This is a genomic window from Bradyrhizobium ivorense (assembly GCF_900696085.1).
GTDB classification, from domain to species: Bacteria; Pseudomonadota; Alphaproteobacteria; order Rhizobiales; family Xanthobacteraceae; genus Bradyrhizobium; species Bradyrhizobium ivorense.
The window spans coordinates 1-114,251 of record NZ_CAADFC020000013.1 but is presented as its reverse complement, the minus strand read 5'-3'; the positions used below and the strand labels follow the sequence as shown (position 1 = coordinate 114,251).

Here is a 114,251-nt window from a genome sequence, read left to right as displayed (position 1 = left end):
GCTCCGCTTACCTCGCCCCGCTTGCGGGGAGAGGTCGGATTCGAACGTAGCTCGAATTCGGGTGAGGGGGGTCTCCGCGTGCTCATGTGTCACCGTCGATGCGGCGACGGCTCCTCACCCCAACCCTCTCCCCGCAAGAGCGGGGCGAGGGGGCGCAGCGCCGCCGGGGCCGCTCTTCGCGCCTGTTTCAAAGATCCTGCCGCGTCAGCCGTCCCTGCACGAAGGCCGGCCGCGCCGGCTTGCTGGCGGGGACTTCGCCCGCGGTCAGCGCCATCACGGTGACACTGACGACGCGGTCGATAATGGCGCGGACGTCGTCGAGGTCGCATTTGCCTTCCGACAGCCTGAGCAGCCGCTCCTTCTCGCGGATGGTGTGGTGCGCCATCGCCAGCGCAAAGTGCAGGCCCCAATAGAGCTCGGTGTCGTCACGGCCGGGCATCGCGCGGCGCATCGCGGCGGCGAATTTGCGCAAGTGATCGACCTCGCGGTTCTTGATGCGGCGGATCGGCGGCACCGATTCGATCGAGGCGCGGATCATGAAGCGCGCTGCGGTCGAGCCTTCGCGGTCGGGGCCGAGGCAGCCGCGCAGCGGCGGGCCGACCAGCGCGCGGATGATGTCCTCGATCGTGGCGCGGCCACCGCCGCGTTCCTCCGCCGCCTTCAATTCATTGAGCCGCTCGCGGTTGGTCTGGATGCTGCGGGTGACGAACAGCTCCGCGATCAATTCGTCCTTGGAGCCGAAATGATAGTTCACCGCGGCGAGGTTGACATTGGCCTCGGCGACGATGTCGCGCAGCGTGACGTCGCCGAAACCGCGGTCGGCATAGAGCCGCTCGGCGGCCGCGAGAATCGCGGATCGGGTCTGATCGCTGGCCATGGCTCCAAACCTCCGGTCATTCCGGACCGCGACGGCGTCGCGAATCCGGAATCTCGCGCCGTAACCTCGGGATTCCGGGTTCGGCGCTGGCGCGCCGCCCCGGAACGACGTGGGCGGACGGCGGTTGCATTTCAAACATTTGTATGAAACTATCGTTTGAAGAGCCGGAAATGTCAATCCGCAACAATGCGGGCGGCATTCTGGCACACCACGGCGCGGTCCCGCGAAGGCCCTTGCAGGCTCGTGGCGCGAGGTGGACAGTGCGGCCCAAAGTCTAGGAAAAACGAGGAGCGTCCCGATGGATTTCACGATGTCGCCGAAGCAGAAGGAATGGCTCGAGCGCGTTCAGGCCTTCATGAAAACCCACGTCCGGCCGGCGGTGCCGATCTACGACAAGCAGGACGCCGAGGGGCCGCGCTGGAAGGTGATCCCGATCCTCGAGGAACTGAAGAAGAAGGCGAAGGCCGAAGGCCTCTGGAACATGTTCATGCCGCCGTCCTCGCATGAGGACGATGAATTCCACGGCGCAGGATTGACCAATCTCGAATATGCGCTGCTATCGGAAGAGATGGGCCGCATCTCCTGGGCCTCCGAAGTGTTCAACTGCTCGGCGCCCGATACCGGCAACATGGAAGTGTTCATCCGCTACGGCACCAAGGAGCAGAAGCGCAAATGGCTGCGGCCGCTGATGGACGGCGAGATCCGCTCCGCCTTCCTGATGACCGAGCCCGCGGTCGCGTCTTCGGATGCCACCAACATCGAGACAAGGATCGAGAAGGACGGCGATCATTACGTGATCAACGGCCGCAAATGGTGGTCGTCCGGCGTCGGCGATCCGCGCTGCAAGATCGCGATCCTGATGGGCAAGACCGATTTCAACGCCGCCAAGCATCAGCAGCAGTCGCAGATCCTGGTGCCGCTCGACACGCCCGGCATCAAGGTCGAGAAGATGCTGCCGGTGTTCGGCTTCGACGACGCGCCGCACGGCCACGCCCAGGTGCTGCTGGAGAACGTCCGCGTGCCGAAGGAGAACATTTTGCTCGGTGAGGGCCGCGGCTTCGAGATCGCGCAGGGCCGGCTCGGTCCGGGCCGCATCCATCACTGCATGCGCACCATCGGCCAGGCCGAGGAGGCGCTGGAGAAGATGGTGAAGCGGCTCGCCTCGCGCACCGCGTTCGGCAAGAAGATCATCGAGCATTCGGTCTGGGAGCAGCGCATCGGCGAGGCCCGCACCGACATCGAGATGAACCGTCTGCTGTGCCTGAAGGCCGCCGACATGATGGACAAGGTCGGCAACAAGACCGCGCAGGCCGAGATCGCGATGATCAAGGTCGCCGCGCCCAACATGGCGCTGAAGATCATCGACCAGGCGATCCAGGCCTATGGCGGCGGCGGCGTCTCCGACGATGCCGGGCTGGCGCGCGCCTACGCCCACATCCGCACGCTTCGTCTCGCCGACGGTCCGGACGAGGTGCACAATCGCGCCATTGCCAGGCTCGAACTTCGGAAGTATGCAAACACGTCGCACTGAGCATGACGCGGAACGCATGGCGTTCGCGCAGACATCGTGCTCAGAATGAAAAGGACATCAGGCCGGGGCGCCGGCCTGATCAAGGGAGCGCCGCCATGGCGCTCCCCAATGATTTGAGGGAGCGTCAGCGTGGCGGACGGCGTCAGGAAGGACGAGGAATTTTCCGGCACAAGGGAAGTCGAGGAGCGCCATCGGATCAACGAGGCCAATCTCGACGCCTGGATGAAGGAACACGTCGAGGGCTATCAGGGACCGCTCACCGTCCTGCAGTTCAAGGGCGGCCAGTCGAACCCGACCTACAAGCTGCAGACGCCCGGCCGCGCCTATGTGATGCGGCGCAAGCCGTTCGGTAAATTGTTGCCGTCGGCGCATGCGGTCGACCGCGAGTTCCGTGTGATCGCCGCGCTCGGCAAGCAGAATTTTCCGGTCGCAAAAGCCTATGCGCTGTGTACCGATGACGCCGTAATCGGCTCGGCCTTCTACATCATGTCGATGGAGGAGGGGCGGGTGTTCTGGGATCCGACGCTGCCGAGCCAGGAGCCGGACGCGCGCCGAAAGATCTTCACCAGCAAGATCGAGACGCTGGCCAAGCTGCATCTGTTCAATCCCGAGGCGATCGGGCTCGGCGATTTCGGCAAGCCCGGCAATTATTTTGCGCGGCAGGTCGATCGCTGGACCAAGCAGTACCGCGCCTCCGAGACCCAGCACATCGAGGAATTCGAGAAGCTCGCCGAGTGGCTGCCGAAAACCGTGCCCGAGCAGCAGCGGGTTTCGATCGTCCATGGCGACTACCGGCTCGACAACATGATCTTCCACGCCACCGAGCCGCGGGTGCAGGCCGTGCTGGACTGGGAGCTGTCGACGCTCGGCGACCCCATGGCCGACTTCACCTATCTCCTGATGCAGTGGACCATGCCGGGCCTCGCCGGGGCCGACCTCAAGGCGCTGAACATTCCGAGCCAGGACGAGGCCGCCGAGATTTATTGCAAGGTGACCGGCATCCCGGTGCCCGACCTCAACTGGTACTTCTCCTACAACCTGTTCCGCCTTGCCGGCATCACCCAGGGCATTGCCGGGCGGGTCCGCGACGGCACCGCCGCGAACGCCAAGGCGCTTGAATCCGCCAAGCGCACGGTGCCGCTGTCGCAGGCGGCATGGGAATACGCCCAGAAGGCCGGCGCGGTCTGAGACATCAGCGGCGCGATCCAACCGGGTCGCGCCGCATTCGAGTAACCTCGCCCCGCTGCGGGGAGAGGTCGGATCGCATCGCTAGATGCGATCCGGGTGAGGGGGACTCACCGCGAGTCCGTCTCTCAACGACTTTGCTGAGGTAGCCCCTCACCCCAACCCTCTCCCCGCGAAGAGCGGGGCGAGGGAGCATAGTCCCGCCTTGACTGGTACTTCGCATTCCCTGCTGGATATTGAATTGAAGCTTTCTCCAAACCTTCGCGGCAGTCTGCTGATGGCTGCGGCCATGGCCAGCTTCACGGTCAACGACACTATCACCAAGGCGGTGTCGGCGGAGCTCAACATCGGTGAGATCCTGCTGGTCCGCGGCGGCTTTGCCATCGTGCTGGTGGCGGCGCTCGCCGCCTACCGCGACGCGTTGCGCAGCCTGCGGGTGCTTCTGATCTGGCCGGTGGCCTTGCGCGTGATCGGCGAGATCGGCGGCACGCTGACCTATCTGTCGGCGATTGCGCAGATCCCGCTCGCCAATGCCTCGGCGATCTTCCAGGCGTTGCCGCTCGTCATCACGCTGGGCGCGGCGCTGGTGTTCGGCGAGCCGGTCGGCTGGCGGCGCTGGCTCGCAATCGCGGCCGGCTTCATCGGCGTACTGATCATCGTCCGGCCCGGCGCGGAGGGCTTTAGCCAGGCCGCGCTGCTGGCGCTGGCCTCGGTCGGCTTCTGCGCGGTGCGCGATCTCGCGACCCGCCGCATCCCCAAGCAATTGCCGACCCTGTTCATCACGCTGCTGACGACGGTGACGGTGTCGACCGCGGGCGCCGTCGTGCTGGTTCCGCTCGGCGGCTGGCAGCCGCCGTCCGGCAACGCGCTTAGCCTGCTCGCGCTCGCCGCGGTCCTGATCCTGATCGGCTATCAGTGCATCATCGCGGCGCTGCGCACCGGCGACATCTCGGCGATCGCGCCGTTCCGCTATTCCGCGCTGCTGTGGGCGATGCTGACCGGCTATCTCGCCTTCGGCCACAAGCCGGACGGAGCGATGCTGATCGGCGCCGCGATCATCGTCGCCTCCGGCCTCTACGCCTTCTACCGCGAGCGCCTCCGCGACAAGCTCCGCCCGGCCGCCAGCGGCCCCGGCCTGCCGCCGGATGGATTGTGAGTGCGGTGGCGCGAAGTCCGTAGTCCGTAACCCGGGTGAGCGGAGCGATACCCGGGGCCACTGTTGCCGCATATCGCTTCGCTCATGCGGGCTACGAAACTACGAAACTGATCCGGCGGGATTGCGGAAACCTGGTCCGAAGGGAGAAGCAAAGCTCAGGCTGCTCCAGGCCAGCGACTCCGTCATCAGAACATGATCGCCGATCAGCCGGGCGAGTTCCGCTGCGTGCGTGGTCGGGATGAAGTGACTGGCGCCGGCGATCGTGCGCAGCGATGCATTCGCCATCGCACGGCTGAGAATATCGGCGCTCTTCGCCAGGGGCTCGGCGCTATGCTCGCCCCGGATGACGAGGCTCGGCAGCAATATGTTGGCGAGCGACCCGATGGATGGGTCGAAGCCGGAGCGCATGTCGCGAATGTGGGTCGGCGTGGCGTCAACGATATATTGTCGCCCGCGGGACGGCAGCGCATCGAAGCTGCCGCGGCCGGCGAGATAGTCGACCATCCGGCGCGCGGCGTCCTTGTCGCCATGCTCGTACGCGCGGACGTAATCGTCGCGCATCGCGACGAACTGCTCGTAGAGCGTCTGCTCTCCCGCCTGGCGCAGCAGTCCGAAGGCGACGGGCTCGATCAGGGTGAGGCTCATCAGCGGAACCAGTCCGCACAGCGCAAGGTCGAGGCAGACCAGCGCGCCATAGGAATGGCCGACGAGATGCACCGGGCCTCCGGTGTGACGAATGACCGCTTCGACGGTTTCGGATTGCCGATCCACCGAGCTGTCGGACGACGTCCGGCTTTCCCGCGTGCCGCCGTAGCCGGGAAGGCTCGTCGTCACGGTCCGGAAGCGATTGCGGAGCCCCGCGACGATGTCGCGCCAGGCCGACTCGCTGGACCATGATCCGGGCACCAAGACGATGGTCGGCCCCGCGCCCTGTTCGCTGTAATCGATAGGTCCGTGCTTGTCCTGCAGCATGTCGATCTCCCGTTGTTTCCGACTGCGAAGGCGGCAGTTGCAGGATGCACGGGCCGGACTGCGACACTTTACCAACCTGTTATTTTTCGATGACTGGCCACTGACTTTGCGGTCGGCCGGCTGCTAGGCTTGCCTTGCTCGGGCTGGATCGGGAGCGGAGCCTTGCGCTATCAGTTTGAGGATTTCGTGCTCGACGCCGACAGGCGCGAATTGCATCGCGGATCCGAGACGGTTGCGATTGCGCCGCAGGCGTTCGATCTCCTGGTCTTCCTGATACGCAACCGCGAGCGGGTTGCCAGCAAGGACGACCTGATTGCCGCGATCTGGGGGCGCCGTGTCGTTACCGACGCAGCACTTGCGACCCGACTCAACGCCGCCCGTGCCGCGATCGACGATAGCGGTGACGAACAGCGCCTGATCAAGACCCTGCAGCGCAAGGGCTTTCGCTTCGTAGGGGCCGTCAAGGAGATCGGCGGCGCAGATGACGGCCCGGCGGCGCTGCCGGCAACCCCGGCGATCCCGTCCGACCGGCCATCGATTGCCGTGCTTCCATTCGAGAATCTGTCGGGCGATTCGGATCAGGACTACTTCGCCGATGGCCTCGTCGAGGACATCACCACGGCGCTGTCGCGGTTCAGGGCGTTGTTCGTCATCGCCCGGCAGTCGAGCTTTACCTATCGCGGGAAGGCCGTCGACGTCAGGCAGGTCGGGCGCGAGCTCGGTGTGCGCTACGTCCTGGAGGGGAGCGTACGAAAGTCGGGGACCCGGCTCAGGATCACCGGCCAGCTCATCGACGCCGCGACCGCGGCGCATCTATGGGCGGATCGGTTCGACGGCGCCCTGAAAGATATCTTCGAGCTGCAGGACAGCGTGACGCAGCAGGTGATCGGGGCCATCGCGCCCGAGCTCGATCGCGCCGAGGTCGGACGGGCGAGCCGGAGGGTGACCGGCAATATCGATGCGGTCACGGCATTCTACCGCGGCTTGCCCTATGTCGAGTTTCCGACCACCGCGGCGAACAACGAGGCCGCCATGAGCCATTTCCGGCAGGCGGTTGCGCTCGATCCCGCGTTTGCTCCGGCGCTTGGCGGCATAGTGAGTTGTCTTGCATGGCGACGCGCCAACAAATGGCCCGGCGACCTCGCTGAGGATAACGCCGAATTGTCAGGTCTTGCCGAACGCGTCAGGCAGTTGGGCACCGATGACGCTTTCACGCTCTCGGTGATGGGCTTCAATCTGTTCTGGATGCTGCTGGACTACGATGCCGGCTTCGAGATGATCGAACAGGCCGTTCGCTCAAACCCGAACTATGCGCGGGCCTACAATTTGAGGGGACTACTGCGGACCTGGAACGGCGAACCGGACGCGGCGGCGGACTTCGAGCAGGCCATGCGGCTGAGCCCGCGCGATCCCTTCAAGTACAACGCGATGATGGGGCTTGCCCTTGCGCATCACAATGCCGGCCGGCATGCGGCGGCGGCCGAGTGGGCGGACCGGTCGCTGCGTGCATTTCCTCCGTCATTCTTTGTCGGAATGACGCAGGCGATCCTCTGCTACGTGGGGGCGGGGAGGCTGCAGGATGCCAGGAGCGTGATGGCGGAATGCCTTCGCATCAATCCTGCATGGAGCCGCTCGAACAGCTTGGCCCCGCCCTGGGTCAGATCACCGAGACTCCGGTCGGAGCTCATGGAGGCGTTCGTCACGGCTGGATTGCCCGATTAGCCAGGCGCTCGGCGTGACAGTCGACCACGGGACGCTCCCGCATGTCGCTACGCTCATGCGGGCTACGCGGCTACGCCGTCACTTCGCGCAATGCGTGATCAGCCGCGCGACAAAATCCCCGCAGGCGAGCAGCTGCGACAGCTCGACGAATTCATCCGGCGTGTGGGCCTGCGCGATTCCGCCGGGGCCGACCACCACCGACGGCACGCCGGCCATGCTGACGAACAGGCCGGCCTCGGTGCCGAACGCCACCTTGGCATGGTCGTTGCGGCCGGCGAGCTGCTTTGCCAGCGTGACGAAGGGATTTTCCGCCGGCGTGTCGAGCGCGGGGTAGTCGAGGATCTCCTCGAAATCGATGCCGCACTCCGGATGCTGCGCGCGCATCCTCGGCTCGATCTCGGCCTTCGCCCAGGCGATGATCGCGTCGGTGACCTGCCGCGACTCGGTGATGCCGATGCCGCGGCATTCGAACTCCACCGCGCAGGTGTCGGGCACGATGTTAAGCGCCGCGCCGCCATGCACGATGCTGGTCAGCAGCGTGGAGTGCGGCACGTCGTAGAGGCTGCTGCGTTCGGCGTCCGCGGCGAGCAGCGCGGCGCGCCGGCGGATCTCGACGATCAGCTCGGCGGCATATTCGATCGCGTTGACGCCGTCGGGCGCGATCGAGGAGTGGCGGGCGAGGCCGCGGAAGGTGGCGCGGACGCCGTGCTTGCCCTTGTGGCCGATGATCACCTGCATCTGCGTCGGCTCGCCGACGAAGCAGCCGAGCGGTTTTATCGGCTTGCGGCTGAGCTCGCGCAGCATCGGCCGCACCCCGACGCAGCCGATCTCCTCGTCATAGGAGATCGCCAGATGAATCGGGGTTTTCAAATTGGCCGTGAGCATCTCCGGGACCATCGCGAGGCAGACCGCGACAAAGCCCTTCATGTCGGTGGTGCCGCGGCCGTAGAGCCGGCCGTCGCGCTCTACCAGCTCGAACGGGTTGTGGCTCCAGTCCTGTCCGGCAACGGGAACCACGTCGGTGTGCCCCGACAGCACCAGGCCGGCCTTGTCCTCGGGGCCGATCGTGACCCACAGCGAGGACTTCTGGCCGGTGTCGTCGACGATCCGCTGTCCGCTGACGCCGAGCGAGGCGAGGTATTTTTCGATGTGGTCGATCAGCGGCAGGTTCGAGCGATCGCTGACGGTGTCGAAGGCGACGAGGTCGGCGAGCAGCTTGCGGATACGGTCGGGACGTGGCGTTTGCATGGTCGGCTCAGTTGGAGGGATCGGACGCGGCCAGGGCCGGCCGAGAAACGACGACAAGTTCGCCCGATATGGCGCCACAAGCAAGGCCGCGCCGGTCGATTGGCGCTATGCCGTCTGCTGCAACGGATGCTCGAAGAAATGTCGGTATGCGTACGACAGAAAGCCGATGCTGATGGGCAGCAGCAGCAAGGAGCAGACCGTGCTCGCCGTACTGGCTGCGGCTATTCGCGTCGCGGTCAGCGTTGGATAGGCAAGGTCCAGCAAGGCGATGACGACGAGATCGGTCAGCAGCAGCGGCGGGAGGGTTGTGACGATCAGTCCCCAGAACAGCCGCCAGGTATTGCCGCTTGTGCGGTGCCAGGCCTGGCCGAAACTCAGATCCTCATTGCCGATTGCGCGGGCGGGAAGCAGCAGGCTCAGCCGCAACGTGACCGCGAGGCCGATGACGTAGAACGCGGCTGCTGGGAGCAGCAATTGGAAGAAGGCGACGGGGCCGCCTGTATTCGGGCCGAACGTGGCCGGCACCGTCAGGTAGAAGCCGCCGAGGATGACGATGAGCGCCGGCCCGATCAGGATGACGCAGAGCAGGAAGCCGATCACCACAAAGTGCCACAGATCGCCGCTGGTGATGTTGCTGCCGCTGAGGCCGGGCTGTTCGTCCAGGATCATCAGCCGGTGCCAGGCGACCGCGATGCTGACCGCGGCCAGGATCGCCAGGGCGGCGCCGAGCTGCAGCAGCGCGGTGGTTTGCTGAAGCTGCGTCATGCTCGGAAACAGTTCAGGCTGGACCTGCCCGATCACCGCCATCGCCAGGGACCATCGCTGCCAGCTGGCATAGCCGGTCAGGGCGGCAACCGCGATCAGCCAGAGCCACGAGGCGCGCAACACATCCTCAAACCGGTTGAAGAAGGTCGAATAGGCGAGGCCGATCGCTTGCCACAACGGCAGCTTTGGATAGGGCAGCTCGGGCGGGGTCTCGGCCATGCTCATGTCGGTTGCCCTCGATGTCGATACCGAACGGTTCGAACCGGCCCTCAGACCACCACAGATTGTGAAATGTTTCGTAAGCGAATGGGCGAAGAAGCCGCCCATCGCGTGCCGCGCCGGCACCGGAGGGAGCGCGCAGCCCCCAACCCGTCATCCTGAGGTGCGAGCCTTGCAGCGCAGTTGCGCTGCTGGGCGAGCCTCGAAGGATGAATCGGCCCGGCTGGTGGCCGTCGATCCTTCGAGGCTCGCCGAAGAGGCTCGCACCTCAGAGGCTGTGAATCTATGTGATTTGGCGGGTTTCTGTTTGCGTAAGCGTGAGTCGGATGATTCCCTGCTTTCAAGGTCGATGGAGGCACGGATGTCACGCGAAACACTGTTTGGTGATCTACCTGAAGCAGAGGCGGTTGCGCGGGACTGGCCGGGAAGCGCCCGGCTTCGCGAGCCTGTCCGCGATCAAGTTGAGCTGCGGGCGGTCGATCTTGAGGCGTTGCTGCCGGCTGAGCATCCGGCACGCGTGATCTGGGCCTATGTCGAGAGGCTCGATCTGAGCGCGCTTGAAGGGACCGTTCGGGCGCGTGCCCATGGTCCGGGTCAAGCGCCGGTCAGCCCACGCCTGCAACTGGCGTTGTGGTTGTTTGCCACGAGCCAGGGTGTCGGCAGTGCCCGGGCGCTGGCACGGCTGTGCGAAAGCCATGATGCGTATCGCTGGCTGTGCGGTGGGGTCAGCGTGAACTACCATAGCCTGTCGGAGTTCCGCACCGCGCATCCAGAGCTTTTGGAGCAGCTACTGGTGGAGCACGTTGCCTCGCTCTCGGTTGCCGGGGTGATCGACCTTGATGAAGTGGTGCAGGATGGCGTGCGTGTGCGCGCCTCGGCGGGAGCCAGTTCGTTCCGGCGCAAGAAGAAGCTGCACAAGGAGTTGAAGAAGGCCAAGCGTTTGGTCGAGCACCTGCGGCAAGAGAATGACGACGATCCTGACGCCAGCAACAGGCGTATCCGAGCCGCAGAGGGCCGTGCGGCCCGTGAACGCGAGGCGCGTGTCGCCGCGGCACTCCAGCAGCTTGCCGCCATCGAAGCGCATCGCGCGCGCCGCGGCCGCGAGAACAGGAACAACAGAAAGAAGGGGAGCAAGCGCTCCGAGCCGCGTGTTTCCACGACCGACCCGCAGGCGCGGGTCATGAAGATGGCCGACGGCGGCTTCCGTCCCGCCTACAACTGCCAAGTCGCAAGCGTCGCCGAGGGACAGATCGCCATTGCCGTGGATGTGACCAATGTCGGCTCGGACCGCGGCCTGATGCGGCCAATGCAGGAACGGCTTGCGGGCCTTTATGGTCACGCGAAGCGTTACCTTGTCGACGGCGGGTTCAACAAGCACGAAGACATCGAATGGGCTGCTAGCCAGGGGATCAAGGTCTATGGCCCGCCGGCCAACAGCAAGCATGGGAGCGATCCCTATGCACCACGCCCCGAGGACGGCCCCGGCATGGCCGCCTGGCGCAGACGGATGAAAAGCCTGCACGGCAAGAGCGTCTACAAACGCCGGGCGCCGGGCGAATGCATCAACGCCCGCTTCCGCAACTGGGGCCTGCGCCAGTTCACGGTTCGGGGTCGCGAAAAAGTGCTCACCGTGCTGCGCTGGTTCGCCCTCGCCAACAACGTCCTCGCCGGACACAGGCTCCTGGCCCAAGCAGCATAACCAAACACCAGCGACCTTGAGGGTTGCGCCCTGATCGCCATCGCTCTACTGGGCCAAATGGCGCGGTCACCCCTGTTAGGGTCACAAGCTCTCAGGATGACGGGGAGGGATTAGTCGCGATCGCCTACCGCGCCTTCGGGTCCAGCGCGTCGCGCAGGCCGTCGCCGACCAAATTGAACGACAGCACGACCAGGAAGATCGCAAGGCCCGGCCAGATCGCCATCCATGGCGCGCTGGTGAGGAAGCGCTGCGCGGCGTTGAGCATGCTGCCCCAGGATGGCGCCGGCGGCTGCTGGCCGAGGCCGAGGAAGGAGAGCGCGGCCTCGGCAATGATCGCGGCGGCGATCGACAGCGTCGCCTGCACCAAAAGCGCCGGCAAAATGTTCGGCAGGATGTGGACCAGCGCGATGCGCCAGCGCGGATTGCCCATGGCGCGCGCGGCCTCGATGTAGTCCTCGACCTTGACGCTCAGCACCTGGCCGCGGGTCAGGCGGATGAAGATCGGCGTCGCCGAGATGCCGATCGCGATCATCGCATTGCCGAGGCTCGGCCCGAGGAAGGCGGCGAGCGCGATCGCCAGTATCAGGAATGGGCAGGCCAGCATCGCATCGGTGATGCGGCTGATCAGCGCGTCGATGAAGCCGCCGCGATAGCCCGCAAGCAGCCCGAGCGGCACGCCGATCGCGAGCGCGATGCCGACCGAGATCACGCCGGCGAGCAGCGAGGCGCGTGCGCCGAACACGACGCGGGCCAGCACGTCGCGGCCGAGCTCGTCGGTGCCGAACCAGTGCTGCACTGAGGGCGCCTTGCGCACCAGCGACCAGCTCGTCGCGATCGGATCATAGGGCACGATCAGCGCGGCGAACACCGCCATCAGGACGAAGATCGCGATCACGGCGAGGCCGAGCACCGCGCCCTTGCGCCGGATCAGCCGCCGCCAGGCGCGCCGCGCCGGGCTCTCCAGCGTCTCGGCGGCGGCGAGGGGGACGGTTGCGAGTGCAGCATCGGTCATCGCATCAGCCCCGCAGCCGCGGATTGACCAGGATGTAGGCGATATCGGCGATCAGGTTCAGCGTGATGTAGATCGTCGCCGTGGTCAGCACCACGCCCTGCACCACGGCATAGTCGCGGTTGAACACGGCATCGACGATCAGCTTGCCGAAGCCGGGGATCGAAAAAATCTGCTCGGTCAGCACCGCGCCCGACAGCAGCGTGCCGAGCTCGAGCGCGCCGAGCGTGATGATCGGCGTCAGCGCGTTGCGCATGGCGTGCTTGAGGATCACGGTGCGCTCGGCAAGGCCCTTGGCGCGCGCGGTGCGCACATAGTCGCTCTCCAGCACCTGCAGCATCGCACTCCGCGTGTGGCGCATCAGGATAGCGGCGATGGCGTTGCCGAGCACGAAGGCCGGCATGATGGTGGCGGCAATGCTGGCGCGCCAGTTCTCGGTCAGCGGTACGTAGCCGGAGGCCGGCAGCCAGCCCAGTTCGATCGAGAACAGGAAGATCAGCATGATGCCGAGCCAGAAATTCGGCGTCGAGATGCCCCACAGCGCGAACAGATTGGCGCCGTAATCCCAGGCGGAGCCTTTCTTGACCGCCGAGACGATGCCGGCGGGAATGCCGATCAGGAACGCGATCACGATCGCCATGCCGGCAAGCTGTAGCGTCACCGGCAGCTTCTGCGCGATCAGCTCCCGCACCGGCATCTTGTTGCGCAGCGACTCGCCGAAATCGCCCGACAGCACGCCCTTGATCCAGTAGACATACTGCACCGGGATCGGCTGATCGAGGTGATATTGCGCGCGGATCTGCGCGATCACAGCCGGATCGCGCTCCTCGCCGGCCATCACCAGCGCCGGATCGCCGGGCAGCAATTGCTGCAGCGAGAAGATCAGGATCGAGACGAAGAACAGCGTCGGGACGATCTGCACCAGCCGTTTGGCGAGGAAGTTCAGCATGGCGGTGCCTCTGTCCCGGACGCGGTTGCGATCACTTCAGCTTCAGTCCGACGACGCGCACCAGGCCATCCGGCATCTGCTTGTAGCCGTCGAGCTTCGTGGTGTGCGCGATGATGATGCGGCGATGGTAGATGTAGAGGATGGCCTCGTCCTCGAGCTCGAGTTTTGCAAGCTTGGCGTAGATCGCGCGACGCTGCGTCATGTCGGTGGTGAGGCGGGCGTCGTCGAGCGCCTTGTCGGCCTCGGGATTGGCCCACGCGCTGTAGTTCTGCGGCGCGTCCTTGTGCAGGAACACATAGGAGTTGCCGTCGGGATCGATGCGGCCGCTCCACGCCAGCATGTAGGCCTGGTATTCGCCGGCTTCGGCCTGCTTCAGCGAAGTCGCGAACTCCGTCACCCTGATCTTCATGTCGAAGCCGGCTTCGGCGGCCATCGCCTGCACCACCTGCGCGGTGCCTTCGGTCTCCGGCCCCTTCGGCACCATGAAGTCGACGCTGACCGGCGGTGTGACGCCGGCCTCCTTCAACAGCGCCTTGGCCCGTTCGACGTTGCGCGGCCGGATCGGAAAATCTTTCTGATAGTAGGGATGATCCGGGCTGATCCACTGGTTGCCGGGCTTGAACTCGCCGTTGAACACCACCTGGTTGATCGCCTCGCGGTCGATCGCGAGGTCAAGCGCCTGCCGCACCTTGGAGGACTGGCTGAGCGGGCCCTTGGCCTTGTCCTTGCCGATGTTGAGCGTGATGCCCTGATAGCCGAGCTCGATCGCGCTCGACACTTTCAGCCGGGAATCCGCGCGCACGTCCTTCAGGTCGGTCGCCAGCACGCGCTCGATCAGGTCGAGTCCGCCGGACTTCAGGTTGGCGAGCCGCACCGTGGCATCGACGATCGGCAGATAGACGATGCGGTCGATGAAGACGTTGTCCTTGTTCCAGTAGTCGGCGAACTTCTCCAGCACAATGCGGTCCTGCTGCACGCGCTCGACGAATTTGTAGGGGCCGGCGCAGACCGGATGCAGGCCGAACTTGTCGCCGGCGGCCTTCGCGGCCTTCGGCGACACCATCATGCCGGAGCGGTCGGTGAGCTGCGCGATCAGCGGCGAGAACGGCGCCTTCAGCACCAGCTTGATGGTCAGGGGATCGACGACCTCGACATGGTCGACGCTGGCGAGCTCCGGCTTGCGGAACGAGCCCGGGAAGGTCAAGTGCCGCTCCAGCGAGAACTTGGCCGCCTCGGCATCGAGCGGCTCGCCGTCCTGGAACTTGACGCCGGGGCGTAGCTTGATGGTGACCTCCTTGCCGTCGTCGGAGGTCTCGTGCGACAGCGCGAGCTGCGGCACGATGTTGAGCTTCTCGTCGATGTCGAACAGCTTGTCGCACAGCGCGGCAAACACGATGCGGCCGACATAGGTGCGCGCCATGGTCGGGTCGAGGATATCGGGGTCTTCGGCCAGCCCGATCCGCAGCGTGGTCTGGGCCTGGGCGCTCGCCGCCAGCGACAGGACGAGGGCGGCGGCCGCCGCCGCCAAGCGAAACATCTTCATCACACTGCTCCCCATAATCATGCGCCCGCTCCCGGCATCGGCCTGACTGTATCAACCCCGGCGCCGCGCGCCCCTTCCGCGACGCTACCGAACGCCGCGAGCAATTTCTCCAGCGCCGGCGAGAAGCCGCCGTCGGAGGGAACGATGCTGTCCGGGGGCGGCAGTTCCGCGGTGCGATGGCAGGCAGTGGCGTGGCCGGTGGCATCCGCCAGCAATTGCGGGTCCTCGCTACGGCAGCGCGCGATGGCGTAGGGGCAGCGGGTGTGGAAGCGGCAGCCCGCGGGCGGATTAAGCGCGCTCGGCAACTCGCCCTCCAGCACGATGCGGCTGCGCTTGGCGCGCGGCTTCGGCACCGGGATCGCCGACAGCAGCGCGCGGCTGTAGGGATGCCGCGGCGCCGCGAACAACGCCTCGGCGTCTGCGGTCTCGACGATGGTGCCGAGATTCATCACCGCGACGCGGTCGGCGATGTGTTTTACCACCGCCAGATCGTGCGAGACGAAAATGTAGGCGAGCTTGAGCCGCTCCTGCAGGTCGCGCAGCAGGTTGAGGATCTGCGAACGGATCGAGACGTCGAGCGCCGACACCGGCTCGTCGCAGATGATCAGTTTTGGCTCGACTGCGAGCGCCCGCGCAATCGCGATGCGCTGGCGCTGGCCGCCGGAGAATTCGTGCGGGTAGCGGCGGGCGAAGCGCGGCTCGAGGCCGACCAGCCGCAACAGCTCCTCGACCCGCTCGCGGCGGCGCGCCGGCGGCACCAGGTCGTGCAACGCCAGCGGCTCGGTCAGGATCTGGCTCACCGTCATGCGCGGATTGAGCGAGGCGTAGGGGTCCTGGAAGATAATCTGCGCATCGCGGCGAAACGCGCGCAACGCTTCGGCATCGAGCGCGCCGAGATCGCGGCCCTCGAAGCGGACGCTGCCGGCGTCGGGCTCGATCAGCCGCAGCACCAGCCGGCTGACGGTGGACTTGCCGCAGCCGGATTCGCCGACCAGCGCCAGCGTGCGGCCGGCCTCGACCGTGAAGCTGACGCCGTCGACCGCCTTGACATGCGCGGTCGCCCAGCCGAACACCGAGCGCTCGGCGACGAAATGCTTCACCAACCCCTCGACCTCGAGCAGCGCGGTCATGACACGAGGCGCTCCAGCGGCGCCCTGATGCAGCGCGAGGCATGGTTGGCGCTGAGCAGCGCCAGCGGCGGCGGCGCCTTGACGCAGACATCCTCGACGAACGGACAGCGCGCCGCGAAGCGGCAGCCGGCCGGCGGGTTCATCATGTTCGGCACCATGCCCTCGATGGTGGCGAGATGCGACGTGCGGCGGTCGAGCCGCGGGATCGAGCCGAGCAGGCCGACGGTGTAGGGATGCTGCGGATTGCCGAACAGTTCGTCGACCGGCGCGCGCTCGACGATCTCGCCGGCATACATCACCGCGACCTCGTCGCAGACCTCGGCGACGACGCCGAGGTCGTGGGTGATCAGGATGATCGCCGCGCCGCTCGCGGCCTTCAGCTCGCGCATCAAATCGAGGATCTGCGCCTGCAGGGTGACGTCGAGCGCAGTGGTCGGCTCGTCGGCGATCAGCAGCTGCGGATCGCAGGCCAGCGCCATCGCGATCATCACGCGCTGGCGCATGCCGCCGGACAGCTTGTGCGGATATTCGTCGATGCGCTTGTCGGGCGAGGGGATGTGAACGCGGCGCAGCAGCTCGATGGCGCGCTCGCGCGCCTTGCGCCGCGAACCGCCGCGGTGTCGCAAAATGGTCTCGGTGATCTGGTCGCCGATGGTGAAGCTCGGATTGAGCGAGGTCATCGGCTCCTGAAAGATCATCGCCAGGCGGTTGCCGCGCAAATCGCGCAGCGTGTCGTCGGGCACGTCGAGCAGGTCGAAGCCGTCGAAGCGGATCGCGCCGGTGACGGTGGCGGATTGCTTCGGCAGCAGCCCCATGATCGCCAGCGAAGTTACGCTCTTGCCGCAGCCGGATTCGCCGACCAGGCCGAGCGTGGCGCCGTTGGCGACGGAAAGATCGACGCTGTCGACGGCATGGGTGGTGCGGCCGTCGTCGCCCTGGAAGATGACGCGCAGGCCCTCGATCTCGATCAGCGGGCCGCCCGTCATTTCTTGCTCGCTGTCGCGGCGGCGATGTCGGCATCGATCGTGGCGCGCTCGGTGGTGCCGGCCGGGTTGTCGCGGGTCGGCAGGAACTTTCGGAAGTGCACCCAGTGCTCGCGGCTGACGACCTCCAGCCGCTCCAGCTCGCGCAAGGGATCGGCATGGTCGTCGACCCGCAGGTCGAGCGCCGGCCAATCCTCAGTATCGTGGATCAAGAGCGCGGCGGATTGCTTGCCGCGCTTGTCGCCGCCGGCCGCCTCGCCGGCGAACATCGCCTTGATCAGCCGCTGCGCGAACGGAAGCTTCTCGTTCGCGGCATAGGCGCGCGCGGTCTCGCTCAACACCGCGGGTCCGGCGAGCATGTTGCCGGCGATCGAAAAGCCGTCGCCCGCGATATGACCGAACCAGTCCACGCATTCCTTGCCGGAATGTGCGGCAATGCGGCCGCTCGCGTCCATGACATGGACCTGCCGGCTCTCGCGGCCGCTATCGGCCATGAGCAGAACCCGAATGACATCGTGCGGGCTCCCGCCGCCGCGCAGCAGCCTGAGGCCGTCGATGCCGTAATAGGGATTGACCAGCGCCTGCGTCGCGACGGCGCCGACGCCGGGCGCGATATGCGGCACCAGCGCACCGACTGCGAAGAAACGCGTCGCGACCGCGATGCCGAGCTGGCTGGTGGCGCTGTCGCGGGCGATGATTGACCAGGTCATCTCACCTCTCTTCTCCCTCTCCCCGCTCTTCGCGGGGGCGAGACGAGCAGGGCTCCCTCTGAGAGGGTTGGGGTGAGGGCTCGTTCCGCAGATGATAATCGGCATTGCGTTTGCGGAGGCTCCCCCTCACTGGGAATTCAAGCTGCGCTTGAATTCCGACCTCTCCCCGCAAGCGGGGCGAGGTGGGGTTTGGGGCACGCATTGTGCTTCGATGCCACGTCATGCTGCTGCGGTCATCTCGTCTCTAGCGGCCCGCGGCGTAACCTTGCATGCCGCGCGGGTTGGCAGCGGCGCGGCGGCGGGGGCCGACCTTCGAGGCCGCGGTGAGGCGGCCCTCGGACCAGTCGGGTCCAATCTCGACCACATGGCCGCGGCGCTTCAATTCGTCGATGGTCGATTTCGGCACGCGGTTTTCCAGTACCAGCACGCCGGGGCGCGCGGTGCGCGGCCAGAACGAGATCGGGAAATGCTCGGAGTGCCAGGCCGGCGCGTCGATCGCCTCCTGCAGGTTCAATTTCGCGTGGACGTGGCGCAGGAAGAACTGCGTGATCCACTGGTCCTGCTGGTCGCCGCCGGGCGAGCCCCAGGACAGATACGGCTCGCCGTCGCGCAGCGCCATGGTTGGCGACAGCGTGGTGCGCGGCCGCTTGCCCGGCGCCAGCGCGGCCGGGTGGTTCTCCTCCAGCCAGAACATCTGGGCGCGGCTGCCGAGGCAGAAGCCGAGCTCGGGAATCACAGGCGATGACTGCAGCCAGCCGCCGGACGGCGTCGCCGAGATCATGTTGCCGGCCTTGTCGATGATGTCGAAATGCACGGTGTCGCCGCGCACCTCGCCGAACCGGCCGACGGTCGGCTCGCCGGCGCCCATGGCGCCGACGGCCTCGCGATGCCCCTCGGCGCGCCGCAGCTTTACGACCGCGCCAAAACCCTCGACCGAGCCGGGAATAAAGTCGAGCGAAGCCTTGTCACGTGAGATCAGCTTGCGCCGCTCGTCATTATAGGCGTCCGACAGCAGCGTCTCGATCGGGATATTGGTGAATTTGGGATCGCCATAGAACGTTTCGCGATCGGCATAGGCGAGCTTGGCGCACTCGATCTGCAGATGGATGAAGTCGGGACCGGTGGGATCGAGCCCGTCGAGCTGAAATCCCTTCAGCAGCGCGAGCTGCTGCAGCATCACCGGGCCCTGGCTCCAGACGCCGGCCTTCTGCACGGTGTAGCGGCCGTAATCATAGGTCAGCGGCGCCTCGATGGTCGGCTCCCACCGCGCCATGTCGTCGGCCGACAGCACGCCGCGATGCGGCGAACCGGAGACGTCCATGACCTCCTGGGTGCGGCAGAATTTGTCGATCGCCTCGGCGACGAAACCCTTGGACCAGGCCTGGCGCGCGCGCTCGATCTGCGCGACACGGTCGCCGCCGGCGCTCTCGGCTTCCTGCAGGATGCGCGTGTAGGTCTCAGCCAGCCGCTTGTTGGTGAAGATGGTGCCGGGCTTCGGCACCTCGCCGTTGGGCAGATAGACGTCGGCGGATGTAGTCCAGTATTTGCGGAACAGCTGCTCGACGGTCTGGATCGTCGCCGAGGCGCGCTCCACCAGCGGATAGCCGTCGCGGGCATAGGCGATCGCAGGCTCCAGCACGTCGCGCAGCCGCAAGGTGCCATAGTCGCGCAGCAGCAGCATCCAGGATTCGAACGTGCCGGGCACGCAGGCGGCGAGCAGCCCGGTGCCGGGCACCATGTCGAGGCCTTCGCTGCGATAATGCGCGATGGTCGCCTTGGCCGGCGCCGGGCCCTGGCCGCAGATCACCTCGGTCTTGCCGCGCTTGACGTCGTGCACGATGACGGGAACGTCGCCGCCGGGGCCGTTCAGATGCGGCTCGACCACCTGCAGCGTGAAGGCGGCCGCGACGCCGGCGTCGAAGGCGTTGCCGCCTTTCTCCAGCGTCGCCATGCCGACGGCGGTGGCGATCCAGTGCGTCGACGTCACGACGCCAAAGGTGCCCTCGATCTCGGGGCGTGTCGTGAACGGATCGGGATTGATGTTGCTCATGCGGCTTCACCGTTGATGTGCTTCTTGCGGCGCGCGCACTTGATCACAAGCAGGCTGGTATGCCAACCGTTTGGTTGACATGCCTTCTCGCATCCGCGTGATCAGGCTGGAACGGCCGTGGCCGGACTGTTGACGGCATGGCAGGCAACACCGTCGATCAGTTCCGGCGTCTTCTGGCGGCACAGGTCGAAGGCGAGGGGACAGCGTGGGCTGAAGGCGCAGCCCGGCGGCGGATCGATCGGGTTGGGAATCTCGCCCTTGACCGGAATGCGCTGGCGGCCGGACATCGCAAGATCGGGAACCGCGCCGAGCAGCATCTTTGTGTAGGGCATCCGCGGATTGTCGAACAGCTGTCGGCCCTCGGCGATCTCGACGATGCGGCCGAGATACATCACGCCGATCCGGCTCGCCATGTGGCGGACGACGGCGAGGTTATGGCTGATGAAGAGGTAGGTCAGGCCGAACTTGTCCTGCAGATCGCGCATCAGGTTGAGGATCTGCGCCTGCACCGAGACGTCGAGCGCCGAGGTCGGCTCGTCGCAGACGATGAACTCGGCCTCGGAGGCCAGCGCGCGGGCGATGGCGATGCGCTGACGCTGGCCGCCGGAGAATTCGTGCGGAAATTTCAGGCCGTCGTCGGGATGCAGGCCGACCAGCGAGAGCAGCTCGCCGACCCAGGCCTTGATCTCGCGCTCGCCCTGGATCAGGTCGAAGGCGCGGATCGGCTCGGCGACGATGGCATCGACCCGGAAGCGCGGGTTGAGGCTCGCATAGGGGTCCTGAAAGATCATCTGGATGCGTCGGCGCAGCCGGCGGCGGGCCTGACCCTGCCGCGGGTCGGTCATCGAAACGCCGTCGATCACGACCTCGCCCGAACTCGGCGGCAACAGCCCGACCACCATGCGCGCCACCGTGGTCTTGCCCGAGCCGGATTCGCCGACCAGCGCAAAGGTCTCGCCGCGCTTGATGTCGAAGGTGACGCCGTCGACCGCCTTGAGATATTCGAGATGGCCGCCTTCCAGCACGCGGTTGAGCCACGGCTTCGAGACGTCGAAGACGCGGCGCAGGTTTTTCACGTCGATCAGCGTTCCGCTCATGCCGCGGTCTCCGCCGGCTCGAACAGATGGCAGGCGACGGCCTGCGTGCCCTGCGTGATCGGCTCGGGACGGTCGACATGGCAGCGGTCGAAGGCGAATGCGCAGCGCGGATTGAACGGGCAGCCCCGCGGGATCGCCGACAGCCGCGGCATCGAACCCGGGATCTGCACCAGCCGCTTGTCCTCGCCCGCCAAGGTCGGGATCGCGCCCATCAGGCCTTTGGCGTAGGGGTGCAGCGGATTGCGCACCACCTCCTGCACCGGACCGATCTCGGCGATGCGGCCGGAATACATCACCGCGACACGGTCGCAGGTTTCCGCGATCACGCCCATGTCGTGGGTCACCAGCATCACGGCGGTGCCGTGGTCGCGGCCGAGCCGCTTGATCAGGGCGATGATCTGCGCCTGCACGGAGACGTCGAGCGCGGTGGTCGGCTCGTCAGCGATGATCAGCTCGGGTTCGGCGCAGATCGCGAGCGCAATCACGACGCGCTGGCGCATGCCGCCGGAGAATTCGTGCGGATAGCCGTCGATCCGCCGTTCCGGCGCGGGGATGCCGACTTCGGCGAGCAGGTCGATGGCGCGCCTGCGGGCGGCGGTTTCGCTGAGGTTGGTGTGGGTGCGGATGGTCTCGATGATCTGGTCGCCGATCCGGTACAGTGGATTGAGGCTGGTCAGCGGATCCTGGAAGATCATGCCGATCCGCTTGCCCCGGATGCGGCGGATCTCTTCCGGCGGCAGATGGTCGATCCGCGTGCCCGACAGCTCGATCTCGCCGGCGGAGATGCGGCCGGGCGGATCGATCAGCCCGATCACGGCAAGGCCGGTCACCGATTTGCCGGCGCCGGATTCGCCGACCACGCCGAGCACCTCGCCCTTGGCGATGTCGAACGACACGCCGTTGATGGCGCGCAGGGTGGCGCGGCGGGTGACGAACTCCACCTCGAGGTTGCGGACGGAGAGAACGGGCTTCATCATCGTAGCTTCGGATTGAGGGCGTCGCGCAGCCAGTCGCCGAGCAGGTTGATGGAGAGGATCAGGCCGGCCAAGGCAATGCCCGGGAACGCCACGATCCACCATTCGCCGGCGAACAGATAATTGTTGCCGATCCGGATCAGGGTGCCGAGCGAGGGCATGGTGTCGGGCATGCCGGCGCCGAGGAACGACAACGTCGCCTCGGTGATGATCGCAAGCGCCAGGTTGATGGTGGCGATGACCAGGATCGGGCCCATCGTGTTGGGCAGCACGTGCCGCAGCATGATCTTCGGCGCCGGCAGGCCGATCAACTGCGCCGCGGCGACATAGTCCTTGTTCTTCTCGACCATCACCGAGCCGCGCACCGTCCGGGCATATTGCACCCAGAAACTCAGGCCGATCGCGATCACCAGCACGGCGAGCGTGCTCATCTCGTCGAGCCGATTGCCGAGCAGCGACTTGGCGACGCCGTTGACGAGCAGCGCGATCAGGATCGCCGGGAAGGTGAGCTGCACGTCGGCGATCCGCATGATCACGCTGTCGGCGACGCCGCCGAAATAGCCTGCAATCAGGCCGAGGCCGATGCCGAGCGCGCCGGCGAAGATCACGCCGGCGATGCCGACGGCGAGCGAGATCCGCATGCCGTAAAGGATCGCCGAAAACACGTCGCGGCCCTGCTCGTCGGTGCCGAGCAGGAACGGGCTCTGGCCGTCCGCGGTCCACAGCGGCGAGATCCGCGAGTTGATCAGCTGCAACTGCGCCGGATCGAACGGGTTCTGCACCGCCAGCCAGGACGCGAAGATCGCCAGCAGGAAGAACAGCACGGTGATGGCGGCGGCCACCATCGTCAGCTTGGAACGGCGGAACGAATAGAAGATATCGCTGTCGAGCGCGCGCCTGAACCAGCCGGCGCCGGCCCGCGAGACCTGAGCATTGCGATGGGGAACGACGGCATCCGACATCGGTCAGCTCCTCACGCTGCGCGGCCGACGGTCGCGCGCAGGCGCGGATCGACCACGGTATAGAGGATGTCGACCACGAGATTGATGGTGACGAAGATCAGCGAGACCATCAACAGATACGCGGCCATGATCGGGATATCGACGTTTTGCACGGCCTGGACGAACAGAAGCCCCATGCCCGGCCATTGGAACACGGTTTCGGTGATGATCGAGAATGCAATAACCGAGCCAAACTGCAGGCCGGCGACGGTGATCACGGGAACCAGCGTGTTCTTCAGCGCATGGCCGAAATGGATCGCGCGGGTGGTCAGCCCGCGGGCGCGGGCGAAGCGGATATAGTCGGTGCGCAGCACCTCCAGCATTTCGGCGCGCACCAGCCGCATGATCAGGGTCATCTGGAACAATCCGAGCGTGATCGCCGGCATGATCAGCGCCTTCAACCCGGAGACGGTGAGCAGTCCGGTGCTCCACCAGCCGAGCTTCACTACCTCGCCGCGGCCGAACGAGGGCAGCCAGCCCAGCGTCACCGCGAACAGATAGATCAGGAGGATGCCGATCAGGAAGGTCGGCAGCGAAATGCCGATCAGCGATATCGCCTGGAATAATTTGGCAAGCACGGTGTCGCGGCGCAGCGCCGAATACACCCCCATCAGGATGCCGAACACCATCGCGAACAGCGTCGCGCAAATCGCGAGCTCCATCGTCGCCGGCAGGCGTTCCATCAGCAGCGAGGAGACCGGCAGGCGGAACTGGTAGGAGATGCCGAACTTGAATTGCACGGCATTGATGAAGTAGTGCGCGAACTGCACCAGCACGGGATCGTCGAGCCCGAGCGACTTGCGGATCGAGGCGCGTTCGGCGGCCGAGGTGTCGATCGAGACGATCTGGCTCACCGGATCGCCCGCGAAGCGGAACATCGCGAACGCAATGACGCCCACGGCGAGCATGACGCCGATCGCCTGCAGCACGCGACGAAGAGTGAAAGCGAGCATCTCTACCTTTCACTGCTTGTGACATCCGGGGCGCGGCGCTGCGCGGCCGGAAAACGCGAAGTCCCGGAAGCACGGGCTTCCGGGACCGGATAGGCCAGGGTCACTTATTCACCCTGCTTGGTGGCCCAGTAGAGCAGGACCTGGTTGTCTGCGCGCTGGGTCAGCTTGACCTTGTTCGACACGCCCCAGGCCAGCGACTGCTGGTGCAGCGGGATGTAGCCGTAGTCCTTGATGACGAGCTCGTAGGCCTGCTTGATCAGCTGGTCGCGCTTGGCGGTATCGGGTTCGACCAGCACCTTGTCGGTGAGCGCGTCGACTTCCTTGTTGCAATAGCCGGCGAGATTGGCTTCGCCACGGGTCGAATCCTTGGGGTCGTCGCGGCAGCCGAGCACATCGTGCAGCACGTTGTGCGAATCCGAGGTGGCGGGGGTCCAGCCCAGCATGAAGAGCGAGGTCTGGTAGCCGCCCGGCTTCAGCACCTTGGCAAAATACTGCGCCTTCGGCTGCGCCAGCAGGTTCACCTTGACGCCGATGCGGGCCAGCATGCCGACGACGGCCTGGCAGATCGCGGCGTCGTTGACGTAGCGGTCGTTCGGGCAGTCCATCGTGACTTCGAAGCCGCTCGGATAACCGGCGTCCGCCAGCAGCTTCTTGGCGCCGTCAGGATCGAGCTTCGGCCGGGTAAAATCCTTCGACAGCGGGTAGAGCTGCGGCGCGATCATCAGCACCGACGGCGTCGACATGCCGCGCATGACGCGGCTCTTGATCAGCTCGACGTCGATCGTCTTGTAGATCGCTTCGCGGACGCGGATGTCCTTGAACGGGTTCTTGCCCTTGACGTTCGAGAACAACAGCTCGTCGCGCGCCACGTCCATGCCGACGAAGATGGTGCGGATCTCCGGCGCGGTCAGCACGGTGGCGTTGCCGCTCGAATTGACGCGCTGGATGTCCTGCAGCGGAACCGGCTCGATCACGTCGACCTCACCTGACAGCAGCGCGGCGACGCGGGTGGCGTCGGAGCCGATCGGCGTGAAGATGATCTCCTTGAGATTGTGTTCCGGCTTCTTCCAATGGCCCGGAAAGGCCTTGAACACGGTCTTCACGCCAGGCTGGTGGCTCTCGATCATGAAGGGGCCGGTGCCGTTCTCGTGCAGCGAGGCGTAGCTCGGCGTGGTCGCCGCCGCCGGCGTCGGAGCGACCGAATTGTTCTCCTCGCACCACTTCTTGTCCATGATGTACCAGCCATCCCATTGCGAGATCAGGATGGGGTTGGGCGAGTCCAGCGTGACGTCGACGGTGTAGTCGTCGACCTTGGTGAACTTGGCGTCGGCGGGAACGTTGCTGAGGAAGTTGGAGCCCTTGGCGCGGACCCGATCGGCGGAGAACAGCACGTCGTCGGCGGTGAAGGGATCGCCGTTGTGGAATTTCACACCCTTACGCAGATGGAAGCGCCATTTGGTCGGGCTCAGCGTCTCCCAGCTCTCGGCCAGCGCCGGGACGATCTTGAGGTCCTTGTCGCGCGCGGTCAGGCCCTCATAGACATGGGCGTGATGCGCGATCGTGGTGGTTTCCTTCAGCGTGTAGGGGTCCAGCGATTTCAACTCGCCTTGGTTGGCGTAGCGCAACGTCTGGGCCGATGCCGGCAACGCACAGGCAACAAACGCGGCGGCTGTCGCCGCAACCAAACTCCAACGTACCGACATGTATGTCCCGATCCCCGCTTTTTGTCCGCCGGTTGGCTTGTTGTCCGTTGCCTTGTCCGGCGGCTCTTTATCCGGCCATGTTGCCAGAGTTTGCAAGCCGCGCAAGCGCGATTTCCCAAAGGGTTAATCGGCGCGCGTGTGCGCTGCAATGGCCCGGATTTTAGGATAGGCGGTCGGCGCAACCGCGGGACATTCAACTTTCGGCGGGCCGGACGGCAAGGAGAAAGCAAGCATCGGTCGCCGGGATCGCCGTTCGCCGAACCGGACCGCGCGCTGCGGAGCGGTTTGATTGACCATAACGGATGATTGAGGCCAACTGGACCTCGGGACGGGTCGTGCTGGCTTGCGTGACTCCCGCTGCCGCTGTGATATTGAGGTGGGTCAGGCGCATTTGAGGAGGCGGACATGAAGGTCAACGTCGAGATAGATTGCACGCCCCTCGAAGCCCGGCAGTTCTTCGGCCTGCCGGACGTGGCGCCGATGCAAACCGCCGTCATGGACAAGCTGCAGCAGCAGATGCTGTCTAACATCGAGAAGATTTCGCCGGAATCGCTGATGCAGAGCTGGTTCACCTTCGATCCCAAGCTCGCCGAGCGCTTCCAGGACATGTTCGTGGCGATGGCCGGCCTCGGCGGCATGGGCAAGCGGGACAAGAAATAGTGACAGACATGGACAGGAGCGTTGAGGTGACCGAACGCCGGTTGCGCCCGCCAAGCCTGTTCCTGATGCTGGCCGAGGCGCGCGGCGTGCTCGAGCTCAATTCGAGCCTTTTGCTGTCGCCGCTGTTGATGCGGGCGCCGAAGGGCGACGGCCATCCGGTGCTGACGCTGCCCGGCTTCCTCGCCAGCGACCTGTCGATGGCGCCGATGCGGCGCTATCTGAAGGAGCTCGGCTACGACGCCTATGCCTGGAACATGGGCCGCAATTTCGGCGGCATCGCCTCAAAGCGCGGCGCGCTGCGCGACCTCCTGAAGCGGATCCATGCGGCGACCGGGCGCAAGGTCTCGATCATCGGCTGGAGCCTCGGCGGCGTCTATGCGCGCGACCTGGCGTCGCAGTTTCCCGAGCTGGTGCGCTCGGTGATCACGTTGGGCAGCCCGTTCGCCGACGACATCCGCGCCACCAACGCGACGCGGCTCTATGAGCTTTTGTCCGGCGAAGGGGTGGACGACATCCCGGAGGTCCGCGCCGCGATCGCCGGCGACATGCCGGTGCCGGCGACCTCGATCTATTCCCGCACCGACGGCATCGTGAACTGGCGCACCTCCCGCCTGCGGCCGTCGGCGACCGCGGAGAACATCGAGGTGCATTTCGCGAGCCATATCGGCCTCGGCGTCAACCCCGCAGCGCTGTGGGCGATCGCCGACCGCCTGGCGCTGCCGGAGGGTGAATTCCGGCATTTTGACCGGTCGGGCCCCTTTGCCATTGCCTACGGGCCGGCAGAGCAGGCACTATCCTGACCGAATGACGAGAAGCGCCGCCAAGGCGCCCGTATAAGTTGGTTCTCGGGAGGAGATCATGAGCGACGCCAAGAAGCTGTCCTCGCTGGACGCATCGTTTCTCTATCTGGAAACGCCGGAAATGCCGATGCATGTCGGCAGCATGGCGATCTTCCGCCTGCCCGACGGCTACAAGGGCGACTTCTTCGAAGAGTTCAAGGCGATGATCGCCTCGCGGCTGCACATCGCGCCGATCCTGAAAGCGCGGCTGCAGAAGGCGCCGCTCGACATCGACCATCCGTCCTGGGTCGAGGACGACCAGTTCGACATCGACCGCCATATCTTCCGCGCCAGCCTGCCGGCGCCGCGCGACCGCGCCACGCTCGAGCGCATCGTCGGCTGGATGCACGCCAAGCTGTTGAACCGCGCCCGCCCGCTCTGGGAGTTCTACGTGTTCGAGGGCATGAAGGACAACGAGATCGGGCTGTATTCCAAGATGCACCATGCCTGCATCGACGGCGGTGCCGGCGCAGCGCTGACCAGCATGATCTACGACCTGACGCCGGTGCCGCGCGTGGTCGAGCCGCCGAGCGCGCGGAAGGTCGCGCAGGAGCCGCGCGACATCGCCGCCAACCTGATCGACGCCTATCAGCAGCTCTGGACCCAGCCGTTCGAGGCCGCGGCGACCGCGCAGAAGAGCCTGGAGCTGCCGCGCTCCGGCAAGAGCGATCTCGGCTCGATCCTGTTCGACAACGCGATGTTCCAGATCGAGAGCGCGGTGAAGTTCGCCTCCAGCATGCCGACCGTGCTCAAGAGCCTGTCGGACGTGGTCGCCAAGGTCGCCGATCCCCGATCGCGCGAGAGCCTGCAGGCGATGGCCTCGCCGCCGACCATCCTCAACAAGGCGATCTCGTCGGAGCGCAGCTTTGCCGGCACCTCGATCTCGCTGTCGCGCGCCAAGGCGCTGGCGAAGGCGTCCGGCGGCAAGCTCAACGACGTCGTGCTGGCGCTCGCCTCCGGCGTGGTGCGGCGCTATCTGATCAGCCAGGGCGCGCTGCCGAACAAGTCGCTGACCGCGGGCGTGCCGATCTCGCTGCGCGAGGAGGGCAATGCCGACGCCAACAACCAGGTGTTCGGCATGATCTGCTCGATCGCGACCGACATCGAGGATCCCAAGCAGCGGCTGGAAACCATCATCGCGCAGTCGACCAAGTCCAAGGAGATGTCGCATCCGCTGCGCGCCCTGATGCCGCAGGTCTCCAATATCTCGCTGCTCGGCGCGCCGATCCTGGTGCAGATCATGGCGCTGCTCTACAGCCGTTCCGACCTCTCCAACGTGCTGCCGCCGGCGACCAACATTACGGTGTCGAACGTGCCGGGGCCGCGGCAGACGCTGTATGCGGCCGGCGCCGAACTGCTGCACATCTTCCCGGTCTCGATCTCGACCCACGGGGTCGCGCTCAACATCACCGTGCAGAGCTACCGCGACCAGCTCGATTTCGGCTTCATCGTCGGCGCCAACATCATCCCGCATGTGCAGGTGATGTGCGACATGCTGCCGCTCGAATTCGATGCACTCGAGGCGGCGTTCGCGCCGCCGCCTGCCGACATCAAGGGCGCGGCCGAATAGGGGTCCTTGGCCATGATCAAAATGCCGCCGCTGCAATTCGCCGAGACCAACGGCATCCGCATGGGCTTCTACGAAGCAGGGCCCAAGACCGACACGCCGCCGGTGGTGCTGTGCCACGGCTGGCCGGAGTTGGCGTTCTCCTGGCGTCACCAGATCAAGTCACTGGGCGAGGCCGGCATCCGGGTGATCGCCCCGGATCAGCGCGGCTATGGCGCGACCGACCGGCCGGAGCCGGTCGAGGCCTACGACATGGAGCATCTGACCGGTGACCTCGTCGGCCTGCTCGACCACCTCAAGATCGACAAGGCGATCTTCGTCGGTCACGACTGGGGCGGCTTCGTCGTCTGGCAGATGCCGCTGCGGCATCCGTCGCGGGTCGCCGGCGTCGTCGGCGTCAACACGCCGCATTGGGACCGCGCGCCGATGGACCCGATCGCGCTGTTCCGCCAGCGCTTCGGCGACCACATGTACATCGTCCAGTTCCAGGACCCGGCGCGCGAGCCCGACCGGATCTTCGGCAGCCGGGTCGAGCAGACCTTCGACGCCTTCATGCGCAAGCCGGTGGCGCGTCCGCCGGGCACGCCGGAGGAGCAGCCGATCGCCGGCGTCGGCGCCTCGGCGCGGCTCAACCTGGCGTTTCCGCAGATGATCGCGAACTACGACGCCAAGCATGATCCGCGCACGCCGATCCTCTCGGCGGAGGAAAAGCAGGTGTTTGTCGACACCTTTACGAAAACCGGCTTCACCGGCGGCATCAACTGGTATCGCAACTTCACCCGCAACTGGGAGCGCTCGGCGGGGCTGGACCATCATGTGAAGGTGCCGTCGCTGATGATCATGGCCGAGAACGACGCGGTGCTGCCGCCGTCGGCCGCCGACGGCATGGAGCGGCTGGTGCCGGACCTCGAGAAATATCTGGTCAAGGACAGCGGCCATTGGACGCAGCAGGAAAAGCCCGACGAAGTCAGCGCCAAGCTGATCGAGTGGCGTAGAAAGCGGTTTGGGTGACGACGAAGTCGTCATTCCGGGGCGCGCGTAGCGCGAACCACAGATGCGCAATTGCGCATCGGGGAATCTCGAGAATTCCGGGTCTGGTCCTTCGGACCATCCCGGAATGACGAGCGTAGTTCGAGGCGAGGGGGCAATCCGACAATGGCGTCCGGCAACAGACTGAGTCCGATCCCGCAGCCGCCGACCAAACCGGTGGTCGGCAACATGCTGTCGCTGGATTCGACCGCGCCGGTGCAGCATCTGGTGAAGCTCGCGAAGGAGCTCGGGCCGATCTTCTGGCTCGACATGATGGGCGCGCCGCTCGTCATCGTCTCCGGCCATGACTTGGTCGACGAGCTGTCCGACGAGAAGCGCTTCGACAAGGCGGTGCGCGGCTCGCTGCGGCGGGTGCGCGCGGTCGGCGGCGACGGCCTGTTCACCGCCGACACCAAGGAGCCGAACTGGAGCAAGGCGCACAACATCCTGATGCAGCCGTTCGGCAACCGCGCCATGCAGTCGTACCACCCGAGCATGGTCGATATCGCCGAGCAGCTGGTCAAGAAATGGGAGCGACTCAACGCCGACGAGGAGATCGACGTCGTCCACGACATGACGGCGCTGACGCTCGACACCATCGGCCTGTGCGGCTTCGACTACCGCTTCAACTCGTTCTACCGCCGCGACTACCACCCCTTCGTGGAATCGCTGGTGCGCTCGCTCGAGACCATCATGATGACCCGCGGCCTGCCGCTGGAAGGGCTGTGGATGCAGAAGCGGCGCAAGACGCTGACCGAAGATGTCGCCTTCATGAACAAGATGGTCGACGAGATCATCGCCGAGCGGCGCGGCAACACCGACGCCACCTCCGACAAGAAGGACATGCTGGCCGCGATGATGACCGGCGTCGACCGCGCCACCGGCGAGCAGCTCGACGACGTCAACATCCGCTACCAGATCAACACCTTTCTGATTGCCGGCCACGAGACCACCTCCGGGCTGCTATCTTGCACGATCTACGCGCTGCTGAAAAATCCCGAGATCCTGAAGAAGTGCTACGAGGAGGTCGATCGCGTCCTTGGCCCCGACGTCAATGCACGGCCGACCTACCAGCAGGTCACGCAGCTCACCTACATCACGCAATGCCTGAAGGAGGCGCTGCGGCTGTGGCCGCCGGCGCCGGCCTATGGCATCGCGCCACTGGCCGATGAGACCATCGGCGGCAAGTACAAGCTGAAGAAGAACACCTTCGTCACCATTCTGGTGATGGCGCTGCATCGTGATCCCAGCGTCTGGGGCCCGAACCCCGACGTGTTCGATCCCGAGAATTTCAGCCGCGAGGCGGAAGCAAAACGGCCGATCAATGCTTGGAAGCCGTTCGGCAACGGCCAGCGCGCCTGCATCGGCCGCGGCTTTGCGATGCACGAGGCGGCGCTCGCGATCGGCATGATCCTGCAGCGCTTCAAGCTGATCGACATCCATCGCTACCAGATGCACCTGAAGGAGACGCTGACGGTCAAGCCCGACGGCTTCAAGATCAAGGTGCGGCCGCGCGACGACAGGGACCGCGGCGCGTTCGCCGGCAGCACGGCCGCCGTCGCGGCCGCGCCGAAGGCGCCGCGCGCGCCGACCACGCGTCCCGGTCACAACACGCCGATGCTGGTGCTGTACGGCTCCAACCTCGGCTCGGCCGAGGAGCTCGCCACCCGCATGGCCGATCTCTCCGAGATCAACGGCTTTGCGACGCGGCTTGGTCCGCTCGACGACTATGTCGGCCAGCTGCCGGAGGACGGCGGGGTTCTGATCATCTGCGCCTCCTACAACGGCGCGGCGCCCGACAACGCCACCCAATTCGTCAAATGGCTCGGCAGCGATCTGTCGAAGAATGCGTTTGCAAAAGTGCGCTACGCGGTGTTCGGCTGCGGCAACAGCGATTGGGCCGCGACCTACCAGTCGGTGCCGCGCTTCATCGACGAGCAGCTGACCGCGCACGGAGCCCGCGCCGTGTATCCGCGCGGCGAGGGCGATGCGCGCAGCGATCTCGACGGCCAGTTCCAGAAATGGTTCCCGGAGGCCGCGAAGGTCGCGACCAAGGAATTCGGCATCGACTGGAATTTCACCCGCACGGCCGAGGATGAGCCGCTCTATGCGATCGAGCCGGTCGCGCAGGGCGCGGTCAACACCATCGTGACGCAGGGCGGCGCGGTGCCGATGAAGGTGCTGGTCAACAGCGAGCTGCAGACCAAGGACGGCGCCAATCCGTCGGATCGCTCGACCCGGCACATCGAGGTCGAGCTGCCGGCCAGTCTGAACTATCGCGTCGGCGACCATCTCAGCGTGGTGCCGCGCAACGACCCGACCCTGGTCGATTCCGTCGCGCGCCGCTTCGGCTTCCTGCCGGCGGACCAGATCCGCCTGCAGGTCTCGGAAGGCCGCCGCGCGCAACTGCCGGTCGGCAATGCGGTGTCGGTCGGGCGGCTGCTCACCGAGTTCGTCGAATTGCAGCAGGTCGCAACCCGCAAGCAGATCCAGATCATGGCCGAGCACACCCGCTGCCCGGTGACCAAGCCAAAATTACAAGCCTATGCCGGCGAGGACGATGCCTCCGCCGAGCGCTACCGCAGCGAGGTGCTGGCAAAGCGCAAATCGGTATTCGACCTGCTGGAGGAATATCCGGCCTGCGAGCTGCCGTTCCACCTCTACCTCGAAATGCTGTCGCTACTGGCGCCGCGCTATTATTCGATCTCGTCGTCACCGGCCGGCGCGGCGCAGCGCTGCAGCGTCACCGTCGGTGTGGTGGAGGCGCCGGCCAGCTCCGGGCGCGGCATCTACAAGGGCGTCTGCTCGAACTATCTGGCGCGCCGCCGCGCCGGCGACACCGTCCACGCCACGGTCAAGGAGACCAAGGCCGGCTTCCGCCTGCCTGACGACAATGCCGTGCCGATCATCATGATCGGCCCGGGCACGGGCCTCGCGCCGTTCCGCGGCTTCCTGCAGGAGCGCGCGGCGCGCAAGGCCCAGGGCGCCACGCTCGGGCCGGCGATCCTGTTCTTCGGCTGCCGCCATCCGGATCAGGATTTCATCTATGCGGACGAATTGAAGGCGTTCGCGGCCGAGGGCATCGGTGAATTGTACACCGCGTTCTCGCGCACCGACGGGCCGAAAACCTATGTGCAGCATCTCATCGCCGCGCAGAAGGGCCGGGTCTGGGATCTCATCCAGAAGGGCGCAATCATCTATGTCTGCGGCGACGGCGGCAAGATGGAGCCCGACGTCAAGGCGACGCTGATGTCGATCTACCGCGAGCGCACCGGCGCGGATGTCAATGCTGCCGCGCGCTGGATCGAGGAGATGGGCGCGAAGAACCGCTACGTGCTCGACGTCTGGGCCGGCGGGTAGGCCCCGCCTTGTAGCCCGGATGGAGCGCAGCGTAATCCGGGACCAGTGCAGCCGCGGTTGCAGCACCCCGGATTACGCTGGCGCTCCATCCGGGCTACGGCTCCGCCCCTTGACCATGCTACAAGCCGTCGCATGATTCCGTGGGAAAAGCTCGACACCGCACAGATTCCCGGCACCGACGGCGAGCTGCGGCTGATGCGGCGGGGCCGCGAATTCTCCATCAAGCTCGGCAGCAACGAGTTGATGAACAGCCGTCTCAGCGGCTCCGAAGCCGCGCTCGCCACGCTGGCCGCCAAGAAGATCGAAGCGGTGGCGAAACCGCATATGCTGATCGGCGGCCTCGGCATGGGTTTTACGCTGCGCGCCGCGCTCGCCGCGCTGGGCGCCGATGCGCGGATCGTCGTCGCCGAACTGGTGCCGGCGGTGGTCGCCTGGGCCAGGGGGCCGATGGCGGAGATTTTTGCCGGCAGCCTGGACGATCGGCGCCTGAGCATTCGGGAGACCGACGTCACCGAGGTGATCCGGTCGCATCCCAAAACCTTCGACGCGATCCTGCTTGATGTCGACAATGGCCCGGAGGGGCTGACGCGCAAGGCCAATGACGCGCTCTATAGCGCGGCCGGGCTGACAGCGGCGCACGGTGCGCTGCGACCGCGCGGCGTGCTCGCAGTCTGGTCGTCCGGCCCCCATCCGTCCTTCACCAAGCGACTGCGCAGCGCCGGCTTCGAGGTCAACGAGGTCGCCGTGCGCGCGACCGGGCGCGGCGGCGGCGCGCGTCACGTGATCTGGATCGCGACCAAGCAATAGGCTTCGCACTTGTAGCCCGGATGGAGCGCAGCGTAATCCGGGACAGCTCCCGACGCGGATCGACTGCCCCGGATTGCGCGGAGCCTGTCATCGGGCGCGCGTTCGCGCGACCCGTTGGCTCCATCCGGGCTACAGGCTACGGCTAAAACATCGTGTTGCCGTTCGCCGGATTCTCCGGGATCGGCTGCACCACGTCCCAGTGCTCGACGATCTTGCCGTTCTCGAGCTTGAAGATGTCGACGATCGCATTGCCGCGGGTGCCGGGCTCGCGCACCGCGTGGACATGCAGGATCACGTAGTCGCCGTCGACGAATGAGCGCTTGATCTCGCTGTGCGAGTTCGGAAACTTCTCGCGCAGGAAGCCGATGAACTTGCGAAAGCCTTCCGGGCCGTCGGCGGCGCCGGGATTGTGCTGCACATAGCGGTCGCCGACATAGGCGAGCGCGGCGTCGGCGTCCTTCTGGTTCAGCCCCTTGTCGTAGAACGCCAGCACGGTCTTGCGGTTGGCTTCCTGCTGGGCCTCGTTCGGCGCCGCCATCGCCGCGGACGAGGTGAGCGCAAGGAGGATCGCGGCGGCGACGGCTGCGGCCCGCGGCCGGAGAAACACGTGCATCGGAAAACTCCCGGTGATGAAACGCGCACCGCGCGCTGCATCGCGCTCTCTACAGGCTCCGTTCGTTGCCCGGAAGAGCGCACCCTGAACTCACATGGTACCCGGGAGAAACCGGGCTCACGCCGCCTTCGCTGCGGCCCCGTGCGCGTGCTTGTCGATGGCGTCGATGATCTGTGGCCACATCGGGATCGGCAGCGCATGGCCCATGCCCTCGACCATCAGGAGCTTGGCGCCGGGGATCGAGGCCGCGGTGTCTCGGCCGCCCTCGGGATGCACCAGCGGATCGACCGTGCCGTGGATCACCAGCGTCGGCGCCTTCACCGCGCGCAGCCGTTCCTTGCGGCTGCCGGAGGCGAGGATGGCGCGGAGCTGGCGGCCGACCCCGGCCGGATTGAGGCCGCGCTCATAGGTGCGCCGCGCGCGCTCGGCATCGAGCGCTTCGTCCTCGGGGAATGAGCCGTTGCGCAGGACTTTCCAGGTCTGGGCGAAGCGCACGAAGTACTCTTCCTTGGTGGCGGGTGGCGGCGCCATCAGCATCGCGCCGGCCTCGCGGGTCGGTCCCGGAATCCTCGGGTTGCCGGTGGTCGACATGATCGAGGTCAGCGAGCGCACGCGCTCCGGAAAGCTGATCGCAACCTCCTGCGCGATCATGCCGCCCATCGAGGCGCCGACCAGATGCGCGGTCCGGATGCCGAGCGCGTCCATCAGCCCGACCGTATCCCTCGCCATGTCGATCAGCCGGTAGGGCGCTGCGACCGGGATCTTCAGCAGGCGCAGCTTGAGCAGCTCGAAGGCCGTGAGGCGCTTGCCGCCGGTCATCCGCGCCGATTTGCCGATGTCGCGGTTGTCGAACCGGATCACGCGAAAGCCGCGCGCGCCAAGCTGCCGGCAGAATTCATCGTCCCAGTGAATCATCTGCGCGCCGAGGCCCATGATCAGCAGCAGCGGCTCGGCGTTGGCATCGCCAAAAATCTCGTAGCAGATGTCGATGCCGTTGGCCTTGACGATCTGCGGCGGTTGATGAGCGAGCGTGGTCACGGGCATCCCCTGCTGGTGGCGCGGTCAGGAACCTGTATGCCACGGTTTGACGCAGCGCAGAAGACCCATAGGCCGCGCGGTTGCGCCGCTGTTGACCGATCAACGACAACAGTGTCGTATGGTGCGAAACAGCGAAAGCGCGGCAAGCGCTCGGAATTGGTGTTGAGGAGCGCCGCATGGCCGACAAGGGCAACGATCCTGCCGTGATCTGGCAGACGATGATTGGTGAGATGGAGAAGGGGTTCAACTCCTTCGGCAACCAGCTGATGAGTTCGCCGGAATTTTCCAAGGCAATGAATCAGGCCGGCGGCGCCGCGGCGGGTATGCAGAAGCAACTCGGCGAGCTGATGGAGAAGTATCTCCTGGCCATGAACCTGCCGAGCCGCGCCCAACTGGTCGGCATGGCCGAGCGCCTGCAGTCGATGGAGAACCAGCTCAACGAGATCAAGACGCTGCTGCAGCAGGTGCACCACAACTCGCTGGCGCCCGCGGAAGGCTATGGCGCGACGCCGCGGCCGCCGCGCACCAAGCAACCGCCGCCGGAGGGAGAGCGCAAATGAACGCTCCCACAGGCTTTGATATCGCCTCGATCTCGGAACGGGTGCAGTCCGAGGTGCAGCGCGCGATCCAGCGCAGCATCAAGGGCGTCGAGTATTTCTCGACCTCGGGCCCGTCGCTCGGCTCGACGCCGAAGGACGTGCTGCATTCGCGCGGCACCATGAACCTGTATCACTATCGGCCGCAGGCGAGCGAGGTCTACCGCATTCCGGTGCTGATCGTGATGGCGACCACCAACCGCGGCTACATCCTCGACCTGGTGCCGGGGCAAAGCTTCATCGAATTCCTGCTCAAGCGCGGCTACGACGTCTACATGCTGGACTGGAGCGCGCCGAAGCCGGAGGAGAAGTCGCTGCGCATGGAGGACTATGTCCTTGATTTCATCCCCGACGCGGTGCGCCGCGTGCAGCAGGACTCCGGTGAGCAGGACGTCTCCGTCATCGGCTACTGCTTCGGCGGCGTGCTCTCGCTGCTGTACGGCTCGATCCATAGCGGCGGGCCGATGAAGAATCTGATCTGCTTCACCACGCCGATCGACTTCCGCGAGATGAAGCTGTTCTCGAACTTCGCCGACCGCCGCTATTTCGATGTCGACGGGCTGATCGACAGCACTGGCAACATGCCGCCCGAGCTGATTCTGCAGTCGTTCGAGATGCTGCGGCCGGCCTCGCGCGTCGCCAGCCAGATCCAGCTCTGGGAGAACATCTGGAACGACGAGTTCGTGAAGTCCTATCGGATGTTCGACCGCTGGGCGACCGACACGCTGCCGCTCGCGGGCGAGTATTTCCGCGCCATCACCAAGGACCTGATGTGGGACAACAAGCTCTACAACGACACCATGACGGTCGGCGGCCGCGCGGCGAAGCTTGCCGATATCAAGGTGCCGCTGCTGCATGCCGTGGCCGAGCACGATCACATCGTGCCGTATGATGCGGCCAAGCACCTGATCACCAAGATCGGCTCGGAGGACAAGGAGGAGGTGATGCTGAAAGGCGGTCACGTCTCGCTGGTCGCCGGCGCCAATGCAATCAAGCGGCTGTGGCCGAAGCTGGACTCCTGGTTGGGCAAGAGATCGACTTAAGAGAGATCAACATGACTGAACAACGTTCCTATCCGCGCCACGTCAAGACCGAGGCGGGCGACATCGAGTTTCGCCTGATGACGCGGGCCGACGAGGCCGCGGTGCTCGCCTTCGCGCAAAAGCTGCCCACGCATGACCTGCTTTTCCTGCCGCGCAACATCAGCCAGCCGAAGGTGCTGTCGGCCTGGGTCAACGAGATCGAGCGCGGCGACATCACGAGTCTGCTCGCGGTCAAGGACGGCAAGGTGGTCGGCTGCGGCACCCTGGTCCGCGACCCGCATTCCTGGTCGCCGCATGTCGGTGAAATCCGCATGGTGGTGTCGCTCGACGTGCGCGGGCAGGGCGTCGGCCGGGCGCTCTCGCAGGAGACCTTCGCCATTGCGCTCGGTGCCGGGCTGGAAAAATTCTCGGTGCAGATGACGGTCGACCAGCGCGCGGCAATCGCGCTGTTCGAGAGCCTCGGCTTCAAGGCGGAGGCCCTGCTGCGCGACCATGTCCGGGACGTCGAAGGCAAGACCCATGACATCGTCGTGCTCGGGCACAACGTGGCGCAGGTCCGGGCCCAGATGGAGGCCTACGGGCTGCCGGGAGCGGTTCAGCAGTAAATCTGTACCTCAACCTGCTGAATTTGCAGGCAAATTGCCCGATAATTCCTCTGTTCACGAGTTCGTGATATCGCGCCGCAACATCGATGTTGCGACGCACCATGAATTGTGACATAACACTCCCGCCCCGGGCCAATCCGGACGGGGTGAGCCCATAGCTCAAACCTGAGGATGGAGAGACCGCAAATGACCACCGAAACCAATTCCGTGCTGAACAGCGTCAAGGAAGCCTTCGCGCCCGTCACCGAGGCGTTCGCCAAGCTCCAGAACCTGGAAGTTCCGGAAGCCGCCCGTGAGTTCGTGAAGAAGCAGGCCGAGGCCGCCAAGACCCGCGCCGCCGATGCCTATGCCGGCTCCGAGAAGGTCACCAACGTGATCGAGTCCGCTGTCGCCGGTTCGGTGACCGAGGCCGCCAAGATCAGCCGCAACGTCCAGCAGGCGATCTACCAGGACGCCGAGGCGTTCTTCGCCGGCATCGACAAGCTCGCTTCGGCCAAGTCGCTGAGCGAAGCCGCCCAGATCCAGTCGGACCTGGTCCGTGCGCGCGGCGAACTGTTCGTCTCGCGGGCGAAGGCCACGACAGAGTATCTCGGCAAGCTCGTCGCCGACGGTGCCAAGACCGCGCAGGACAATTTTGCCAAAGTCTACGGCAAGACCGCCTGATCGCTGCGTCGACCAACTGCTCTTTTCGAAGGCCCGCCATTTCGCGGGCCTTCTTTTTTACCTTCTCGGACGTCATCCTGAGGTGCGAGCCGTCTTCGGCGAGCCTCGAAGGATGGCCGCGAGCGACGGTGCTTGTGGCCATCCTTCGAGGCGCGCAAAGTGCGCGCACCTCAGGATGACGCCGGTGTGTGGCGTCTAGCTAGACTAGCGTTCATTCGAAAGCCCATGACCCTTCCCGCCGCCCTCATCGCAACGCCCGTCGATGCCGAACGCGCCGCCGAGCTGCGCCGCGTCAAGTGGCTGGCGACCGGCGTGCTGGCGGCGACATTCGTCATCTTCATCGCTGCGAAGGCGCTGCTGCCGACCCATCCGGTGTTCGGCTTCATCGCGGCCTTCGCGGAAGCGGCGACCATCGGCGGGCTCGCTGACTGGTATGCGGTGGTCGCGCTGTTCAAGCGGCCGCTCGGCCTGCCGATCCCGCACACCGCGATCATTCAGAGCAACCAGGAACGCATCGCGGAAAAGCTCGGCGAATTCATCGAGAACAATTTTCTCGAGGCCGGGCCGGTCGAGGCCAAGCTGCGCGAGATCGATTTCGGCAGCTTCATCGCCGACTGGCTGCGTGACCGCAAGCGCAGCGAGGATCTCGCCCGCTTCGTGCTGCGCATGCTGCCGGAGGCGCTCGCCGCAACCGAGAGCTCGGGACTGATGACGTTCATCAGCCGCCGCGTCACGACGCAGATTCTCGCGATCGATCTCGCGCCGCTGGCCGCCGGCGCGCTGCGCGGCTTCGTGCAGGAGGGCAAGCATGGCGGCCTGCTCGACGACATCCTGCGCGTGCTGCACCAGACGTTGACGCAGCAGGAGACCATGGCGGTGATCCGCGACAAGGTCCGCGCCGAAATGCCGACGCTGCTCAGGCTCTATCGCGCCGACAAGTTCGTGGTGAACCGGATCATCGCCTCAGCCACGAAGTTCTTCGAGGAGGTGCGCAACGACCCGCAGCATCCGTTCCGCGGCGAGTTCGACCGCATGCTGCTGTCGTTTGTCGACCGGCTCGGCAGCGACAAGGCATTCGCCGATCGCATCGAGGGGCTGAAGCGCGATTTGCTGGCGCGCCCGGAGCTGGCCAATCTCGGCCGCACCATCTGGGCCAACGTCAAGGATTTCCTCGAACGCAGCGCGTCCGGCGAGTCGCAGGTGCTGCAGCATCAGCTGACGCGCATGTTCGTCGAGGCCGGCGACGCGCTCGACGGCGACGCCGATCTGCGCAGCGAGATCAACCAGGGCCTGACTGCCATTCTGCGCACGGTGGTCGCCGAGCAGAAGAGCGGCGTCTCCAGCTTCATCGCCGATCAGATGAAGAGCTGGGACATGGAGCAGCTCATCTCGCTGATTGAGGTCAATGTCGGCAAGGACCTGCAATACATCCGCTTCAACGGTTCGCTGATCGGCGGGCTTGCCGGGCTTGCACTTTACACCTTGGAATATGCGCTGCGGCTGCTGTGACCGATTGGGCACGCCGCATTTTAAGTTGTGGCAAGTGTGATCCTGACCGCTTGCACGAAAGTAATCGGTTCCCTAGCTTTTCAAGGCTGTTTGTTGCGTTGCGGAACGATTCCGCCAGGTTTGCGTCAGTGTTGTTGACCATCCTGTTGACCCATCGCCGGCTGCCGAGACGTTAGGGGCCGTGCCGGAAGAGGAGCTGAAATGTCGGTTGCTGCGCAGACGCTACGCCCGCCCTCCAGGACGCTGATGTTTCTGGAAGGCCGTGCCATTTCCGAACTTGGTGCTTTCCTTGGTGCATTGCCGCTGCTCAGCCTCGCCCCGCGCGGCGACGGCCATCCGGTGCTGGTGCTGCCGGGGCTGATCGCCTCCGACATGTCGACGCGGCCGCTGCGCGACTTCCTCAAGAGCAAGGGCTACGCCGTCAGCGGCTGGCGTCAGGGCCGCAACCTCGGGCTTCGCGCCGGCGTGCAGGACGGCATGGTCGAGTTGCTGCAGCAGATGAATGAGGTAAGCGGCCGCAAGGTCTCGGTGGTCGGCTGGAGCCTCGGCGGCCTCTATGCGCGCCAGCTCGCCAAGATGATGCCGCAGCGCGTCCGTCAGGTGATCACGCTCGGCAGCCCGTTTGCCGCCGGACCGAAGTCGACCAACGCCTGGCGGGTCTACGAGATGGCCAGCGGCCGCCGCGCCGAGCAGGAGGATCCCCGCTTCGGCGGCTCGCTCGCCAGCGCACCGCCGGTACCGACCACCGCGATCTTCAGCCGCACCGACGGCATCTGCGCCTGGCAGGGCTGCCGCGAGCAAGCCTCGTCGATGTCGGAGAGCATCGAAGTCGAGAGCAGCCATTGCGGCATGGGTCACCATCCCGCCGTGGTCTACGCCGTCGCCGATCGCCTCGCGCAGAAGGAAGGCGACTGGGCCCCGTTCGATCGCAGCGGCTGGCGCAGCATCGTCTATCCCGATCCGAACCGGTGACCTTCTTGCCTCTCCCCGCCTGCGGGGAGAGGCCGGATCGCATGAAGCGAAGCGCAATGCGATCCGGGTGAGAGGGAGTCTCCGCGAGTCGTCCTTCACCATCCCCGCGAAACTTCGTAGCCCGGATGCAGCGAAGCGCAATCCGGGATTCCATCCGCGGACAGGCTGCCCCCGGATTTCGCTTCGCTCCATCCGGGCTACGTTTGAGGTGCATTGTCGCTGGCCGGCAAAACGCGCTATGCGTTGCGGCATGCCGCAGCCGCTTGCCCGTATCGTCGACGAATTGAAGCGCGAGCCGTCGCGCACCGGCTCGATCATCATCACCGTGTTCGGCGACGCCATCGTGCCGCGCGGCGGCTCGGTGTGGCTCGGCACGCTGCTCGAATTCTTCAAGTCGCTCGACATCGACGGCAACGTGGTGCGCACCGCGATGTCGCGGCTCGCCGCCGACGGCTGGCTCGAGCGCAACCGGGTCGGTCGCAACAGTTTCTATCGGCTGAACAAGAAGGGCCGGCAGACCTTCGATACCGCAACAAAACACATCTACGATCCGCCGCCGTCGGACTGGACCGGCCGCTTCGAGCTGCTCTTGATCGGCAATGCCGAGGATCGCGACACCGCGCGCGAAGCGCTGAAGAATGCCGGCTTCGGCAGCCCGCTGCCGGGCGTGTGGGTCGCGCCGTCGGGCGTGCCGGTCCCGGATGAAGCGGCGCACGCGATCCGTCTCGAAGTTTCTGCGGAGGATGACAGCGGGCGCCGCCTGCTCAGCGAGAGCTGGCCGCTCGAGCGCACCGCGGACGCCTATCTGAAATTCATGACGACGTTCGAGCCGCTGCACGGCTGGATCACCAAAGGCGAGGCGCTGACCGACGCCGACGCTTTCACCGCGCGGGTGCTCTTGATCCACCATTACCGCCGCGTCGTGCTGCGGGATCCGCTGCTGCCGGCGCCCTTGCTGCCGCAGGATTGGCCGGGCAGGGCGGCGCGAAAACTCTGCGGCGAGATCTATCGCGGTCTGCTTTTGCCGTCGGAACAATGGCTTGACGAGCACGCGACCAACGAGGACGGGCCGCTGCCGAAGCCCAACGGGGCGGTGGCACGCCGCTTCGAGGGCGCGTGAATATGTTACAGAAATAGCTTGCAATCGTAAAATTGTGTTATATATTTCCGCCTAACAACACAGGGAGGTCGGCCATGTATACGCAGGCGCTCAATAGCTCAGACGGCGACGACCGCGGCATCGAGGATGCCGGCCGCGCCGCGCAGTTTCAGGCCCGCATCGATGCCGACGACCGCATCGAGCCGAACGACTGGATGCCGGCCGCCTACCGCAAGACGCTGACCCGGCAGATCTCCCAGCACGCCCATTCCGAAATCGTCGGCATGCTCCCCGAGGGCAACTGGATCACCCGTGCGCCGTCGCTGCGCCGCAAGGCCGCGCTGCTCGCCAAGGTGCAGGACGAATGCGGCCACGGCCTCTATCTCTACGCCGCCGCCGAGACGCTCGGCACCTCGCGCGAGGAGCTGGTCGACGGCATGCTCTCCGGCAAGGCGAAATATTCCTCGATCTTCAATTACCCGACGCTGACCTGGGCCGACATCGGCACCATCGGCTGGCTGGTCGACGGCGCGGCGATCATGAATCAGATCCCGCTCTGCCGCTGCTCCTACGGCCCCTATGCGCGCGCGATGATCCGCGTCTGCAAGGAGGAGTCGTTCCACCAGCGCCAGGGTTTTGAGATCATGGTGACGCTGTGCCGCGGCACCGCGGAGCAGAAGGCGATGGCGCAGAACGCATTGAACCGCTGGTGGTGGCCGGTGCTGATGATGTTCGGCCCGCCGGACCAGGCGAGCCAGCACAGCGACACTTCGACCAAGTGGAAGATCAAGCGCTTCTCCAACGACGAGCTGCGCCAGAAATTCGTCGACGCCACGGTGCCGCAGGCCGAGTTCCTCGGGCTCACCATTCCCGATCCCGGCATGAAGCAGAACGCCAACGGCAATTGGGAATACAGCGCGATCGACTGGGACGAGTTCAAGCAGGTGCTGGCCGGCAACGGTCCGTGCAACCGCGATCGTCTCGCCGCACGGCGCAAGGCGCATGACGAGGGCGCCTGGGTGCGCGAGGCCGCCGCGGCCTATGCCGAGAAGCGCAAGAACCGTCAGCTCGCGCAGGCGGCCGAATAAGGGAGCATCGAGATGGCCACGCCGAACACCCCGCTCTGGGAAGTCTTCATCCGCAGCCGCAACGGGCTCGCGCACAAGCATGTCGGCTCGCTGCACGCGTCCGACGCCACGCTGGCGCTGCAGGCCGCGCGCGACATCTACACCCGCCGCGGCGAGGGACTGTCGATCTGGGTGGTGCCGTCGAACGCGATCACGGCCTCCGATCCGTCCGAGAAGGGCATGATGTTCGAGCCGGCGGAATCCAAGATCTACCGGCATCCGACGTTTTACGACGTGCCCGACGAAGTCGGGCATATGTGACTTCTTCCGTCATTGCGAACGCAGCGAAGCAATCCATGCTTCAGCGCCCGCGGTAGGATGGATTGCTTCCGCCTTCGCCAAGGCTTCGGCGGACAAGTCGTCGCTCCGCACCTCGCAATGACGAAACCAGCGAGTTGATCAATGGCCGTCGCCAACATCGAAGTCTCCGAAACGCCGCTGGTGCTCTACGCGCTGCGCCGCGCCGACGATGCGCTGATCCTCGGCCATCGCCTGTCCGAATGGTGCGGCCATGCGCCCGCGCTGGAGGAGGACATGGCGCTCGCCAATATGGGCCTCGATCTGCTCGGCCAGGCGCGCGAGCTCTACGGCTACGCCGCCAAGGTCGAGGGCCGTGACAATGACGAGGACAAGTTCGCCTATCTGCGCGACGTCCGCCAGTACCGCAATTTACTGCTGGTCGAGCAGCCCAACGGCGATTTTGCCCGCACTTTGGTGCGGCAGTTCTTCTACGCGGCGTTCGCCGATCTCTACTGGCGCGCGATGATGGCCTCAAAGGATCCGACGCTGGCCGCGATCGCGGCGAAGTCGGAGAAGGAGAGCGCCTATCATCTGCGGCATTCCTCGGAATGGATCGTCCGCCTCGGCGACGGCACCGCGGAGAGCCATCGCCGCGCCCAGGACGCGATTGATCACCTCTGGTCCTACACCGGCGAGATGTTCGCAGTCGACGACAGCGAGCGCGGCCTGATCGTTTCAGGCATCGCGATCGATCCGGCGTCGCTGCAGCCGCGGTGGCTGAAGACGGTCACCGGCATCGTCAACGAAGCGACGCTGCAACTGCCGGCCAACAACTGGATGCAAAAGGGCGGCCGCAGCGGCAGCCACAGCGAGCATCTCGGCCATCTGCTCAGCGAACTGCAGTCGCTGCCGCGGACCTTTCCGGGGGCGACATGGTGACCGCCACGCTCAATGATGCCGATCTGCGCCGGCGCGCCTGGAGCGCGGCCGCGCAGGTGGTCGATCCCGAGATCCCGGTGCTGACCATCGCCGATCTCGGGGTGCTCCGCGACGTTGAAGTGCGCGACGGCCATGTCGAGGTCGCGATCACCCCGACCTATTCCGGCTGTCCGGCGATGAACATGATCGCGCTCGAAATCGAGCTCGCGCTGGAGCGCGAAGGCATCCAGCGCCCGAAGGTCCGCACCGTGCTGTCGCCGGCCTGGACCACCGACTGGATGAGCGAGGACGGCCGCCGCAAGCTGAAGGAGTACGGCATCGCGCCGCCGCTGCCGGGCTCCTCGCGCCGCGCGCTGTTCGGCGCGCAGCAGGTGGCCTGTCCGCAATGCGGCTCTGATGAGACCGAGCTGCTGTCCGAATTCGGCTCGACCTCCTGCAAGGCGCTGTGGCGTTGCAAGAGCTGCCGTGAACCCTTCGATTACTTCAAGTGTCATTGACCATGTCGACCCCGCGCTTCCACCGTCTGGCCGTCAACGATCTGCGCCGCGAGGCGTCGGATGCGGTCTCCATGACCTTCGCGATCCCCGACGATCTGCGAGCCGACTACAGTTTTGTGCCAGGCCAGTATCTGACGCTGCGCACCACGATGGACGGCGAGGAGATCCGCCGGTCCTATTCGATCTGCTCCGGCCCCGACGACGGCGAGCTGCGTATCGCGGTGAAGCGGGTCGACGGCGGCGCGTTCTCGAGCTGGGCTGCGGAGGATCTGAAGGCCGGCGACGAGCTCGACGTGATGACGCCGACCGGCCGGTTCGGCGTCGCGCATGCGCCCGGCGAAGCGCGCACCTATGTCGGCTTCGCCGCCGGCAGCGGCATCACGCCGATCCTCTCGATCGTCAAGGGCGTGCTGGCGCGCGAGCCCGACAGCCGCTTCTTCCTGTTCTACGGCAACCGCTCGACCGAAGGCATGATGTTCCGTGAGGCGCTGGAGGAGCTGAAGGACCGCTTCATGCAGCGGCTCTCGGTGTTTCACGTGATCTCGGGCGAGGAGCAGGACATCCCGATCCTGCACGGGCGGCTCGACGGCGACAAGGTGCGGGTGCTGCTGCGCTCGCTGGTGCCGGCCGAGACCGTGGATCATGTCTTCGTCTGCGGTCCGGCCGCGATGAGCGAGACCATCGAGGCGACCTGCCGCGAGATCGGCATCGCCGATGAGCGCATCCATGTCGAGCGCTTCGTCTCGGAATTCGGCGGCAAGCCGCGGCCAAAGGTCGTCATTCCTGCCGGCGCGCCGCCGAAGGCCACCGCAGGCCTGATCATCGACGGCAAGCGCCGCGAGGTGCCGGTCGCCGAGGGCGAGTCGATCCTCGACGCCGCGCTGCGCGCCGGCATGGACCTGCCCTTCGCCTGCAAGGGCGGCATGTGCTCGACCTGCCGCGCCAAGCTGGTCGCGGGTGAGGCTCCGATGGACCTGAACTATTCGCTGGAGCCGTGGGAGCTGAAGGCGGGGTTCATCCTCACCTGCCAGGCCAAGCCGTGCTCGGAGAAGGTCGTGGTCGATTACGATCACGTGTGATCGCTTGCAGTCGTTCCGGGGCGCGAAGCGAACCCGGAACCTCGAGATTCCGGGTTCGATGCTGCGCATCGCCCCGGAATGACGGAAGGAAGTAGCGTTGACGTCTGACACGTCACGCCCAACACTTGATCTCAAGAGGCCCATTCCAACGGGCCCGCTGACAGGGAGTTCGCTGTGAACGTGAAGGCCACGTTATCGCCCGAGGATATCGCCCGCGCCTGCGCGGAGGCGATGTGGAAGGAGGACGACGCCAGCAAGGGCCTCGGCATGGAGCTGGTCGAGATCAAGCCGGGGCTGGCGGTGATGGCGATGAATGTGCAGTCGCACATGGTCAACGGCCAGCGCATCTGCCATGGCGGCCTGATCTTCACGCTGGCGGATTCCGCCTTCGCCTTCGCCTGCAACAGCCGCAACGAGCGCGCCGTGGCGGCGCAGGGCAACATCAGCTTCATCCGGCCGGGCAAGCTCGGCGACCGGCTGGTCGCGACCGCGCGCGAGATCTCGCGCAGCGGCCGCTCCGGAATCTACGACGTACGCGTCAGCGTCGGCGACAGCGTGATCGCCGAGTTTCGCGGCCATTCGCGGGTCATATCAGGCACATGGCTGCCGGATACGGACATCAAGGCATAACGGCTTCGGGGGAATCTGATGGCAACGGCAAAGCTCAAGGTCAAGGACAGCTCCTATCACGCCGAGCTCGACGCCGCCGAGCGCGCCTCGCGCGACGAGATCATGGCGCTGCAGACCCGGCGGCTCGCCTGGTCGCTCAAGCACGCCTATGACAATGTCGCGCATTACAAGAAGGCGTTCGACGCTGCCGGCGTGCACCCGTCCGACTTCAAGCAGCTCTCCGATCTCGCCAAATTCCCCTTCACGGTGAAGACGGATCTGCGCGACAACTACCCCTTCAACATGTTCGCGGTGCCGCGCGAGCAAATGGTCCGCGTCCATGCCTCCTCCGGCACCACCGGCAAGCCGATCGTGGTCGGCTACACCAGGGCCGACATCGACACCTGGGCCGACGTGATGGCGCGCTCGATCCGCGCCGCCGGCGGCCGCACCGGCATGCTGATGCACAATGCCTATGGCTACGGCCTGTTCACCGGCGGCTTAGGGGCGCATTACGGCGCCGAGCGGCTCGGCTGCACCGTGGTGCCGATCTCCGGCGGCATGACCGAGCGGCAGGTGCAGATCATCAACGACTTCAAGCCCGACATCATCACGGTGACGCCGAGCTACATGCTGGCGATCCTCGACGAGTTCAAGCGGCAGGGCCTCGACCCGCGCAAATCGTCGCTGAAATTCGGCATCTTCGGCGCCGAGCCCTGGACCAACGCGATGCGCGTCGAGATCGAGCAGGCGTTCGACATGGACGCCACCGACATCTACGGCCTCTCGGAGGTGATCGGCCCCGGCGTCGCCCAGGAGTGCGTGGAGACCAAGGACGGCCTGCACATCTGGGAGGACCATTTCTATCCCGAGGTGATCGATCCCGTGACCGGCGCGGTGCTGCCGGACGGCGAGAAGGGCGAGCTGGTGTTCACCTCGCTGACCAAGGAAGCCTTCCCGATCATCCGCTACCGCACCCGCGACCTGACGCGGCTGCTGCCCGGCACCGCGCGGCCCGGCATGCGGCGGATGGAGAAGGTGACCGGCCGCTCCGACGACATGATCATCCTGCGCGGAGTCAACGTGTTCCCGACCCAGATCGAGGAAGCGCTGCTGGCGACCGACTGGTGCGGCGGCCATTTCATCATCGAGCTCACCCGCGAAGGCCGCATGGACGAGATGACCGTGCTCGCCGAGGCCCGTCCCGAGAGCTGGGACGGCAGCGGGCTGGTCGCGCACGCCGACAAGGTCGCCGCCTTCATCAAGAACACGATCGGCATCACCGCCGTCGTGAAGGCCGTCGCCCCCGAGACGCTGGAACGCTCGCTCGGCAAGGCGAAACGGGTTTACGACAAGCGGCCGAAAGCCTAGCCTTGCGCCCATAGCGAGGGGGCGCAGGGTTCGATGGCCAATTCCACTGAAGCGACTGCCGCTGAGATCGTCGCCGCGATCCGCGACAAGAAGGTGACGGCAGTCAGCGTCGTGCAGGCTGCGCTCGATCGCGCCGAGCAGCTCAAGCACCTCAACGCGTTCATTGTCCTGAATCGCGACGGCGCGCTTGCGGCTGCGCGGCAGGTCGATGCCGGCCAACGGGCGGGTCCGCTCGCCGGCCTGCCAATTGTCGTCAAGGACAACATCAACACATCAGATCTGCCGACCACGGGCGGCACGCCGGCACTGCAGCACGCGCGGCCCGCGCGCAACGCTCCGTCGCTGCAGAAGCTGCTCGACGCCGGCGCTGTCGTCATCGGCAAGACCAATCTGCATGAGCTCGCCTTCGGCATCACCAGCACCAACCTTGCGCCGTTCGCCGGGCCGGTGAGAAATCCGTACGACGTCACGCGGATTCCCGGCGGCTCGTCGGGCGGAACGTCTGCCGCGATCGCCGCACGCATCGTCACCTGCGGCCTCGGATCGGACACCGGCGGCTCGACCCGGGTGCCGGCGGCGCTGACCGGCACCGTGGGCCTCAGGCCATCGGTCGGCAATGGCGGCGCCGAGCGGCGCTATCACGACGACAATCAGGTGGTTCCGATCAGCCATACCCGCGACACCGTCGGCCCGATGGGCCGCACGGTGGCGGATGTCGCGCTGCTCGATGCCGTGATCACGGGCGCGCCGCTCGCTGTGGCCGCACCGCTGCGCGGCGTTCGCCTCGGTATTCCCGCGTGCTTCTGGAACGGTCTCGACCGCGACGTCGAAGCCGTCGCCCGCGCGGCCTGCGCGAAGCTCGCCGGTGCCGGCGTGGTGCTGGTCGATATCGACATGCCCGATCTGTTCGAGCAGAACGGCAAGGTGTCGTTCGTGGTGGCGCTGCATGAGCCGATCGCCGATATCCCGGCCTATCTCGCGGCGTCCGGGATCGAGGGCATCACGCTCGCCGACATCGCGGCGAAGGTTGCCAGCCCCGACGTCGTCGGCGCGTTCGGGGCCATCACCACGGACGCCTTCGGCGCCGCCTATGACGACGCGATCCGCGTGCAGCGCCCGGCGCTGCAGGCGATCTACGCGGCCTATTTCCGCGACAACAGAGTGGACGCCATCCTGTTTCCGACCACGATCGCACCCGCGCCCTTGATCGACGAAACCAACGGGTCGAGCGAGATGTCGGTCAATGGCGGCGAGCCGGCGCCGACCTTCGGCACCATGATCCGCAACACCGATCCCGGCAGCAATGCCGGCCTTCCCGGCCTGTCACTCTATGCCGGCATGACCTCGGATGGCCTTCCGGTCGGACTCGAGATCGATGGTGCCGTGGGCAGCGATGCCAGGCTGCTTGGGCTCGGCTTGTCGATCGAGATGATCCTGGGCTCGGCGCCGCCGCCCAAACTATGACCGTCTGACACCGGAAGGCCTGGCGTGACATCTGGCCGTACCCGCCAGGGTCGCAACAAGCCTCTTGAATTGAACGTTCAGTCGATTAGTCATGGCACCAGACCGCTTGGCGACCGCGTGATCTTGCGGCGATCATCTCCACGTCATTGCGAGCGCAGCGAAGCAATCCATCTTTCCTCGCGCGCGGTGATAATGGATTGCACCGTCGCTTCACTCCTCTGAGAGACTTCCATGGACCCCGCCACCCTTGTCATCCTCGCGGCGCTGATCATCGGCCTGATCTATGGCTCGGTCGGCCTCGTCAGCGGCTTCTGCATGATGAGCGGCCTGCGCGGCTTGTGGGCGGAGGGCGACGGCCGGCTCGGGCGCACTTATGCGCTGGCGATGGGGGTTGCGATCGCGGCCTCGCAGCTTCTGGCGGCGGCGGGCCTCGTCGACCTCGGCAAGTCGATCTACCTGCAGCCCTCGTTCTCCGCGCCGGTGATGTTCCTCGGCGGGCTCCTGTTCGGTTACGGCATGGTGCTGTCGAACGGCTGCGGCTCGCGCGCGCTGGTGCTGCTCGGGCGCGGCAATCTGCGCTCCTTCGTCGTCGTGATCGTGCTCGGCATTTTTGCCGAGATCACGCTCAAGGGCCTGATCGCGCCGGCGCGGATCGCGATGGTGCAGGCCTCGCAGGCGACGGTCACAGCGAATTCGGTCCCCGCGCTGCTGGCGAGCGCTGGGCTGGGCGCGGTGCCGGCGCGGATGATCGCGGCATCGGTGGTCGCGGCCGTCCTGATCATCTTCGCGTTTGCGCATGCGCCGTTCCGAAAGTCGATCGGGCAGGTCGCCGCCGGCCTGATCGTCGGCCTGCTGATCGCCGCCGGCTGGTACGCCACCGGCTATCTCGGCGCCGATGATTTCAATCCGGTGCCGGTGACCTCGCTGACCTTCGTCGCGCCGATCGCCGACGCCCTGCAATATGTGATGCTGTCGACCGGCTCGACGCTCAATTTCGGCATCGTCACCGTGTTCGGCGTGTTCGCCGGCAGTCTTGTCACCGCGCTCGCCACCGGGCGTTTCCAGCTCGAAGGCTATCGGTCGCCGCAGCACATGCTGCGCTCGGCCGGCGGGGCCGCGCTGATGGGCACCGGCGGCGTGATGGCGTTCGGCTGCTCGGTCGGGCAGGGGTTGACCGGTTTGTCGACGCTGTCGCTGTCGTCCTTCATCGCGATTGCCGGCATCCTGCTTGGCACCGGCGCCGGCCTGCGCGGAGCGTTGCGGGTCAGGCCGCTCGCGACGGCCTAGGGCGTGTACTCATAACCGTCGGCTTCCAGTCATAAAGCGGAAGTTGCCCAGTTCGGTAGTTATCGGCGGCCTATGACCCAATTCCGACGTCCCACCTTAGCCGCAGAGACGGAGGACTGGCCCGAAGCGCCCTCCTATGATCTTATGCCCGGACGGCAAAGTTGGTGAGGACCCCGTGGCTGATGAGAGGATAGAGCGGCGGTTGGCGGCCATCTTGGCGGCTGATGTGGCAGGCTATAGCCGGCTAATGGGAGCGGATGAGGTCGGTACTCTGGCAGCCCTAAAGGCAATTCGTCGTGAAATTTTCGACCCAGCAATAGCTCGCCACAATGGGCGGATCGTGAAGACCACCGGCGACGGCTTGCTGGTTGAATTTGCCAGTTCGGTGGACGCTGTGACCTGCGCGATGGCGGTGCAGGAATTGATGGCGAAGCGCGATCAGGATCAGCCCCAGATCACATTTCGTATAGGCATCAACGTCGGCGACGTGATCATTGATGACGGCGACATTTTCGGCGACGGCGTCAATATCGCTGCACGCGTTGAGAGCGAATGCGAACCAGGCGGTGTCTGCCTCTCGAGCAACGCGCTTGAACAGATACGAGGCAAGACTGAGTTCACGTTCGTTGACCTCGGGGAGCGGGCGCTTAAGAACATCGACCGAGCGGTACGGCTCTACGCTGCACGGTCTGCGGCGCTTCCCAAAAGCGCTGCGCACGCGGTTGACGCTTCAAGTCACCCATTCCCCGACAAGCCCTCGATAGCGGTGCTGCCGTTCAAGAACATCAGCGGCGATTCAGATCAGGAGTATTTTGCGGACGGCATGACGGGGGACATCATTGCGTTGCTCTCAAGAACTCGAGACTTCTTTGTCATCGCGAAGAGTTCGACCGATTCTTTGAAGGTCGGGTTGTCGGACCCGACATCGCTCGCTCAACAGTTTCGCGTCCGGTACATTTTGGAAGGCAGCGTCCGAAAGGCTGCCAATCGAGTTCGTGTCACGGCCCAATTGATCGAGGCGCGGACTGGCAAGACGCTCTGGGCCGATCGCTTTGATCGAGAGTTAAGTGACCTTTTCCTTGTGCAGGATGAGGTAACGAGCGGTATCGTGGGCGCGGTATATCCCGAGGTCCTTGCAGCCGAGGCCGGGACATTCAAGCGCTCTTCTTCAACCAATCTAGACGCCTGGGGACTTGTAGCGCGTGGAATGATGGCGCTCGCGACGTTTACGCGAGAGAGCATCTCAAACGCTAATGATCTAGCTGATCGCGCATCAAAGCTCGACCCGGAATTTGGTTTAGCGTTTGGACTCAGAGCATTTTCGCTCGCTTATCGGTCGTATATGCAATGGGGAAGTGACTGGTTAATGGACGCACGACAAGCCTCTCAGGACATCAAGTCAGCGGTAAGTCTGCAAAGCGACGATCCTACCGTGTTGTTCCTCGTCGGTGGCGCGTCTTGGTTTATGGGCCGAGTTCTACCTGGCGTTCCTCTCTTGGAAAGAGCGATTCAACTTAATCCAAATCTCGCTATGGCACGCGCGTTACTTGGATTGGGCTACGCCAGTCTAGATCGACCCGCGGATGGCTTGGCACAGGCAGAGATAGCCTTTCGTTTGAGCCCGCGTGATCCAATGGCGTGCCAGTTCTTTGCCGCCGAAACGCTATGTCATTTCGCAGCGGGTGATTTCTCGCGTGCCATTGCCAGCGCTCAAAAGGGACTGCAGGTCAATCCGAACTCTCTTGACAATCACCTTTACTTGGCCGCCGCTCTTGCAGAGTCCGGCGACCAATCCAGGGCGCAGAAGCAAGTTGAGCAGGCGCTGCGAATTGCTCCGGCAATGTCACTCGATATAATTTCTCGCGGAGGGCGCGATGCGCCTGGCTGGCAAAAGTATCACGTCGCTCTGCGCAAGGCTGGTTTGCCATCGTGAACAGGAGCGTCTACCTACGAGCTGCGAGGTCGGGCTTCTGGCCCAAGGCCGACATGCAGCGATAGCGGCTTCGACGTCGGCTTCCGAGATCGAAGCGGACGTGACGAATATATGCAGGCCCTAATTACGCGCGCGCTGGCGCGTCCGCCAACGCGCTCAGCGCGATACCGCCGACGATCAGCGTAGCGGCAATCGCCAGCGAGAGATCGATCGGTTCGCCGAGCAGCAGCGCGGCGCTCACAATGCCGACGATCGGCGTTCCCGTCGTGCCGAGCGAGGTCGTCAGCGCCGGCAGGCTCTTGTTGACAACAGACATTGCCCAATAGGCCAGCGCGGTGCCGATGAAGCCGGAATAGAGGAACAGCAGCGCGAGGTGCGGCGACCACCTCACGTCGGGCACGCCCTCGGTGACTAGCGCCGTCATCGTCAGTACCAGCGTCGCCACCAGCACCTGCCACAGCAAGAGCTGCAGCGGCGTCGCGATCCAGCGATGCGAGCGGATGTAGATGATGTTCGCGGCCCAGCAGATCGCGGCCAGAATGATCATTGCGGCGCCGGCGATGACACGCAGATTGCTCCAGTCCAGCGATGCCGGGTTGAGGATCACGCAGAGGCCGGCGAGCCCCGAGGCGACGCCGACCAGTTTCAGCGCGCCGAGCCGCTCGGTCCGCGCGGCGCCGGCGGCGAGCGCCACCCAGAGCGGCGTGGTGTAGCCGAGCACGATGCCCTTGCTGGCCGGCAGATAGCGCAGGCCGGCGGCAACCAGCGTCGAAAAGAATGTCATGTGCAGCAGCGCCACGCTGAGCACGACCGGGATGTCGGCGATCCGCGGAATGATCAGGTTGCCGCTGGCGCGCAGGATCACCAGCAAAGCGATCAGCGCGACCCAGCTCCGGATCGATGCGGTCCACAGCGGCGGCACCGCCTGGACCAGCGATTTCGTCACCGACCAGTTGATGCCCCAGGCGAGCACCACGACGATGAACAGGGCGGCGGCCTTGGCGGGGGAGAGGGACTGATTCACGGCAGTTTCCTTGCAGGCGACACGCATTGTGAATAGGATCGCGCTGGCTCTCTCGAAAGGGCCAGATTTGACAGAACAAGAGAGCCAGTTACGAGAGAACCAAAGTGATCCTCGCCGAATTGCTCGTGCTGAAACGCTCGGACGCTGCGGGCCTGGTTGCGCAGATGACGCAACAGCTCCGCACGCTGATCGCGGGCGGCCGGATCAGACGAGGCGCCGTGTTGCCGTCGAGCCGGCAGCTCGCGGCCGAGCTCGGTGTGGCGCGCAACACGGTCACACATGCCTATGAGCAGCTCGCGGCGGAAGGCTATCTGCGGATCACCGCGCGACGCCGGCCGGTGGTGACTGACGATATCGAGGAGCGGTTCGTCAGGGCGGCGCCGGTGCCAAGACACGACGGCGGGCGCAAGCCGCTGTTATCGCCCTGGGCTTTGCGGCTCACGGAGACCGACTGGCCGCTGTCATATCAAGCAAATGTCCGGCCGCTCCGTCCGGGACTTGCCGACACCCGCGAGTTTCCGCACGAGCTCTGGGCGCGCTGCCTGCGCCGCAGCGCGCTGCGCCGGCGCTTCAACGACCAGACCGTGATCAACCGGCCGGGCCTGCGCGAAGCGTTGCGCGATTATCTCGAAGTCAACCGCGGTGTCCGCGCCGAGGCCGATCAGATCCTGATCCTGCCGACGGCGCAGGCGGCGCTGACGCTGATCGCCGCCACCACCGTCGTACCTGGCGATGCAGTCTGGACCGAGGACCCCGGATATCCCGGCGCCGCGGCGGCGTTTCGCGCCGCCGGTGCCGATGTCGTCGGCATCAGGCTGGACCAATGGGGCATGACGCGCACCGGCGAGAGGCGGGCGCCAAAGCTGATCTTCACCACGCCGTCGCACCAGCATCCGACCGGACGGCTGATGCCGGTGGCGCGCCGCACCGAGCTGTTGGCGGCCGCCGAGCCGGGCAAGACATGGATCGTCGAAGACGATTACGACGGCGAGTTTCACTACGACAGCCGGCCGATGCCGGCGCTGCAGGGGCTCGATCGCGACGGGCGCGTGCTCTATCTCGGCACCTTTGCCAAGGCGATGACCGCCGATATCCGCATCGGCTACCTGGTGGTGCCGCCGCAGCTGGCGCGGACCATCGAGATCGCGCAGCGGCATCTCGGGCTGATCGCCTCCGTGCATGTCCAGGAGGCGCTCGCCGACTTCATGGCCGACGGGCACTTTCTGGCGCATGTCCGGCGGATGCGGCGCATCTACCGGTCGCGCCGCGACCATCTCGCAGCGGCGCTGGCGCGGCAGCTCGGTGCGGTGCTCGCGGCCGAGATCCCTCCGGGCGGCATGCAGCTGATCGCCCGCTTCAAGGACGGCCGTGCCGACCGGGACGCCGTGACGCGCCTGGTCGCCGCCGGCGTCGAGGTGCGTGCACTGTCGAGCCTGGCGCTGGAGCGGCCGCACGATTTCGGCCTGCTGCTCGGTTTTGCGGCCTGGCGCGAGAACGAGATCGGCGCCGCGGTGCGGACCATGGCGCACTGCCTCGCCGGCAAGCGCGCGGCGCGCGGGTAGACGCGAGGGGCACCGGGCGCGATTTCGGAATATTGGAAGGATATCGGTGAGTTGCCCGACGTGTCAAGTGGCCTTGTCGAACGCCGGCGCGGGCCGCCGGCTACTTTGCATGGGGTTGTTTTTCGGCATTTTTGTCAGTGCCCCTACGGCCCGGCCATCCTGCTGCGTCGCAGGCCTACTCCGCGGCCCTGGTGACGATCCGCACCTCCGAGGTCAGCGTCTTGTGCACCGGGCATTTGTCGGCGATCTCCATCAGCCGCTTGCGCTGGTCGGCGTCGAGCGTGCCCTCGATCCTGATCACGCGGTCGATCTGGTCGAGCATGCCCTCGCGGGTCTCGCATTCCGCGCAATCCTGCGCATGGATCTTGCTGTGCGTCAGCGTCACGGTGACGCGATCGAGCGGCAGCGATTTGCGGTCGGCATACATCCGCATCGTCATCGAGGTGCAGGCACCTAACCCGGCGAGCACGAAGTCATAGGGACCGGGACCGGAATCCTGTCCGCCGACCGCAACCGGTTCGTCGGCCAGCAGGCGGTGCGGGCCGGCGGTCACGATCTGCTGGAACTTGCCGGCGCGGGTCTCCTGCACCACGACGTTGCGCGGGCCGGTCGCGGCCTCGGCCGCCGGCTGTGCGGCAAGGTCGATGTAGCGCTCGGCCCAGGCGCCGATCACGCCGGCGACATAGGCGGCATCCTGCTTGCCGCTGAGGAGATGGTCGGCGCCCGCGAGCGAGACGAAGCTCTTGGGATGCTTGGCGGCGATGAAGATGTTGGTGGCGTTGTCGATGCCGACGGTGTCGTCGGTCGGCGAGTGCATCACCAGCAGCGCCTTGTGCAGCGCTTTCACCTGCGCCATCAGATTGTGCTCGGCGACGTCGTCGAGGAATTCGCGCTTGATGCGGAACGGGCGGCCGGCGAGCGACACCTGGCCCTCGCCCTGGGCGCGGATGTCCTCAATCTGATCCTTGAAGAAATGCGTGACGTGGCCGGGATCGGAGGGCGCGGCGATGGTGGCGACCGCTTTCGCCTCGGGAATCTGCCCTGCGGCCGCCAGAATCGCGGCGCCGCCGAGGCTGTGGCCGATCAGGATCGCGGGCGCCCGCCGCGTCTCGCGCAGATGGTCGGCGGCGCGGACCAGATCGGCGACGTTGGACGAGAAGGTCGAATTGGCGAAATCGCCCTCGCTGGAGCCGAGGCCGGTGAAATCGAAGCGCAACGTGGCGATGCCTTTTGCCGCGAGCGCGACCGCGATCCGCTTGGCCGCCAGCACATCCTTGCCGCAGGTGAAGCAGTGCGCGAACAGCGCATAGGCCTTGATCGGGCCGTCGGGGCTATCGAGCGCGGCGGCAAGCTGATGGCCGCCCTCACCAGTGAATTGAAAGCGTTCGTGCGGCATCTTGGTCTCCGGAGGTTTCACCTCTCCCATAGGGAGAGGTCGAATTTCGAGCATAGCGAGAAATTCGGGTGAGGGGTTTCGCTCTATCGAGGGACCGTAACCACTCACCCGGCGCTTCGCGCCGACCTCTCCCTATGGGAGAGGTGAGGACAGTCAGTCTTCAGAATAGCGCTGTTCGGTCCAGGGATCACCGCGATTGTGATAGCCGCGGACCTCCCAGAAGCCTGGCGCATCGTCGGCGACGAATTCGATCCGCTGCAGCCATTTGGCGCTCTTCCAGAAATACAGATGCGGCACCACGAGGCGCACCGGGCCGCCATGCTCGTGCTCCAGCGGCTTGCCCGACGAGCTATGGGCGAGCAGCGCGTCCTCGGCGGCGAAATCCTCGAGCGGCAGGTTCGTCGTATAGCCGTCATAGCTATGCAGCACGACGAAGCGCGCTTCCTCGCGCGGCCGGCAGGCGGCGAGCAGGTCGCGGGTGGCAAGCCCTTCCCACTGATTGTCGTAGCGCGACCAGGTCGTGACGCAGTGGATGTCGGAGACGAACTGCGTCTGCGGCTGCGCCTGGAATTGCGCAAAGGTCCAGTAGATCGTCTGCTCGACCGCACCAAAGACGTCGAGCCGCCAGTGCTCCTGCGTGACGTTGGGCAGCATCCCGAGGTCGAGCACCGGCCAGTCGCGGGTCAGATGCTGGCCCGGCGGCAGGCGCTGCTCCTCCGGCCGGGTGATCTTGCCGGTGAGGAATTTGCCTTCGCGCGCCCAGCGCTGCTTGCTGCGCGTCAGCTTGCTCTCGGGCGGCTCGTTGTCGTCGGTCATCGGCGTGCTCCGCTACTCGTGGCGATGCATCGCGGACGCGTGCTTGGTGTCGCGCATGGTCGAATAGATGATCAGCGACAGGAAGATCATGCCGCTGAGATAGTAGTAGAACCAGTCCTCGTGCCCGACGCTCTTGAAATACAGCGCGACCGCGGGCGCGGTGCCGCCGAAGATCGACACCGTGATCGCATAGGGCAGGCCGACGCCGAGCGCGCGGACGTTGGTCGGGAACAGCTCGGCCTTCACGATCGCGTTGATCGAGGTGTAGCCGGCGACGAAGATCCAGGCGCCGCAAATCAGCAGGAACGCGATGAAGGGCGACTTGGTCTCCTTCAGCGTGGTCAGGATCGGGACGGTCGAGATCGTGCCGACGAGACCGAAGAAGATCAGCAGCGGCTTGCGGCCGATGCGGTCGGACAGCCCGCCATAGATCGGCTGCAGGATGGTCGCGAAGATCAGCGAGCCGAAGATCACGAAGGTGGTCTGATCCTCGGTCAGCCCGACCGACAATTTCACGAAGGTCTGCATGTAGGTGGTGAAGGTGTAGAACGCCGCGGTGCCGCCGGCGGTGAGGCCGACCACCAGCAGCAATTCGCGGGGATAGTTCAGCAGGCCGACGATCGAACCGGTCGGCTTGGAGACCTTCTTGGCCTCGACGAAGGCCTCGGTCTCATGCAGGCTGCGCCGCATCACCGCCGCGACGACCGCGAGCAGGGCGCCGATCACGAACGGAATTCGCCAGCCCCAGGCCTTCAGCTCCTCGGGCGTCAAAAACACCTTCTGCAGCAGCAGCAGCACGATGATGGCGGTGAGCTGGCCGCCGATCAGCGTGACGTACTGGAAGCTGGAATAGAAGCCGCGGTGCTTGGGATCGGCGACCTCGCTGAGATAGGTGGCGCTGGCGCCATATTCGCCCCCTAAGCTGAGGCCCTCGATGATGCGTGCCAGTGCCAGGATCGCCGGCGCGGCGATGCCGATGGTCTCGTAAGTCGGCGTCACCGCGATGATCAGCGAGCCGAAGCACATGCAGACCACCGACAGCGTCAACGACAGCCGGCGGCCGTAACGATCAGCGATGAAGCCGAACAGCCAGCCGCCGAGCGGGCGCATCAGAAAGGTCGCGGCGAACAGCACCGCGGCGTTGAGCTGCTGCACGACCGGATCGCTGTGCGGGAAGAACGCCGGGGCGAAATACAGCGCGAACGCCGTATAGGCGTAGAAGTCGTACCACTCGACGAGATTGCCGACCGAGCCGATGAAGATCGCCTTCACCCGCCGCTCGACGTCCTGGATGTCGAGATGATCGCTCGCGGGCTGAGCGGTTTGATCGGTCATGCGGTGCCTCCCGGACTCGTCGGTTCGATTCCGGGCAAGCTACCCCATCGGGTAGGCGATGTAACTGCTCGAGCTGCCGCCTCAGGCGGGCTTGCCGAACAGGATTGGCAGTTGACGCGGGCCGCGCACCGTGCCTTCGGACCACGTCACCTTGCCGGCCGGGTCGAGGCGGAAATCCGGGATCCGCTTCAGCCACTCCTCGATCGCAACCGTCATCTCCATCCGCGCCAAATTGGAACCGACGCAGCGGTGGATCCCGAGGCCGAAGGCGGCGTGGCGGTTCTCCTTGCGGTCGATCACCACCTTGTCGGCGTCGGGGAACATCGCAGGGTCACGGTTGGCCGCCGGGAACGACAGCAGCACCATGTTGCCGGATTTCACCGGGCAGCCGGAGACCGTGGTCTCCTTCATCACCTCGCGCGCCATCGTCACCGGCGAATAGGCGCGCAAGAATTCCTCGATCGCGGTCGGCATCAGCGCGGGCTCGGCGACCAGCCGCTCGCGGTCGGCGGGCGTCCTCGCGAGGTGCCAGAGCGAGGAGCCGATCGCGCTCCAGGTGGTGTCGATGCCGGCGATCAAGAGCAGCCGCAGCGAGCCGAGTACGTGCTCGTCGGAGAGCGGCTGGCCGCCCGGCCCTTTCGCCCGCAGCAGCTGCGAGATCAGATCGTCGCCCGGCTCAAGCTTGCGCTGCTCGAGATGGGCCATGAAGTAGCCGGTCATCTCGCGCACGCCGTTCATCAGCTCGTTGTCGTCCTTGATGCCGAGCTCGAGGATCTGATGGATCCACTTGATGAAGAGGTCGCCGTCCTTTTCGGGGATGCCCAGCATATGCGCGATGGCGCGCACCGGGATGTGCTTGGTGTAGCGCGCCGCGGCGTCGCAGCCGCCGTCGGCGATGAACTCGTCGATCAGCTCGTTGCAGATCGCGCGCACCCGCGGCTCCAGCCGCTTCATCGCATCCGGCGTGAAGGGCGGCAGCAGCACCTGCTTGGCCGGCTTGTGCTCCGGCGGATCGGAGGTGATCGGCGGCGCGCGGGAGGTGATGTCGGGGCGGACATCGCGCACGATGACGCGGCGCGAGGAGAAATGCTCGGTGTCGTAGGCGATCTCCTTCACCGCCTGATAGGTGGTCGGCATGTAGCAGCCGAGGAAGCGCTCGGTGTGCACGACTGGCGAAGCCGCGCGCAGCGTCTCCCAGATCGGGAACGGATCCTCGGTCCAGACCGGATCGGTGTGGTCGAAATCGTTGACCCAGTCGGTGACCGGGGGATGTTCGGGCAGGTAGCTTGCGGACGGGGAATCGGACATCAGCTCGTTTCCTTCTCGTTCGATCAAACGCGGGGCCGGCGGCGTGGCCGGCGCTCGGTGCTATTCCTCGGTGACTTCGATCGCGATCTCGGGGCAATTGGTCTGCGCCAGCCACGCCTTGTCCTCGAGCCCGGCCGGCACCGTGCCGTCGCCGACCTCATGGGCGTTGCCGTATTCGTCGAGCTCGAACAGCTCCGGGGCGAGTGATTTGCAGCGGGCGTGACCCTGGCACTTGTCCTGGTCGACGCGGATCTTCAGCTTGGACATGCAAGCGCTCTCCCTCAGGCTCTCGCGCGCAACAGGGCGCGCCGGTTTCCTCATTCCCAAAGCTTATTGCAAGTTCTGGCTTGCTTGGGCGAATTGCAGGGCAGCCTCGCCAAGTTATATCATATTACATTATCGCTTCGCTTGTCCGTCAAGCAAAAATTCAAGCGCCTCGAAGGCCTCGGGAATTGGATGGACATTCAAACAAATTCGGGTGATGGAGTCATCAGGCTGCGCGTGCCGGTGCCTGACAGGGAGAAGACTGTTTGCAAAAGGAGGAGAAGCGGCCGCGGGGGCGTCCGGTGGGATCGTCCGATCAGGGACTGAAACGGCAAGAGTTCGTCGTCGCGGTGATGAAGGCGATTGCCGAACACGGCTACAAGGATGTCACCGTTGCGACGATCTGCGAGGCCGCCGGCTTTTCGCGCGGCCTGATTGGCCATTACTTCCCGGGCAAGGATGCGTTGCTGCTGCACGCCGTCGGCGAGGTGGCGAAGGATTTCGAGCAGGCCACGCGGTCCGCCGCCGAAGCGGCGGGCCCGGACCCGCTGGATCGTTTGCACGCCGTGGTGACCGCGAGCTTCCGTGCGCCGGTGTTCACGCCTGAACGCGTGCTGGTCTGGGTCGCGCTGGCCAGCACGTCGCACTGGTCTCCCGAGCTCGCCGAGATCTACCAGCAACTCTACCGGCCGTACCGCCGTGGACTGGCGCATCTGATGCGGCGCGCCGCCGACGCGCGCGGTGTGCGGATCAACGCCGACCGCCTGGCGATGACGCTGACGCAGCTCACCGAAGGGATGTGGGCCGGCTGGGCTGCCGATCCAACGACGGTGTCGTCAGCGGAAGGCGAGGCGGCCTGCCATGACCTGCTGGATGCGTTCTTTCGCAAGTCGCGCAAATCATAGGGCGCGGCGTGCATCGCCGATGCCAAGCTGACGGCTGTCCCTACCTGCGCTTCTTCATCGCGCGCAGATCGATCGTTCCAACGATCGTCCGCGGATCCAGTCCGGGCTCGAAGATCTGTGCCTTGTTGATCTTCTGCGTTGCGGTCACCGGCATGCGGTCCATGAACAGCATCCAGCCCGGCGCCTTGTAGTAGGCCAGCTGCGTGTTGCAGTAATCGACGATGTCGTGGGCAAGCGCACGATCCGCCGTGCGGCCGGAGGCAGGAACCACGCAGGCAAAGATTTCTTCGCCTGCCTTTTCGTCCGGTACGGCGAGGATCGCGATCTGCGCGACGCCGGGATGCCTGCACAGCACGGTTTCCACCTCGGTGGCCGCGATGTTCTCGCCGGAGCGCCGGATCATGTTCTTGCGGCGGTCGACGAAATAGATGATGCCGCCTTCGTCCTGGCGGACGACGTCGCCCGAATGCCACCAGCCGCCGCGCCAGCCGGCTTCCGTCGCCGCTTCGTCGTCGAGGTACCCGGCGAAAAAGCCCTTGCGCGGATCGTCGCCCGCCAGTCGAACCACGAGTTCGCCCTCGGCTCCTGCGGCAACGTCGCGGCCATCTTCGTCGATCACCTTCGCCTGCAGTGGCGCAACGGCGCGTCCGATCGCACGGACGCCAATCGGGCGCGGCTCGTGATCGTTTGCCGTCCAGCGGCCGACTTCTGTCATGCCCCAGACCTCGAGATGGGGAATGCCGAAGCGTTGTTCGAATTCGCGGTGAATGGCGGGCTCCATTCCGGCACCGAAGCCGAACCGGACCGTGTGTGCGCGCTCGTCGGCGGATCGTTCCAGCGCGACCAGCGCCTGCGGCACGGCCCCGATGTAGTGAACGATGGTGGCGCGGCTGCTCGACACCTCGTTCCACCAGCGCTTCGCCGAAAAATACTCGGGACGGATCACGCAGCCCTGCGACAGCAGCATCGGCATCAGCGCGACGACGCCGGCGTGGACATGGAAGACCGGCATCGGGTTGAACAAGCGATCGGTGCCCGGCTCGATCGAAAAGCGGCCGCCGCTGTTTGCCAGCGTGAAGAACCATTCGCCGGCGGAGAGCCAGTAGTCGTTGGTGACCAGGCAGCCCTTCGGGCGGCCGGTGGTGCCGGATGTGTAGAACACGCCGGCCTCGGTGGTCCGATTCAGCGATCCGGATGCCGTCGGTCGTGACGGCGAGGGCAAACGTTCCGGCAAGTCTTCCGCGGTGACGACGGCGAATTGGTCCGCCAGTTCGGCCGCGACCGCCGTCAATCGCTCGACGTGGTGGCGAAGGGTGACCGCGAGCACCACGCCGCTGTGCTGCATCTGGTAGAGCAGCTCGGCGTGCCGATGGTCGGGATTGACCGGCACCACGCTCGCGCCGACGGCGTTGAGCGCAAGCAGATGCACAAAATAGTCCGGCCGGTTCTCGACCAGCAAAGCGACGCGGTGCCCGAGCCCGTAGCCCGCTTGCCTGTAGCGTTCGGCAAGCGGCGCAACGAGTTGCATGACCTCGTCGTAGCTCCATTCCAGTCCGTCGGATGCGTAGGACGTGCCCGCGGGAACGCAGATGAAGGCATTGCGCGGCGCCGCTGCCACGCTCGCGCGAAATGCTTCGAAGATCGTCTCGGCCACCTGTCGTCTTTCTCCCGCTTCCTTGCTCGCCGGTCCGGTGCTCGAGCCAGGCCGGATCCAACGAGCCGCCGTCTTGGTCTTTCGATGGAACGCATCGACGTGCGGGTTCCCTCGTGCGGGCAGGCACGTTGGCCTCCGCTTTATTCTGGCGTCGAGACCGATCCTAAGGCGACCCTGAAAGAAGGCAACAATATTTTTGTTGAACGTCCGACAAATTATGCCATCATGGCAATGGAAGGCCAATAATCAAACAATGGCGGGGAGGTGCGGATGCTTTGGAGATGGACGGGCGCGGTGGTCATGGCGCTACTCGTCGCGGGGCCGGCGGCCGTGCTGGCGGGCGAAGACACCCCGATCAAGATCGGCGTGCTCGGCGACCAGTCGTCGGTCTATTCCGCGGCCGGCGGACGCGGCAGTGTCGAGGCGGCAAAGCTCGCCGCGGAGGATGCCGGGCTCGTGCTCGGCAAGCCGGTCGAGATCGTCTCCGCGGATTTCCAGCTCAAGGTCGATGTCGGCGTCGCGATCGCCAGGAAGTGGTACGACGAGGAGAATGTCGACGCGATCATTGACGTGCCGTTCTCCGGTCTTGCACTGGCGATTGCCGAGATGACCAAGACCAGGAAGAAGCTGGCGCTGTTCAACGCGGCGGCGAGCTCGGAGCTGACCGGCGCGAAATGCTCACCCTATGTCGCGCAGTGGACCTACGACACCTATTCGCTGGGGCACGGGCCGACCAGCGGGCTGGTCAGCCGCGGTGAAAACTCCTGGTTCTTCCTGACCAACGACACCGTGTTCGGCGCGAGCCTCGAAGGCGACGCAACGGCCGCGGTCAAGGCCGGCGGTGGCACGGTGATCGGCTCGGTGCGCACGCCGACCGGCGCCACGGACTTCTCGTCGTTCCTGCTGCAGGCGCAGTCCTCCAAGGCGAAGGTGATCGGCGTCGTCGAAGCCGGCGCCGATCTCGCAACCGTGCTCAAGCAGGGCGAGGAGTTCGGCCTGAAGGCGCAGGGCCAGCGTTTTGCGGCGCTGATGGCCACGATCGACGCGATTCATGGCGTCGGCCTCAAGGACTCCCAGGGCATCATCGTCGCCGAAGCGTTCTATTGGGACCAGAACGACGAGACGCGCGTATTTGCAAAACGGTTTTACGAGCGGATGAAGGCGATGCCGACGCAGGTGCAGGCCGGCGCCTATAGCGTCGTCAACCACTATCTGAAAGCCGTCAAGGCGGTCGGCTCGAAGGATCCCGACAAGGTGATGGCCAAGATGCGGGAGCTGCCGATCAACGACTTCATGTCGCACAACGCAAAGCTCCGCGCCGATGGCCGCGTGCTGCGCGACCTCTATCTGTTCGAGGTCAAGTCGCCGAAGGAATCCAAGGCCGCGTGGGACTATTACAAGCAGATCGCTGTGATTCCCGCCGACAAGGCGGTGCGGCCACTCGACCAGGGCGGTTGCCCGCTCGCCAGTCAATGATTGCGGACCGGGTGCATGACCGCGACGCGCGATAGCGCCGAACTCGATCTCTTCCGTGCGAATGTTCGCCGCTTCCTGGCGGATCAGGTCGCGCCGAATGCCGATGCATGGCGTGCGAGAGGATATATCGACCGCGATCTGTGGCGCAGGGCCGGCGCGCTCGGCCTGCTCTGCGCCAGTGCGCCGGAAGAGTATGGCGGCGGTGGCGGCAATTTCTGGCACGAGGCCGTCATCATCGAGGAGCTGGCGCGGATCGCGTTTCCCGATTTCAGCATCCCGCTGCAGAACGTGATCCTGGCGCCGTATTTTTCGCAATACGGCACCGAGGCGCAGAAGCGCCGCTGGCTGCCGCGCATGGCGCGCGGCGATCTGGTCGCGGCGCTTGCCATGAGCGAGCCGGGCGCCGGATCCGACGTCAGGGCGATCAGGACCCACGCGCGCCGCGACGGCAACGACTACATCGTCAACGGTCAGAAGACCTTCATCACCCACGGCCACACCGCCGACCTGATCTGCCTCGCGGTCAAGACCGATGTGGCCAAGGACAACGGTGTTCGCGGCTTCAGCCTGCTGGTCGTCGAGACCGAGACGACCGCCGGGTTCCGGCGCGGCCGCCGGCTCGACAAGGTCGGCCTCAAGGCGCAGGACACGGCAGAACTGTTCTTCGACGATGCGCGGGTGCCGGCTGACAATCTGCTCGGCGGCGTCGAGGGCCGCGGCTTCTATCAGTTGATGGAGCAACTGGCAAAAGAGCGCATCAATATCGCGATGCAGGCGCTCGCCTTGAGCGAGGCCGCGCTCGATGAAACCGTCGCCTACGTCAAGCAGCGCGAGGTGTTCGGCAAGCGGCTGATCGAGTTCCAGAACACGCGGATGGTGCTGGCCGAAGCCAAGACTGCCCTATCGGTCACACGCACATTCGTCGAGAGCTGCATCGAGCGGCTGATCGCCGGAACGCTCGATGCGGAGACCGCCGCGATGGCGAAATGGTGGGCGACCGAGAAGCAGTGCGAGATCATCGACAACTGCATGCAGCTGCACGGCGGCTACGGCTACATGCTCGACTATCCGATCGCGCGGATGTGGAGCGACGGTCGCATCCAGAAGATCTGGGGCGGCTCCAATGAGGTCATGAAGGAGCTGATTGCGCGCGCGTTGTGATGAGCAACGAGGCGATGCGGGCAGATGGCAGTGGATGAAGAAACGGCGGCGCGAGTCCAGGCTCTGACGTCGCGCATCAATTGAAGACTGGAGCGCACATGCAGAATCGTATCACCGAGATGTTCGGGATCGAGGTCCCGATCTTCGGCTTCACGCACAAGCCGGAAGTCGCGATCGAGGTGACCAATGCCGGCGGCATGGGCGCGCTGGCGGCAAGCTATTATCAGCCGGACGAGCTCGAGCGCATCCTGACCGACATGGATGCAAGGACGGGCGGGCGGCCCTACTGTATCGACGTGCTGTTCGCCAACAAGGTCGGGCAGGTGGTTCCGATGTCGGAGCGCCTCAAGGCGCTGCCGAAGGAGCATATCGATTTCGTCGAGAAGTTGCTTGACGACGCCGGAATTCCGCCGCTGCCGCCGGAGGTCGAGGCCGAGATGCTGCGCGAGAAGCCGCCGGGCCATGGCCACACCGAAGAGGGCGTGCTCGAGGTGCTGGAGATCGTGGTCCGCCATCCGCAGGCGAAGTTCGTGCTGAGCGCGATGGGGGCGCCCCCGGCCTATGTGGTCGAGCGGCTGCACAGTCGCGGCATCAAGGTCGGTGCGATGGCCGGCAGCGCCGAGCATGCGCTCAAGCATGTGCAGGCGGGCGTCGACCTGATTGTGGCGCAAGGCAGCGAGGCGGGCGGACACACCGGCACGATCTCCTCGATGGTGCTGTGGCCCGATGTGGTCGACGCGGTCGCGCCGATCCCGGTGCTCGCCGCGGGCGGCGTCGGCAGTGGGCGACACGTCGCCGCCGCCTTCGCGCTCGGCGCCGAGGGCGTCTGGTGCGGCACGATCTGGCTTGGCTCGTCGCAGAGCGAGCTGTCGCCCGACATGCGCAAGCGGTTTCTGGCGGCCCGGTCACAAGACGCGATTCAGCGCAAATACGACACCGGCAAGCCGTTGCGCGGCCTGCGCAGCAAGTGGACCGATGCCTGGGACGCGCCCGGCGCGCCGCAGCCGTTGCCGCTCGCCGCCCAGAAGCTGCTGGTTGCCCCCGCGCTGAAGCGCCTCGAACTGGCCAATGCGGTCGACTACATGGGCTACATGTCCGGGCAGATTGTCGGCCGGATCAAGCAGGAGCAGCCTGTCCGCGACATCATGGCCGGCATGAAGTCCGAGTGTCTCGCGGTCCTGAAGGCGCTCGGCGAGAAGGCCTAGGACAGCATCGGCTGCTGGCTATCTAATTGCTCCGCCACGGAAACCGGCGTCCTTCTGGGAGCAGGGCGGACCCCGTTAACCCATCCACCTCGGCGATCCCGGGAATGGGTAGCGTCGTTTCGCGTTTCCTGCTTAATTGCTGTTAAGGAAGGCTAAGTGCCTGAATACGCAAGCATGATGATCGCCATCCGTGACTGCCGGACCCTTAACCAGTGCCGCAATGGGACAAATCGTTCGCAAGCCGTTCAAGACCTACCACCATGGCGATCTTCGCGAGGCCCTGATCCAGGCCGCGCTGCAGGAGGTCGAGCTCGGCGGGCCGGAGGCGATCAGCATCAAGGCGCTGGCCAAGCAGCTCGGCGTCTCGCAGCCGGCGCCGTATCGGCATTTTGCCGACCGCGACGCGCTGTTGCAGGCGGTGACCGCGGAAGCGTTCCGGCAGTTCAACGTGATGATGCGCGAGGTGATCGAGGCGCCGGGCAAGGGGTCGAAATTGTCGCGCTTTGCCCAGGCGTCGCTTGCCTTCGGGCTGCAGCGCCACGGCATCTACCGTTTGATGTTTGCTTCGCGCACCATGGCCTGCGCGCCCGAGGGCAGCGAGCTGCACACCGCGGCGATGGAAACGCTGGCGCTGCTGATCGAGTCATTCGAGGCCCCGGCCGTCGGGCTGCTGCGCGAGCGGCAGGCCCTGAAGATCTGGGCCGGCCTGCACGGCATCGTGATGCTGGCCGAGCAGGGACTGCTCACCGGTGAGGTCGCCCAGATCAGCATCGAGGAACTGGCCGACGAGATTGTCGAGCAGACCAAGCAGGCGCTCGCCATCGCGTTGAAGGCGGCGGAAGAGCAGGCGTAGGCCGTCGCTTCGGCGCCACACCGCGTCATTGCGAGGAGCTCGGGGCAAAATTGCAAAGCAATTTTGCCCCGAAGCGACGAAGCAATCCATCGCTCCGCACATGCTGAAGCATGGATTGCTTCGCTTCGCTCGCAATGACGAGATGGAGAGCGAGGCTCTACCTCGGTGGCCGCGGATCGATCGGGGTGGTGCCGCGCACGCCCAGAATATCCTCCAGCACTTTCGCGCCGGCGAGCAGCTGCGCCTCGGCGCGCGGCTTGGCCAACATCTGCAAACCGACCGGCAGGCCCGAGGCGGTGAAGCCGCAGGGCAGCGACAGCGCAGGACAGCAGGCCAGCGTGATCGCATAGACGATGCCGAGCCACTCGACGTAATTGTCGAACTTCTTGCCGTCGCATTCGGCGACATAGCGATTCTCGACCGGGAATGGCGGCACGATGGTCGCAGGCGCCAGCAGCAGGTCGTAGCTGTCGAAGAATTCGAGCGTGCGCGCGGCCAGCGCCACGCGCTGCGCCTCGGCGCGCTCGAGTTGCTCGACCGTGAGCTTCAGGCCCTCCTCGATGTTCCAGATCACTTCCGGCTTCAGCAGGTCGCGCTTGGTGCGCAACAGCTGGGCCTTGCTGATCGCGAAGTCGAACGCGCGCAGCACGTGGAAGCATTCATGGGCCTCGCGCAGGTCGGGATGGGCTTCCTCGACGATGGCGCCTAGCTCGGCAAAACGCTCCGCCGCCCTGCGCGTGACCGCCTTGACCTCGGGATCGACAGGCGTGATGCCGAGATCGGGTGAATAGGCGATGCGCTTCGGCTTGTTGCCCGAGCGCGCGGCAGACAAGAACGACGTCGCGGGCGAGGGCAGCGACAGCGGATCGCCGGGATGTTCGCCGCTCATGGCATCGAGCAGCAGCGCGAGATCCTCGACGTTGCGCGCCATCGGGCCCTGGACGCCGAGATTGCGGTCGACCGCGGCGGCGACGGTGTGCGCGACGCGGCCGATGCTCGGCCGGAGGCCAACGATGCCGCAGAAGCTCGCCGGATTGCGCAGGCTGCCGCCCATGTCGGAGCCGTGCGCGAGCCACGCCGTGCCGCTGGCCAGTGCCGCCGCGGCGCCGCCGGAGGAGCCAGCGGCCGAGCGCGACGTATCCCAGGGATTGCGGGTAAAGCCGAACACCTCGTTGAAGGTGTTGGCGCCCGCGCCGAACTCCGGCGTGTTCGACTTGGCGTAGATCACCGCGCCATTGTCTTCGAGACGTTCGACCAGGATGTCGGATTTCGCCGGGACGGTGTCCTTGAAGATTGGCGAGCCCTGCGTGGTCAGCACGCCCGCGACATTGGTGAGGTCCTTGATCGGGACCGGCAGGCCCGCAAGCAGCCCGCGCTCGGCCGCCGGCTTTTGCATCAGCGTTTTCGCGTGGGTGCGGGCACGATCGAAGCACAGCGTCGGCAGCGCGTTGACCTTGCCGTCGACCGCGGCGATGCGCGTCTCCAGCACGTCGAGCAGCTCGAGCGGGGAGACGTCGCCGGCCTTCAGTTTATCGACCACGGCGCATGCCGTTTCCTTCACCAAGCCCTGATCAGCCATGCGCCGTTGCTCCTGTGTTTTCTGTTTGAGCTTGCTGTAGAACATTTTCGGCGGTCGTGGCAATGCGACGCAAACGAGGGAGAGGCGAATGGCAGCATTGTTTTCCGCGCTCGACTGGCGCGGAATGAGCCAAGAGGCGCGCGATCTCGGCCTCAACAACAGTGCCGCGGTGGCCGGCAGCGCCGAGCTCGTCGCCGGCTGGGAGCAGCGCTCGGCCGCGCTGCGCCAGCAGCATCCGGACCATCTCGACCTCAGATACGGCCCGCGCGAGCGCAACCGGATCGATTTCCTCAAAGCGCGCGACGGCGCGCCGACGCTGCTGTTCATCCACGGCGGCTACTGGCAGAGCCGCGCCAAGGAGGTGTTTTCGATCTTCGCCGAGGGGCCGATGGCGCACGGCATCAACGTCGCGCTGATCGGCTACACGCTGGCGCCGGACGCGACGCTCGACGAGATCGTCGCGGAAATTCATGCCGGGATCGATTTCCTGGTTGGCCGCTTGCCCGGCCTCGGCGCCGCGGCCGGCGGCATCGTGGTGTCGGGCTGGTCCGCGGGCGGGCATTTGACGGCGATGGCGCTGTCGCATCAGCATGTCCGGGCGGGCATGGCGATCTCGGGTATCTACGATCTCGAGGTGATCAGGCACTCCTATCTCAACGACAAGCTCAAGCTCGACGAAGCCACGTCGCGGCGCAACTCGCCGATGATGCAGGAGGGCGGCCCGGCAAAACCGCTGTCGTTGGTGGTCGGCAGCGCCGAACTGCCGCTGCTGCGCAAGCAGACCGCGGATTTCGCCGGCCATCGTGCCCGCTACGGCCTGCCGGTGACCTATGAGGAGATCGCCGGCGCCAACCATTTCTCAATTCTGAACGAGATGCTGGCGCCGCAGGGCCGGATCACGACGCTGGTCCGGCAGTTGTTTGAAAGGACCGCCGGTTAGGCCGTCATTGCGAGCCACCGGGTCGGCGCGTAGCGCCGCCCGATGACAGGCTCCGCGAAGCAATCCATCTATCGGCGCGCGTGGACAGATGGATTGCTTCGTCGCTGCGCGCCTCGCAATGACGGGGAGAGAGTGAGGGCCTAAACGCTTATCCCCACCCCGAGGTCAGTCCGCCGTCCACCGAGTAGATCACACCCGACGTATAGCCGGCGCGGTCGGAGGCCAGAAACGCCATCAGGTCGCCGATCTCGCGCGCATGGGCGGGGCGGCCGAGCGGCATGCCCTTCTGGAATTCCTTGTAGCGGTTCTCGTCGCCGAACTGATGTTTTGCGCGGGTCTTGAGCAGCGTGACGTGGCGGTCGGTGCCGACCGGGCCCGGATTGATGCCGACGACGCGGATGTTGTCGGCAAGGCTCTTGCCGCCGAGCGCGCGGGTAAAGGCCATCAGCGCCGCATTGCCGGCGCTGCCGCAGATGTAGTTGGCGTCGAACCGCTCGCCGGCCGCGCCGATGTCGTTGACGATCACGCCGCCGCCGCGCGCCTTCATCTGGGCGTAGACCGCACGTGTCAGGTTGATGTAGCCGAACACCTTGAGCTCCCAGGCGTGCCGCCAGGTCGCCTCGTCGATCTTGTCGATCGAGCCGCCCGGAATGTCGCCGGCATTGTTGACGAGGATGTCGATCTCGGCGGCCTCCTTTGCCAATCGCGCCAGGTCGTCCGACTTGCGCAGGTCGACGACGCTGATCGCGGCGTCGATCTGGTGCGCGGAACGCAGCCGCTCGGCCAGCGCCTTGAGCTGATCGCCGTTGCGGGCGGCCAGCAACAGATGGGCGCCTTCCTCGGCAAAGGCTTCGGCGGCTGCGGCGCCAATGCCCTTGGAGGCGCCGGTGATCAGGACTCGTTTGCCGCGCAGATGCAGATCCATGGGATGTCTCGCTTGGTATGAGGAACGGGATGTAGGCGAATTTGGTGGGGCAGGGTCGCGCTGCGGTCAACACTGCACTGCAGCGTTGCGCTGGCGCGCGGTTTGGTCCATTGCAGGGCGATCAGGATAGGCGGCATCGCCGGCCGGGCAAATCACAAGGGTGTTCTCGATGGTTAGCGCAAAGAAGCAGTATCGGATTGCGGTCATTCCCGGTGACGGCATCGGCAAGGAAGTGATGCCGGAGGGGCTGCGCGTCGTCGAGGCGGCGGCGAAGAAGCACGGCGTCACGGTGCAGTTCGATCATTTCGACTTCGCCTCCTACGACTATTACGAGAAGCACGGCGAGATGATGCCGGAAGACTGGAAGGCGCAGATCGGCAAGCACGACGCGATCTATTTCGGCGCGGTCGGCTGGCCGGCGAAGATTCCCGACCACATCTCGCTGTGGGGCTCGCTGATCAAATTCCGCCGCGAGTTCGACCAGTATGTCAACCTGCGCCCGGTGCGGCTGATGCCCGGCGTGCCGTCGCCGCTGGCGGGCCGCAAGCCCGGCGACATCGATTTCTGGGTGGTGCGCGAGAACACCGAGGGCGAGTATTCCTCGGTCGGCGGCCGCATGTTCCCGGATACCGACCGCGAGTTCGTGACGCAGCAGACGGTGATGACCCGCACCGGCGTCGACCGCATCCTGAAATTCGCCTTCGACCTCGCGCAGTCGCGGCCGAAGAAGCATCTGACCTCGGCGACCAAGTCGAACGGCATCTCCATCACCATGCCCTATTGGGACGAGCGCGTGGAGGCGATGGCCAAGAAATATCCCGGCGTGAAGTGGGACAAGTACCACATCGACATTCTGACCGCGAACTTCGTGCTGCATCCGGACTGGTTCGACGTCGTGGTGGGCTCCAATTTGTTCGGCGACATCCTGTCCGACCTCGGCCCGGCCTGCACCGGCACCATCGGCATCGCGCCGTCGGGCAACATCAATCCGGAAGGCAATTTCCCGAGCGTGTTCGAGCCGGTGCACGGTTCGGCGCCCGATATCGCAGGGCAGGGCATCGCCAACCCGATCGGCATGATCTGGTCCGGCGCGATGATGCTGGAGCATCTCGGCGAGAAGCAGGCCGCCGACGCCATCGTCGGCGCGATCGAGCGCACGCTCGGCGAACGCACGCTGCGCACCCGCGACCTCGGCGGCAACGCCGACACCACGGCGTGCGGCAAGGCCGTCGCGGACATGGTGGATTGATTTCTGTCACCCTCTCCCCTTGTGGGAGAGGGCATGCGCACATCTCACTCATCACTAAGCCGATCTTGCTTAAGGCTGCACGGGAGGTGGGAGGGCTCTCTCCCCCCTTGCGGGGGAGAGTTGGAGAGAGGGGTAAGCCACAAACACCGCCCGCGCGGCTTACCCCTCTCCCTAACCCTCCCCCGCAAGGGGGGGAGGGAACCCATCCGGTGGTGCCTTCCTGACCTGTAAAGCCCTCGCACCAGATGTGCGCACGCCTTAGGTGGTGTGGACACTTACCGCAGCCAGAGAATGATGGCTGCGAGGGTGACGACCGCCCGATAATTTCGAGCGGTCTTTTCGAAGCGGGTTGCGACGCGGCGGAATTGCTTGAGGTTTGAGAAGCAGCATTCGACGAGGTGGCGCTGGGCATAGAGATACTTGTCGAGCGGATGCTTGAGCGCTCGTGACGGGTTGTTGGGGATGACGGCGAGCGCCCCTTTGGCTGCGATGGCTTGGCGCAAGTGATCGGCGTCATAGGCCGTGTCGCCCATGACCACCTCGGCAGGCAACCCCTCGATCAATTCGGCAGCTTGCGGTGCATCGCCCTTCTGACCCGCGGTGATCGTGAACCGTACGGGACATCCCAAGCCGCGAACGGCCATATGTATCTTGGTGCTCAGGCCGCCGCGCGAACGGCCAATTGCCTGATCTTCAGACCCCCTTTTTTGGCCCCGGCAGCATGCTGATGGGCTCGGACGATGGTGGAATCGACGATCAAATATTCGAAGTCGGGGTCATCGGACATCGCCTCGAAGATGCGGCACCAGACGCCTTTGGCGCTCCATCGACTGAAGCGCCGGAACACGCTGTTCCAGTCTCCGAACGCCTCCGGAAGATCACGCCAGGGAGCGCCCGTACGCACGATCCAAAGCACACCCTCCACGAACATCCGATTGTCGCGGCCGGTCGAGCCCTTCTGGTCAGGCCGGCCTATGATCAGCGGCGCCATCCGCTCCCACGCCGCGTCGCTCAACACCAGCCGATCCATCACACCCAAGACTGCCTCCCCAAAAGCAATCTTGAATCTGATTTGCCCCTAAAAGGGAATCCCTAGAGTCCACACCACCTAGTGGCAGGTGTCCTCTCGCAAAACGCGTAAGCGTTTTTGCGAAAGCGGTGACAAAAAAGCCCAGTCTCGCCGGGGAGAGCACGTATAAGCCGTAACCCATCGCGCAGGGAAAGCCGGGTTGTTTCCGGTTACACCTGTGGTCCTAGCCCGGTGCTTTTTTGTTGCACCGGGCCCATGGGTGCAATCGGCACCCGGCTTTCCCTGCGCCCTCTGTTCTCAGAGCGGCGAAACGAAATGCAAAACCTCGGACAAATCATGTCGCGAGAATGCGGATGCACAACCTCACTCCGTCATCCTGAGGTGCGAGCTCTTGCGAGCCTCGAAGGATGAATCGGCCCGGCTGGTGGCCGTCGACCCTTCGAGGCTCGCCGAAGAGGCGAGCACCTCAGGATGACGGGTTTAGCTGCGAAGCTCGACGAGCCACCCCTACACCGGCAGCGCTGTCGAGTACTTCACCTGGCTCAATGCAAAGCTCGACTCGATCGAGGCGATGCCGTCGAGCCGCGTCAGCTTGTTTTTCAGGAACGCTTCATAGGAGGAGAGGTCGGCGGCGACGACGCGCAGCAGATAGTCGCGGTTGCCGGTCATCAGGTAGCACTCCAGCACCTCGTCCCATTTGGAGATCGCGCGGGCGAAGCGATTCAAGTCCTCTTCCTTCTGCCGAGCCAGCTTGATCGAGATGAAGACCGAGACATGCAGCCCGAGCGATTTCTGATCCACCGTCGCGATGTAGCGCGAGATCACGCCGCGTTCCTCGAGCAGCTTGACGCGGCGGTGGCAGGGCGACACCGACAGGCCGACCTTGTCGGCGAGTTCCTGCATGGTCAGGCGGCTGTCGGTCTGCAGCAGACTCAGGATCTTGCGGTCGATGGCATCGAGGGCAGGCATTGGAATGAACTCACTGACGGAGGCTGGATCGTGGGAATTTATCCCAATTTTTCCTGTGCTGTCGCGTGGAATTGAGATTTTCGCCGCCCCCCGCGGCAGTAACATCCAGCATATCGCCCCGGAGCACCGCCATGGCAATCGCGCCTGAACGCCTCGAAATGCTGTCCGCCTTGGCCCGCAAGGTGCTGTGGCTGTCGTCGTGGACCATCCACCACGCCAACCATGTCCGCGCCAACAGCGACGGGCTGAAGGTCGGCGGCCACCAGGCCTCCTCCGCCTCGCTCGCCAACATCATGTCGGCGCTGTATTTCTCGGTGCTGCGGCCGCAGGACCGCGTCGCGGTGAAGCCGCATGCGAGCCCGGTGTTCCACGCCATCCAGTACCTGTATGGCCACCAGACCCGCGACAAGCTGGAGAATTTTCGCGGCTACAAGGGCGCGCAGTCCTATCCGTCGCGCACCAAGGATGTCGACGACGTCGACTTCTCCACCGGCTCGGTCGGCCTCGGCGTCGCGCAGACGCTGTTCGCCTCGCTGGTGCAGGACTACGTCAAGGCGCATGGCTGGATGGCCGACAGGCCCGAGGGCCGCATGATCGCGCTGGTCGGCGACGCCGAGATGGACGAGGGCAACATCTTCGAGGCGCTGCTGGAAGGCTGGAAGCACGCGCTGCGCAACACCTGGTGGGTGGTCGACTACAACCGCCAGTCGCTCGACGCCGTGGTGCGCGAGGGACTGTGGTCGAAGTTCGAGACCATGTTCCGCAATTTCGGCTGGGACGTGGTGATCGTGAAATACGGCAAGCTGATGCTGGAGGCGTTCGCCGAGCCGGGCGGCGAGGCGCTGCGGCGCTGGATCGACAACTGCCCGAACCAGATGTACGCGGCGCTCTGCTTCCAGGGCGGCGCGGCGTTCAGAAAACATCTGCATGATGACATCGGCGACCAGGGTCTGGTCACGGCGCTGATCGACCGCCGCAGCGACGATGAGCTGCTGGCGCTGATGTCGAACCTCGGCGGCCACGACATGGCGAGCATGATCGAGGCGTTCGAGTCGATCGATCACGATCGTCCGGTCTGCTTCATCGCCTACACGATCAAGGGCGTCGGCCTGCCGATGCAGGGCCACAAGGACAACCATGCCGGCCTGATGACGGTCGCGCAGATGGAGAAGTGGCGCGCCGCGCAAAACATCCGCCCGGGTCACGAGTGGGACAAGTTCGAGGGCCTGGCGCAGGACACCGCGAAGCTGGAAGCGTTCCTGGCGGAAGCGCCGTTCAACCGCGAGGGGCGCCGCCGGCTGTCGGCGCCTGAAATCGACGTGCCGGAGCGGCTCGCGTTCAAGGCTTCGGCGCAGATGTCGACGCAGCAGGGCTTTGGCCTCATCCTGCACGAACTGGCCAAGGGCGACAGTGCGCTGGCCTCGCGCATCGTCACCGCGTCGCCCGACGTTACGGTGTCGACCAATCTCGGCGCCTGGGTCAACCGCCGCGGACTGTTTGCGAAAGCGGAGAACCACGATCTGTTCCGGCAGGAGAAGATCCCGTCGGCCTACACCTGGGAATATTCGCCGAAGGGCCAGCACATCGAGCTCGGCATCGCCGAGATGAACCTGTTCATCATGCTGTCGGCGCTCGGCCTGTCGCACCAGATCAACGGCGCGCGGCTATTGCCGGTCGGCACGCTGTACGATCCCTTCATCGAGCGCGGCCTCGATGCGCTCAACTACGCCTGCTACCAGGATGCCCGCTTCATGGTGGCGGCGACGCCATCGGGCATCTCGCTGGCGCCGGAGGGCGGCGCGCATCAGTCGATCAAGACGCCCTTGATCGGTCTCGGCCAGGACGGGCTCGCCTCGTTCGATCCGGCCTTCGTCGATGAGCTCGCCGTGATCATGGGCTGGGGTTTTGGCCACATGCAGCGCGAGGGCGCCGATGGCGGCTCGGTCTATCTGCGGCTGTCGACCCGTGCGCTGGAGCAGCCGACGCGGATCATGACGCCGGACCTGCAGCGCGACATCACCGATGGCGCCTACTGGATGCGCAAGCCGGGGCCAAATTGCGACCTGGTGATTGCCTATACCGGTACCGTCGCGCCGGAGGCGATCGAGGCGGTCGGGCTGATCGGCGAGAGCCATCGCGACGTCGGCTTGCTGGCGGTCACCTCCGCCGACCGGCTCTATGCCGGATGGTCCGCCGCACGGAATTTGCGCCGCGATCGCCGCGGCGTGCAGCATTTGAGTCATATCGAGCGGATGCTGGCGCCGCTCGGCCGCGACTGCGGCATCGTGACCGTGCTCGACGGCCATCCGGCCTCGCTCGGCTGGCTCGGCAGCGTGCGCGGCCATCGCGTCGAGGCGCTCGGCGTCGAGCATTTCGGCCAGACCGGCACCATCGGCGACCTCTACCGCCACTACGGCATCGACGCCAACGGCATCATTGATGCGGCGGAGGGGCTCTCGGTCGGTGCGCCGGTGCGGCATCGCAAGATGGCGGTGTAGGTATTTGGTTTCACCCTCCCCTGGAGGGGTCGAGACGAGCGAAGCTCGCTCTCGGGTCGTTGCGCATGAAGCGCAGCGCAATGCGCGACGGGGTGGGGTGATCTCTCCACCCGGATACTGTTGGATGAGGAGAGACCTTCACCCCACCCCGCTTCGCATCTTGCTTCGCTCGATGCGAACCGACCCTCCGCCTCCAGGGGAGGGTGCGTTAGGTGGCGAGCCTTGCCACCTGCGCGGCCGAGGCCTTATATCCGTCGGGCGCGCACGAGCCGCGTCCCGCACATGGCGGGTTCAATTCGCCGGGCTTTCGTGCAAGGATGCCTGCCGAACGCTTCCGTTCCCTTTTCCATACGCCCGTACAAGAGGTTTCCGATGGTCAATCGTATGCAATTCTACATCGATGGCGCCTGGGTCGATCCCGTCGTCAAGAAGTCCACCCCGGTCGTCAATCCGGCGACCGAAGAGGCGATGTATGAGGTTGCGCTCGGCTCGAAGGCCGATCTCGACAAGGCGGTCGCCGCCGCCAAACGCGCGTTCGAAACCTATTCCCAGACCAGCCGCGAGGAGCGTATCGCGCTGCTCACCAAGGTGATCGAGGTCTACAAGGGCCGCATGAAGGAGATCGGCGCCGCCGTCTCCGACGAGATGGGCGCGCCGCTGCCGATGGCGGAGAAGTTGCAGGCCGGCGCCGGCCTCGGCCATCTCATGAACACCCTCGAAGTGCTCAAGAAGTACGAGTTCGAGGAAACCATGGGCACCGCCGTGATCGTGCGCGAGCCGGTCGGCGTGGTCGGCATGATCACGCCCTGGAACTGGCCGCTCAACCAGATCGCCTGCAAGGTAGCGCCCGCGCTCGCCGCCGGCTGCACCATGATCCTGAAGCCCTCCGAGTTCACCCCGACCTCGGCGCTGATCTTCGCGGAAATCCTCCATGAAGCCGGCGTGCCGAAGGGCGTGTTCAACCTGCTCAACGGCCTCGGCCCGGAGGTCGGCGCTGCGATGAGCGAGCACCCGGACATCGACATGATCTCGTTCACCGGCTCGACCCGCGCCGGCGTCGATGTCGCCAAGCGCGCCGCGCCGACCGTGAAGCGCGTCAGCCAGGAGCTCGGCGGCAAGTCGCCGAACGTGATCCTCGAGGGCGCCGACCTGACCAAGGCGGTGACCGGCGGCGTGATGCACATGTTCAACAACTCCGGCCAGTCCTGCAACGCGCCCTCGCGCATGATCGTGCCGCTCTCCAGGATGAAGGAAGTGGCCGCGATCGCGAAGGGCGTCGCCGATAAGACCAAGGCCGGCGATCCGCGCGCCGCCGACACCAACATTGGTCCGGTGGTCAACCGCGGCCAGTGGGACAAAATCCAGGCGCTGATCCAGAAGGGCATCGACGAGGGCGCAACGCTCGTCGCCGGCGGTCCGGGTCTGCCCGAGGGCGTCAACAAGGGCTTCTATGTCCGTCCGACCATCTTCGCCGACGTCACCAACGACATGACGATCGCCCGCGAAGAAATTTTTGGACCGGTGCTGACCATCCTCGGCGCCAAGGATGAAGCCGACGCCGTCAAGATCGCCAACGACACGCCGTTCGGTCTCGCCGGCTATGTCACCGGCGACACCGTGGAGAGCGCGCGTCGCGTCGGCCGCCAGATCCGCGCCGGCAACGTCAACCTGCAGGGCGTGCCGAACGAGCGCAGCGCGCCGTTTGGCGGCTACAAGCAGTCCGGCAACGGCCGCGAGTGGGGCCGCTACGGTCTGGAAGAATACCTCGAGGCCAAGGCCGTCGCCGGCTTCAACGCCGCGTAAGCCGAGCCACGAGAGACGAGCTAATGACGCCGGGGCAGGGAACTGCTCCGGCGTCAGACGTTTTGGAGGAAGTACTCTGTATCTTTATCGTCCGCTGATGGTGACGGAACGCAGATATTCTTGTCGTCATTGCGAGCCACCCGGTCGGCGCGCAGCGCCGCCGGATGACAGGCTCCGCGAAGCAATCCATCGCACCGCATATGCGGATCGATGGATTGCTTCGTCGCCGTCGCTCCTCGCAATGACGTTCAGATCAGCCGCCGAGCGCGCCCTGGGTGTTGACGTAGAGCGCGTAGATCGACTGGCTCGCCGCCATGAACAGGCGGTTGCGCTGCAGGCCGCCGAAGCACAGATTGGCGCAGCGCTCCGGCAGCGCGATGCGGCCGATCATGACGCCGTCGGGCGCGAACACGACGACGCCGTCGAGCTCGGGATCGCCCATGCCCCAGCCGCACCACAGATTGCCGTCGATGTCGCAGCGCATGCCGTCCGGCGTGCCGGGACCGGCGTCAATGAAGACGCGCTTGTTGGAGATCGTCTTGCCGTCGGCGGAGACGTCGTAGGCCAGGATCTTGCGGTTCGGCACGCCGCGGGACTCCACGACGTAGAGAATCTTCTCGTCCGGCGAGAAGCACAGCCCGTTCGGCCCCAGCACGCCCTCGGCGACGATGCTAGCCTTGCCGGTCTCGGGATCGAGCCGGTAGACATTGGGCTCGATCTCGGGCTCGGCCTTGTAGCCTTCGTAATTGCCGAGCAGGCCGAAGATCGGATCGGTGAACCAGATCGCGCCGTCGGATTTCACCACGACGTCGTTCGGCGAGTTCAGCCGCTTGCCGCCGAAGGAATCGATCAGCACCGTAATCGATCCGTCATATTCGGTGCGCACCACGCGGCGGCCGCCGTGCTCGCAGGTGATCAGACGGCCCTGGCGGTCGCGGGTGTTGCCGTTGGCGAAGTTCGACGGCTTGCGGAAGATGCTGACCGCGCCGGTCTCTTCCTCCCATTTGAGGATGCGCTGGTTCGGAATGTCGCTGCACAGCAGATAGCGTCCGTCGCCGAACCAGACCGGGCCTTCGGCCCAGCGCAGGCCGGTGGCGATGCGTTCCACCGCGGAAAGTTTCAGCCAGTATTTCTCGAAGCGCAGGTCGAGTGCATGGATCGCGGGATCGGGGTAATAGGTCGCGGGACGCCAGCCTGCGGAATGGACATCGGACATTTGCTGTTCTCGTTGTTGTGTTTCCTCTGCGCATGGTTTGCTATCATTGTCGGCCTGCGACCGCAATTCGGTCACGGCACACAGCACATATGAGGGACGGAATGGCACGCATATTGATGACCGGCGCAGCGGGTGGAATCGGCACGAGCCTGCGCAAGTTGCTGCCGCCGATCTATCCGGACCTGCTGCTCAGCGACATCAAGCAGCCCGCCGATCTCGGCGCCGGCGAAAAATTCAAGGCGGCGGATCTTGCCGATCTCGCAGCGGTCGAGGCGATCTGCGAGGGCGTCGACGGCATTTTGCATTTCGGCGGCTACTCCGTCGAAGGATCCTGGGACCAGATCCACCAGGCCAACATCATCGGCTGCTACAACCTGTTCGAGGCGGCGCGCAAGCAGGGTGTCAAGCGCGTGATCTTCGCCTCGTCCAACCACGCGGTCGGCTTCTACCCGCGCCATCACCGCATCGGCACCGATGTGACGCCGCGGCCGGACAGCCGTTATGGAGTGAGCAAGGTGTTCGGCGAGGCGCTCGGCGCGCTCTATGCCGACAAGCACGGGCTCAAGGTGACGTGCCTGCGCATCGGCAATTTCGGCGAGGCGCCGCTCGACCACCGCAGGCTGTCGATCTGGCTCAAGCCGGAAGACCTGGTGCAGCTCTGCCGGATCGGGCTCGAGCATCCCGACATCCATTTCGAGGTGTTTTACGGCGCCTCCTACAACGAGCGCTCATGGTGGGACAATCACCGCGCCTACGATTTCGGCTACCGCCCGACCGGCCGCGGCGAAGATTTTCGCGAGCACGCGATGGCCGAGCAGGCCAAGCTGCTGCCGGATCCGGTCGGCGACTTCTACCAGGGCGGCACGTTCTGCAGCATGGAGTTCGACGGCGACAAGAGCGGGATCATCGATTGGAAGAAGTGATCAGTTCTCGCATTGGGGGAGTTGTTTCACGGCTTCGGTGTGCTGCCGTGGCGACTCCTTCGATGCTTGCTCGGACGCTTTGGGCGGGCTTCCGGCCCCGTCATAGGCTTCGGCAAAATGCGTGAGTGGAAAGGAGAGTTCGATCGTCTGGCTCGTCAGATTCTTGGCTTCGACACTGATGGTCTGCGCGTGCTTCAGCCGTTCGATCAGCCCGCTATCACCTTCGTATGTACCGCCGCAGCCCAGCGCATAACAGTGCGGTTTGGCGATCTGGATCGGTTCATCGTGATCGATGCGGAGGTTGATCGTTCCCTCGAGCATGGTCCGCGTTCCGACATTCGCCGTGAGCAGCGCGCGCTTGCTGTTCTGCGGCGAGACACTGATGGTGCCGCCCGACGGCGCGCATTGGCCGCGTGCGGCCGCGCCGACGAAGCAACTCGCCTGGGTCAGGCAGGTCTTGGTCCAGGGCTCGTAGGTCAGTTGCGTCGCGCGCGGATCGGCCGCCTCGCTGACACCGCTAAGCGCGAGCTGCGCGGCGAGCGACCCGAGCAAGATAACCACATGACGCATCGCCGCCTCCTTCACCATCGGGGCCGCGTATCGCGCGCTATTGCGGCTTTTTGTCGTTGGCGATGCGGGCGAGGTAATCCGCCTTGCTGTACGCCATGTGATCGACGCAGAGCTGCGCCAATGCCCAGCTGTCGCGGCCCTTCAGCAGTTCGATCATCAGCTCGTGCTGCCGGCGCGACAACGCGAGCCCCTCGCTGTCGGCGAGATTTTTCGCGCGCATCGGCAGGGTCAGGTTCATGTAGTCCTGTAGCGAGCGCACCAGATATGGATTGCCGCAGGCCGCAAACAGCGCGATGTGGAACGCATCGTTGGTCTCGTGGATGCCGCGCATGTCCTGCGCGTCGGCCTTGGCGCAATACTGCCGCTGCAGCTCGCTCAGCTCTTCGATCAGGCTGCGAGGAGCGGGCAGGACGATCATCAGCGCCGCCTGGCGCGTCAGCATCTCGCGAACCTCGTAGATCTGCCGCACCTCGTCCGCCGAATAGAACCGCACGGTGGCGCCGACGTTCTTCTCACGCAGCACGATGCCCTGGCGTTCGAGCTGGAACAGTGCCTGGCGCACGAAATGCCGGCTGGCATCGTAGCGCTGCATCAGCGTGTCCTCGACCAGCCGCAAACCCGGAGCGAAGCGGCCGAAGATGATGTCCTCCTCCAGCCGCCGGATCACTTCCGCCTGTTCCTCTTCGCGCGAGGGGACCTGGATGTCTGGTGATGCCTGGGCTTTCATGGCCATCCGTTTGCGAAGCGACGCCGGACGACACCATAGCGCCACGGTTATTGTCAATAATGAGGGTAATTTTGCCGCAGATCAGGCGCCCGGCGCGGCGGGATTATCTCGTATTGACAATAATTCGCGCCGCTCTTTAAGTGCGCGCTGATAATCACGGGATATAAGAAAATGGCTGACGGACTGCGCAAGGGACTGACCAGCTATGGTGACGCCGGCTTCTCGCTGTTCCTGCGCAAGGCCTTCATCAAGGCGATGGGCTACTCCGACGACGCGCTCAACCGCCCGATCGTCGGCATCACCAACACCTACAGCGACTACAATCCCTGCCACGGCAACGTGCCGCAGATCATCGAAGCGGTGAAGCGCGGCGTGATGCTGTCGGGCGCGATGCCGTTCGTGTTCCCGACGATCTCGATCGCCGAGAGCTTCGCGCATCCGACCTCGATGTACCTGCGCAATCTGATGGCGATGGACACCGAGGAGATGATCCGCGCCCAGCCGATGGACGCGGTGATCGTGATCGGCGGCTGCGACAAGACCCTGCCGGCGCAGATCATGGCGGCGGTCAGCGCCGATCTGCCGACCGTCGTCATTCCGGTCGGGCCGATGGTGGTCGGGCATCACAAGGGCGAGGTGCTCGGCGCCTGCACCGATTGCCGCCGTCTGTGGGGCAAGTATCGCGCCGGCGAGATCGACGACGTCGAGATCGAGGCGGTCAACGGCCGCCTCGCGCCGTCGGTCGGCACCTGCATGGTGATGGGCACCGCCTCCACCATGGCCTGCGTCACCGAGGCGCTCGGCCTGTCGCTGCCGATGAGCGCGACGATCCCGGCGCCGCATGCCGAACGCTTCCGCCTCGCAGAGGCAAGCGGCCGCGTTGCCGCCGAAATGGCGAAGACCAAGGGGCCGAAGCCGAGGGAGATTTTGACGCCGTCCGCGCTCCGCAACGCCCAGATCGTGATGCAGGCGATCGGCGGTTCGACCAACGGCCTCATTCACCTGACCGCGATCGCCAACCGCTCACCCCACAAGATCGATCTCGCGGCATTCGACAAGCTCGGCCGCGAGGTGCCGGTGCTGGTCGACTTAAAACCGTCGGGCGAGCATTACATGGAACATTTCCATCATGCCGGCGGTGTGCCGAAGCTGATGGCGCAACTCGGCGATCTCCTCGATCTCGACGCCAAGACCATCACCGGCCAGACCTTGCGCGAGATCGTCGCCGGTGCCGAGGAGGTGCCGGGCCAGGATGCGATCCGCTCCAAGGCGAACCCGATCAAGGCCGAGGGCGCGATCGCGATCCTGCACGGCAATCTCGCGCCGCGCGGCGCCGTCATCAAGCAGTCGGCGGCGAGCCCCAAGCTGTTGCAGCATACCGGCCGCGCGGTGGTGTTCGAGTCGGTCGAGGACATGACGCTGCGGGTCGACGATCCCGCGCTCGATGTGACTGCCGACGATGTGCTGGTGCTGCGCAATGCCGGCCCCAAGGGCGCGCCGGGCATGCCCGAGGCGGGCTACCTGCCGATCCCGAAGAAGCTCGCGCGGGCCGGCGTCAAGGACATGGTCCGCATCTCCGACGCGCGGATGAGCGGCACCGCGTTCGGCACCATCGTGCTGCACATCACGCCGGAGTCCGCCGTCGGCGGGCCGCTGGCGCTGGTGCGGAACGGCGACATGATCCGGCTCGACGTCGCCAAACGCAGCATCGATCTCCTGGTCGATGATGCCGAACTGGAGAAGCGCCGCGCCGCGCAGGCGGCGGCCGGAACGCCGGATTGGGCCAAGCGCGGCTACGCGCAATTGTTCAACCAGACCATCCTGCAGGCCGACGAGGGCTGCGATTTCGATTTCATGCGCGCCGAGGGGAAGTGACGAAGTCCCGGCGGCAGCGGAATTGTCGATAATGTCCGCCATGTGACGCCGCCGGAAGGGCGATGAGCCACTAGATTCCTCTGTTTTATTGACAATCCCGCGAGAGTGGTGGGATGATCAAGCCAACAAACAAAACAGGGGGAACGTCGCGATGGGCTATCCAGCCAAGATCGTCGGAATCGCCATGGTCGCGGCAGCGCTGCTGTCCACGAGCGCGGGCGCGCAGGAGGTCAAGCACTTCCGCTTCGCCTACGACCAGCCGCGCAACACCGGCTATTCGATCGCAGGCGATCTGTTCGCCGACAAGCTCAAGGAATTGAGCAAGGGCACCATGATCGTCGATCAATATCCCGGCGCGCAGCTCGGCCAGGAGCCGCAGCTGCTGCAGCTGGTGAAGGCCGGCGATATCGAATTTGCCATCATCTCCTCCGCCAACACGGCGACGATCTCGCCGCAGGCCGGCGTGATGTCGCTGCATTTCCTGTTCCGCGACGAAGCGCATGTCATCAAGGGGCTGGCCGATCCAAAGGTGTTCGAGGCGATCAGGACCATGATCGACGAGACCACCCAAGGCCTGCATGTGATCGGCACCGGCTCGCAGGGCGTGCGGCACATCTACAGCAAGAAGGACGTCCACAATGTCGGCGACCTCAAGGGCATGAAGGTCCGCGTCCAGGCGACCGCGACCGAGGACACCATGTTCCCGGCCTATAGCGCGCAGACGGTGCATATGCCGTTCGGCAGCGTCTACACCTCGCTGCAGACCGGCGTGGTCGACGCCGCCGAGAACAGCATCAACGTCTATCTCGTCAACAAGCATTACGAGGTGGCGCCGGTGCTCTCGATCACCGAGCACGAGGCCAACAACGCGCTGCTGTTCGTTTCCGACAAGCTTTGGCAGAGCCTCTCCGCCGAGCAGAAGCAGTGGGTGCAGGCCGCCGCCAACGAGGTCAGCGCCAAGGAACCGGCCAAGGCGTTCGAGCTGGAGCACAGCGCGCTGAAGAAGTTGAAAGGGTTCGGGGTCAAGGTCGTCGAGGATGTCGACAAGAAGACGTTTACGGCGATCGCCGATCCGTATCTCGACAAACTCGCCAAGGACCTCGGTCCGCACGCCGAGAAGATCAAGAACCTGATCCGCGCGAGCAATTAGAGCCTCGTCAAGCGTCGTCCCGGCCTAGTGCGCAATTGCGCACGGGGGCCGGGACCCATACGCCGCGGGCCTTCAGCGATGCGATCGGGTAGCCGCCTTTAAGCAATTGACGCCGGGGGTTATGGGTCCCGGCTTTCGCCGGGACGACGGGGAATTTTGAGCCATGGCCATCGCCGACAAATTGGTGCTGCAGCGGCAGCGGCATCTGAAATGGCGCGCGCTGGATCGGCTGGAACTGATCCTGATGGTGCTGTGCGGGCTGCTGTGCTTCGGCTTCTCGCTGTCGGTCACCGCCGACATCGTCACCCGCACCATCGGTCATCCCTGGCTGTGGCTGCAGGAGGTGACCTCGACGCTGTTCATCTACGCGATCTTCATCGGGGCGGCGGTTGCGACGCGGCGCAACGATCACCTCTATCTCACCGCGATTTCGGAGGCGATGCACGGCTGGTCGCGGCTCGTCGTCGAGATCATCATCCGTATTGTCGTGCTGGGCGTCGCGTTCTGCCTGATCTGGTACGGCTATCAGAACTATCTGCGCGGCTTCGGCAGCTTCCGCCTGCCGTCGGGCACGCCGATCGCCTCGCTCTATGCGATCATCCCGCTGTCCGGAATCCTGATCGGGTTGTTCACGATCGAGCAGCTGGTCAACGGCATCCGCAACGGCTTTGACCATCCGGAGCCGCCGGACGAGGACCCTGCGATCCCTGCGATCAACACCAGCGTCACCACGGGAGTGCAGCGATGAGCGCGCCGATCGTGCTCGTGCTGATGTCCAGCTCTTTCCTGCTGTTCGGCTATCTCGGCGTGCCTGTGCCATTCTCGCTGATGGCCGGCGTGTTCATCGGCGCGCTGCTGTCCGACGTCTCGCTCGCTGCGATCATCCAGAAGATTTTCGACGGCGTCGATTCCGAGGCGCTGCTGGCGATCCCGTTCTTCCTTTTGGTCGGCGAGCTCATGAGCTCGGCGAACGTCGTGGTGCGGATCGCCAACCTGTCGGTCTCGCTGGTCGGCCATATCAGGGGCGGGCTGTCGCAGGTCGTGGTCGTCTTCAGCATGTTCTTCTCGGAAATGTCCGGCTCGACCACCGCCGACGTCGCGGTGATGAGCCGCGCGCTCGGCGGTCCGATGAAGCGCGAAGGCTACGAGCCGGCCTTCATCGCCGCGATCATCGCCTCCGCCTCGACGATCGCGGCGCTGGTGCCGCCCAGCATCACGGCGGTGGTCTATGGCGCGGTCGGCAACGTCTCGATCGCCGGCCTGTTCATGGCCGGGGTGGTGCCCGGGCTGATGATCGGCTTCGGGCTGATGATCTACTGCTATTTCTTCGGCCCGTCCGGCCTGCGCAAGCCGCGCGCGCCGCTGCGCCAGGTCGCTTTCGCCGCCGGCGACGCCGCACTGCCGATGATGATCCCGGTAATCCTGCTCGGCGGCATTTTGACCGGCTGGTTCACGCCGACCGAGGCCGGCGTGGTCGCTGTGGCCTATATCATCATCGTGGTGATCCCGGCGCTCAACCGCGGGCATCTGAAGAGGATCCCGTACGACTTCTGCCTCGCCGGGCTGATCTTCTCGTTGCCGCTGATCACGATCGGCGCCGCGAACGCGTTCGGCTGGATGCTGGCCTATCTGCGCGGCGCGATCTACATCGCCGACTGGATCACCGCGATCGCCGGCAACGACCCGCATTTGATCATGCTGCTGATGGTGCTTCTGTTCACCGTGGTCGGCGATTTCATCGAGCCGGTGCCGACCATCATCATCTTCATGCCGCTGGTCAACGCGCTGACCCAGGCCGGCGACATCAACGGCGTCCATATGGGCGTGGTGCTGATCGCAACCCTCGCCTTCGGCCTGATCACGCCGCCCTATGGCCTCGTGCTGCTGATGGCCTCGAAATTCGTCGGCATCAGTTTTGCCAAAGCGCTGCGTGCGGCGCTGCCGATCTATGTCGTGTTCCTGGTCACGATCTGCTTCACGATCTATTTCCCGAAGGTCGTGTTGTGGCTGCCCAAGCAGGTGATCCCCGAATCGGTTGGATGCTTCAAGGCGCCGGGCGGCCCGGGCTATATCTGTCCGAACTGACCGATCTCCTGCACCGCCCAGGCATCTCCGCTGCGCGCAAAGCGGAACGGCGTGCCGTAGCGGTTCTCGAAGAAGCCGCCGCACAGCCGCTCGGCGATCGCCTGCATCACGGCGTCGTGGCCGACGAACAGGATCTCGCCGCCGGGATGGTGGTCTTGCCACATCGTGACGCAGCGGAGCGAGCGCTCGGAGACGGCGGGCCAGGGCTCGCCGTCCGCCGGCAGGATCGAGACCAACTGCTCGAGCGCGGTGAGGCCGTGCTTGCGCATGGTATCGCGGATCGACTGTCCCTCCAGGCTGCCGAAATCGCATTCGATGATGCCGGCATCGACCACAACCGGCAGCGACAGCGCGGTGCCGACGATTTCGGCGGTCTGCACTGCGCGGCGTAGCGGACTTGCGACGATTGCGCCGATGGCCACGCCGGTGAGCCGCAGCGCGGCGGCGCGAGCCTGTGCGACGCCGTCACTGTTGAGGAGGTTGTCGGTGCGGCCTTGAAAGCGGCCTTGCCGGTTCCAGTCAGTGGCGCCGTGGCGGAGACACAGAAAGGAGCGGGGCGGCAAGGCCATCTGAGCTGACCTCGGGTGAGGCTACTTCGACTTGCCGGTGAACTTCTTCACCGCGACGCGGAACTCCTCGCTGTTCATGCAGGCGATGATGCCGTCGCGCTCGGCGTCGAGCTGCGCTTCGATCGGCGTGGTCGGCGCCTGATGGATCAGCGCCTTGGTGGCGGCGAGGCCCGCGGGCGCGTTCTGCGCCAGCCGCAAGGCGAACTCGCGCGTCGCCGCCTTCAGCTCGGCCGCCGGCACCACTTTTGCGACGAGGCCCCATTGCTGGGCCTGCTGCGCCGTAAAATTGTCCTCGGCGAGGAAGATCTGCAGCGCGCGGCGCGGGCCGACCGCGGCAGTCAGGCCGACGGTGCCGCCGCCATCGGGCGAGACGCCGATCTTGGCGTAGGCCGGCGTGAAGCGCGCATCCTCGGCGGCGATGCAGAGATCGGCCATGAAGGCCAGCGACAGGCCGGCGCCGGCCGCCGAGCCGTGCACGCTGGCGAGCACCAGCTTCGGCATCCGCCGCAGCGCGGTGATGAAGGCGTGGTAGTGCGCCAGCATCTCGCCGACCACAGCCGGGATGTTGTCGGCTTCGGCGGCAGCGCCGATGGTCTGCAGATCGCCGCCGGCGCAGAAGGCGCGGCCTTCGCCCTCGATGACCAGCACGCGGACATCCTTGTTGGCCTCGACCTCGGCGCCGAGCGCTTCGAGCTTCTTGGCGATCGCAAGGTCGATCGCATTGAACGCGGCCGGCCGGTTCAGCGTGATGGTTGCGACGGCGCCCTCGATCCGGAGCAGGGCGGGGTCATTGGCGGGGGCGGGCTCTGGCATATTGAAGACCTTAGGGTTGAAGATCTTGGGGCTGTTATTTGGGCTGCTATTTTCCTGCATTTAAGGCCCTGGCGGCAGCGCTGGCAATCCGGCCTGTTCCCGGCGCAGGGCCCTGGTGCGCCCCGATCGGGCGGAGACCCCCTTGCGTCGGCGCGAGCCATGAGGCCAAATGGTGCGCCCTCGGGTACGCAGACACGAGCGCTGCGGGGACGGGGCAAGCAAAGCTAACATCGACGGAGAGGAAAACGGCATGGGTCACTCCTGCTCGCTCGTATTTGGGGTGTTCCGATGACAGGTTCGGTCATCATCGTCGGCGCGGGACACGCCGGCTTCCAGCTCGCGGCATCGCTGCGCCAGGGCGGCTTCGCCGAGCGCATTGTGCTGCTCAACGACGAGGGCCATCTGCCGTATCAGCGGCCGCCGCTGTCCAAGGCGTATCTGAAGGGAACCGGCGGGCCCGACAGCCTGATGTTCCGGCCCGACAAGTTCTACCAGGACAACAAGATCGAGCTGGTCACCGATCGCGCCCATGCGGTCGATCGTAACGCGCGGAAAGTGGCGCTGGCCTCCGGCATCTCGCTCGACTACGGCCATCTGGTGTTCGCGACCGGCGCGCGGAACCGGCTGCTCGATATTCCCAATGCAAAACTCGACGCGGTGCGCTATTTGCGCATCCTCGACGAGAGCCAGGCGCTGCGCGATTTGATCGCGCCGGGCATGCGCGTCGTGGTGATCGGCGCCGGCTTCATTGGGCTCGAATTCGCCGCCACCGCGCGCGGCAAGGGGCTCGAGGTCGACGTGGTCGAGCTCGCTTCCCGCGTGATGGCGCGCGCCGTGACCGCGGAAATCTCCGAGTTCTCGCAGTCGCGGCACACGGAGGCGGGAATTCGCCTTCACCTCGGCGTCCAGGTCACGGCGATCGAGGCCAGCGGCGCAAAAGTCACCGGCGTCAGCCTCAGCAACGGCACGCATATTCCGGCCGATCTCGTCGTGGTCGGCGTCGGCGTGCTGCCGAATGTCGAACTCGCCGCCGAGGCCGGGCTGCCGGTCGCCTCCGGCATCATCGTCGACGAGCATCTCTTGACCGCCAATCCCAATATCTCCGCGATCGGCGACTGCGCGCTCTACACCAGCAAGCGCTTTGGCGGATCGCTGCGGCTGGAATCAGTGCAGAACGCGACCGACCATGCGCGTTGCGTGGCCGCACGGCTGACCGGCAAGACCGAGGTCTATGACGGCCTGCCATGGTTCTGGAGCGACCAGGGTCCCGACAAGCTGCAGATGGCCGGCCTCACCACCGGCTATGACCGCGTCGTGGTGCGCGGCGACCGCGCGCAGGGCGCGTTCTCCGCATTCTGCTATCGCGGCGACAAGCTGCTCGGCATCGAATCGGTCAACCGCGCCGGCGATCACATGTTCGGCCGCCGCTTGCTCGGCGCCGGCGGCTCGATCACGCCGGAGCAGGCCGCGGATGCGAGTTTTGATTTGAAGAGTGCGCTAGCCGGTTAGCTGGTCGTCCCGGCGAAGGCCGGGCCCCATACTCCGCGGCGTCATTGGCGGAGATGAACGCCGTAACTGTGCGTGTGCCCTTTGCCGTGGCCGGTGGTTATAGGTCCCGGCCTTCGCCGGGACGACTCGTGGAAAGGGCCGACCGAACCTCATCCACTGTTGGCATCGATGGCGCGGCGCCCATCCGTTGCACGCAAATCGACGCCGCGACATTGGCGTAGGCCAGCGCATCGCGCAGCTCTTTGCCGCCGGCGAGTTGCGATGCCAGCGCGCCGACGAAGCAATCGCCGGCGCCGGTGGTGTCGACCGCCTTGACCGCGCGGCTGGGCACCAGCAGCGGTTCGCCTCCGGTCAGCGCCAGGACGCCGCGCTTGCCGAGCGTGACGCAGACGATCTTGCCCGTCGCGAGACTCCGTGCCGCCTCGGCAAAACGCGCAGGCGGGTCGCCGTCCTTGAGCTCCGTTCCGGTCAGAAAACCGAGCTCGGTTTCGTTGAGGATCAGGATGTCGACGAGATCGAGCAGGGCCTTGTCGGCCCGCTTCGCCGGCGCCGGATTGAGCACCGTGGTCGCACCGGCGGCGCGGGCGCGCGCGAAGAAGGCTGCGATCGTCGGCAGCGGGATCTCGAACTGGCTGACTGCGACATCGCCCCTGGCAAGCACCGGCGCGGCCACATCCTTGGCATCGACCCGGGCGTTGGCGCCGGGCACCACCACGATGGTGTTGTCGGCATTGGCGATGGTGATGATCGCGGTGCCGGAATGCGTGCCCTCGGTGTCCTTGACGAAGCCGAGGTCGACGCCCTGCGCCGCGAGAAAGCGGCGCAGCTCCTGCCCAAAGGCGTCGGTGCCGAGCCGGCCGACCAGCGTGGTCGGCACGCCCTGCTTGGCCGAGGCCACCGCCTGGTTGGCGCCCTTGCCGCCGGGAAAATACAGCACGGCCTCGCCGGCTACGGTCTCGCCGATCCGCGGATGGCGCTCGGCGGTCGCCACCACGTCCATGTTGATGCTACCCGCGACGAAGACGCGTCCCATGCCCGGCCCCATTCAGCCCCTGTCAGACGGCGGCGCCAAATTCGCGCTTGACCGCCTCGATGTTGGCGAGCGTCGGCAGGCCGGCCTCGTTGCCGAGCTTCTGGATCTTGTAGGTCGATGCCGCGCGCGCGAACTCGAAATGCTGACGCCAGGCTTTGCCGGGATTGGCGAGATAGGAATAGATGTAGGCGCCATGGAACACGTCGCCGGCGCCGTTGGTGTCGATCACGCGCTCGCGCGAGATCGGCAGCGCCGGCAGGGTGCCGAGCTTGCCCGCCTCGTCATACCAGAGCAGGCCGCGCTCGCCCATGGTGACGCCGCCGACCCGGCAGCCGCGCTCCTTGAGATAGGCGAGCATCTGCTCCGGGGTCTTGTCCATCTGCTCGCACAGCCGCTCGGCGACGATCGCAACGTCGATGAATTCGAGCAGCTCATGGGTATTGGTGCGCAACCCACCGCCGTCGAGCGAGGTCAAAATGCCTTCCTCGCGGCAGAGCTTTGCGTAGTGGATCGCTGCATCCGGCTGGTGGCCGTCGATGTGCAGCGCGCGGCAGCCCTTCAGGTTGAGCAGCGGAAACGGATGGATGTGCTGGTCGTCGCGGCAGCGCACGATCGCGCGCTTGCCTTCCTTGGGCATGATGAAAGAGAGCGAGGAGGAGTTCACCTTGCGCGGATGCATCGAGATGCCGTAGCGGTCGGCCATGTCCCAGAACATCCGCCCCAGCCAGTCATTGGCCATGGTGGCGATCAGATCGGGCACGATGCCGAGCTTAGCGCAGCAGAACGCCGCGGTCACGGCATTGCCGCCGAACGACACCGCATAAGCGTCGGCGACGTGCTTCTCGTCGCCGGTCGGCATGTGGTCGGTGATGAAGGTGACGTCGATATAGGTCTGTCCGATGAAGAGAGCCTGCATTCGCTTTCCGTCGTGGCTGGTGTGGTCCCGGCCGGCGATGCAGATTAGCATCGCTGCCCGGCCGAGATCGCTGAAAATATTCGCAACCCTGCCTGGTTTGCGGCTAGATATGAGGGCGGCACTGCGGATCGAAGGCCATTCTGGCACCCGGCATAACGGCCGGCGGCGCTCTGCGGTTCCGACGGGCTAGGGAGAGCACAATGACGGCAGATTCGGGGAGGCGGACGCCATGATTACCGGTCTCGATCACGTCGTCGTCCTGACGGGCGACATCGCCGCTGCCAGCGCCGCCTACGAGACCCTGTTCGCGCGGACGCCGTCATGGCGCAACAGCGGCGACGGCGCCGACCGCGTACTGTTCACGCTCGACAACACGACCTTGGAATTGATGGCGCCGCGCGGCGACGACGAGGCTGCGCAGCGCGTCCGCGGCGCGCTCGCCACGCAAGGCGAGGGGCTGGCGAGCCTCTGCTTCCGCACCAGCGATATCGACAAGATGCACCGCCGGCTCGACCGGCTGACGCTGCGTCCGGAGCTCGTCGTCGAGGTCGAAAGCCGCGACGAGACCAGCGGCGCCACGCTGTCATGGAAGCGCACCCGCGCGGCGACCGAGGCGACGCATGGCGTTCGCATGTTCTTCCTGGAGCGCGAGAAGGAGCGGCCGCTGGCGGTGCGCACCATGCCGGCCTCGATCACCGCGATGGACCATGTGGTGATCGCGACCGCCGATCCCGAACGGTGTGCCGCGCTCTATGGCGCGCGGCTCGGGCTCGACATGGCGCTCGACCGGTCGCATCCGGAGTGGGGCCGGCTGATGTTCTTCCGCTGCGGCGACCTCATCCTCGAGGTTACGCACCGGCCGGACAAGGCGGAGCCGGCTGCCTCGGACCGGCTGCGCGGCATCTGCTGGCGCGTCATCGACATCGAGGCTACCCACGCGCGGCTGGTCGCCGCCGGCGTCGACGTTTCCGACGTCCGCACCGGCCGCAAACCCGGCACGCGCGTGATGACGGTGCGCAACGGCACCTGCGGCGTGCCGACGCTGCTGGTGCAGCCGTCGCCGGGCAGGGATGAGTAAAAGACTGACAGTCTATGCCGCAGCCGCGAGCAGCATTTGCTCGCGTTCATCACCAGAACATTCGTTCTCAAACGCCGTGCGCCGTGCTACGTTTGTCAATCCGGCATCACCGAGCAATCGATTTTGGCCAAAGCGAAGCGAATATTGAAATGGCAGCGCGACCCCGAGGGGATGCGGCTGCGCATTCTCGAGGCGGCCAAGCAGGAGTTCGCGTCCTATGGCCTCGCCGGAGCCCGCGTCGACCGCATCGCGGCCGCGGCCGGCGCCAACAAGCGGATGCTCTACTACCACGTCGGCAACAAGGAGGATCTCTATCTCGAGGTGCTGGAAGGCGCCTATGAGAAGATCCGCGCCGAGGAGCGCACGCTAGATCTCGAGCACCTCGATCCACCGGATGCGATCGCGCGCCTGGTCGACTTCACCTGGAACTATTTTCTGCGCAATCCCGAGTTCCTGGCGCTGCTCAACACCGAAAACCTCGCCAAGGCAAAGCACCTGAAGCGCTCGACCAAGGTCAAGTCGATGCACTCGCCGTTCGTCGAGATGATCCGCACCGTGGTGACGCGCGGCGTCGAAAGCGGCGACTTCCGCGCCGCGGTCGATCCGGTGCAGCTCTACATCTCGATCGCCGCGCTCGCGTTCTTCTATCTCTCCAACAGCGCCACGCTGAGCGTGATCTTCGGCCGCGACCTGCTCAAGAAGGACGCCCGCGACGAGCGCCTCGAGCATATGATCGCGCTGGTGCTGGCGGCGCTGACCGGCAAATCCACCGCCGTGTTCGTCCGCGCGAAGATGCCGGCGCTGATGTCGGTGGAGCATCAGGTGGTGTGAGCCGCCGCGCCGTTGCGTAGCCCGGATGGAGCGCAGCGCAATCCGGGGCCGCTCGATCCGCGGATGGACTGACCCCGGATTTCGCTGCGCTTCATCCGGGCTACGGTTAACCGCCAATACAATTTGCACCTGACCAAAGTCGCAGCTTGCGGCGCGATTTTGCCGCGTGCGAGGGGCTGGACAGTATTTATCCAACGGGTTAATTTCCTTCCCGAACGATTGAAACAGGGAGCGGGACGTGGCGGAGGCGAAGAGCCCTTCGGGCATAGCGAAGGTGCTGAACGCGGCCTGGGTGCGGCCGTTTCTGTTCCTGGTCCTCATCGTGGTGGCGTGGGACCTGTCGATCCGTCTGTTCCGGATTCCGGCCTATCAGATCCCGTCGCCGGGCGACGTCGTCGCGGTGCTGATGAGCGACTGGCCGGAGCTGCTGCGGCAGTCATGGCCGACCACCTACGCGACGATCTGCGGCTTTCTGCTCTCGGCGCTGTTCGGCATTCCCGTCGCGATGCTGATCGCGGGGTCCAAGACCGTGGAGAGCTACGTCTATCCGCTGCTAGTGTTCTCCCAATCGGTGCCGAAGATCGCGATCGCGCCGCTGTTCGTGGTGTGGTTCGGCTTCGGCATCATCCCAAAGGTGATTTCGGCGTTCCTGCTCGGCTTCTTCCCGGTGGTGGTCTCCGCCGTGCAGGGCTTTAAATCCGTCGACCCCGACATGGTCGACCTCGCCCGCGCCATGCAGGGCAGCCGCTTCGCGGTGTTCCGCGCGGTCAACCTGCCGCATGCGCTGCCCGCGATCTTCTCCGGCCTGAAAGTGTCGGTGACGCTCGCGGTGGTCGGCGCCGTCGTCGGCGAGTTCGTCGGTTCCAATTCCGGCATCGGCTACGTGATGCAGCGCTCGATCGGCACCTTCGACCTGCCGACCATGTTTGCCGCGCTGGTGATCCTGGCGCTGCTCGGCGTGATTCTGTTCTGGATCGTCGACCGCATCGAGCGGCTGGTGATCCCCTGGCACGTCAGCCAGCGCGATGACATCATTTTCGCTTCGTAAGATTTGCAGAGAAACAAGAAAGAGCATCCGTCATTGCGAGCGAAGCGAAGCAATCCATAGTGCCGCAAGTGGAGGAGTGGATTGCTTCGCTTCGCTCGCAATGACGAACAAAAACCACGGGAGGATTACCTGATGCGATTGATCATTGCTGTGATTGCCGCGGTGGCCTGGACTGTATCGGCAGTGGCGCCTGCCGCCGCGGCCGACAAGGTCGTGCTGATGCTGAACTGGTACGTCTATGGCGAGCATGCGCCGTTCTATTACGGCAAGGCCAAGGGCATCTATGCCGCCGAGGGCATCGACCTCGAGATCCAGGAAGGCCGCGGCTCGGCCGCGACCACGCAGGCGGTGGCCGCCAAGACCGCCGATTTTGGCTATGTCGACGTGCCCACCATGATGCGCGCGGCGGTGAAGGGCGCGCCGGTGGTCGCCACCGGCGTGCTGCTACAAACCAGCCCGATGTCGGCGATGGGCTTGGTCGACAAGAACATCAGGAAGCCCGAGGATATCAAGGGCAAGACGGTCGCGATCACGCCGGCTGACTCGATGACCCAGATCTGGCCGCTGTTCCTGAAGAAGACCGGCCTCAAGGAAAGCGACTTCCACACCGTCGCCGGCGACGGCCAGACCAAGCTGAATGCCGTGATCAACGGCCAGGCCGATCTCTTGCTCGGCTACGTCATGGACCAGTCGATGAAGATCAAGGACGCCACGGGCAAGGACGTCTATCCGATCAAGTTCGCCGACTACGGCATCAACATGGTGTCGTCGGGCATCATCGCAAATTCCGACTATGTGAAGGCCAACGCCGATCTGGTCCGCCGCTTCATGTCGGCGACGACCAAGGCGGTGGAAGCCGCCGAGAAGGAGCCGAAGGCGGCGGCGCAGTCGATCCTCGATGCCAACCCGAAGGGCGGCAAGATCGACACGCTGACCCAGGGCTTCGAGCTGACGATCCCGCTGTATCGCACGGCGGAGACCAAGGGCAAGCGGCCGTTCCAGGTCACCGACCAGAACATGACCGATTCGGTCAACCTGATGGTCGAATACGGCGGCCTCGACGCCAAGGCCAAGGACAATCCGAAGGCGTTTTACACCAACGATTATCTGCCGAAGGGCAATTCGTGATTGCCACGAGCACCGTCATTCCGGGGCGGCTCGGAGAGCCGAACCCGGAATCTCGAGATTCCGGGTTCGATGCTTCGCATCGCCCCGGAATGACGTTGAGGATGGACCTAGCCGCATGAAGTCAGCGACCAAAGCCACCGCTGCCGAGCAACCCGCCGCCCACCTGCGCCTGGTGTCGGACCGCGCGGGCGGTGCCACGCCGGGCATCAAGCTGTCCGGCGTGTCGAAGACCTACCGCTCGCGCGACGGCGATGTGCCGTCGTTGCGGCCGCTCGACTTCACCATCAATGACGGCGAGTTCTTTGTCGTGGTCGGCCCCTCCGGCTGCGGCAAGTCCACGCTGCTCAAGATGATCTCCGGCTTGCTGCCGCCGACCACGGGCGAGGTGCTGATCGACGGCGACACGGTGACCCGGCCACACGGCAATGTCGGCATCGTGTTCCAGAACGCGCTGTTGCTGCCGTGGCGTAACGTGCTCTCCAACGTGATGCTGCCGATCGACATGAAGCAGCTGCCGCGCGACAAGTATGTTGCGCGCGCCAGGGAGCTGCTCAAGCTGGTCGGGCTCGAGGGTTTTGAGAAGAAGCTGCCGTGGCAGCTCTCCGGCGGCATGCAGCAGCGCGCCTCGATCTGCCGCGCGCTGGTGCATGATCCAAAGATCATGCTGATGGACGAGCCGTTCGGTGCGCTCGACGCCATGACCCGCGAGCGCATGAATGTCGAGCTGATGCGGATCCAGCGCGAGACCGGCAAGACGGTGCTCCTGATCACGCACTCGATCCCGGAGGCGGTGTTCCTCGCTGACCGGGTGCTCGTGATGACCGAGCGGCCCGGCGCGATCGCCGCGATCTACGACGTGCCGCTGCCGCGGCCGCGCTCGCTGGATTCGATGTCGGATGCCGTCTTCACCGAACTGGTGCAGCGGATCCGAAAACACTTTTTCACGCAGGGAACGCTGGACTAGGGCCAGAGCTTCGATGCCGCTTCGCCTCGCTGTCAGGGATATCGCCTTCTTCGAACGTCCGGTGCCGTTTGCCCGGCCGTTCCGCTTTGGCGCTGTCGCGATCAATGCGGCTACGCAGGTGTTCGTGCGGGTCGAGATCGAGGTGGAGGGCAAAGGACGCGCGACCGGTGCCAGCGCGGAGATGCTGGCGCCGAAATGGTTCGACAAGCGGCCGCATCTGACGGCGGACCAGACCATCGACGGGCTACGCCGCTCGCTGCTGATCGCCCGTGAGCTCTATCTGGCCAACACCGGTTTTGACACCGCGTTCGGCCTGCACGCCCGCTGCATCGGCGCCCAGGTCGCGGCCTGCGCCAAAGAGGACATCCCGGCGCTCGCAGCGGCGCTTGGACCGGCGGAAATCGACAAGGCGATCCTGGACGCGCTGCTGCGCGCAGAACGCGCCAGCTTCTTCGACGGCATGGCCGGCAATATCGCAGGTATCGACGCCCGGCTGACACCCGACCTCGACGACGCCGCGATCACGCGTTTCCTTGCGACGCGCAGGCGGCTCGACCGCGTCGCGATCAGGCACACCGTCGGGATGGACGATATGATCGAAGGCGAGGGCGGCATCGCCGATTTCAGAGAAAATGCCGGCGCGCGCTATTTCAAGCTCAAGCTGAACGGCGATCCCGCGCATGACGGGGCGCGGCTGGCGCGGATCGGCAAGGAGCTGGCAACGCTGCCTTATCCGACGAAGCTCACGCTCGACGCCAACGAGCAGTATGCCGACCTCACCGCGCTGAGTGCGCTGGCCGACCGGCTCGACCATGACGTGGCGCTGGCGCCGATCGCGGTGAACCTGCTCTATATCGAGCAGCCGATGCCGCGCGACATCACCAAGGCCTCGTCGCTCGGCGCATTGGCCGCGCGCAGCTTCATCATCGACGAGGCCGACGATTCCTACGACGCATTCCCAGCGGCGCGGGCGCTGGGCTATCGCGGCATCTCCTCGAAATCCTGCAAGGGCATCTACAAGTCGATCGTCAACGCGACCCGCGCGGCGGCGTGGAGCGCGGATGGCGGGCCGTATTTCATCAGCGGCGAGGACCTGACCTGCCAGGCCGGGCTTGCCGTGCAGCAGGATCTCGCGCTCGGCGCGCTGATCGGCGTCACCCATGCCGAGCGCAACGGGCACCATTACGTAGACGGCTTTGCCGAGACGCCAGGCGTGGAGACCGAAGGTTTCTTCGCCACGCATCCCGACCTCTACAGGCGCGACGGCGCAAAGGTCCGCCTTGCGATCCATGACGGCGATCTGCTGACGGGATCGCTGACCGTATCAGGCTTTGCCAGCGCCGTTCATCCGGACTGGTCCACCATGCAGCCGCTCAAGCGGCCAACACTACGTGTTTCGCAGGAGCAAGCAGTATGACCACCAAACGCCTCGGCCTGATCATGAACGGCGTCACCGGCCGGATGGGGCTCAACCAGCATCTGATCCGCTCGATCGTCGCGATCCGCGAGCAGGGCGGCGTGCTGCTCGGCAACGGCGACCGCATCATGCCCGATCCGATCCTGGTCGGCCGCGACGCCGAAAAGGTCGGCGCGCTGGCAAAGCGCTACAACATCGAGCGCCACACCACCGATCTCGACCGCGCGCTGGCCGACAAGGCCGACACCGTGTTCTTCGACGCCGCGACCACTCAGGCGCGGCCGTCGCTGCTGACCAAGGCGATCAACGCCGGCAAGCATGTCTATTGCGAGAAGCCGATTGCGACCAATCTGGAAGAGGCGGTCGAGGTGGTGAAGCTCGCCAATGCCAAGGGCCTCAAGCACGGCACGGTGCAGGACAAGCTGTTTTTGCCGGGGTTGAAGAAGCTCGCGTTCCTGCGCGACTCCGGCTTCTTCGGCCGCATGCTCTCGGTGCGCGGCGAGTTCGGCTACTGGGTGTTCGAGGGCGGCTGGCAGGAGGCGCAGCGGCCGTCGTGGAACTACCGTGCCGAGGACGGCGGCGGCATCATCCTCGACATGGTCTGCCACTGGCGCTACGTGCTCGACAATCTCTTCGGCGAGGTCGAGAGCGTGGTCTGCATCGGCAACACCGACATCCCCGAGCGCTACGACGAGAAGGGCAAGCAGTACCAGGCGACCGCCGACGATTCCGCCTATGCCACCTTCAAGCTGAAGGGCGGCGTGATCGCGCATATCAACATGAGCTGGGTGACGCGGGTCTATCGCGACGACCTCGTCACCTTCCAGGTCGACGGCACCCACGGCTCGGCGGTTGCGGGCCTCACCGACTGCATGATCCAGGCGCGCCAGGCGACGCCGCGGCCGGTGTGGAATCCGGACGAGAAGCGGCTGCACGATTTCTACGCCGACTGGCAGAAGCTGCCCGACAACGTCGTCTATGACAACGGCTTCAAGGAGCAGTGGGAGATGTTCATCCGTCATGTCTGCGAGGATGCGCCCTACAAGTACACGCTGCTCGAAGGCGCCAAGGGCGTGCAGCTCGCCGAATGCGCGCTGAAGAGCTGGAAGGAACGGCGCTGGATCGACGTCGCGCCGATCGTCGTCTGAGAAAGGACTTTGTTATGAACAAGCCAGTCCTGCCGATATCCTCGCTGTCCTTGAAGCTGCCGACGGCGGATGGCGGCATCGAGACCTATCGTCTCGCCGCGTCGCGGAGCTTTCCGGCGAAGCTCGAGGGCACGCTGAACCGCGTCGCATTCTCGGCGGCGCATGTGGTGGCCGATCCGCGCGCCGACGTCGATCCCTGGCTGACGGCCGCGATCGACTGGGACCGCACCATTGCGTTCCGCGAGCACGTCTGGGATCTCGGCCTCGGCGTTGCCGAGGCGATGGACACCGCGCAGCGCGGCATGGGGCTGGACTGGGCGACCTCGCTGGAACTGATCCAGCGCTCGGTGAAAGCGGCCAAGGCCAAGGGCAACGCGCTGGTGTTTTCCGGCGCGGGCACCGACCACCTCGCGGTCGAGGATGCGAAGTCGATCGACGACGTGATCCGTGCGTATGAGGAACAGATCGTGGCGGTCGAGAAGGCCGGCGGCCGCATCATCCTGATGGCCTCGCGCGCACTGGCAAAGCTCGGCCAGCGCGCGGAGGACTACGCAAAGGTCTACGACCGCGTGCTGTCGCAGGTGCGCGAGCCCGTGATCATCCACTGGCTCGGCGACATGTTCGACCCGGCGCTGTCGGGCTATTGGGGCACCGCCGACCTCGACCGGGCGATGGACACCGCGGTTGCGATCATCAACGCCAACGCGGCCAAGGTCGACGGCGTCAAAGTCTCGCTGCTCGACAAGCAGCGCGAGATCGACATGCGGCGGCGGCTCGATGGGCGGGTGAAAATGTACACCGGCGACGACTTCAACTATGCCGAACTGATCGCCGGCGACAACAAGGGATTTTCCCACGCGCTGCTCGGCATCTTCGATGCGATCGCGCCGGCCGCCTCCTACGCGCTGTCGCGGCTGGCGGCGGGCGACGAGGCTGGCTTCCACGACGTGCTGGGCCCGACGGTGCCGCTGTCGCGCCACATCTTCAAGGCGCCGACCCGGTTCTACAAGACCGGCATCGTGTTCATGGCCTATCTCAACGGGCACCAGGACCACTTCACCATGGTCGGCGGGCAGGAGAGCGCGCGCTCGACGTTGCATCTCGCCGAGTTGTTCCGGCTCGCCGACAAGGCCGGGCTGCTCGCCAATCCGGAGCTTGCCACGCGCCGGATGACGACCATCCTCGCCACCCGCGGCGTTGAGCCCTGATGCGCGACTTTTCCCACGACCATCGCTGGCTGTCGCTGAACACGGCGACGGTCCGCAAGCAGGGCGACCTCACGGCCATCATCGAGGCCTGCGCGCGCCATGGGATCCGCGCCATCGATCCCTGGCGCGACCAGGTCGCTGCCATCGGGCTGGAGCGTGCGGTGCGCGCGGTGAAGGACGCCGGGCTCGATCTGTCGGGCTATTGCCGCGGCGGCATGTTCCCGGCGGATGCAGCGCATCGGGCCGAGGCGCGCGACGACAACCGCCGCGCGGTCGACGAGGCCGCGGCGCTCGGCGCGCCCTGCATCGTGCTGGTGGTCGGCGGCCTGCCGCAATATTCGCGGCCAGGCAGCGCGGCGTCGAAGGACATCGCGGCGGCGCGCAGCCAGGTCCATGACGGCATCGCCGAGATGCTGGAATATGCAAAACAGGCAAAACTGCCGCTGGCGATCGAGCCGCTGCATCCGGCCTATGCCGCCGACCGCGCCTGCGTCAACACCACAAAGCATGCGCTCGACATCTGCGACGCGCTGGATCCTGCCCGCAGCGGCGCCATCGGCGTCGCGCTCGACGTCTATCATATCTGGTGGGATCCGGAGCTGATTGACCAGATCGCGCGCGCCGGCAGGAATCGGCTGCTCGCGTTCCACGTCTGCGACTGGCTGGTGCCGACCAAGGACATCCTCAACGACCGCGGCATGATGGGCGACGGCGTGATCGACATCAAATCGGTGCGATCAATGGTCGAGGCGCAGGGCTTTGCCGGCTATTCGGAGATCGAGATTTTTTCGAATGACTGGTGGACCAAGCCGATGGACGAGGTGTTGCGCACCTGCATCGCGCGGCATCGCACGGTGGTCTGAGCGCAACGCTCGTTCGGTGGACAAGGCGAAGCGTGCCCGTTATTCCGGTGACGGGTGTGCACGGCCGGGAAGGTCGTCGCACGCCGCCGCCCGGATCGGAGCACGAGATGCGTTTGAGCGATTGCCACAATTTTCATGATTTCCGCGAGCTGGCGCGACGCCGGCTGCCGGGGCCGATCTTCAACTATATCGACGGCGGTGCGGACGACGAGGCGACGCTCCGGCAAAACACCGCGAGCTTCGAGCGCTGCGATCTGGTGCCCAATGTCCTGCGCGGCGTGGAGAATGTCGATCTCTCGGTTAGCGTGATGGGGCAGAAGCTGGCAACGCCGTTCTATTGCTCGCCGACCGCGCTGCAACGGCTGTTTCACCATCAGGGCGAGCGCGCCGTCGCCGCCGCGGCGGCCAAATACGGCACGATGTTCGGCGTGTCCTCGCTCGGCACCACCAGCCTCGAGGAATTGCGCAAGGCGCACGACACGCCGCAGGTCTACCAGTTCTACTTCCACAGGGATCGCAGCCTGAACTCGGCGATGATGCAGCGCGCCAAGCAGGCCGGCGTCAACGTGATGATGCTGACGGTCGACAGTATCACCGGCGGCAACCGCGAGCGCGATCTGCGTACCGGGTTTTCGATCCCGTTCCGCCTGACGCTCGGCGGCATGCTGCAATTCGCCATCAAGCCGGCATGGGCCATCAACTACCTCACCCATGAAAGTTTCAAGCTGCCGCAGCTCGACGAGCACGTCGACATGAGCGGTGGCGCGATGTCGATCGGACGTTACTTCACGGAAATGCTCGATCCGGCGATGCGTTGGGACGACGTCGCCGACATGGTCCGGCAGTGGAACGGCCAGTTCTGCCTGAAGGGCATCATCTCGGTCGAGGATGCCAAGCGCGCCGTGGAGATCGGCTGCACCGGCATCATCCTGTCCAACCATGGCGGCCGGCAGCTCGACGGCTCGCGGGCGGCGTTCGATCAGCTGGCCGAGATCGTCGACGCCGTCGGCGACCGGATCGACGTGATGATGGACGGCGGCATCCAGCGCGGCACCCATGTGCTGAAGGCGCTGTCGCTCGGCGCCAAGGCGGTCGGTCTCGGGCGCTTCTATCTCTATCCGCTGGCGTCGGCCGGCCAGGCCGGCGTCGAGCGCGCGCTCGGGCTGATGCAGGCCGAGCTGGTGCGCGACATGCGGCTGATGGGTTGCTCCTCGATCAGCCAGCTCTCGCGCGCAAACTTGCGGTTCCGATAGCTGTGGTCCGGATCGCGGGCTGGCCTCAGGGGCTCGCGACCTGCTGCAGCGTGTTGAAGCGTGCTTTCTGCTCGCTGCTCAGCGTGGCATAGAACTCGTCCAGTGCAGGCTGGATCAGCTGCGCGGCCTTCTGCATCGCCTCGAGCCGGTGCTGCATCGCCTCGAGCCGGCCGACCGGCGTCAGCGGCAGGTCGTTTGGGCAGGCCGCCTGCAGGCCCGCTATCGCCTTTGTTGTCGCATCGCTCAGGCGCTCGAGCGCGTCCTTCTGCTTGCCTGCCGGATGAAGCGAGGCCTCGATCCGGTTGATCGGCAGTTGGGCCAGGTCGGATTTCGAATCGCCGCAACTCCCGGCTTGCGCGTTCGCCTCCTGCTGTTGTGGCGAACGCTCGCCGACATGTGGACCGAGCGCATTGAAGCGGGCCTGTTGCTCGTCGCTGAGTGAGCTGTAGAAACTCTCCAGGGCGGGCCGCACGATTTTGATCGCCTCGAGCGTCGCGCTGATGCGGTTCAGCATCGACCGCAAGCGGCCGGGTGGCGTCATCGCATAGCTGTCCGCGCAGGAGTCCTTGAAGACATCGGCGGCCTTCGCCGCGGCGGTCTTCAAGTCGTCGAGCAGGGCGCGTTGCTGCTGGTTTGGCCGTACCGCTCGCGCGATGTCGGCAAGCGGCCAAGCCGTGACGCCCTTGTCCGGCTCCCCGCACAACTGCCTGATTGCCTGCGGGCTCGTGTCGGCGCGTTGACGGGACCGATAGCGGCCTGCGGTCGCCGGATAGTCGCCAGGGTAGGTGCTGGCATAAGCGGTGTACGGGCTGTTGGTGTCCCAGAACACCGTGTCGACGAAGTCGTCATAGGCGTAGGCCCAATAGCCGGGCTCGTAGGCATAGGACCAGAACGTGTAGTCAAAGATGTCCGAATAGGCGTAAGGCCAGAACACCGGGCCAAGCCACGCCACGAACGCCGCACGATTGCCGCGTCGCCAGGCATGCCGGGGCGCCCAGCCGGCTTGGCGCGCGGCAAGTGCCGCCTGGGCTTGCGCTCCCGCCTGCTCGCGGAAATGCGCGGCAAATCGCTCGCGCTGAGCGGCCTGCGTCGCCGCCGTGGTCGCGGCGGCGACCCCAACTGTCGCTGCCGGCCCCAATCGCTGCTGGCGCGCAACGTCGGCCTGCTGCGCGTGCTGCTCACGTTGCAGCAAACGGTTCTGCGCCTGCAGCTGCCGGTCGTGGATGCGTTGCGCGCGCGCACCTTCGACCTTTTGCGTCTGCAACTGCTGCACGCGCTGTTGCAGCCGATCGATCCGGGTTTGCCGTTCTGCAGTCTGGCGCGAGAGGCTCTCACGCTGCCGCTGCTGCGCGGTCTGCTGGCGCTGCTGGATCAACTGCTGCCGTTCCTGCGCACGCTGTTGAATGCGCTCCGTCGGCGACGGCCGCTCGCTTAAGCGCGATGGTGGGCTCGGGCGTGATGGCGCCGCCAGATGCGGAGCCGGGCGCTGCGGCGGTGCCCCACGACGGAATTCGGGGCGCGGCGCGGCTATGTGGGGAGCCTGGCGTGGTGACGGGGCGGCGAAATGCGGTGCCGGGCGCGGCGCCATCGCAGGTCGCTGAGGGGCATGGAACGCGGGTGCGGCCGGCCGAGCCATTGCCGGCGGTCTAGCCATTGCGGGAGGGGCGGCGTGCACCATCGGGGCGGCAGGACGTGCCATCGCGGGCGGTGCGGCAGGCCTTGCCGCCTGTCCCGGCGGTCCGCCTCTTCCGTGTGGCTGAGCGGCCGCGCCGCTCGCCGCGAGCATCGAGACGCCAATCACAAATGCAACAAGTCTAACGCGACGGCAAAGCATGAGCGTAGCTCTCCGTTCACCTGTCGCCCATAGCGCTTCAACGCGCAGGCGTGAGATTCGTTCGTTGTGGCCACAGCCGCTTGCAGTCTTCCGATGCAGGGAACCGTCAGGAGACCTCTTGTGTGAGGGCGGCCGCGATCCGCTCGAGCTCGACCTAATCGCCCGCGGGGAAGTGCCTTGGCCGTGCCGGGAAATGCGTCAGGTGTTGATGCTGCACGGCACGCTGAGGAAGCCGCGGAAGCGCACCCGGCCGCCGCGCACCGGCACGCCGTCGAGCGCGTAGTTCGGGAAGCGCGCTAGGAAGCGCGAGATCGCGATCGCGCCCTCGAGCCGGGCCAGCGCCATCCCGGCGCATTGATGCGCGCCGGTGCCGAAGGCGAGGTGGCGGTTCGGCGTCCGCGCGACGTCGAAGCGTTCGGGGTCGGGGAATTGGGCGCCATCGCGGTTGGCGGCGCCGATGCACAGCGTCACCAGCGTGCCCGCCGGCAGCTTGACGCCGCCGAGCTCGATGTCCTCGACGATCATGCGGTTGCCGAGCTGGTTCGAGCTCTCGTAGCGCAGCATTTCCTCGACCGCTGATTTGATCAGGTCGGGCTGCTCGATCAGCCGCTGTTTCTCGTCCGGGTTCTCGGTCAGCGTGACCAGCCCGTTGCCGATCAGATTGGTCGTGGTCTCGTGGCCGGCATTGAGCAGGAAGATGCAGTTGTGCAGCAGCTCCTTCGCGGTCAGCCGCTCGCCATTGTCCTCACCCTGGATCAGCCGGGTCAGCACGTCGCGGTCCGGATTGCCGGGCTTGGCGCGGCGGCGCTCGACCAGGGTTTCGAGATAGGCGAGAAAATCCTTCACCGCAGTGTTGCCGCGGTCGAACGCCTCCTTGCCGATCACAGGCTCCAGCGCACCCAGGATCGCCAGCGACCAGTCGCGCAGCGGCTCGCGCTCGTCATGCGGCACGTCGAGCAGATTGCCGATCACCTCGACCGGGATCGCGGAGGCGAAATCGCCGATCAATTCGAAGCGCTCTTTTTTGGCGATGCGGTCGAGCAGACCGTCGACCAGTGCGATCAGGTTGCCCTCCATGCCGGCGATTGCACGCGGCGACAAAGCGCCCATGATCAGCCGCCGCACGCGGGTGTGCGCCGGTGGGTCGTTGAACACCAGGCTGGTGGTGTGGTGCTCGTACAGCAGCGAGTCGCCGTATTTCGGCAAAAACTCCTTCTTCTTGTCGGACGAGAACGCCTTGGTGTTCTTGTAGGCGGTGACGAGGTCGTCGTAGCGGGTCAGGAAGTAGCAGCCGTTTGGCATCAGCTTGACCGGCGCGTTCTCCCGCAGCGCGCGATAGGTCGGATAGGGATTGGCGTAGAATTCGCCCGTCAGCTTTTCGAGGTCGAAACCGTCAGCCAGCTCTCGCGCGCGCATCGTCATTCCCGGATGCCCATATTAGTTTCACGTGCAACTATCGTAAGCTGCGTGCCCGTGCCACGCAAATACAATTTGCGAGCGGCGCGGAACAGTGCGCTGCGCCATGCGGTGCGAGTAAATCGCAGAGCCATATGCGGTATTGCGCTTTGATGGGCAGCGCGCGCCCCTCTACAGTCCGCCCAAACAGTCAGACAACCGGAAACGCCTCATGCATGCCCGTGCCGAGACCGCGGCCTCCTGGCCCGAGGAGATATTTTCCATATTGCAGCGCTTCGAGGTGCGGCAGGTGCCCTATGTGCCGGATGCCGGCCATTCGGAACTGATCGAGCGCGTGCTCGGCTCCCCGGCGATGCGCGGCATCGCGCTGACGACAGAGGAGGAGGGCGTGGCGCTGCTGGCAGGCGCCTGGGCCGGCGGCCAGCGCGGCGTGCTGCTGATGCAGTCGAGCGGCGTCGGCAATTGCATCAACATGCTGTCGCTGGTGCAGATCTTCCGCTTTCCCTTCCTCACTTTGGTGACGATGCGCGGCGAGTGGGGCGAGTTCAATCCCTGGCAGGTGCCGATGGGCTCCAACACCCAAGGCATCCTCGAACTCGCCGGCATCAAGGTGTTGCGCGCCTCGCATCCCGGCGAGGTTCGCGAAGTCGTCGAGGCCGGCGCCGCGCAGGCCTACAACGCCTGCACGCCAACCGCCGTCCTGCTGTCGCAGCGCCTGATCGGGGCAAAGGTCTTCACCAAATGAGCAAAGCCAATCTCCTCGACCGCCGCGCCGTCGTCGCTGAACTGCTCAAGGAGCGGGGCGGCGCCATCGCCGTCGGCGGCCTCGGCGCCTCCACCTACGACATCGCCGCCGCCGGCGACCACGACCGCAACTTCTATCTGTGGGGCGGCATGGGCGGCGCGGTGATGATCGGGCTCGGGCTGGCGCTGGCCCAGCCGACGCTGCCGGTGGTCGTGATCACCGGCGACGGCGAGATGCTGATGGGCATGGGCAGCCTTGCCACCGTCGGCTTGCAGCAGCCGAAAAACCTCTCGATCATCGTGCTGGATAACGAGGCCTATGGCGAGACCGGCGGCCAGGCCAGCCACACCGGCGGCTCCGCGGACCTCGTCGGCGTTGCCAAAGCGTGCGGAATAGGGGATAGCAGGGCGATTACGACGATGGCCGAGGTCGAGGATTTTTCCTCGTCTTTACAGGATGTTACGGCCGGACCGCGGTTCGCGAGCGCGAAGATCGACGCCGCCAATCTGGAACGCGTGCTGTCCAGCCGCGACGGCACTTACATTGTGAATCGTATCCGAGGGTCTCTCGGCCACAGTCCGATATAAAATGACTTTCGCGGTGCAATAGAACCTTGACTTTTGGTAAAGTGAGTGATTACTCACGACCCAAATGTCTACCTTACGCATGACGAGTGATTTGCGGCGTCAGTTGATCCTGAGCGCTGCAAAACGATGTTTCGCCCGGAACGGCTTCGCCGGCACCACGACCAAGAGCGTGGCGGCCGCCGCTGCCATTTCGGAAGGCCTGCTGTTCAAGCACTTCCCGTCCAAGGCGGCGCTCTACGCCGAGATCCTTGCCGAGGAATGCGAGGCGGATCCCGATCTCGCCCATCTGCTGGGACAGGAACCCTCGACCGCGACGTTGGTCGAGCTGGTGCAGGGCATGGTCGGCCACTTCATGCAGCTGCGCGACGCGCCCGACCAGGAAGAGGCGCAGCGGATGCGGCTGATGGTGACCAGCCATCTCGACGACGGCGAATTCGCGCGGCTGCTCTACGACAAGGTCGGCAAGCTGATCGGCCCGACCTTCGCCGCCTCGCTCGAGCGCGCGGTCGCCGCCGGTGACGCTGCACAGATCGGCGACGAGCCGCTCAACCTGTTCTGGTTTGCGCATCACACCGTGCTGATGGCCGCGCTGACCCAACTCCCTGCGACACCATGTCTCCCCTACGGCGATGCCGCTGCGGCCGAGCGGCAGCTTTGCCAGTTCATCCTGCGCGGAATCGGACTTACCGAAGCCGCAATCTCAACTCATTTGGGCCGCCAGCCGTCACCGAGTCAGGGAAAGTCGGTAACTGCAGAAAGTGCATGAAATGAACATTCAGTCCGAAAGCCACATCTCGGGGCAACCGATCAAGGAGAAACCCGCCAAGCGTCCGGTCCGCATGGTGCGCTGGTTCATCATCGTGAGCTTGCTGCTGGTGGTGCTGGTCGGCGGCCTCGTCGGCTTCAACGCCTTCCGCAGCCACATGATCGCGCAGTTCTTCGCCAACAACAAGCCGCCGCCGGCGAGCGTCACCGCGGTCGAGGCGAAGACCGAGCTGATTCCGAACCTGCTCACCGCGGTCGGCGATCTCGTCGCGGTGCATCAGGTCAACGTCACCACCGACGTGTCGGGCCGCATCACCGACATCCTGTTCACGGCCGGCAGCCATGTGAAGGCGGGCACCCCGCTGGTGCAGCTGTTCGACGCCCCGGAGCAGGGTGACCTCGCCAGCTTCAAGGCGCAGGCGACCGTCGGCGAGCTGCAGCTCGACCGCGCCAAGCAACTCGCGTCGCGCCAGTTCGGGCCGCAATCCACCGTCGATACCGCGCAAGCGGCCTACGACCAGGCCAAGGCCGGTATTGCCAAGACCGAAGCGCTGATCTCGCAGAAGCTGGTGCGTGCGCCGTTCGAGGGTGACCTCGGCGTCCGCATGGTCGAAGTCGGCCAGTACCTGACCGCAGGCACCCAGATCGTGTCGCTGACCGATCTGTCGGTGCTGTACGCAAACCTGACCGCCACCGAGAAGCAGAGTTCGCAGATCAAGGTCGGCCAGACCGTGCGGGTCAAGGTCGACGCCTATCCGGGCCGGATCTTCGAGGGCAAGATCACCACCATCGAGCCGCAGATCCAGACCGATACCCGCAACATCCGGGTCCAGGCGACGATCCAGAATCCGGATCGGATCCTCAAGCCCGGCATGTTCGCGACCACCACGATCGTGCTGCCGGACAACCCGCCCGTCGTCACCGTCCCCGAAACCGCGGTCGACTACACGTTGTACGGCGACTCCGTGTTCCTGATCACCGAGAAGAAGGGTGAGGACGGCAAGACCACGCTGACCGCCGACCGCACCTTCGTGAAGACCGGCAACCGCGCCGAGGGCCATGTCGAGATCCTGAAGGGCCTGAAGGCCGGCGACAAGGTCGTTGCGGTCGGACAGATCAAGCTGCAGTCCGGCATGCCGGTTGCGATCTCGACCGATCCGCCGCCGCCGGTTCCGGCCGAGCCGCCGCGCTACTGATTAACAATGATAGGGCTCCGCAAAGAGAGCGACCTCCGATCCACCTCGCCCCGCTTGCGGAGAGAGGTCGAAATTCAGGCACAGCCTGAATTTCGGGTGAGGGGGACTCTCCGCGGGCTGATCTCTCACCGCATCTTCGCGGACGAAGCCCCTCACCCCAGCCCTCTCCCCGTAAGAACGGGGAGAGGGAGAAGGTGGTCGCTCCGACCAGACAGAATTCGTAACGACCTCGTTCACTCGGATATTCACGATGGCCTTCACTGATATTTTCATCAAGCGCCCGGTGCTGTCGGTCGTCGTCAGCCTGCTGATCCTCTTGATCGGCCTCCGCGCGGCGATGGTGCTGCCGATCCGGCAATATCCGAACCTGTCGAACACCGTCGTGACGATCACGACGTCGTATCCCGGTGCGTCGCCCGAATTGATCAACGGCTTCATCACCACGCCGATCGAGCAGGCCGTCGCCTCGGCGGAAGGCGTCGACTACATGACGTCGAACTCGGTGCTCGGCACCTCGACGATCCAGGTCTACATCAAGCTCAATCACGATCCGAACCAGGCGCTGACCGAGGTGCTGGCCAAGGTCAACTCGGTCAAATATCTGATCCCGAAGGAATCCTTCGACCCGGTCGTGACCAAGGCGACCGGCGACACCATCGCGGTGATGTATCTCGGCTTCTCCAGCGAGGAGCTCAGCGGATCGGCGATCTCCGACTACCTGACCCGCGTCGTGCAACCGGTGCTCTCGACGGTCGACGGCGTCGCCTCCGCCGACATCCTCGGCGGCCAGACCTTCGCGATGCGCGTCTGGCTCGATCCGATCCGGATGGCCGGCCGCGGCGTGTCGCCGAACGACGTCGCGGCTGCGATCGCCGCCAACAACTTCCAGGCGGCTGCCGGCCAGACCAAGGGCTTCTTCATCGTCTCCAACGTCTCGGCCAACACCGACCTGCAGAACATCGATCAGTTCAAGCGCATGATCGTGAAGTCGAAGGACGGCGGCTTCGTGCGCATCGAGGACATCGCGACCGTGGAGCTCGCGGCGCAGAGCACCGATGCCAGCGTCGCCTTCAACGGCGAGCATGCGATCTTCATCGGCATCAAGGCGACGCCGCAGGGCAACCCGCTGAGCCTGGTGAAGGGCGTCCGCGCCCTGTTCCCGGACCTCGAGCGCAATTTGCCGCCGTCGATGAAGATGAAGGTGGCCTACGATTCCACCAAGTTCATCCAGTCGTCGATCGACGAGGTCGAGAAGACGCTCGGCGAAGCGGTGCTGATCGTCGTGGTCGTGATCTTCCTGTTCCTGGCCTCGATCCGCTCGGTGATCATTCCGGTCGTCACCATTCCGCTGTCGCTGGTCGGCGTCTGCATCCTGATGCTGGCCGCCGGCTTCAGCTTCAACCTGCTGACGCTGCTCGCGATGGTGCTGGCGATCGGCCTCGTGGTCGACGACGCCATCGTGGTGGTGGAGAACATCCATCGGCATCTCGAGGAGGGGATGCCACCGGTGCAGGCATCGCTGAAGGGCGCCCGCGAAATTGTCGGTCCGGTCATCTCGATGACCATCACGCTCGCCGCGGTGTATGCGCCGATCGGTTTCCTCGGCGGCGTCACCGGCACGCTGTTCCGCGAATTCGCCTTCACGCTGGCCGGCTCGGTCATCGTCTCCGGCGTGATCGCGCTGACGCTGTCGCCGATGATGTGCTCGGTGTTCCTCAAGAGCGCCGAAGAAGGGCGTTTCTCCAGGCTGGTCAATCGCGTGTTCGGTTCGATCACCCGCGGCTATGGTCGCATGCTCGACCGCTCGCTGGACTACCGGCCGATCACCGCGCTGTTCGCGCTGACCATCCTCGGCCTGGTCGGCTTCCTCTACATGCACACGCAGAAGGAGCTCGCGCCGCAGGAGGACCAGGGCATCGTGTTCGCGGTGACCAAGGCGCCGAAATACGCCAACATCGACTACATCGACCACTACGGCGACAAGATGGACAAGGAGTTCCAGAAGTTTCCGGAGACCGATCTGCGCTTCGTGCTGAACGGCATCACCGGCCCGCAGGGCGGCTTTGCGGGAATGCTGCTGAAGCCGTGGGATGAGCGCAAGCGCAGTGCGCAGACGCTGCAGCCGCTGGTGCAGGCCGAGCTGTCGAAGATCGAAGGCATCAACGCCTTTGCGTTCAGCCTGCCGCCGCTGCCCGGCGGCCCCGGCGGCCTGCCGGTGCAGATGGTGATCAGCTCGACCGCGACCTTCCAGCAGGTGTTCGACCAGATGAACAAGCTGAAGGACGCGGCGCGCAAGAGCGGCCTGTTCATCGTCTCCGACAGCGACCTCGACTTCAACCAGCCGGTGGTCCGCGTCAAGGTCGATCGCACCAAGGCCAGCGACCTCGGCATCACCATGCAGTCGATCGGCAATGCGCTGGCAACGCTGCTCGGCGGCAACTACGTCAACCGCTTCAATCTGGAGGGACGGTCCTACCAGGTGATCCCGCAGGTGCCGCGCGCCGCCCGCCTCGCGCCGGAGTCGTTCGACAACTACTATGTGCCGAGCGCGACCGGGGCCCTGGTGCGGCTCTCGACCGTGGTCTCGGTCGAGACCGGCGTCGATCCGAACGCACTGACGCACTACAACCAGCTCAACTCGTCGACCTTCCAGGCGGTGCCGATGCCTGGCGTCTCGATGGGGCAGGCGGTCGAGTTCCTGCAGGGTGAGGCCAAGAAGCTGCCGTCCGGCTTCAGCTACGACTTCCTGGCGGACTCCCGGCAATATGTCCACGAAGGCAGCCAGCTGATGGTCACCTTCGCGTTCGCCATCATCATCATCTTCCTGGTGCTGGCGGCGCAGTTCGAGAGCCTGCGCGATCCGTTCGTGATCATGATCAGCGTGCCGATGGCGATCGTCGGCGCCCTGATCCCGCTGTTCTTCGGCGTTGCGACCATGAACATCTACACCCAGGTAGGCCTCTTGACGCTGGTCGGACTGATCACCAAGCACGGCATCCTGATGGTGGAGTTCGCCAACGAGCTGCAGCTCAACGAAAAGCTCGACCGCCGCTCGGCGATCGAGATGGCGGCCCGCATCCGGCTGCGTCCGATCCTGATGACGACGGCGGCGATGGTCACCGGCCTGCTGCCGCTGCTGACGGCCACGGGCGCCGGCGCCGCCAGCCGCTTCTCGATCGGTCTCGTCGTGGTGGCCGGCATGACGATCGGCACGCTGTTCACGCTGTTCGTGTTGCCGATGGTCTACACGGTGATCGCGACCGACCACGAGGCGGCGTCCCGCTCCGACCGGGCCAAGCAGATCGCCGATTTCGATCTCGGCGGCAGCGGTCATCCGGGCGCCCTGAAACCGACCTGAGCCCTCCAAGCTCATGCTCGCAGGAAAGGCGGCACTGGCGAAAGCCACTGCCGCCTTTTCTTTGCGCCGTGCTATCCTCGAAACTCGGGCGGCAGCACGTGCGGCGCCCGACAAGATCTGGGAGGAACAGACATGGTGAGCGACTTCGCAGCGGGCAATTACCGGTTCATTCCCGCCGTCTTCCAATATTCCAGCGGCGCGCAGGCCAGCGCCGGCTACGAGATCGAGCGGGTGCGCTTCGACCGCCTGCTGCCGCTCGCCGAGGGCTTTGCGCGGATCGCGGCCTATATCCAGGGTACGGGGCGGCCGCTGACCTCGTTCTGCGCCTGCGAGCTGCGTTCGCCCGCCGCCTTCACCGAGGACGGCTTTCGCGCCTTCAACCAGCACTATGTCAAGACGCTCGCGGAGTGGGGCGTCTATGACGGCAGCAGCAACCCGGTGGCGCGCAGCAATGTCTGCCCCGAGATCGATCCGCCGTCCGAGCCGTCGTTCTACGCCTTTTCGTTTACGCGGCCGAGCGCGAGCACAGCGCCATCCTTCGTGATCGCGGGCGGTGCCGAAGCCCGCGGCGGCGCCGGCAGCTATCCCGAGCGCATCGTGCGCTACCGTGATCTCAGCCCCGAGGCGTGGCGCGAGAAGGTCCGCTTCACGGCGAGCGAGATGGAGCGCCGGCTTGCCGAGTTCGGCTTCAGCTGGGCGGAGACCACCAACGTACAGGCCTACACCGTGCACGACATCCATCCCGTCATCGTCGACGAACTGGTCCGCCGCGGCGCCACCCGCTCCGGCCTGACCTGGCACTTCTGCCGCCCGCCGGTGGTCGATCTCGAATACGAGATGGATTGCCGGCGCGTGCTGCGCGAGGTGGTGATTTAGGTCTCCTCCGTTATTCCGGGGCGCGCCCTTGGCGCGAGAATGCGAAGCTGCGTCCCATTCACAACTGTCATCGCCCGGCTCGACCGGGCGATCCAGTACGCCGCGGCTTCTCGGCTCAATAACCACTGCCTCTGGAATACTGGATCACCCGCCTGCGCGGGTGATGACACCGAGTTGGATGTTTGAGAGTTGGATCAGACTAACCCCGTCATCCCCGCGCAAAGGCTTCGCCTTGTCGCTGGAGGTGCGAGCTCTTGCGAGCCTCGAAGGATGCACGGCCCGGCTGGTGGCCGATTCATCCTTCGAGGCTCGCCCAGCAGCGCAATTGCGCTGCAAGGCTCGCACCTCAGAGGCTGTGAATCTATGTGATTTGGCGGGTTTCTGTTTGCGTAAGCGTGAGTCGGATGATTCCCTGCTTTCAAGGTCGATGGAGGCACGGATGTCACGCGAAACACTGTTTGGTGATCTACCTGAAGCAGAGGCGGTTGCGCGGGACTGGCCGGGAAGCGCCCGGCTTCGCGAGCCTGTCCGCGATCAAGTTGAGCTGCGGGCGGTCGATCTTGAGGCGTTGCTGCCGGCTGAGCATCCGGCACGCGTGATCTGGGCCTATGTCGAGAGGCTCGATCTGAGCGCGCTTGAAGGGACCGTTCGGGCGCGTGCCCATGGTCCGGGTCAAGCGCCGGTCAGCCCACGCCTGCAACTGGCGTTGTGGTTGTTTGCCACGAGCCAGGGTGTCGGCAGTGCCCGGGCGCTGGCACGGCTGTGCGAAAGCCATG

General features: G+C 65.4%; 99 protein-coding genes and 1 pseudogene. 62 read left to right on the top strand and 38 right to left on the bottom strand.

Annotated elements, in window-relative coordinates:
• Positions 1 to 187 precede the first annotated feature (187 nt).
• Positions 188 to 877, bottom strand: coding sequence for a TetR/AcrR family transcriptional regulator (locus tag CI41S_RS18215; protein ID WP_139860923.1), 690 nt, complete (start codon positions 875 to 877; stop codon positions 188 to 190).
• 298 nt (positions 878 to 1,175) lie between these two features.
• Here CI41S_RS18215 and CI41S_RS18210 point away from each other — a divergent pair, with 298 nt between their 5' ends.
• The 3 genes from CI41S_RS18210 (at position 1,176) to CI41S_RS18200 (ending at position 4,749) form a co-directional block, all read left to right on the top strand.
• Positions 1,176 to 2,408, top strand: a complete 1,233-nt coding sequence (locus CI41S_RS18210; RefSeq protein WP_139860922.1) for an acyl-CoA dehydrogenase family protein — start codon at positions 1,176 to 1,178, stop codon at positions 2,406 to 2,408.
• 129 nt (positions 2,409 to 2,537) lie between these two features.
• Positions 2,538 to 3,596: a phosphotransferase family protein gene (locus CI41S_RS18205; protein WP_139860921.1), complete on the top strand. Its 1,059-nt coding sequence runs from the start codon at positions 2,538 to 2,540 to the stop codon at positions 3,594 to 3,596.
• Positions 3,597 to 3,834: 238 nt separating this feature from the next.
• A complete protein-coding gene (locus CI41S_RS18200; protein WP_139860920.1) occupies positions 3,835 to 4,749 on the top strand; it encodes a DMT family transporter in 915 nt (304 codons plus the stop codon).
• Between the two features lie 99 nt (positions 4,750 to 4,848).
• Here the strand turns inward: CI41S_RS18200 and CI41S_RS18195 are convergent, their stop codons facing one another.
• The gene (locus CI41S_RS18195) at positions 4,849 to 5,721 is read right to left on the bottom strand and encodes an alpha/beta fold hydrolase (RefSeq protein WP_139860919.1); all 873 of its coding nucleotides are present in this window, start codon (positions 5,719 to 5,721) and stop codon (positions 4,849 to 4,851) included.
• 162 nt (positions 5,722 to 5,883) lie between these two features.
• On the opposite strand from CI41S_RS18195, the gene CI41S_RS18190 reads away from it, so the two are divergent.
• Positions 5,884 to 7,443 carry a winged helix-turn-helix domain-containing tetratricopeptide repeat protein gene (locus CI41S_RS18190; protein ID WP_139860918.1) on the top strand — a complete coding sequence of 520 codons (1,560 nt, stop codon included), beginning with the start codon at positions 5,884 to 5,886 and terminating at the stop codon, positions 7,441 to 7,443.
• A 78-nt stretch (positions 7,444 to 7,521) separates the two neighbouring features.
• On the opposite strand, the gene argE is transcribed toward CI41S_RS18190, so the two are convergent.
• Together argE and CI41S_RS18180 are read right to left on the bottom strand one after the other, a co-directional pair.
• Entirely contained in the window at positions 7,522 to 8,691 is a 1,170-nt protein-coding gene (gene argE / locus CI41S_RS18185) for an acetylornithine deacetylase (RefSeq protein ID WP_139860917.1), read from the bottom strand.
• A 105-nt stretch (positions 8,692 to 8,796) separates the two neighbouring features.
• Positions 8,797 to 9,681, bottom strand: coding sequence for a hypothetical protein (locus CI41S_RS18180; protein WP_139860916.1), 885 nt, complete (start codon positions 9,679 to 9,681; stop codon positions 8,797 to 8,799).
• A gap of 355 nt (positions 9,682 to 10,036) precedes the next feature.
• Here CI41S_RS18180 and CI41S_RS18175 point away from each other — a divergent pair, with 355 nt between their 5' ends.
• Positions 10,037 to 11,374 carry an IS1182 family transposase gene (locus CI41S_RS18175; protein ID WP_139860915.1) on the top strand — a complete coding sequence of 446 codons (1,338 nt, stop codon included), beginning with the start codon at positions 10,037 to 10,039 and terminating at the stop codon, positions 11,372 to 11,374.
• 124 nt (positions 11,375 to 11,498) lie between these two features.
• On the opposite strand, the gene CI41S_RS18170 is transcribed toward CI41S_RS18175, so the two are convergent.
• The 12 genes from CI41S_RS18170 to CI41S_RS18115 all read right to left on the bottom strand — a co-directional run bounded on the left by CI41S_RS18170 (position 11,499) and on the right by CI41S_RS18115 (position 25,476).
• Positions 11,499 to 12,386, bottom strand: a complete 888-nt coding sequence (locus tag CI41S_RS18170; RefSeq protein ID WP_139860914.1) for an ABC transporter permease — start codon at positions 12,384 to 12,386, stop codon at positions 11,499 to 11,501.
• A 4-nt stretch (positions 12,387 to 12,390) separates the two neighbouring features.
• Entirely contained in the window at positions 12,391 to 13,332 is a 942-nt protein-coding gene (locus CI41S_RS18165; RefSeq protein ID WP_139482097.1) for an ABC transporter permease, read from the bottom strand.
• Positions 13,333 to 13,363: 31 nt separating this feature from the next.
• Entirely contained in the window at positions 13,364 to 14,875 is a 1,512-nt protein-coding gene (locus tag CI41S_RS18160) for an ABC transporter substrate-binding protein (protein ID WP_139860913.1), read from the bottom strand.
• Between the two features lie 17 nt (positions 14,876 to 14,892).
• Positions 14,893 to 16,005: an ABC transporter ATP-binding protein gene (locus tag CI41S_RS18155; RefSeq protein WP_139860912.1), complete on the bottom strand. Its 1,113-nt coding sequence runs from the start codon at positions 16,003 to 16,005 to the stop codon at positions 14,893 to 14,895.
• Complete coding sequence (locus CI41S_RS18150; RefSeq protein ID WP_139860911.1) at positions 16,002 to 16,991, bottom strand: ABC transporter ATP-binding protein; 990 nt, start codon at positions 16,989 to 16,991, stop codon at positions 16,002 to 16,004. The genes CI41S_RS18155 and CI41S_RS18150 overlap by 4 nt, the downstream gene beginning before the upstream one ends.
• Complete coding sequence (locus tag CI41S_RS18145; RefSeq protein WP_139860910.1) at positions 16,988 to 17,698, bottom strand: DUF1028 domain-containing protein; 711 nt, start codon at positions 17,696 to 17,698, stop codon at positions 16,988 to 16,990. The genes CI41S_RS18150 and CI41S_RS18145 overlap by 4 nt, the downstream gene beginning before the upstream one ends.
• Before the next feature lie 244 nt (positions 17,699 to 17,942).
• The gene (locus CI41S_RS18140) at positions 17,943 to 19,748 is read right to left on the bottom strand and encodes a gamma-glutamyltransferase family protein (protein WP_139860909.1); all 1,806 of its coding nucleotides are present in this window, start codon (positions 19,746 to 19,748) and stop codon (positions 17,943 to 17,945) included.
• A gap of 101 nt (positions 19,749 to 19,849) precedes the next feature.
• Complete coding sequence (locus CI41S_RS18135) at positions 19,850 to 20,845, bottom strand: ABC transporter ATP-binding protein (RefSeq protein ID WP_139860908.1); 996 nt, start codon at positions 20,843 to 20,845, stop codon at positions 19,850 to 19,852.
• A complete protein-coding gene (locus tag CI41S_RS18130; protein WP_139860907.1) occupies positions 20,842 to 21,822 on the bottom strand; it encodes an ABC transporter ATP-binding protein in 981 nt (326 codons plus the stop codon). The genes CI41S_RS18135 and CI41S_RS18130 overlap by 4 nt, the downstream gene beginning before the upstream one ends.
• Positions 21,819 to 22,781, bottom strand: a complete 963-nt coding sequence (locus tag CI41S_RS18125) for an ABC transporter permease (protein WP_139860906.1) — start codon at positions 22,779 to 22,781, stop codon at positions 21,819 to 21,821. Before CI41S_RS18125 ends, CI41S_RS18130 begins: the two co-directional genes overlap by 4 nt.
• Before the next feature lie 11 nt (positions 22,782 to 22,792).
• Positions 22,793 to 23,773, bottom strand: coding sequence for an ABC transporter permease (locus CI41S_RS18120; RefSeq protein ID WP_139482088.1), 981 nt, complete (start codon positions 23,771 to 23,773; stop codon positions 22,793 to 22,795).
• A gap of 104 nt (positions 23,774 to 23,877) precedes the next feature.
• A complete protein-coding gene (locus CI41S_RS18115) occupies positions 23,878 to 25,476 on the bottom strand; it encodes an ABC transporter substrate-binding protein (RefSeq protein ID WP_139860905.1) in 1,599 nt (532 codons plus the stop codon).
• A gap of 405 nt (positions 25,477 to 25,881) precedes the next feature.
• Between CI41S_RS18115 and CI41S_RS18110 the strand changes: the two genes are divergently transcribed.
• The 6 genes from CI41S_RS18110 to CI41S_RS18085 all read left to right on the top strand — a co-directional run bounded on the left by CI41S_RS18110 (position 25,882) and on the right by CI41S_RS18085 (position 33,738).
• Positions 25,882 to 26,136: a DUF6489 family protein gene (locus CI41S_RS18110; protein ID WP_139860904.1), complete on the top strand. Its 255-nt coding sequence runs from the start codon at positions 25,882 to 25,884 to the stop codon at positions 26,134 to 26,136.
• Between the two features lie 8 nt (positions 26,137 to 26,144).
• The gene (locus CI41S_RS18105) at positions 26,145 to 26,936 is read left to right on the top strand and encodes an esterase/lipase family protein (protein ID WP_139860903.1); all 792 of its coding nucleotides are present in this window, start codon (positions 26,145 to 26,147) and stop codon (positions 26,934 to 26,936) included.
• A 58-nt stretch (positions 26,937 to 26,994) separates the two neighbouring features.
• A complete protein-coding gene (locus CI41S_RS18100; protein WP_139482084.1) occupies positions 26,995 to 28,545 on the top strand; it encodes a WS/DGAT/MGAT family O-acyltransferase in 1,551 nt (516 codons plus the stop codon).
• Positions 28,546 to 28,557: 12 nt separating this feature from the next.
• Positions 28,558 to 29,553: an alpha/beta fold hydrolase gene (locus CI41S_RS18095; RefSeq protein ID WP_139860902.1), complete on the top strand. Its 996-nt coding sequence runs from the start codon at positions 28,558 to 28,560 to the stop codon at positions 29,551 to 29,553.
• A 144-nt stretch (positions 29,554 to 29,697) separates the two neighbouring features.
• Positions 29,698 to 32,931: a bifunctional cytochrome P450/NADPH--P450 reductase gene (locus CI41S_RS18090; RefSeq protein ID WP_139860901.1), complete on the top strand. Its 3,234-nt coding sequence runs from the start codon at positions 29,698 to 29,700 to the stop codon at positions 32,929 to 32,931.
• Between the two features lie 132 nt (positions 32,932 to 33,063).
• Positions 33,064 to 33,738, top strand: a complete 675-nt coding sequence (locus CI41S_RS18085) for a polyamine aminopropyltransferase (protein ID WP_139860900.1) — start codon at positions 33,064 to 33,066, stop codon at positions 33,736 to 33,738.
• A gap of 142 nt (positions 33,739 to 33,880) precedes the next feature.
• On the opposite strand, the gene CI41S_RS18080 is transcribed toward CI41S_RS18085, so the two are convergent.
• A complete protein-coding gene (locus CI41S_RS18080) occupies positions 33,881 to 34,351 on the bottom strand; it encodes a nuclear transport factor 2 family protein (RefSeq protein WP_139860899.1) in 471 nt (156 codons plus the stop codon).
• 117 nt (positions 34,352 to 34,468) lie between these two features.
• Positions 34,469 to 35,395: an alpha/beta fold hydrolase gene (locus tag CI41S_RS18075; RefSeq protein ID WP_139860898.1), complete on the bottom strand. Its 927-nt coding sequence runs from the start codon at positions 35,393 to 35,395 to the stop codon at positions 34,469 to 34,471.
• A gap of 170 nt (positions 35,396 to 35,565) precedes the next feature.
• Here CI41S_RS18075 and CI41S_RS18070 point away from each other — a divergent pair, with 170 nt between their 5' ends.
• The 17 genes from CI41S_RS18070 to CI41S_RS17990 all read left to right on the top strand — a co-directional run bounded on the left by CI41S_RS18070 (position 35,566) and on the right by CI41S_RS17990 (position 52,422).
• Positions 35,566 to 35,949 (top strand): hypothetical protein, encoded by a 384-nt coding sequence (locus CI41S_RS18070; RefSeq protein WP_139482078.1) that lies wholly within the window; start codon positions 35,566 to 35,568, stop codon positions 35,947 to 35,949.
• Positions 35,946 to 37,028, top strand: coding sequence for a PHA/PHB synthase family protein (locus CI41S_RS18065; protein WP_139482077.1), 1,083 nt, complete (start codon positions 35,946 to 35,948; stop codon positions 37,026 to 37,028). Before CI41S_RS18070 ends, CI41S_RS18065 begins: the two co-directional genes overlap by 4 nt.
• 11 nt (positions 37,029 to 37,039) lie before the next feature.
• Entirely contained in the window at positions 37,040 to 37,633 is a 594-nt protein-coding gene (locus tag CI41S_RS18060; RefSeq protein WP_172626794.1) for a GNAT family N-acetyltransferase, read from the top strand.
• Between the two features lie 186 nt (positions 37,634 to 37,819).
• Positions 37,820 to 38,296, top strand: a complete 477-nt coding sequence (locus CI41S_RS18055) for a phasin (protein ID WP_139482075.1) — start codon at positions 37,820 to 37,822, stop codon at positions 38,294 to 38,296.
• A 225-nt stretch (positions 38,297 to 38,521) separates the two neighbouring features.
• Positions 38,522 to 39,805: a DUF445 domain-containing protein gene (locus CI41S_RS18050; protein WP_139860896.1), complete on the top strand. Its 1,284-nt coding sequence runs from the start codon at positions 38,522 to 38,524 to the stop codon at positions 39,803 to 39,805.
• 201 nt (positions 39,806 to 40,006) lie between these two features.
• Positions 40,007 to 40,777 carry an esterase/lipase family protein gene (locus CI41S_RS18045; protein WP_139860895.1) on the top strand — a complete coding sequence of 257 codons (771 nt, stop codon included), beginning with the start codon at positions 40,007 to 40,009 and terminating at the stop codon, positions 40,775 to 40,777.
• Between the two features lie 250 nt (positions 40,778 to 41,027).
• Positions 41,028 to 41,897 carry a phenylacetic acid degradation operon negative regulatory protein PaaX gene (gene paaX / locus CI41S_RS18040; protein ID WP_139860894.1) on the top strand — a complete coding sequence of 290 codons (870 nt, stop codon included), beginning with the start codon at positions 41,028 to 41,030 and terminating at the stop codon, positions 41,895 to 41,897.
• 74 nt (positions 41,898 to 41,971) lie between these two features.
• Positions 41,972 to 42,964 carry a 1,2-phenylacetyl-CoA epoxidase subunit PaaA gene (paaA, locus tag CI41S_RS18035; protein ID WP_139482071.1) on the top strand — a complete coding sequence of 331 codons (993 nt, stop codon included), beginning with the start codon at positions 41,972 to 41,974 and terminating at the stop codon, positions 42,962 to 42,964.
• Positions 42,965 to 42,976: 12 nt separating this feature from the next.
• The gene (gene paaB, locus CI41S_RS18030) at positions 42,977 to 43,264 is read left to right on the top strand and encodes a 1,2-phenylacetyl-CoA epoxidase subunit PaaB (protein WP_139482070.1); all 288 of its coding nucleotides are present in this window, start codon (positions 42,977 to 42,979) and stop codon (positions 43,262 to 43,264) included.
• 141 nt (positions 43,265 to 43,405) lie between these two features.
• Positions 43,406 to 44,182, top strand: a complete 777-nt coding sequence (gene paaC, locus CI41S_RS18025) for a 1,2-phenylacetyl-CoA epoxidase subunit PaaC (protein WP_139860893.1) — start codon at positions 43,406 to 43,408, stop codon at positions 44,180 to 44,182.
• Positions 44,176 to 44,679 (top strand): 1,2-phenylacetyl-CoA epoxidase subunit PaaD, encoded by a 504-nt coding sequence (gene paaD, locus CI41S_RS18020; RefSeq protein WP_139860892.1) that lies wholly within the window; start codon positions 44,176 to 44,178, stop codon positions 44,677 to 44,679. Before paaC ends, paaD begins: the two co-directional genes overlap by 7 nt.
• A gap of 2 nt (positions 44,680 to 44,681) precedes the next feature.
• Positions 44,682 to 45,758, top strand: coding sequence for a 1,2-phenylacetyl-CoA epoxidase subunit PaaE (gene paaE, locus CI41S_RS18015; RefSeq protein WP_139860891.1), 1,077 nt, complete (start codon positions 44,682 to 44,684; stop codon positions 45,756 to 45,758).
• A gap of 174 nt (positions 45,759 to 45,932) precedes the next feature.
• On the top strand, positions 45,933 to 46,388 hold the full coding sequence (gene paaI / locus CI41S_RS18010; protein WP_139860890.1) for a hydroxyphenylacetyl-CoA thioesterase PaaI: 456 nt from the start codon (positions 45,933 to 45,935) through the stop codon (positions 46,386 to 46,388).
• 18 nt (positions 46,389 to 46,406) lie between these two features.
• Positions 46,407 to 47,738 (top strand): phenylacetate--CoA ligase PaaK, encoded by a 1,332-nt coding sequence (gene paaK, locus CI41S_RS18005; protein WP_139860889.1) that lies wholly within the window; start codon positions 46,407 to 46,409, stop codon positions 47,736 to 47,738.
• Between the two features lie 33 nt (positions 47,739 to 47,771).
• Complete coding sequence (iaaH, locus tag CI41S_RS18000; RefSeq protein WP_139860888.1) at positions 47,772 to 49,202, top strand: indoleacetamide hydrolase; 1,431 nt, start codon at positions 47,772 to 47,774, stop codon at positions 49,200 to 49,202.
• A gap of 231 nt (positions 49,203 to 49,433) precedes the next feature.
• Complete coding sequence (locus CI41S_RS17995) at positions 49,434 to 50,489, top strand: YeeE/YedE family protein (protein ID WP_139860887.1); 1,056 nt, start codon at positions 49,434 to 49,436, stop codon at positions 50,487 to 50,489.
• A 175-nt stretch (positions 50,490 to 50,664) separates the two neighbouring features.
• Positions 50,665 to 52,422 carry an adenylate/guanylate cyclase domain-containing protein gene (locus CI41S_RS17990; RefSeq protein WP_172628092.1) on the top strand — a complete coding sequence of 586 codons (1,758 nt, stop codon included), beginning with the start codon at positions 50,665 to 50,667 and terminating at the stop codon, positions 52,420 to 52,422.
• Between the two features lie 124 nt (positions 52,423 to 52,546).
• Here CI41S_RS17990 and CI41S_RS17985 read toward each other — a convergent pair whose 3' ends face one another.
• Positions 52,547 to 53,473, bottom strand: a complete 927-nt coding sequence (locus tag CI41S_RS17985; RefSeq protein WP_139860885.1) for a DMT family transporter — start codon at positions 53,471 to 53,473, stop codon at positions 52,547 to 52,549.
• Positions 53,474 to 53,553: 80 nt separating this feature from the next.
• Here CI41S_RS17985 and pdxR point away from each other — a divergent pair, with 80 nt between their 5' ends.
• Complete coding sequence (gene pdxR, locus CI41S_RS17980) at positions 53,554 to 55,008, top strand: MocR-like pyridoxine biosynthesis transcription factor PdxR (protein WP_172628108.1); 1,455 nt, start codon at positions 53,554 to 53,556, stop codon at positions 55,006 to 55,008.
• A gap of 175 nt (positions 55,009 to 55,183) precedes the next feature.
• Here pdxR and CI41S_RS17975 read toward each other — a convergent pair whose 3' ends face one another.
• The 5 genes from CI41S_RS17975 to CI41S_RS17955 all read right to left on the bottom strand — a co-directional run bounded on the left by CI41S_RS17975 (position 55,184) and on the right by CI41S_RS17955 (position 60,130).
• Entirely contained in the window at positions 55,184 to 56,404 is a 1,221-nt protein-coding gene (locus CI41S_RS17975; protein WP_139860883.1) for a bifunctional alpha/beta hydrolase/OsmC family protein, read from the bottom strand.
• A gap of 153 nt (positions 56,405 to 56,557) precedes the next feature.
• Positions 56,558 to 57,220, bottom strand: coding sequence for a sulfite oxidase-like oxidoreductase (locus tag CI41S_RS17970; protein ID WP_139860882.1), 663 nt, complete (start codon positions 57,218 to 57,220; stop codon positions 56,558 to 56,560).
• 12 nt (positions 57,221 to 57,232) lie between these two features.
• On the bottom strand, positions 57,233 to 58,555 hold the full coding sequence (locus CI41S_RS17965; RefSeq protein WP_139860881.1) for an MFS transporter: 1,323 nt from the start codon (positions 58,553 to 58,555) through the stop codon (positions 57,233 to 57,235).
• Between the two features lie 81 nt (positions 58,556 to 58,636).
• Complete coding sequence (locus CI41S_RS17960) at positions 58,637 to 59,863, bottom strand: cytochrome P450 (protein ID WP_139860880.1); 1,227 nt, start codon at positions 59,861 to 59,863, stop codon at positions 58,637 to 58,639.
• A 60-nt stretch (positions 59,864 to 59,923) separates the two neighbouring features.
• On the bottom strand, positions 59,924 to 60,130 hold the full coding sequence (locus CI41S_RS17955) for a ferredoxin (protein ID WP_038387982.1): 207 nt from the start codon (positions 60,128 to 60,130) through the stop codon (positions 59,924 to 59,926).
• 299 nt (positions 60,131 to 60,429) lie between these two features.
• Here CI41S_RS17955 and CI41S_RS17950 point away from each other — a divergent pair, with 299 nt between their 5' ends.
• Positions 60,430 to 61,032 carry a TetR family transcriptional regulator C-terminal domain-containing protein gene (locus tag CI41S_RS17950; RefSeq protein WP_139860879.1) on the top strand — a complete coding sequence of 201 codons (603 nt, stop codon included), beginning with the start codon at positions 60,430 to 60,432 and terminating at the stop codon, positions 61,030 to 61,032.
• Between the two features lie 40 nt (positions 61,033 to 61,072).
• On the opposite strand, the gene CI41S_RS17945 is transcribed toward CI41S_RS17950, so the two are convergent.
• Positions 61,073 to 62,686: an AMP-binding protein gene (locus CI41S_RS17945; protein WP_139860878.1), complete on the bottom strand. Its 1,614-nt coding sequence runs from the start codon at positions 62,684 to 62,686 to the stop codon at positions 61,073 to 61,075.
• A gap of 84 nt (positions 62,687 to 62,770) precedes the next feature.
• Between CI41S_RS17945 and CI41S_RS43535 the strand changes: the two genes are divergently transcribed.
• From CI41S_RS43535 to CI41S_RS17925, 5 genes are all read left to right on the top strand, one after another.
• Positions 62,771 to 62,932, top strand: a complete 162-nt coding sequence (locus CI41S_RS43535) for a hypothetical protein (protein WP_172628091.1) — start codon at positions 62,771 to 62,773, stop codon at positions 62,930 to 62,932.
• Positions 62,933 to 62,956: 24 nt separating this feature from the next.
• A complete protein-coding gene (locus tag CI41S_RS17940) occupies positions 62,957 to 64,162 on the top strand; it encodes an ABC transporter substrate-binding protein (RefSeq protein WP_139860877.1) in 1,206 nt (401 codons plus the stop codon).
• A 15-nt stretch (positions 64,163 to 64,177) separates the two neighbouring features.
• Positions 64,178 to 65,323, top strand: a complete 1,146-nt coding sequence (locus CI41S_RS17935) for an acyl-CoA dehydrogenase family protein (RefSeq protein WP_139860876.1) — start codon at positions 64,178 to 64,180, stop codon at positions 65,321 to 65,323.
• A gap of 98 nt (positions 65,324 to 65,421) precedes the next feature.
• Positions 65,422 to 66,528: an NAD(P)H-dependent flavin oxidoreductase gene (locus CI41S_RS17930; RefSeq protein ID WP_210242663.1), complete on the top strand. Its 1,107-nt coding sequence runs from the start codon at positions 65,422 to 65,424 to the stop codon at positions 66,526 to 66,528.
• A gap of 220 nt (positions 66,529 to 66,748) precedes the next feature.
• Positions 66,749 to 67,381: a TetR/AcrR family transcriptional regulator gene (locus tag CI41S_RS17925; RefSeq protein WP_139482048.1), complete on the top strand. Its 633-nt coding sequence runs from the start codon at positions 66,749 to 66,751 to the stop codon at positions 67,379 to 67,381.
• 157 nt (positions 67,382 to 67,538) lie between these two features.
• On the opposite strand, the gene CI41S_RS17920 is transcribed toward CI41S_RS17925, so the two are convergent.
• Positions 67,539 to 68,960 carry an amidase gene (locus CI41S_RS17920; RefSeq protein ID WP_139860875.1) on the bottom strand — a complete coding sequence of 474 codons (1,422 nt, stop codon included), beginning with the start codon at positions 68,958 to 68,960 and terminating at the stop codon, positions 67,539 to 67,541.
• A gap of 88 nt (positions 68,961 to 69,048) precedes the next feature.
• Here CI41S_RS17920 and CI41S_RS17915 point away from each other — a divergent pair, with 88 nt between their 5' ends.
• The gene (locus tag CI41S_RS17915; RefSeq protein ID WP_139860874.1) at positions 69,049 to 69,900 is read left to right on the top strand and encodes an alpha/beta hydrolase; all 852 of its coding nucleotides are present in this window, start codon (positions 69,049 to 69,051) and stop codon (positions 69,898 to 69,900) included.
• 148 nt (positions 69,901 to 70,048) lie between these two features.
• Here CI41S_RS17915 and CI41S_RS17910 read toward each other — a convergent pair whose 3' ends face one another.
• Complete coding sequence (locus CI41S_RS17910; RefSeq protein WP_139482045.1) at positions 70,049 to 70,825, bottom strand: SDR family oxidoreductase; 777 nt, start codon at positions 70,823 to 70,825, stop codon at positions 70,049 to 70,051.
• Between the two features lie 169 nt (positions 70,826 to 70,994).
• Between CI41S_RS17910 and CI41S_RS17905 the strand changes: the two genes are divergently transcribed.
• Positions 70,995 to 72,074, top strand: a complete 1,080-nt coding sequence (locus CI41S_RS17905; protein WP_139860873.1) for a tartrate dehydrogenase — start codon at positions 70,995 to 70,997, stop codon at positions 72,072 to 72,074.
• Positions 72,075 to 72,349: 275 nt separating this feature from the next.
• Here CI41S_RS17905 and CI41S_RS17900 read toward each other — a convergent pair.
• Positions 72,350 to 73,113 (bottom strand): IS5 family transposase gene (locus CI41S_RS17900; RefSeq protein WP_139860872.1). Its coding sequence is split into 2 segments (ribosomal slippage): positions 72,350 to 72,775 and positions 72,778 to 73,113, totalling 762 coding nucleotides; the frame shifts between segments, so codons are not numbered across the junction.
• A gap of 498 nt (positions 73,114 to 73,611) precedes the next feature.
• On the bottom strand, positions 73,612 to 74,073 hold the full coding sequence (locus CI41S_RS17895) for an Lrp/AsnC family transcriptional regulator (RefSeq protein WP_139481877.1): 462 nt from the start codon (positions 74,071 to 74,073) through the stop codon (positions 73,612 to 73,614).
• A gap of 131 nt (positions 74,074 to 74,204) precedes the next feature.
• On the opposite strand from CI41S_RS17895, the gene CI41S_RS17890 reads away from it, so the two are divergent.
• Together CI41S_RS17890 and CI41S_RS17885 are read left to right on the top strand one after the other, a co-directional pair.
• Entirely contained in the window at positions 74,205 to 76,571 is a 2,367-nt protein-coding gene (locus tag CI41S_RS17890) for a transketolase (protein ID WP_139860871.1), read from the top strand.
• A 372-nt stretch (positions 76,572 to 76,943) separates the two neighbouring features.
• Positions 76,944 to 78,374 carry an aldehyde dehydrogenase family protein gene (locus CI41S_RS17885; RefSeq protein ID WP_139860870.1) on the top strand — a complete coding sequence of 477 codons (1,431 nt, stop codon included), beginning with the start codon at positions 76,944 to 76,946 and terminating at the stop codon, positions 78,372 to 78,374.
• Positions 78,375 to 78,627: 253 nt separating this feature from the next.
• Here the strand turns inward: CI41S_RS17885 and CI41S_RS17880 are convergent, their stop codons facing one another.
• Positions 78,628 to 79,590 carry an SMP-30/gluconolactonase/LRE family protein gene (locus CI41S_RS17880; RefSeq protein WP_139860869.1) on the bottom strand — a complete coding sequence of 321 codons (963 nt, stop codon included), beginning with the start codon at positions 79,588 to 79,590 and terminating at the stop codon, positions 78,628 to 78,630.
• Between the two features lie 101 nt (positions 79,591 to 79,691).
• On the opposite strand from CI41S_RS17880, the gene CI41S_RS17875 reads away from it, so the two are divergent.
• The gene (locus tag CI41S_RS17875; RefSeq protein WP_139860868.1) at positions 79,692 to 80,513 is read left to right on the top strand and encodes an NAD-dependent epimerase/dehydratase family protein; all 822 of its coding nucleotides are present in this window, start codon (positions 79,692 to 79,694) and stop codon (positions 80,511 to 80,513) included.
• On the opposite strand, the gene CI41S_RS17870 is transcribed toward CI41S_RS17875, so the two are convergent.
• Together CI41S_RS17870 and CI41S_RS17865 are read right to left on the bottom strand one after the other, a co-directional pair.
• Positions 80,514 to 81,101, bottom strand: coding sequence for an invasion associated locus B family protein (locus CI41S_RS17870; protein ID WP_139860867.1), 588 nt, complete (start codon positions 81,099 to 81,101; stop codon positions 80,514 to 80,516).
• A 19-nt stretch (positions 81,102 to 81,120) separates the two neighbouring features.
• Positions 81,121 to 81,810, bottom strand: a complete 690-nt coding sequence (locus tag CI41S_RS17865; RefSeq protein WP_139860866.1) for a GntR family transcriptional regulator — start codon at positions 81,808 to 81,810, stop codon at positions 81,121 to 81,123.
• A 171-nt stretch (positions 81,811 to 81,981) separates the two neighbouring features.
• Here CI41S_RS17865 and CI41S_RS17860 point away from each other — a divergent pair, with 171 nt between their 5' ends.
• The 4 genes from CI41S_RS17860 to CI41S_RS17845 all read left to right on the top strand — a co-directional run bounded on the left by CI41S_RS17860 (position 81,982) and on the right by CI41S_RS17845 (position 86,920).
• On the top strand, positions 81,982 to 83,685 hold the full coding sequence (locus CI41S_RS17860) for an IlvD/Edd family dehydratase (RefSeq protein WP_139860865.1): 1,704 nt from the start codon (positions 81,982 to 81,984) through the stop codon (positions 83,683 to 83,685).
• Between the two features lie 151 nt (positions 83,686 to 83,836).
• Positions 83,837 to 84,835, top strand: a complete 999-nt coding sequence (locus CI41S_RS17855; RefSeq protein ID WP_139860864.1) for a TRAP transporter substrate-binding protein — start codon at positions 83,837 to 83,839, stop codon at positions 84,833 to 84,835.
• Between the two features lie 163 nt (positions 84,836 to 84,998).
• The gene (locus tag CI41S_RS17850) at positions 84,999 to 85,583 is read left to right on the top strand and encodes a TRAP transporter small permease (protein ID WP_139860863.1); all 585 of its coding nucleotides are present in this window, start codon (positions 84,999 to 85,001) and stop codon (positions 85,581 to 85,583) included.
• On the top strand, positions 85,580 to 86,920 hold the full coding sequence (locus CI41S_RS17845; protein ID WP_139860862.1) for a TRAP transporter large permease: 1,341 nt from the start codon (positions 85,580 to 85,582) through the stop codon (positions 86,918 to 86,920). The genes CI41S_RS17850 and CI41S_RS17845 overlap by 4 nt, the downstream gene beginning before the upstream one ends.
• Here CI41S_RS17845 and CI41S_RS17840 read toward each other — a convergent pair.
• Both CI41S_RS17840 and CI41S_RS17835 read right to left on the bottom strand, forming a co-directional pair.
• Entirely contained in the window at positions 86,902 to 87,489 is a 588-nt protein-coding gene (locus CI41S_RS17840; RefSeq protein ID WP_139860861.1) for a histidine phosphatase family protein, read from the bottom strand. The two genes, CI41S_RS17845 and CI41S_RS17840, sit on opposite strands and share 19 nt — an antisense overlap.
• Before the next feature lie 21 nt (positions 87,490 to 87,510).
• Positions 87,511 to 88,302, bottom strand: coding sequence for an enoyl-CoA hydratase/isomerase family protein (locus CI41S_RS17835; RefSeq protein ID WP_139860860.1), 792 nt, complete (start codon positions 88,300 to 88,302; stop codon positions 87,511 to 87,513).
• Between the two features lie 288 nt (positions 88,303 to 88,590).
• Here CI41S_RS17835 and CI41S_RS17830 point away from each other — a divergent pair, with 288 nt between their 5' ends.
• Complete coding sequence (locus tag CI41S_RS17830; protein ID WP_139860859.1) at positions 88,591 to 89,811, top strand: NAD(P)/FAD-dependent oxidoreductase; 1,221 nt, start codon at positions 88,591 to 88,593, stop codon at positions 89,809 to 89,811.
• 97 nt (positions 89,812 to 89,908) lie between these two features.
• On the opposite strand, the gene rbsK is transcribed toward CI41S_RS17830, so the two are convergent.
• Both rbsK and CI41S_RS17820 read right to left on the bottom strand, forming a co-directional pair.
• Positions 89,909 to 90,844 (bottom strand): ribokinase, encoded by a 936-nt coding sequence (gene rbsK, locus CI41S_RS17825; RefSeq protein ID WP_139860858.1) that lies wholly within the window; start codon positions 90,842 to 90,844, stop codon positions 89,909 to 89,911.
• Between the two features lie 22 nt (positions 90,845 to 90,866).
• Positions 90,867 to 91,760, bottom strand: coding sequence for a sugar kinase (locus CI41S_RS17820; protein ID WP_139860857.1), 894 nt, complete (start codon positions 91,758 to 91,760; stop codon positions 90,867 to 90,869).
• A 229-nt stretch (positions 91,761 to 91,989) separates the two neighbouring features.
• On the opposite strand from CI41S_RS17820, the gene CI41S_RS17815 reads away from it, so the two are divergent.
• The 10 genes from CI41S_RS17815 (at position 91,990) to CI41S_RS17765 (ending at position 102,698) form a co-directional block, all read left to right on the top strand.
• Positions 91,990 to 92,838 carry a VOC family protein gene (locus CI41S_RS17815; protein ID WP_139860856.1) on the top strand — a complete coding sequence of 283 codons (849 nt, stop codon included), beginning with the start codon at positions 91,990 to 91,992 and terminating at the stop codon, positions 92,836 to 92,838.
• A 123-nt stretch (positions 92,839 to 92,961) separates the two neighbouring features.
• Entirely contained in the window at positions 92,962 to 93,669 is a 708-nt protein-coding gene (locus tag CI41S_RS17810; protein WP_172628090.1) for a TetR/AcrR family transcriptional regulator, read from the top strand.
• A gap of 238 nt (positions 93,670 to 93,907) precedes the next feature.
• Positions 93,908 to 94,717, top strand: a complete 810-nt coding sequence (locus CI41S_RS17805; protein WP_139860855.1) for an ABC transporter permease — start codon at positions 93,908 to 93,910, stop codon at positions 94,715 to 94,717.
• Positions 94,718 to 94,846: 129 nt separating this feature from the next.
• Positions 94,847 to 95,845: an ABC transporter substrate-binding protein gene (locus tag CI41S_RS17800; RefSeq protein WP_172628107.1), complete on the top strand. Its 999-nt coding sequence runs from the start codon at positions 94,847 to 94,849 to the stop codon at positions 95,843 to 95,845.
• A gap of 115 nt (positions 95,846 to 95,960) precedes the next feature.
• Positions 95,961 to 96,809, top strand: a complete 849-nt coding sequence (locus CI41S_RS17790) for an ABC transporter ATP-binding protein (RefSeq protein WP_139860853.1) — start codon at positions 95,961 to 95,963, stop codon at positions 96,807 to 96,809.
• Between the two features lie 13 nt (positions 96,810 to 96,822).
• Entirely contained in the window at positions 96,823 to 98,226 is a 1,404-nt protein-coding gene (locus tag CI41S_RS17785; protein ID WP_139860852.1) for an enolase-like domain-containing protein, read from the top strand.
• Positions 98,223 to 99,374, top strand: a complete 1,152-nt coding sequence (locus CI41S_RS17780) for a Gfo/Idh/MocA family protein (protein WP_139860851.1) — start codon at positions 98,223 to 98,225, stop codon at positions 99,372 to 99,374. The genes CI41S_RS17785 and CI41S_RS17780 overlap by 4 nt, the downstream gene beginning before the upstream one ends.
• A gap of 14 nt (positions 99,375 to 99,388) precedes the next feature.
• Positions 99,389 to 100,582 carry a dihydrodipicolinate synthase family protein gene (locus CI41S_RS17775; RefSeq protein ID WP_139860850.1) on the top strand — a complete coding sequence of 398 codons (1,194 nt, stop codon included), beginning with the start codon at positions 99,389 to 99,391 and terminating at the stop codon, positions 100,580 to 100,582.
• On the top strand, positions 100,582 to 101,445 hold the full coding sequence (locus CI41S_RS17770) for a sugar phosphate isomerase/epimerase family protein (protein ID WP_139860849.1): 864 nt from the start codon (positions 100,582 to 100,584) through the stop codon (positions 101,443 to 101,445). Before CI41S_RS17775 ends, CI41S_RS17770 begins: the two co-directional genes overlap by 1 nt.
• 107 nt (positions 101,446 to 101,552) lie before the next feature.
• Complete coding sequence (locus CI41S_RS17765; RefSeq protein WP_139860848.1) at positions 101,553 to 102,698, top strand: alpha-hydroxy acid oxidase; 1,146 nt, start codon at positions 101,553 to 101,555, stop codon at positions 102,696 to 102,698.
• A gap of 25 nt (positions 102,699 to 102,723) precedes the next feature.
• Here the strand turns inward: CI41S_RS17765 and CI41S_RS17760 are convergent, their stop codons facing one another.
• Positions 102,724 to 104,073: a Spy/CpxP family protein refolding chaperone gene (locus tag CI41S_RS17760; RefSeq protein WP_244626579.1), complete on the bottom strand. Its 1,350-nt coding sequence runs from the start codon at positions 104,071 to 104,073 to the stop codon at positions 102,724 to 102,726.
• A 657-nt stretch (positions 104,074 to 104,730) separates the two neighbouring features.
• Complete coding sequence (locus CI41S_RS17755; protein ID WP_139860846.1) at positions 104,731 to 105,954, bottom strand: cytochrome P450; 1,224 nt, start codon at positions 105,952 to 105,954, stop codon at positions 104,731 to 104,733.
• 205 nt (positions 105,955 to 106,159) lie between these two features.
• Here CI41S_RS17755 and CI41S_RS17750 point away from each other — a divergent pair, with 205 nt between their 5' ends.
• From CI41S_RS17750 to CI41S_RS17720, 7 genes and pseudogenes are all read left to right on the top strand, one after another.
• Positions 106,160 to 106,693, top strand: coding sequence for a thiamine pyrophosphate-binding protein (locus tag CI41S_RS17750; protein ID WP_139860845.1), 534 nt, complete (start codon positions 106,160 to 106,162; stop codon positions 106,691 to 106,693).
• The gene (locus CI41S_RS17745; RefSeq protein ID WP_139860844.1) at positions 106,690 to 107,280 is read left to right on the top strand and encodes a thiamine pyrophosphate-dependent enzyme; all 591 of its coding nucleotides are present in this window, start codon (positions 106,690 to 106,692) and stop codon (positions 107,278 to 107,280) included. The genes CI41S_RS17750 and CI41S_RS17745 overlap by 4 nt, the downstream gene beginning before the upstream one ends.
• Positions 107,281 to 107,344: 64 nt before the next feature.
• Positions 107,345 to 108,046 carry a TetR/AcrR family transcriptional regulator gene (locus CI41S_RS17740; RefSeq protein ID WP_139860843.1) on the top strand — a complete coding sequence of 234 codons (702 nt, stop codon included), beginning with the start codon at positions 107,345 to 107,347 and terminating at the stop codon, positions 108,044 to 108,046.
• Position 108,047: 1 nt separating this feature from the next.
• Positions 108,048 to 109,241 carry an efflux RND transporter periplasmic adaptor subunit gene (locus tag CI41S_RS17735; RefSeq protein WP_139481847.1) on the top strand — a complete coding sequence of 398 codons (1,194 nt, stop codon included), beginning with the start codon at positions 108,048 to 108,050 and terminating at the stop codon, positions 109,239 to 109,241.
• A gap of 250 nt (positions 109,242 to 109,491) precedes the next feature.
• Entirely contained in the window at positions 109,492 to 112,599 is a 3,108-nt protein-coding gene (locus tag CI41S_RS17730; protein ID WP_139860842.1) for a multidrug efflux RND transporter permease subunit, read from the top strand.
• A gap of 132 nt (positions 112,600 to 112,731) precedes the next feature.
• A complete protein-coding gene (gene cnbZ / locus CI41S_RS17725) occupies positions 112,732 to 113,475 on the top strand; it encodes a 2-amino-5-chloromuconate deaminase CnbZ (RefSeq protein ID WP_139860841.1) in 744 nt (247 codons plus the stop codon).
• A gap of 439 nt (positions 113,476 to 113,914) precedes the next feature.
• Positions 113,915 to 114,251, top strand: a pseudogene (locus tag CI41S_RS17720) (IS5/IS1182 family transposase); the annotation flags it as partial.

What these genes read in the sequence shown, in the direction of transcription:
- CI41S_RS18215 (WP_139860923.1), bottom strand. Translation starts at nt 877, where the DNA reads ATGGCCAGCGATCAGACCCGATCCGCGATTCTCGCGGCCGCCGAGCGG.
- CI41S_RS18210 (WP_139860922.1), top strand. Translation starts at nt 1,176, where the DNA reads ATGGATTTCACGATGTCGCCGAAGCAGAAGGAATGGCTCGAGCGCGTT.
- CI41S_RS18195 (WP_139860919.1), bottom strand. Translation starts at nt 5,721, where the DNA reads ATGCTGCAGGACAAGCACGGACCTATCGATTACAGCGAACAGGGCGCG.
- argE (WP_139860917.1), bottom strand. Translation starts at nt 8,691, where the DNA reads ATGCAAACGCCACGTCCCGACCGTATCCGCAAGCTGCTCGCCGACCTC.
- CI41S_RS18180 (WP_139860916.1), bottom strand. Translation starts at nt 9,681, where the DNA reads ATGAGCATGGCCGAGACCCCGCCCGAGCTGCCCTATCCAAAGCTGCCG.
- CI41S_RS18175 (WP_139860915.1), top strand. Translation starts at nt 10,037, where the DNA reads ATGTCACGCGAAACACTGTTTGGTGATCTACCTGAAGCAGAGGCGGTT.
- CI41S_RS18170 (WP_139860914.1), bottom strand. Translation starts at nt 12,386, where the DNA reads ATGACCGATGCTGCACTCGCAACCGTCCCCCTCGCCGCCGCCGAGACG.
- CI41S_RS18165 (WP_139482097.1), bottom strand. Translation starts at nt 13,332, where the DNA reads ATGCTGAACTTCCTCGCCAAACGGCTGGTGCAGATCGTCCCGACGCTG.
- CI41S_RS18160 (WP_139860913.1), bottom strand. Translation starts at nt 14,875, where the DNA reads ATGAAGATGTTTCGCTTGGCGGCGGCGGCCGCCGCCCTCGTCCTGTCG.
- CI41S_RS18155 (WP_139860912.1), bottom strand. Translation starts at nt 16,005, where the DNA reads ATGACCGCGCTGCTCGAGGTCGAGGGGTTGGTGAAGCATTTCGTCGCC.
- CI41S_RS18150 (WP_139860911.1), bottom strand. Translation starts at nt 16,991, where the DNA reads ATGACGGGCGGCCCGCTGATCGAGATCGAGGGCCTGCGCGTCATCTTC.
- CI41S_RS18145 (WP_139860910.1), bottom strand. Translation starts at nt 17,698, where the DNA reads ATGACCTGGTCAATCATCGCCCGCGACAGCGCCACCAGCCAGCTCGGC.
- CI41S_RS18140 (WP_139860909.1), bottom strand. Translation starts at nt 19,748, where the DNA reads ATGAGCAACATCAATCCCGATCCGTTCACGACACGCCCCGAGATCGAG.
- CI41S_RS18135 (WP_139860908.1), bottom strand. Translation starts at nt 20,845, where the DNA reads ATGAGCGGAACGCTGATCGACGTGAAAAACCTGCGCCGCGTCTTCGAC.
- CI41S_RS18130 (WP_139860907.1), bottom strand. Translation starts at nt 21,822, where the DNA reads ATGATGAAGCCCGTTCTCTCCGTCCGCAACCTCGAGGTGGAGTTCGTC.
- CI41S_RS18125 (WP_139860906.1), bottom strand. Translation starts at nt 22,781, where the DNA reads ATGTCGGATGCCGTCGTTCCCCATCGCAATGCTCAGGTCTCGCGGGCC.
- CI41S_RS18120 (WP_139482088.1), bottom strand. Translation starts at nt 23,773, where the DNA reads ATGCTCGCTTTCACTCTTCGTCGCGTGCTGCAGGCGATCGGCGTCATG.
- CI41S_RS18115 (WP_139860905.1), bottom strand. Translation starts at nt 25,476, where the DNA reads ATGTCGGTACGTTGGAGTTTGGTTGCGGCGACAGCCGCCGCGTTTGTT.
- CI41S_RS18110 (WP_139860904.1), top strand. Translation starts at nt 25,882, where the DNA reads ATGAAGGTCAACGTCGAGATAGATTGCACGCCCCTCGAAGCCCGGCAG.
- CI41S_RS18105 (WP_139860903.1), top strand. Translation starts at nt 26,145, where the DNA reads ATGGACAGGAGCGTTGAGGTGACCGAACGCCGGTTGCGCCCGCCAAGC.
- CI41S_RS18100 (WP_139482084.1), top strand. Translation starts at nt 26,995, where the DNA reads ATGAGCGACGCCAAGAAGCTGTCCTCGCTGGACGCATCGTTTCTCTAT.
- CI41S_RS18095 (WP_139860902.1), top strand. Translation starts at nt 28,558, where the DNA reads ATGATCAAAATGCCGCCGCTGCAATTCGCCGAGACCAACGGCATCCGC.
- CI41S_RS18090 (WP_139860901.1), top strand. Translation starts at nt 29,698, where the DNA reads ATGGCGTCCGGCAACAGACTGAGTCCGATCCCGCAGCCGCCGACCAAA.
- CI41S_RS18085 (WP_139860900.1), top strand. Translation starts at nt 33,064, where the DNA reads ATGATTCCGTGGGAAAAGCTCGACACCGCACAGATTCCCGGCACCGAC.
- CI41S_RS18080 (WP_139860899.1), bottom strand. Translation starts at nt 34,351, where the DNA reads ATGCACGTGTTTCTCCGGCCGCGGGCCGCAGCCGTCGCCGCCGCGATC.
- CI41S_RS18075 (WP_139860898.1), bottom strand. Translation starts at nt 35,395, where the DNA reads ATGCCCGTGACCACGCTCGCTCATCAACCGCCGCAGATCGTCAAGGCC.
- CI41S_RS18070 (WP_139482078.1), top strand. Translation starts at nt 35,566, where the DNA reads ATGGCCGACAAGGGCAACGATCCTGCCGTGATCTGGCAGACGATGATT.
- CI41S_RS18065 (WP_139482077.1), top strand. Translation starts at nt 35,946, where the DNA reads ATGAACGCTCCCACAGGCTTTGATATCGCCTCGATCTCGGAACGGGTG.
- CI41S_RS18060 (WP_172626794.1), top strand. Translation starts at nt 37,040, where the DNA reads ATGACTGAACAACGTTCCTATCCGCGCCACGTCAAGACCGAGGCGGGC.
- CI41S_RS18055 (WP_139482075.1), top strand. Translation starts at nt 37,820, where the DNA reads ATGACCACCGAAACCAATTCCGTGCTGAACAGCGTCAAGGAAGCCTTC.
- CI41S_RS18050 (WP_139860896.1), top strand. Translation starts at nt 38,522, where the DNA reads ATGACCCTTCCCGCCGCCCTCATCGCAACGCCCGTCGATGCCGAACGC.
- CI41S_RS18045 (WP_139860895.1), top strand. Translation starts at nt 40,007, where the DNA reads ATGTCGGTTGCTGCGCAGACGCTACGCCCGCCCTCCAGGACGCTGATG.
- paaX (WP_139860894.1), top strand. Translation starts at nt 41,028, where the DNA reads ATGCCGCAGCCGCTTGCCCGTATCGTCGACGAATTGAAGCGCGAGCCG.
- paaA (WP_139482071.1), top strand. Translation starts at nt 41,972, where the DNA reads ATGTATACGCAGGCGCTCAATAGCTCAGACGGCGACGACCGCGGCATC.
- paaB (WP_139482070.1), top strand. Translation starts at nt 42,977, where the DNA reads ATGGCCACGCCGAACACCCCGCTCTGGGAAGTCTTCATCCGCAGCCGC.
- paaC (WP_139860893.1), top strand. Translation starts at nt 43,406, where the DNA reads ATGGCCGTCGCCAACATCGAAGTCTCCGAAACGCCGCTGGTGCTCTAC.
- paaD (WP_139860892.1), top strand. Translation starts at nt 44,176, where the DNA reads ATGGTGACCGCCACGCTCAATGATGCCGATCTGCGCCGGCGCGCCTGG.
- paaE (WP_139860891.1), top strand. Translation starts at nt 44,682, where the DNA reads ATGTCGACCCCGCGCTTCCACCGTCTGGCCGTCAACGATCTGCGCCGC.
- paaK (WP_139860889.1), top strand. Translation starts at nt 46,407, where the DNA reads ATGGCAACGGCAAAGCTCAAGGTCAAGGACAGCTCCTATCACGCCGAG.
- iaaH (WP_139860888.1), top strand. Translation starts at nt 47,772, where the DNA reads ATGGCCAATTCCACTGAAGCGACTGCCGCTGAGATCGTCGCCGCGATC.
- CI41S_RS17995 (WP_139860887.1), top strand. Translation starts at nt 49,434, where the DNA reads ATGGACCCCGCCACCCTTGTCATCCTCGCGGCGCTGATCATCGGCCTG.
- CI41S_RS17985 (WP_139860885.1), bottom strand. Translation starts at nt 53,473, where the DNA reads ATGCGTGTCGCCTGCAAGGAAACTGCCGTGAATCAGTCCCTCTCCCCC.
- CI41S_RS17975 (WP_139860883.1), bottom strand. Translation starts at nt 56,404, where the DNA reads ATGCCGCACGAACGCTTTCAATTCACTGGTGAGGGCGGCCATCAGCTT.
- CI41S_RS17970 (WP_139860882.1), bottom strand. Translation starts at nt 57,220, where the DNA reads ATGACCGACGACAACGAGCCGCCCGAGAGCAAGCTGACGCGCAGCAAG.
- CI41S_RS17965 (WP_139860881.1), bottom strand. Translation starts at nt 58,555, where the DNA reads ATGACCGATCAAACCGCTCAGCCCGCGAGCGATCATCTCGACATCCAG.
- CI41S_RS17960 (WP_139860880.1), bottom strand. Translation starts at nt 59,863, where the DNA reads ATGTCCGATTCCCCGTCCGCAAGCTACCTGCCCGAACATCCCCCGGTC.
- CI41S_RS17955 (WP_038387982.1), bottom strand. Translation starts at nt 60,130, where the DNA reads ATGTCCAAGCTGAAGATCCGCGTCGACCAGGACAAGTGCCAGGGTCAC.
- CI41S_RS43535 (WP_172628091.1), top strand. Translation starts at nt 62,771, where the DNA reads ATGGAACGCATCGACGTGCGGGTTCCCTCGTGCGGGCAGGCACGTTGG.
- CI41S_RS17940 (WP_139860877.1), top strand. Translation starts at nt 62,957, where the DNA reads ATGCTTTGGAGATGGACGGGCGCGGTGGTCATGGCGCTACTCGTCGCG.
- CI41S_RS17935 (WP_139860876.1), top strand. Translation starts at nt 64,178, where the DNA reads ATGACCGCGACGCGCGATAGCGCCGAACTCGATCTCTTCCGTGCGAAT.
- CI41S_RS17930 (WP_210242663.1), top strand. Translation starts at nt 65,422, where the DNA reads ATGCAGAATCGTATCACCGAGATGTTCGGGATCGAGGTCCCGATCTTC.
- CI41S_RS17925 (WP_139482048.1), top strand. Translation starts at nt 66,749, where the DNA reads ATGGGACAAATCGTTCGCAAGCCGTTCAAGACCTACCACCATGGCGAT.
- CI41S_RS17920 (WP_139860875.1), bottom strand. Translation starts at nt 68,960, where the DNA reads ATGGCTGATCAGGGCTTGGTGAAGGAAACGGCATGCGCCGTGGTCGAT.
- CI41S_RS17915 (WP_139860874.1), top strand. Translation starts at nt 69,049, where the DNA reads ATGGCAGCATTGTTTTCCGCGCTCGACTGGCGCGGAATGAGCCAAGAG.
- CI41S_RS17910 (WP_139482045.1), bottom strand. Translation starts at nt 70,825, where the DNA reads ATGGATCTGCATCTGCGCGGCAAACGAGTCCTGATCACCGGCGCCTCC.
- CI41S_RS17905 (WP_139860873.1), top strand. Translation starts at nt 70,995, where the DNA reads ATGGTTAGCGCAAAGAAGCAGTATCGGATTGCGGTCATTCCCGGTGAC.
- CI41S_RS17895 (WP_139481877.1), bottom strand. Translation starts at nt 74,073, where the DNA reads ATGCCTGCCCTCGATGCCATCGACCGCAAGATCCTGAGTCTGCTGCAG.
- CI41S_RS17890 (WP_139860871.1), top strand. Translation starts at nt 74,205, where the DNA reads ATGGCAATCGCGCCTGAACGCCTCGAAATGCTGTCCGCCTTGGCCCGC.
- CI41S_RS17885 (WP_139860870.1), top strand. Translation starts at nt 76,944, where the DNA reads ATGGTCAATCGTATGCAATTCTACATCGATGGCGCCTGGGTCGATCCC.
- CI41S_RS17880 (WP_139860869.1), bottom strand. Translation starts at nt 79,590, where the DNA reads ATGTCCGATGTCCATTCCGCAGGCTGGCGTCCCGCGACCTATTACCCC.
- CI41S_RS17875 (WP_139860868.1), top strand. Translation starts at nt 79,692, where the DNA reads ATGGCACGCATATTGATGACCGGCGCAGCGGGTGGAATCGGCACGAGC.
- CI41S_RS17870 (WP_139860867.1), bottom strand. Translation starts at nt 81,101, where the DNA reads ATGGTGAAGGAGGCGGCGATGCGTCATGTGGTTATCTTGCTCGGGTCG.
- CI41S_RS17865 (WP_139860866.1), bottom strand. Translation starts at nt 81,810, where the DNA reads ATGAAAGCCCAGGCATCACCAGACATCCAGGTCCCCTCGCGCGAAGAG.
- CI41S_RS17860 (WP_139860865.1), top strand. Translation starts at nt 81,982, where the DNA reads ATGGCTGACGGACTGCGCAAGGGACTGACCAGCTATGGTGACGCCGGC.
- CI41S_RS17855 (WP_139860864.1), top strand. Translation starts at nt 83,837, where the DNA reads ATGGGCTATCCAGCCAAGATCGTCGGAATCGCCATGGTCGCGGCAGCG.
- CI41S_RS17850 (WP_139860863.1), top strand. Translation starts at nt 84,999, where the DNA reads ATGGCCATCGCCGACAAATTGGTGCTGCAGCGGCAGCGGCATCTGAAA.
- CI41S_RS17845 (WP_139860862.1), top strand. Translation starts at nt 85,580, where the DNA reads ATGAGCGCGCCGATCGTGCTCGTGCTGATGTCCAGCTCTTTCCTGCTG.
- CI41S_RS17840 (WP_139860861.1), bottom strand. Translation starts at nt 87,489, where the DNA reads ATGGCCTTGCCGCCCCGCTCCTTTCTGTGTCTCCGCCACGGCGCCACT.
- CI41S_RS17835 (WP_139860860.1), bottom strand. Translation starts at nt 88,302, where the DNA reads ATGCCAGAGCCCGCCCCCGCCAATGACCCCGCCCTGCTCCGGATCGAG.
- CI41S_RS17830 (WP_139860859.1), top strand. Translation starts at nt 88,591, where the DNA reads ATGACAGGTTCGGTCATCATCGTCGGCGCGGGACACGCCGGCTTCCAG.
- rbsK (WP_139860858.1), bottom strand. Translation starts at nt 90,844, where the DNA reads ATGGGACGCGTCTTCGTCGCGGGTAGCATCAACATGGACGTGGTGGCG.
- CI41S_RS17820 (WP_139860857.1), bottom strand. Translation starts at nt 91,760, where the DNA reads ATGCAGGCTCTCTTCATCGGACAGACCTATATCGACGTCACCTTCATC.
- CI41S_RS17815 (WP_139860856.1), top strand. Translation starts at nt 91,990, where the DNA reads ATGATTACCGGTCTCGATCACGTCGTCGTCCTGACGGGCGACATCGCC.
- CI41S_RS17790 (WP_139860853.1), top strand. Translation starts at nt 95,961, where the DNA reads ATGAAGTCAGCGACCAAAGCCACCGCTGCCGAGCAACCCGCCGCCCAC.
- CI41S_RS17785 (WP_139860852.1), top strand. Translation starts at nt 96,823, where the DNA reads ATGCCGCTTCGCCTCGCTGTCAGGGATATCGCCTTCTTCGAACGTCCG.
- CI41S_RS17780 (WP_139860851.1), top strand. Translation starts at nt 98,223, where the DNA reads ATGACCACCAAACGCCTCGGCCTGATCATGAACGGCGTCACCGGCCGG.
- CI41S_RS17775 (WP_139860850.1), top strand. Translation starts at nt 99,389, where the DNA reads ATGAACAAGCCAGTCCTGCCGATATCCTCGCTGTCCTTGAAGCTGCCG.
- CI41S_RS17770 (WP_139860849.1), top strand. Translation starts at nt 100,582, where the DNA reads ATGCGCGACTTTTCCCACGACCATCGCTGGCTGTCGCTGAACACGGCG.
- CI41S_RS17765 (WP_139860848.1), top strand. Translation starts at nt 101,553, where the DNA reads ATGCGTTTGAGCGATTGCCACAATTTTCATGATTTCCGCGAGCTGGCG.
- CI41S_RS17755 (WP_139860846.1), bottom strand. Translation starts at nt 105,954, where the DNA reads ATGACGATGCGCGCGCGAGAGCTGGCTGACGGTTTCGACCTCGAAAAG.
- CI41S_RS17750 (WP_139860845.1), top strand. Translation starts at nt 106,160, where the DNA reads ATGCATGCCCGTGCCGAGACCGCGGCCTCCTGGCCCGAGGAGATATTT.
- CI41S_RS17745 (WP_139860844.1), top strand. Translation starts at nt 106,690, where the DNA reads ATGAGCAAAGCCAATCTCCTCGACCGCCGCGCCGTCGTCGCTGAACTG.
- CI41S_RS17740 (WP_139860843.1), top strand. Translation starts at nt 107,345, where the DNA reads ATGTCTACCTTACGCATGACGAGTGATTTGCGGCGTCAGTTGATCCTG.
- CI41S_RS17735 (WP_139481847.1), top strand. Translation starts at nt 108,048, where the DNA reads ATGAACATTCAGTCCGAAAGCCACATCTCGGGGCAACCGATCAAGGAG.
- CI41S_RS17730 (WP_139860842.1), top strand. Translation starts at nt 109,492, where the DNA reads ATGGCCTTCACTGATATTTTCATCAAGCGCCCGGTGCTGTCGGTCGTC.
- cnbZ (WP_139860841.1), top strand. Translation starts at nt 112,732, where the DNA reads ATGGTGAGCGACTTCGCAGCGGGCAATTACCGGTTCATTCCCGCCGTC.